This is a genomic window from Burkholderia sp. WAC0059, from assembly GCF_002870125.1.
Taxonomy (GTDB): Bacteria; Pseudomonadota; Gammaproteobacteria; order Burkholderiales; family Burkholderiaceae; genus Paraburkholderia.
Window position 1 is genome coordinate 1 of sequence record NZ_PNEO01000020.1, and the last position, 110,861, is coordinate 110,861.

General features: G+C 66.1%; 101 protein-coding genes, 1 tRNA gene and 1 pseudogene. 50 read left to right on the forward strand and 53 right to left on the reverse strand.

The features are described from left to right. The 11 genes from CY652_RS18950 to CY652_RS19000 form a co-directional block, all read right to left on the reverse strand. Positions 1 to 1,147, reverse strand: a 1,147-nt coding sequence (locus CY652_RS18950) for a glycosyl transferase family 8 (RefSeq protein WP_102132265.1), incomplete at its 3' end; no start/stop codon positions are given. Further along, entirely contained in the window at positions 1,144 to 3,261 is a 2,118-nt protein-coding gene (locus CY652_RS18955; RefSeq protein ID WP_102132266.1) for a tetratricopeptide repeat-containing sulfotransferase family protein, read from the reverse strand. The genes CY652_RS18950 and CY652_RS18955, both read right to left, overlap by 4 nt. 55 nt (positions 3,262 to 3,316) lie before the next feature. Continuing rightward, positions 3,317 to 9,082, reverse strand: a complete 5,766-nt coding sequence (locus tag CY652_RS25055; protein ID WP_308410397.1) for an autotransporter domain-containing protein — start codon at positions 9,080 to 9,082, stop codon at positions 3,317 to 3,319. Between the two features lie 788 nt (positions 9,083 to 9,870). Beyond that, the gene (locus CY652_RS18965; RefSeq protein WP_219723774.1) at positions 9,871 to 10,242 is read right to left on the reverse strand and encodes a nuclear transport factor 2 family protein; all 372 of its coding nucleotides are present in this window, start codon (positions 10,240 to 10,242) and stop codon (positions 9,871 to 9,873) included. A gap of 32 nt (positions 10,243 to 10,274) precedes the next feature. Further along, positions 10,275 to 10,721 carry a nuclear transport factor 2 family protein gene (locus CY652_RS18970; RefSeq protein ID WP_219723776.1) on the reverse strand — a complete coding sequence of 149 codons (447 nt, stop codon included), beginning with the start codon at positions 10,719 to 10,721 and terminating at the stop codon, positions 10,275 to 10,277. 143 nt (positions 10,722 to 10,864) lie between these two features. Continuing rightward, positions 10,865 to 11,188 carry a putative quinol monooxygenase gene (locus CY652_RS18975; protein ID WP_102132268.1) on the reverse strand — a complete coding sequence of 108 codons (324 nt, stop codon included), beginning with the start codon at positions 11,186 to 11,188 and terminating at the stop codon, positions 10,865 to 10,867. Positions 11,189 to 11,270: 82 nt separating this feature from the next. Continuing rightward, positions 11,271 to 12,002 carry a transcriptional regulator NanR gene (gene nanR, locus CY652_RS18980; protein WP_102132269.1) on the reverse strand — a complete coding sequence of 244 codons (732 nt, stop codon included), beginning with the start codon at positions 12,000 to 12,002 and terminating at the stop codon, positions 11,271 to 11,273. 16 nt (positions 12,003 to 12,018) lie between these two features. Further along, a complete protein-coding gene (locus CY652_RS18985) occupies positions 12,019 to 13,086 on the reverse strand; it encodes an Ldh family oxidoreductase (RefSeq protein WP_102132270.1) in 1,068 nt (355 codons plus the stop codon). Positions 13,087 to 13,135: 49 nt separating this feature from the next. Next, on the reverse strand, positions 13,136 to 14,446 hold the full coding sequence (gene dctA / locus CY652_RS18990) for a C4-dicarboxylate transporter DctA (protein ID WP_102132271.1): 1,311 nt from the start codon (positions 14,444 to 14,446) through the stop codon (positions 13,136 to 13,138). Between the two features lie 375 nt (positions 14,447 to 14,821). Next, a complete protein-coding gene (locus tag CY652_RS18995; protein WP_102132272.1) occupies positions 14,822 to 16,141 on the reverse strand; it encodes an MFS transporter in 1,320 nt (439 codons plus the stop codon). Positions 16,142 to 16,230: 89 nt separating this feature from the next. After that, positions 16,231 to 17,427, reverse strand: a complete 1,197-nt coding sequence (locus CY652_RS19000; protein WP_258002370.1) for a CaiB/BaiF CoA transferase family protein — start codon at positions 17,425 to 17,427, stop codon at positions 16,231 to 16,233. 200 nt (positions 17,428 to 17,627) lie between these two features. Here CY652_RS19000 and CY652_RS19005 point away from each other — a divergent pair, with 200 nt between their 5' ends. Beyond that, positions 17,628 to 18,428 (forward strand): GntR family transcriptional regulator, encoded by an 801-nt coding sequence (locus CY652_RS19005; protein WP_102132274.1) that lies wholly within the window; start codon positions 17,628 to 17,630, stop codon positions 18,426 to 18,428. Positions 18,429 to 18,452: 24 nt separating this feature from the next. Here the strand turns inward: CY652_RS19005 and CY652_RS19010 are convergent, their stop codons facing one another. Then, positions 18,453 to 19,532, reverse strand: a complete 1,080-nt coding sequence (locus tag CY652_RS19010; protein ID WP_102132275.1) for a tartrate dehydrogenase — start codon at positions 19,530 to 19,532, stop codon at positions 18,453 to 18,455. Positions 19,533 to 19,640: 108 nt separating this feature from the next. Here CY652_RS19010 and CY652_RS19015 point away from each other — a divergent pair, with 108 nt between their 5' ends. From CY652_RS19015 to CY652_RS19030, 4 genes are all read left to right on the forward strand, one after another. Continuing rightward, the gene (locus CY652_RS19015) at positions 19,641 to 20,552 is read left to right on the forward strand and encodes a LysR substrate-binding domain-containing protein (RefSeq protein ID WP_102132276.1); all 912 of its coding nucleotides are present in this window, start codon (positions 19,641 to 19,643) and stop codon (positions 20,550 to 20,552) included. Positions 20,553 to 20,673: 121 nt separating this feature from the next. After that, on the forward strand, positions 20,674 to 21,387 hold the full coding sequence (locus CY652_RS19020) for a GntR family transcriptional regulator (RefSeq protein WP_102132277.1): 714 nt from the start codon (positions 20,674 to 20,676) through the stop codon (positions 21,385 to 21,387). 169 nt (positions 21,388 to 21,556) lie between these two features. Then, the gene (locus CY652_RS19025) at positions 21,557 to 22,342 is read left to right on the forward strand and encodes an enoyl-CoA hydratase/isomerase family protein (RefSeq protein WP_102132278.1); all 786 of its coding nucleotides are present in this window, start codon (positions 21,557 to 21,559) and stop codon (positions 22,340 to 22,342) included. A gap of 247 nt (positions 22,343 to 22,589) precedes the next feature. Further along, positions 22,590 to 23,522: an amidohydrolase family protein gene (locus CY652_RS19030; protein ID WP_102132279.1), complete on the forward strand. Its 933-nt coding sequence runs from the start codon at positions 22,590 to 22,592 to the stop codon at positions 23,520 to 23,522. Positions 23,523 to 23,542: 20 nt separating this feature from the next. Here CY652_RS19030 and CY652_RS19035 read toward each other — a convergent pair whose 3' ends face one another. After that, positions 23,543 to 24,370, reverse strand: a complete 828-nt coding sequence (locus tag CY652_RS19035) for a FadR/GntR family transcriptional regulator (RefSeq protein ID WP_102132280.1) — start codon at positions 24,368 to 24,370, stop codon at positions 23,543 to 23,545. 195 nt (positions 24,371 to 24,565) lie between these two features. On the opposite strand from CY652_RS19035, the gene CY652_RS19040 reads away from it, so the two are divergent. The 4 genes from CY652_RS19040 to CY652_RS19055 all read left to right on the forward strand — a co-directional run bounded on the left by CY652_RS19040 (position 24,566) and on the right by CY652_RS19055 (position 29,357). Beyond that, positions 24,566 to 25,450 (forward strand): NAD(P)-dependent oxidoreductase, encoded by an 885-nt coding sequence (locus CY652_RS19040; protein WP_102132352.1) that lies wholly within the window; start codon positions 24,566 to 24,568, stop codon positions 25,448 to 25,450. Between the two features lie 83 nt (positions 25,451 to 25,533). Further along, positions 25,534 to 26,463, forward strand: a complete 930-nt coding sequence (locus tag CY652_RS19045; RefSeq protein ID WP_102132281.1) for an amidohydrolase family protein — start codon at positions 25,534 to 25,536, stop codon at positions 26,461 to 26,463. Positions 26,464 to 26,514: 51 nt separating this feature from the next. Then, positions 26,515 to 27,813 carry an MFS transporter gene (locus tag CY652_RS19050; RefSeq protein ID WP_102132282.1) on the forward strand — a complete coding sequence of 433 codons (1,299 nt, stop codon included), beginning with the start codon at positions 26,515 to 26,517 and terminating at the stop codon, positions 27,811 to 27,813. A 68-nt stretch (positions 27,814 to 27,881) separates the two neighbouring features. Continuing rightward, positions 27,882 to 29,357: an NAD-dependent succinate-semialdehyde dehydrogenase gene (locus CY652_RS19055; protein ID WP_102132283.1), complete on the forward strand. Its 1,476-nt coding sequence runs from the start codon at positions 27,882 to 27,884 to the stop codon at positions 29,355 to 29,357. Between the two features lie 15 nt (positions 29,358 to 29,372). On the opposite strand, the gene CY652_RS19060 is transcribed toward CY652_RS19055, so the two are convergent. Next, complete coding sequence (locus CY652_RS19060) at positions 29,373 to 30,701, reverse strand: gamma-glutamyl-gamma-aminobutyrate hydrolase family protein (RefSeq protein ID WP_180970669.1); 1,329 nt, start codon at positions 30,699 to 30,701, stop codon at positions 29,373 to 29,375. Between the two features lie 308 nt (positions 30,702 to 31,009). Further along, a complete protein-coding gene (locus CY652_RS19065; protein ID WP_102132285.1) occupies positions 31,010 to 31,840 on the reverse strand; it encodes a MipA/OmpV family protein in 831 nt (276 codons plus the stop codon). 285 nt (positions 31,841 to 32,125) lie between these two features. Here CY652_RS19065 and CY652_RS19070 point away from each other — a divergent pair, with 285 nt between their 5' ends. Then, complete coding sequence (locus CY652_RS19070; protein ID WP_102132286.1) at positions 32,126 to 32,800, forward strand: TetR/AcrR family transcriptional regulator; 675 nt, start codon at positions 32,126 to 32,128, stop codon at positions 32,798 to 32,800. Between the two features lie 196 nt (positions 32,801 to 32,996). Here CY652_RS19070 and CY652_RS19075 read toward each other — a convergent pair whose 3' ends face one another. The 6 genes from CY652_RS19075 to CY652_RS19100 all read right to left on the reverse strand — a co-directional run bounded on the left by CY652_RS19075 (position 32,997) and on the right by CY652_RS19100 (position 37,793). After that, positions 32,997 to 34,139, reverse strand: a complete 1,143-nt coding sequence (locus CY652_RS19075) for a DSD1 family PLP-dependent enzyme (protein ID WP_102132353.1) — start codon at positions 34,137 to 34,139, stop codon at positions 32,997 to 32,999. A 14-nt stretch (positions 34,140 to 34,153) separates the two neighbouring features. Then, entirely contained in the window at positions 34,154 to 34,819 is a 666-nt protein-coding gene (locus CY652_RS19080; RefSeq protein WP_374703677.1) for an HAD-IA family hydrolase, read from the reverse strand. A gap of 108 nt (positions 34,820 to 34,927) precedes the next feature. After that, the gene (locus tag CY652_RS19085) at positions 34,928 to 35,239 is read right to left on the reverse strand and encodes a hypothetical protein (RefSeq protein WP_102132288.1); all 312 of its coding nucleotides are present in this window, start codon (positions 35,237 to 35,239) and stop codon (positions 34,928 to 34,930) included. Between the two features lie 259 nt (positions 35,240 to 35,498). Continuing rightward, positions 35,499 to 36,242: a hypothetical protein gene (locus tag CY652_RS24930; RefSeq protein WP_258002371.1), complete on the reverse strand. Its 744-nt coding sequence runs from the start codon at positions 36,240 to 36,242 to the stop codon at positions 35,499 to 35,501. A gap of 42 nt (positions 36,243 to 36,284) precedes the next feature. Next, positions 36,285 to 36,791 carry a GNAT family N-acetyltransferase gene (locus tag CY652_RS19095; protein WP_102132289.1) on the reverse strand — a complete coding sequence of 169 codons (507 nt, stop codon included), beginning with the start codon at positions 36,789 to 36,791 and terminating at the stop codon, positions 36,285 to 36,287. 144 nt (positions 36,792 to 36,935) lie between these two features. Next, on the reverse strand, positions 36,936 to 37,793 hold the full coding sequence (locus CY652_RS19100; protein ID WP_102132290.1) for a hypothetical protein: 858 nt from the start codon (positions 37,791 to 37,793) through the stop codon (positions 36,936 to 36,938). Positions 37,794 to 37,834: 41 nt separating this feature from the next. On the opposite strand from CY652_RS19100, the gene CY652_RS24170 reads away from it, so the two are divergent. The 7 genes from CY652_RS24170 to CY652_RS19130 all read left to right on the forward strand — a co-directional run bounded on the left by CY652_RS24170 (position 37,835) and on the right by CY652_RS19130 (position 43,334). After that, a complete protein-coding gene (locus CY652_RS24170) occupies positions 37,835 to 38,035 on the forward strand; it encodes a hypothetical protein (RefSeq protein ID WP_146010149.1) in 201 nt (66 codons plus the stop codon). A 37-nt stretch (positions 38,036 to 38,072) separates the two neighbouring features. Next, positions 38,073 to 39,530: a DNA primase family protein gene (locus CY652_RS19105; RefSeq protein WP_102132291.1), complete on the forward strand. Its 1,458-nt coding sequence runs from the start codon at positions 38,073 to 38,075 to the stop codon at positions 39,528 to 39,530. Positions 39,531 to 39,608: 78 nt separating this feature from the next. Continuing rightward, positions 39,609 to 39,902 (forward strand): hypothetical protein, encoded by a 294-nt coding sequence (locus CY652_RS19110; RefSeq protein WP_102132292.1) that lies wholly within the window; start codon positions 39,609 to 39,611, stop codon positions 39,900 to 39,902. Positions 39,903 to 40,040: 138 nt separating this feature from the next. Then, entirely contained in the window at positions 40,041 to 40,316 is a 276-nt protein-coding gene (locus CY652_RS24175; RefSeq protein ID WP_146010150.1) for a hypothetical protein, read from the forward strand. Positions 40,317 to 40,589: 273 nt separating this feature from the next. Beyond that, entirely contained in the window at positions 40,590 to 41,000 is a 411-nt protein-coding gene (locus tag CY652_RS24180) for a plasmid mobilization protein (protein WP_146010151.1), read from the forward strand. Then, positions 40,997 to 42,352: a relaxase/mobilization nuclease domain-containing protein gene (locus CY652_RS19125; protein ID WP_102132295.1), complete on the forward strand. Its 1,356-nt coding sequence runs from the start codon at positions 40,997 to 40,999 to the stop codon at positions 42,350 to 42,352. Before CY652_RS24180 ends, CY652_RS19125 begins: the two co-directional genes overlap by 4 nt. Positions 42,353 to 42,488: 136 nt before the next feature. Beyond that, positions 42,489 to 43,334 (forward strand): DUF2971 domain-containing protein, encoded by an 846-nt coding sequence (locus CY652_RS19130; RefSeq protein WP_102132296.1) that lies wholly within the window; start codon positions 42,489 to 42,491, stop codon positions 43,332 to 43,334. 218 nt (positions 43,335 to 43,552) lie between these two features. Here the strand turns inward: CY652_RS19130 and CY652_RS19135 are convergent, their stop codons facing one another. Genes CY652_RS19135 through CY652_RS24185 form a run of 3 tightly spaced genes read right to left on the reverse strand, consistent with a single transcriptional unit; the run spans position 43,553 to position 45,249 of the window. After that, positions 43,553 to 44,077, reverse strand: coding sequence for a hypothetical protein (locus CY652_RS19135; RefSeq protein ID WP_102132297.1), 525 nt, complete (start codon positions 44,075 to 44,077; stop codon positions 43,553 to 43,555). 7 nt (positions 44,078 to 44,084) lie between these two features. Further along, positions 44,085 to 44,381: a hypothetical protein gene (locus CY652_RS19140; RefSeq protein WP_102132298.1), complete on the reverse strand. Its 297-nt coding sequence runs from the start codon at positions 44,379 to 44,381 to the stop codon at positions 44,085 to 44,087. A 10-nt stretch (positions 44,382 to 44,391) separates the two neighbouring features. Continuing rightward, a complete protein-coding gene (locus CY652_RS24185) occupies positions 44,392 to 45,249 on the reverse strand; it encodes a hypothetical protein (protein ID WP_146010152.1) in 858 nt (285 codons plus the stop codon). Between the two features lie 108 nt (positions 45,250 to 45,357). Here CY652_RS24185 and CY652_RS19150 point away from each other — a divergent pair, with 108 nt between their 5' ends. Continuing rightward, on the forward strand, positions 45,358 to 45,600 hold the full coding sequence (locus CY652_RS19150; protein ID WP_102132300.1) for a helix-turn-helix domain-containing protein: 243 nt from the start codon (positions 45,358 to 45,360) through the stop codon (positions 45,598 to 45,600). Between the two features lie 8 nt (positions 45,601 to 45,608). Here CY652_RS19150 and CY652_RS19155 read toward each other — a convergent pair whose 3' ends face one another. From CY652_RS19155 to CY652_RS19175, 6 genes are all read right to left on the reverse strand, one after another. After that, positions 45,609 to 47,060: a site-specific integrase gene (locus CY652_RS19155; protein ID WP_102132301.1), complete on the reverse strand. Its 1,452-nt coding sequence runs from the start codon at positions 47,058 to 47,060 to the stop codon at positions 45,609 to 45,611. Positions 47,061 to 47,137: 77 nt separating this feature from the next. Next, positions 47,138 to 47,214 (reverse strand) — tRNA-Met (locus tag CY652_RS19160). Between the two features lie 36 nt (positions 47,215 to 47,250). Next, entirely contained in the window at positions 47,251 to 47,793 is a 543-nt protein-coding gene (locus CY652_RS19165) for an AAA family ATPase (protein ID WP_102132302.1), read from the reverse strand. 335 nt (positions 47,794 to 48,128) lie between these two features. Beyond that, entirely contained in the window at positions 48,129 to 48,347 is a 219-nt protein-coding gene (locus CY652_RS24675) for a hypothetical protein (protein WP_219723778.1), read from the reverse strand. Between the two features lie 69 nt (positions 48,348 to 48,416). Next, positions 48,417 to 48,704 carry a helix-turn-helix domain-containing protein gene (locus CY652_RS24680; RefSeq protein ID WP_219723783.1) on the reverse strand — a complete coding sequence of 96 codons (288 nt, stop codon included), beginning with the start codon at positions 48,702 to 48,704 and terminating at the stop codon, positions 48,417 to 48,419. 51 nt (positions 48,705 to 48,755) lie between these two features. Continuing rightward, positions 48,756 to 49,031 (reverse strand): recombinase family protein, encoded by a 276-nt coding sequence (locus CY652_RS19175; protein ID WP_258002372.1) that lies wholly within the window; start codon positions 49,029 to 49,031, stop codon positions 48,756 to 48,758. A 77-nt stretch (positions 49,032 to 49,108) separates the two neighbouring features. Here CY652_RS19175 and CY652_RS19180 point away from each other — a divergent pair, with 77 nt between their 5' ends. The 3 genes from CY652_RS19180 (at position 49,109) to CY652_RS19190 (ending at position 50,926) form a co-directional block, all read left to right on the forward strand. Next, positions 49,109 to 49,432, forward strand: coding sequence for a recombinase family protein (locus tag CY652_RS19180; protein ID WP_441300186.1), 324 nt, complete (start codon positions 49,109 to 49,111; stop codon positions 49,430 to 49,432). A 112-nt stretch (positions 49,433 to 49,544) separates the two neighbouring features. Then, positions 49,545 to 50,552: a hypothetical protein gene (locus tag CY652_RS19185; RefSeq protein WP_146010153.1), complete on the forward strand. Its 1,008-nt coding sequence runs from the start codon at positions 49,545 to 49,547 to the stop codon at positions 50,550 to 50,552. Between the two features lie 8 nt (positions 50,553 to 50,560). Next, positions 50,561 to 50,926 (forward strand): hypothetical protein, encoded by a 366-nt coding sequence (locus tag CY652_RS19190; protein ID WP_258002373.1) that lies wholly within the window; start codon positions 50,561 to 50,563, stop codon positions 50,924 to 50,926. Between the two features lie 342 nt (positions 50,927 to 51,268). Here the strand turns inward: CY652_RS19190 and CY652_RS19195 are convergent. The 3 genes and pseudogenes from CY652_RS19195 to CY652_RS19205 form a co-directional block, all read right to left on the reverse strand. Beyond that, a pseudogene (locus CY652_RS19195) lies at positions 51,269 to 52,305 on the reverse strand (MFS transporter); the annotation flags it as partial. A gap of 144 nt (positions 52,306 to 52,449) precedes the next feature. Beyond that, positions 52,450 to 54,003 carry a sensor histidine kinase gene (locus CY652_RS19200; protein WP_102132304.1) on the reverse strand — a complete coding sequence of 518 codons (1,554 nt, stop codon included), beginning with the start codon at positions 54,001 to 54,003 and terminating at the stop codon, positions 52,450 to 52,452. Between the two features lie 13 nt (positions 54,004 to 54,016). Beyond that, a complete protein-coding gene (locus CY652_RS19205) occupies positions 54,017 to 54,832 on the reverse strand; it encodes a response regulator transcription factor (RefSeq protein ID WP_102132305.1) in 816 nt (271 codons plus the stop codon). A gap of 295 nt (positions 54,833 to 55,127) precedes the next feature. Between CY652_RS19205 and recA the strand changes: the two genes are divergently transcribed. The 8 genes from recA to CY652_RS19245 all read left to right on the forward strand — a co-directional run bounded on the left by recA (position 55,128) and on the right by CY652_RS19245 (position 63,496). Then, positions 55,128 to 56,213 (forward strand): recombinase RecA, encoded by a 1,086-nt coding sequence (gene recA / locus CY652_RS19210; protein ID WP_102132306.1) that lies wholly within the window; start codon positions 55,128 to 55,130, stop codon positions 56,211 to 56,213. Further along, on the forward strand, positions 56,173 to 56,796 hold the full coding sequence (recX, locus tag CY652_RS19215; RefSeq protein WP_102132307.1) for a recombination regulator RecX: 624 nt from the start codon (positions 56,173 to 56,175) through the stop codon (positions 56,794 to 56,796). The genes recA and recX overlap by 41 nt, the downstream gene beginning before the upstream one ends. Before the next feature lie 128 nt (positions 56,797 to 56,924). Further along, positions 56,925 to 57,698: a DUF2889 domain-containing protein gene (locus tag CY652_RS19220; protein WP_102132308.1), complete on the forward strand. Its 774-nt coding sequence runs from the start codon at positions 56,925 to 56,927 to the stop codon at positions 57,696 to 57,698. Continuing rightward, on the forward strand, positions 57,673 to 58,842 hold the full coding sequence (sucC, locus tag CY652_RS19225) for an ADP-forming succinate--CoA ligase subunit beta (protein ID WP_102132309.1): 1,170 nt from the start codon (positions 57,673 to 57,675) through the stop codon (positions 58,840 to 58,842). Before CY652_RS19220 ends, sucC begins: the two co-directional genes overlap by 26 nt. Positions 58,843 to 58,951: 109 nt before the next feature. Further along, entirely contained in the window at positions 58,952 to 59,833 is an 882-nt protein-coding gene (sucD, locus tag CY652_RS19230; protein ID WP_102132310.1) for a succinate--CoA ligase subunit alpha, read from the forward strand. Positions 59,834 to 60,023: 190 nt separating this feature from the next. After that, a complete protein-coding gene (locus tag CY652_RS19235; RefSeq protein ID WP_102132311.1) occupies positions 60,024 to 60,746 on the forward strand; it encodes a TerC family protein in 723 nt (240 codons plus the stop codon). Positions 60,747 to 60,869: 123 nt separating this feature from the next. Next, the gene (locus CY652_RS19240) at positions 60,870 to 61,487 is read left to right on the forward strand and encodes a pilin (protein WP_374703678.1); all 618 of its coding nucleotides are present in this window, start codon (positions 60,870 to 60,872) and stop codon (positions 61,485 to 61,487) included. Positions 61,488 to 61,678: 191 nt separating this feature from the next. Further along, positions 61,679 to 63,496 carry a PglL family O-oligosaccharyltransferase gene (locus CY652_RS19245; RefSeq protein ID WP_102132313.1) on the forward strand — a complete coding sequence of 606 codons (1,818 nt, stop codon included), beginning with the start codon at positions 61,679 to 61,681 and terminating at the stop codon, positions 63,494 to 63,496. Between the two features lie 38 nt (positions 63,497 to 63,534). On the opposite strand, the gene moaC is transcribed toward CY652_RS19245, so the two are convergent. The 7 genes from moaC to CY652_RS19280 form a co-directional block, all read right to left on the reverse strand. Further along, the gene (moaC, locus tag CY652_RS19250; protein ID WP_102132314.1) at positions 63,535 to 64,017 is read right to left on the reverse strand and encodes a cyclic pyranopterin monophosphate synthase MoaC; all 483 of its coding nucleotides are present in this window, start codon (positions 64,015 to 64,017) and stop codon (positions 63,535 to 63,537) included. 57 nt (positions 64,018 to 64,074) lie between these two features. Beyond that, positions 64,075 to 64,686 carry a DUF2946 family protein gene (locus CY652_RS19255; protein ID WP_102132315.1) on the reverse strand — a complete coding sequence of 204 codons (612 nt, stop codon included), beginning with the start codon at positions 64,684 to 64,686 and terminating at the stop codon, positions 64,075 to 64,077. Next, a complete protein-coding gene (locus CY652_RS19260) occupies positions 64,679 to 65,761 on the reverse strand; it encodes a YheT family hydrolase (protein ID WP_102132316.1) in 1,083 nt (360 codons plus the stop codon). The genes CY652_RS19255 and CY652_RS19260 overlap by 8 nt, the downstream gene beginning before the upstream one ends. 22 nt (positions 65,762 to 65,783) lie before the next feature. Further along, positions 65,784 to 66,230 carry a nuclear transport factor 2 family protein gene (locus CY652_RS19265; protein ID WP_102132317.1) on the reverse strand — a complete coding sequence of 149 codons (447 nt, stop codon included), beginning with the start codon at positions 66,228 to 66,230 and terminating at the stop codon, positions 65,784 to 65,786. Positions 66,231 to 66,415: 185 nt separating this feature from the next. Then, positions 66,416 to 67,441, reverse strand: a complete 1,026-nt coding sequence (waaF, locus tag CY652_RS19270) for a lipopolysaccharide heptosyltransferase II (protein ID WP_102132318.1) — start codon at positions 67,439 to 67,441, stop codon at positions 66,416 to 66,418. 236 nt (positions 67,442 to 67,677) lie between these two features. Then, positions 67,678 to 67,872, reverse strand: a complete 195-nt coding sequence (locus CY652_RS19275) for a zinc-finger domain-containing protein (RefSeq protein WP_102132319.1) — start codon at positions 67,870 to 67,872, stop codon at positions 67,678 to 67,680. A gap of 98 nt (positions 67,873 to 67,970) precedes the next feature. Beyond that, entirely contained in the window at positions 67,971 to 68,894 is a 924-nt protein-coding gene (locus CY652_RS19280) for a branched-chain amino acid transaminase (RefSeq protein WP_180970670.1), read from the reverse strand. A 532-nt stretch (positions 68,895 to 69,426) separates the two neighbouring features. Here CY652_RS19280 and CY652_RS19285 point away from each other — a divergent pair. The 7 genes from CY652_RS19285 to CY652_RS19315 all read left to right on the forward strand — a co-directional run bounded on the left by CY652_RS19285 (position 69,427) and on the right by CY652_RS19315 (position 77,681). Next, positions 69,427 to 70,623: a phosphoglycerate kinase gene (locus CY652_RS19285; RefSeq protein WP_102132321.1), complete on the forward strand. Its 1,197-nt coding sequence runs from the start codon at positions 69,427 to 69,429 to the stop codon at positions 70,621 to 70,623. Positions 70,624 to 70,888: 265 nt separating this feature from the next. Continuing rightward, positions 70,889 to 72,325: a pyruvate kinase gene (gene pyk, locus CY652_RS19290; RefSeq protein WP_102132322.1), complete on the forward strand. Its 1,437-nt coding sequence runs from the start codon at positions 70,889 to 70,891 to the stop codon at positions 72,323 to 72,325. Between the two features lie 270 nt (positions 72,326 to 72,595). After that, positions 72,596 to 73,660, forward strand: a complete 1,065-nt coding sequence (gene fba / locus CY652_RS19295; RefSeq protein WP_102132323.1) for a class II fructose-bisphosphate aldolase — start codon at positions 72,596 to 72,598, stop codon at positions 73,658 to 73,660. 165 nt (positions 73,661 to 73,825) lie between these two features. Then, a complete protein-coding gene (locus CY652_RS19300) occupies positions 73,826 to 74,716 on the forward strand; it encodes a phosphoribosylaminoimidazolesuccinocarboxamide synthase (protein WP_102132324.1) in 891 nt (296 codons plus the stop codon). 31 nt (positions 74,717 to 74,747) lie between these two features. Beyond that, positions 74,748 to 75,266 carry a 5-(carboxyamino)imidazole ribonucleotide mutase gene (gene purE / locus CY652_RS19305; RefSeq protein ID WP_102132325.1) on the forward strand — a complete coding sequence of 173 codons (519 nt, stop codon included), beginning with the start codon at positions 74,748 to 74,750 and terminating at the stop codon, positions 75,264 to 75,266. Between the two features lie 104 nt (positions 75,267 to 75,370). Further along, positions 75,371 to 76,576 carry a 5-(carboxyamino)imidazole ribonucleotide synthase gene (locus tag CY652_RS19310; protein ID WP_102132326.1) on the forward strand — a complete coding sequence of 402 codons (1,206 nt, stop codon included), beginning with the start codon at positions 75,371 to 75,373 and terminating at the stop codon, positions 76,574 to 76,576. Positions 76,577 to 76,661: 85 nt separating this feature from the next. Continuing rightward, positions 76,662 to 77,681, forward strand: coding sequence for an L-threonylcarbamoyladenylate synthase (locus CY652_RS19315; RefSeq protein WP_102132356.1), 1,020 nt, complete (start codon positions 76,662 to 76,664; stop codon positions 77,679 to 77,681). A gap of 143 nt (positions 77,682 to 77,824) precedes the next feature. On the opposite strand, the gene dacB is transcribed toward CY652_RS19315, so the two are convergent. Then, entirely contained in the window at positions 77,825 to 79,501 is a 1,677-nt protein-coding gene (gene dacB / locus CY652_RS19320; protein WP_102132327.1) for a D-alanyl-D-alanine carboxypeptidase/D-alanyl-D-alanine endopeptidase, read from the reverse strand. Positions 79,502 to 80,093: 592 nt separating this feature from the next. Between dacB and CY652_RS19325 the strand changes: the two genes are divergently transcribed. The 6 genes from CY652_RS19325 (at position 80,094) to CY652_RS19350 (ending at position 85,826) form a co-directional block, all read left to right on the forward strand. Continuing rightward, entirely contained in the window at positions 80,094 to 80,756 is a 663-nt protein-coding gene (locus tag CY652_RS19325) for a response regulator (RefSeq protein WP_102132328.1), read from the forward strand. Between the two features lie 16 nt (positions 80,757 to 80,772). Further along, positions 80,773 to 82,074 (forward strand): ATP-binding protein, encoded by a 1,302-nt coding sequence (locus tag CY652_RS19330; RefSeq protein ID WP_102132329.1) that lies wholly within the window; start codon positions 80,773 to 80,775, stop codon positions 82,072 to 82,074. Between the two features lie 171 nt (positions 82,075 to 82,245). Then, the gene (locus CY652_RS19335; RefSeq protein WP_102132330.1) at positions 82,246 to 83,736 is read left to right on the forward strand and encodes a DegQ family serine endoprotease; all 1,491 of its coding nucleotides are present in this window, start codon (positions 82,246 to 82,248) and stop codon (positions 83,734 to 83,736) included. A 217-nt stretch (positions 83,737 to 83,953) separates the two neighbouring features. Then, a complete protein-coding gene (locus CY652_RS19340) occupies positions 83,954 to 84,448 on the forward strand; it encodes a carboxypeptidase-like regulatory domain-containing protein (RefSeq protein WP_102132331.1) in 495 nt (164 codons plus the stop codon). A gap of 227 nt (positions 84,449 to 84,675) precedes the next feature. Continuing rightward, the gene (locus tag CY652_RS19345) at positions 84,676 to 85,041 is read left to right on the forward strand and encodes a DUF427 domain-containing protein (RefSeq protein WP_102132332.1); all 366 of its coding nucleotides are present in this window, start codon (positions 84,676 to 84,678) and stop codon (positions 85,039 to 85,041) included. 38 nt (positions 85,042 to 85,079) lie between these two features. After that, positions 85,080 to 85,826 (forward strand): CoxG family protein, encoded by a 747-nt coding sequence (locus tag CY652_RS19350; protein WP_102132333.1) that lies wholly within the window; start codon positions 85,080 to 85,082, stop codon positions 85,824 to 85,826. Positions 85,827 to 85,938: 112 nt separating this feature from the next. On the opposite strand, the gene CY652_RS19355 is transcribed toward CY652_RS19350, so the two are convergent. Continuing rightward, on the reverse strand, positions 85,939 to 86,631 hold the full coding sequence (locus CY652_RS19355) for a TetR family transcriptional regulator (RefSeq protein ID WP_102132334.1): 693 nt from the start codon (positions 86,629 to 86,631) through the stop codon (positions 85,939 to 85,941). 458 nt (positions 86,632 to 87,089) lie between these two features. On the opposite strand from CY652_RS19355, the gene CY652_RS19360 reads away from it, so the two are divergent. The 5 genes from CY652_RS19360 to fghA all read left to right on the forward strand — a co-directional run bounded on the left by CY652_RS19360 (position 87,090) and on the right by fghA (position 95,414). Beyond that, a complete protein-coding gene (locus CY652_RS19360) occupies positions 87,090 to 88,331 on the forward strand; it encodes an efflux RND transporter periplasmic adaptor subunit (protein ID WP_102132335.1) in 1,242 nt (413 codons plus the stop codon). Between the two features lie 15 nt (positions 88,332 to 88,346). Beyond that, positions 88,347 to 91,601, forward strand: coding sequence for an efflux RND transporter permease subunit (locus CY652_RS19365; protein WP_102132336.1), 3,255 nt, complete (start codon positions 88,347 to 88,349; stop codon positions 91,599 to 91,601). Between the two features lies 1 nt (position 91,602). Continuing rightward, positions 91,603 to 93,135: an efflux transporter outer membrane subunit gene (locus CY652_RS19370; protein ID WP_102132337.1), complete on the forward strand. Its 1,533-nt coding sequence runs from the start codon at positions 91,603 to 91,605 to the stop codon at positions 93,133 to 93,135. Positions 93,136 to 93,445: 310 nt separating this feature from the next. Then, entirely contained in the window at positions 93,446 to 94,552 is a 1,107-nt protein-coding gene (locus tag CY652_RS19375) for an S-(hydroxymethyl)glutathione dehydrogenase/class III alcohol dehydrogenase (protein WP_102132338.1), read from the forward strand. A gap of 16 nt (positions 94,553 to 94,568) precedes the next feature. Further along, positions 94,569 to 95,414 carry an S-formylglutathione hydrolase gene (gene fghA / locus CY652_RS19380; protein WP_102132339.1) on the forward strand — a complete coding sequence of 282 codons (846 nt, stop codon included), beginning with the start codon at positions 94,569 to 94,571 and terminating at the stop codon, positions 95,412 to 95,414. Between the two features lie 31 nt (positions 95,415 to 95,445). Here the strand turns inward: fghA and CY652_RS19385 are convergent, their stop codons facing one another. The 5 genes from CY652_RS19385 to mutL form a co-directional block, all read right to left on the reverse strand. Further along, positions 95,446 to 96,231 carry a metal ABC transporter permease gene (locus CY652_RS19385; RefSeq protein ID WP_102132340.1) on the reverse strand — a complete coding sequence of 262 codons (786 nt, stop codon included), beginning with the start codon at positions 96,229 to 96,231 and terminating at the stop codon, positions 95,446 to 95,448. Further along, positions 96,224 to 97,171 carry an ABC transporter ATP-binding protein gene (locus tag CY652_RS19390; RefSeq protein WP_102132341.1) on the reverse strand — a complete coding sequence of 316 codons (948 nt, stop codon included), beginning with the start codon at positions 97,169 to 97,171 and terminating at the stop codon, positions 96,224 to 96,226. Before CY652_RS19390 ends, CY652_RS19385 begins: the two co-directional genes overlap by 8 nt. 41 nt (positions 97,172 to 97,212) lie before the next feature. Further along, positions 97,213 to 98,190 carry a metal ABC transporter solute-binding protein, Zn/Mn family gene (locus CY652_RS19395; protein WP_180970672.1) on the reverse strand — a complete coding sequence of 326 codons (978 nt, stop codon included), beginning with the start codon at positions 98,188 to 98,190 and terminating at the stop codon, positions 97,213 to 97,215. 127 nt (positions 98,191 to 98,317) lie between these two features. Further along, a complete protein-coding gene (gene miaA, locus CY652_RS19400; protein WP_102132342.1) occupies positions 98,318 to 99,331 on the reverse strand; it encodes a tRNA (adenosine(37)-N6)-dimethylallyltransferase MiaA in 1,014 nt (337 codons plus the stop codon). After that, positions 99,328 to 101,334, reverse strand: a complete 2,007-nt coding sequence (gene mutL, locus CY652_RS19405) for a DNA mismatch repair endonuclease MutL (RefSeq protein WP_258002376.1) — start codon at positions 101,332 to 101,334, stop codon at positions 99,328 to 99,330. Before mutL ends, miaA begins: the two co-directional genes overlap by 4 nt. Positions 101,335 to 101,623: 289 nt before the next feature. On the opposite strand from mutL, the gene CY652_RS19410 reads away from it, so the two are divergent. Beyond that, positions 101,624 to 102,295 (forward strand): VTT domain-containing protein, encoded by a 672-nt coding sequence (locus CY652_RS19410; RefSeq protein WP_102132343.1) that lies wholly within the window; start codon positions 101,624 to 101,626, stop codon positions 102,293 to 102,295. A gap of 170 nt (positions 102,296 to 102,465) precedes the next feature. Here CY652_RS19410 and CY652_RS19415 read toward each other — a convergent pair whose 3' ends face one another. Further along, a complete protein-coding gene (locus CY652_RS19415) occupies positions 102,466 to 103,383 on the reverse strand; it encodes a LysR family transcriptional regulator (RefSeq protein WP_102132344.1) in 918 nt (305 codons plus the stop codon). A 152-nt stretch (positions 103,384 to 103,535) separates the two neighbouring features. Between CY652_RS19415 and CY652_RS19420 the strand changes: the two genes are divergently transcribed. Further along, positions 103,536 to 104,123 (forward strand): YceI family protein, encoded by a 588-nt coding sequence (locus CY652_RS19420; protein ID WP_102132345.1) that lies wholly within the window; start codon positions 103,536 to 103,538, stop codon positions 104,121 to 104,123. Positions 104,124 to 104,226: 103 nt separating this feature from the next. Here CY652_RS19420 and CY652_RS19425 read toward each other — a convergent pair whose 3' ends face one another. The 4 genes from CY652_RS19425 to CY652_RS19440 all read right to left on the reverse strand — a co-directional run bounded on the left by CY652_RS19425 (position 104,227) and on the right by CY652_RS19440 (position 109,088). After that, complete coding sequence (locus tag CY652_RS19425) at positions 104,227 to 104,475, reverse strand: hypothetical protein (RefSeq protein WP_180970673.1); 249 nt, start codon at positions 104,473 to 104,475, stop codon at positions 104,227 to 104,229. A 206-nt stretch (positions 104,476 to 104,681) separates the two neighbouring features. After that, the gene (locus tag CY652_RS19430) at positions 104,682 to 106,247 is read right to left on the reverse strand and encodes a methyl-accepting chemotaxis protein (protein ID WP_180970674.1); all 1,566 of its coding nucleotides are present in this window, start codon (positions 106,245 to 106,247) and stop codon (positions 104,682 to 104,684) included. 165 nt (positions 106,248 to 106,412) lie between these two features. Next, on the reverse strand, positions 106,413 to 107,759 hold the full coding sequence (gene dctA / locus CY652_RS19435; RefSeq protein WP_102132347.1) for a C4-dicarboxylate transporter DctA: 1,347 nt from the start codon (positions 107,757 to 107,759) through the stop codon (positions 106,413 to 106,415). A gap of 162 nt (positions 107,760 to 107,921) precedes the next feature. Next, positions 107,922 to 109,088, reverse strand: coding sequence for a mandelate racemase/muconate lactonizing enzyme family protein (locus tag CY652_RS19440; RefSeq protein WP_102132348.1), 1,167 nt, complete (start codon positions 109,086 to 109,088; stop codon positions 107,922 to 107,924). 119 nt (positions 109,089 to 109,207) lie between these two features. Here CY652_RS19440 and CY652_RS19445 point away from each other — a divergent pair, with 119 nt between their 5' ends. Further along, positions 109,208 to 110,113 carry a LysR family transcriptional regulator gene (locus CY652_RS19445; protein ID WP_102132349.1) on the forward strand — a complete coding sequence of 302 codons (906 nt, stop codon included), beginning with the start codon at positions 109,208 to 109,210 and terminating at the stop codon, positions 110,111 to 110,113. A 75-nt stretch (positions 110,114 to 110,188) separates the two neighbouring features. On the opposite strand, the gene CY652_RS19450 is transcribed toward CY652_RS19445, so the two are convergent. Beyond that, positions 110,189 to 110,861: AAA-associated domain-containing protein (locus CY652_RS19450; protein ID WP_180970676.1), on the reverse strand; the 673-nt coding region annotated here is incomplete at its 5' end.

Consider the following 110,861-nt stretch of genomic DNA (forward strand, 5'->3'; position numbering starts at 1 on the left):
CGAGCGCGTCGGCCAGGCTCGAGATGGCGCTGGCCCAGTCGCCGCGGGCGGGCTGGCGGAACAGGCGCAGCGACGGATACCAGGGCGAGTCGTCGCGCCCGAGCAGCCAGCGCCAGTCGGGCACGAACGGCAGCAGGACCCAGGCGGGCCGGCCCAGCGCCCCCGCCAGATGCACCGGCGACGAATCGACCGACACCAGCAGGTCCACCACGCCCAGGATCGCCGCGGTGTCCTCGAAATCGCCGATCTCCTCGCCCAGCGACAGCAGCGACATGCCCGCCGGCGGGGTTTGAGCCTGCGCCTGCGCCGGGCCCTTCTGGATCGACACGAACGTGAGGCCGCTCCGGGCGAGCGGGGCGAGCTGCCCGAGCCGCAGCGAGCGGTTCGCGTCGTTGAAGTGCGTCGGCCGCCCTGCCCAGACCAGCGCCACCAGCGGGCGCGGCAGGCCGGCCAGGCGCCGCCGCCATGTCTCCACGCGCGCGCCATCCGCATGCAGGTACGGGATCGGCCCGGGCAGGTCGGCGGGCGTCAGCCCCATCGCCATCGGCAGGCTCATCATCTCGCAGTGCAGGTCGAACGGCGGCGGCAGGCTGCCGCGCACCACCACGTCGTCGTAGCCGCCCATGCGCCGCGCCAGCGAAAGCGTCTCCGCGTTGACCTCGAGCACCACGCGCGCGCCGCTCCTCGCCTTCGCCCACGGCACCAGCCGCATGAACTGGAACGTGTCGCCGTAGCCCTGCTCGTCGTGGATCAGCAGCGTGCGCCCCGGAATCGGCTCGCCGTCCCAGCGCGGGCGCTGCACCTTGCGCTCGATCCGCTTCGTGTGGCCGAGGCTGTAGCGGTAGCGGTACTCGCGCCAGCCGCGTTCGAACTCGCCCGTCAGCAGCAGCGTTTCGGCCAGATCGAAGCGCGCCGGGAAATCGCCGGGCGCATGGGCGACGAGCATCTCCTGGATCGCGCGCGTCGCCGCGATCCTGCCCTGCGGGCGCAGCGCGGCGGCCAGCAGCCGCCACAGCGGCAGCGGCCCGCGCCCCGTGGCCAGGTGCGGGCGCAGCAGGGCCTCGGCGTCCTCGTACCGGCCGGCGTCCAGCAGCGCGCGCGCCTGCTGCGCGAGGGCCGCGAGGCCGGGCGGGCCGGCGGCGCTCATCGCGGAGCGACGCCGAGCGCGTCGAGCAGCGGGCCGAGGTAGTCCGCATAGGCCCGCCAGCGGCCCTTCGAGGAGCGGTAGATGGGCCGGCGCACCTGGTTCACGCTGGCGGTGCGCACCACGCGCGGGTTGTCGTGGAAGTTCAGGCACGCGTCGTCCCAGGGCAGCCCGAGGAAGGCGACCAGCCGGCGCGCCTCGGCCCCGAGATCGTCCACGACGGCCTCGTAGTCGACCTCGATGAAGCGCTCCGGCGGCAGCAGGCTGCGCCAGTGCGCCATCAGCCGCTCGTAGAGCCGGTAGAAGCGGCCGAGTTCGCGCTGGTCGTAGGCGAACGGCTGGTCGCCGCCGAAGAGCTTCGTGTAGCACGACAGGCAGGTATCGACCGGGTCGCGGCGCGCGTGGACGATGCGCGCGCCGGGCAGGATCAGCGGGATCAGCCCGGCGTAGACGAAGTTGCCCGGCATCTTGTCGACGAGCCGCGCGCGGCCGTGCGCGAGCGGCGCGACGCGCGCGAGATAGTCGCGCCCCAGCGCGCCGAGCGCGCGGGCGGCCGTATCCTGCGCGTCGGGCGCGTCGTTCGCGAGCGCCGCGAGCCGGTCGGGAAAGAGCCCGCTGGCCTCGACCGCGAGCCGCAGCGCCGCCAGCTCGCCCGCGCCCGTCACCTGCGGATGCGACGACAGGATCTGCTCGATGAGCGTGGTGCCCGAGCGCGGCATGCCGACGACGAACACCGGCAGCGCCGACGCCGTGCCGAGGCCCTGCAGCCGCCCGAACAGCGCCGGGGAGATCGCCCCGGCCACGCGCGCCATCCAGTGCTCCGCCGCCCCGGGATCGTAGGCGAAGCTCGCGCGCTTGCTCCGGTTGCCGGCCTCGAAATGCGCGAACGCCTGCGCGGGCTCGCCGATATCCAGATACGCCTTGCCCAGCGCGAAGTGCGCCGGGATCCGCTCCGCGAGCGGCCGGCGCTCGCCCTCGGCGACGAACGCCTCGAGCCGCGCGAGGTCCGGATCGCCGGGCCTGAACGTGTGCGCGTCGGCCCGCGCCGAGAGAATCGGGGCCGAGCCCGGAAACGCCTCCAGCGCGCGCCCGAACGCGGCCAGCGCCTCGTCGCGGCGGCCGGCCTCGGTCAGCAGCACGGCCCGGCCGAGCAGCGCCTCCTCGGTCACGGTGCCCGGCAGCGTCGCCGCGCGCCCGAACGCCTCCAGCGCCTCGCCGGTCTGCCCGAGCGACTGGAGCGCCGTGGCCAGCGTGTTGTGCGCGTCCGCGCTGTGCGGCGCGAGCGCGACGGCCTCGCGCGCCAGGCGCAGCGCTTCCTCGTGGCGTTCGAGCTGCCGCAGCAGCTTCGCGCGCGCGACGAGCGCCGCGGGATGCTGCGGCGCGAACGCGTGCAGCATGTCGAGCGCGCGCAGCGCCGCCTCGTGACGGTGGCGCGAGGTCTCGACTTCGGCCAGGTTCAGATACGCGTCGACGAGATGCGGGTCCAGTCCGATCGCGCGCTGCGCCAGGTCGGCCGCTTCGTCGTAGCGGCCCAGCGACGACAGCAGGAACGCGAGGTTGCTGTGCGCGCCGGCGTGAGCCGGATTCAGCCCGATCGCGCGGCGGTAGTGCGGCTCCGCGAGATCGAGCCGCCCGAGGCGGCGCAGCGTGTTGGCGAGATTGTTGTGCGCGTCGGCCCAGTCGGGCTGCAGGGCGACGACGCGCTCGAGGCACGCGAGGCTTTCGTCGAAACGCCCGGCCTCCTGCAGCACGATGCCCAGATTGTTCCAGCCCGCCGTCAGCCCGGGGTCCATCGCGACCGCGCGGCGGGCCGCCTGCCCGGCCTCGGCCAGCAGCCCTTTCTGGCGGCACATCTCGGCCAGGTTGGCCGCGTAGACGGCCGGCGCGCGCGGTGCGCGGCACGCCGCCCGAAGATACCCGATCGCCAGCTCCAGGTTGCCCCAGGCGTGCGCCATCAGCCCCAGCAGGTGCAGCGCGTCGGCCTGGCCCGGCCACGCCGACAGCACCCGCTGGCACCACTGCTCGGCCTCGTCCGCCTGGCCCGCGTTCCAGTGTGCCTGCGCTCGCGCCAGTGCCTCGGATATGTTCAGGGTATTGTGGTCGGGATCGTCGGGCATGGAAGCAGGGGTGAAGATCGTGGCGTCCGGACGATGCTACTACGTCTTCGGTGGCTCAGAACACGTGCTGCAGGCGCAGGATGCCGGTCTGGGAGACGAAGCCGCCGCCGGCCTGCACCTCGTAGCGCGCCGACAGGCTCACGTTGCTCGCGTTCAGCAGCGTCACGCCGAACGAAATGTCGGCCAGATCCGACACCGGTCGCACCCCGGCCGTCGTGAACGCCGTGCCGTCCGGATCGGCCGCGAAATTCACGCCGGCCCATTGCCGGTCGTGGTCGTACTCGTGCAGCCACTGCACCTGGAATTCCGGCACCACCTGGCCGTAGCGCGTCGCGAACGCCTTCGACAGTTTTGCCCCCAGACCGCTTTCGACCGAGCTCACGTGGCTCGTCCCCACCGACAGCGCCGCGCCGTCGCCGCCGTTCTCCGTGTAGCCGCCCTGGTGCAGGTAGCTGTAGGTCAGGCTCGCTACCGGCGTGAGCGTCGCGCCGTACACCGCAAGCGGCCAGCCCGCCTCGGCGCGCGCGGCGTACTGCTGGCCGCTGAAGTGGCCGCCGGCCGTGCCCGAGAAGCCGGTGAAGCCGACCTGCCGCGTCGTGTCGTATTGCTGCTGGACCACCGTCATCGAGAGGTTCGCGTACCACGGGTCGCCCGCGTAGCCCGCATAGCCGATCAGCCCGTAGCCGTTCACGTTCGCGCGGTCGCCCTCGATGTCGCCGTCGCCGTCGATGCTCGTGTCGCTGTAGCTGAACGCGCCGCCCGCGCGCCAGTGCTCGCCGAGCAGGCGATCCGCGCCGACCAGCAGGCCGCCGTAGCTTTCGGCGTAGCCGTCCACGGCCTGCTCGTGCGCGCTCTGGTTGCCGTGGCCGCCGTACCCCTCGCCCCACAGGGTCCACTGCCGCGGGCTGTCTCCCGTCGAGATGCCGGTCACGCCCGCGCCCTGGCCGAGCCGCAGCGCGTTGACGTGCGCGTTCACGACGCCGAGCGCGTCGAAGGTCGGCACGATCGCGGCCTCGCCCGTCTGCAGCGTGCCGAGCTGCTGGCCGACCCGGTTGGCCGTCGCCACCGAGCCCTGCGAGAGCGAGCCGAGCGCGGCGTCGTAGAGGTTCAGCAACTGCGCGCTGCCCACGCCCGTGTAACCCAGCAGCCCGCCGAGCGCCGAGCGCGCGTTGGGCTCGGTGGCGACGTCCGTCGGGGCGGGGGGAGCGGGCGGGGGCGGGCTGGCCGTGGCTGTCGACGTCGGGGGCGATCCGTCCGATGAGGCCGGCGGCGTGGACGGCGTCGAGGGCTCGGACGGTGGCGGCGGGTTCACCGGCGTCGCGCTGTCGACCGTCAGCACGAGATCGTTGTGGCTACCGCTGGCGACGACCCTGCCGCTCACCTGCCCGGCGTAGCCCGCCGCCGAGTAGTTCAGCCCCGGCGCATTGCCGGCGGCCGTCGCGCCGCCGTAGTCGGCCGCGCCCGCCGTGTCCACCACCACGTACCGCTGGCCGGCCGCGAACGCGTAGCCGTTCGAGCGCAGCGTGACGTTCGAGTCCGGCGCCAGCGTGGCGTTGCCGGTCACGACGAGCCGGCCGTAGCCGCTGTCGGTGGCGATCGAGCCCTGCGTCGTCGCGCTGCCGGCCACGCCGATCTGCAGCGTCGCGTTCGCGCCCTGGCTGTAGTTGCCCGTGATCGTCACCGGCTGGTTCACCTCCAGCACCGCGCCGGCGTTCTTTACCGCATGGCTGCCCACGTCGATGTCGTCGTTCAGCAGTTCGTTGCCCGAGGCGAACACGAGGTTCGAGGCGCTGTTGCCGATCGTGCCGACGGTGTTGGCGCCGCCGTAGCCGGTCAGCGTGCCGGAGACGGTGCCGGTGCCGCCGACGATGGTCAGGTCGTTCGCCGTCTGGTTTTCGATGTTGCCGGCGATGACGCCGGTGTTGACGAGCGGGCCGATGGCGCCGCCGGCGAGGTCGATGGCGTCGAGGCTGCCGGTGACGAGGCCGGCGTTGGTCAGCGCGCCGATCGTGCCGCTGTTGTAGAGGCCGGTCCGGCCGCCGGCGATGGTGCCGCCGGCGGCGTTGGTCAGCGTGCCGATCGTGCCGGTGTTGGCGATGCCATCGGTTGCGCCGGTGATCAGGCCGCGGTTGGTCAGCGTGCCGATCGAGCCCGCGTTGCCGACGCCGGTCTGCGTGCCGGAGATCGTGCCGGTGTTCGTCAGCGTGCCGATCGCGCCGAGCGTGGTCGTGGCAGCCGGCGTGGTGCCGGACGTGTACGTCGCGTTCCTGACCCCCGCGCCCATCGTGCCGGCAATCGTGCCGCTATTCGTCAGGTTGCCGATCGTGCCGGTGTTCAGGATACCGACGCTGCCGGAGATCAGACCGCCGTTCGCCAGCGTGCCGATGGTGCTGACGGCCACGTTGTCGATCGCCAGCGACCCGGAAATGGTCGCGCCGGCGGCGTTGTCCAGTTGCGCGATTTCGCCCGCGTTGCCGATGCCGATTCCGCTGGTGCCGGAGATCAGGCCGGTATTGGACAACGTGCCGATCGTGCCGCCCACTAGCGCGCCGTTTTCCGTCTCGCCGCCATACTCGTTGATCAGGCCATAAGGACCGGCAACGATCGTGCCGCCGTTGGTCAGTGTGTCGATCGTGCCTGAATTGTCGACGCCCGTCGTGCCGCCGGAGATAACGCCGTTGTTCGTCAGCGTGCCGATCGTGCTGTCGGCCTCGTTATAGAGGCCGCTCTGGCCGCCGGAAATCGTGCTATTGGCTGTGTTGGTCAGCGCGCCGATCGTGCCGTAGTCGCCGTTGTAGATACCGACACTGGTGCCGCCGGCGACCGGGCTGCCGGAGATCAGGCCGCCGGACGTGTTGTTCAGCACGCTGATCGTGCCGCCGAAGTTGTAGAGGCCGGCGCTGTCGCTCCCGCCCCAACCGCCGGCGATCGTGCCGCTGGAAATCGTGCCGCTGTTGGTCAGCGTGCCGATCGCGCCGGCGTCGACGATGCCGGGCCCGGTATGGCCGGCGATCGTGCCGGTGTTGTCCAGCGTACCGATCGTGCCGAAGTTTTCGAAGCCGTCGAGTTCGTTGCCGTAGATCAGGCCGCTGTTGGTCAGCGCATCGATTTCGTCGTAGTTGGTGAGCCCGGGCCAGCCGCCGCTGTAGATCGTGCCGGTGTTGGTCAGCGTACCGATCACGCCCTGGTTCTGGAGCCCGCGATCACTGCTGCTGGAAATCGTGCCGGCGTTGGTCAGCGTGCCGATCGTGCCGGCGTTGACGAGGCCGCTTCCGCCGCCGTGGATCGTTCCGTTATTGATTAGCGTGCCGATCGTGCCGCTGTTGACGAGGCCGGTCTGGCTGCCGGAGATTGCGCCGACACGGTTGTTCGTTAACGCACTGATTGCGCCAACGTTATAAAGACCGATGTCGGCCAGCGTGCCTGCTCCACTGTTGGTGATACTCAGGCCGTTGCCGCTGCTGATCGTGCCGCTATTGATGATTGTGACGTTCGACGCGTCGTTATAGAGGCCGACTTCGATCGCAGTGCCGATCGTCCCCGCGTTGCTGACGGACAGAGGGACGCTGGCGACTACGCTACCGCTGGCAATTGAAATATTCGCTCCGGCGCTGGCGATAGCGCCGGCGTCGATCAGCATGCCGATCGCGCCGTCGTTGTAGACACCGTCGACACCGCTGATCAACCCGTTGTTGATCAACGTGCCGATCGTGCCGGAGTTGTAGATGCCGTCGCTGTCGCCGCTGATCAATCCGCTGTTACTCAGCGTGCCGATCGTGCCGGTGTTCCGTATGCCGACCCCGCTACCGCTGGAAATCGTACCGGCGACAGCGTTGTCGAGTTGCGTAATCGTGCCGACGTTGGCAATACCCTGCCACAGCCCCCCCTGTATCACGCCGTCATTCGTCAGCGAAAGGATCTTGCCGCCAGAATCGTTGTAGACGCCAGTCTGATCTCCGAGGATCGAACCGTCGTTCACAAGCAAATCGATTTCGCCGTTGCTGTTCCAGATGCCTGACGAACCGCCTTCGATCATGCCTGTGGTCGCGTTCTCCAGCAGACTGATCTCGCCGAAATTGCCGATGCCATTGAAATAACTGCCAGAAAGCACACCGCTGTTCGTCAACGTGCCGATCAGACCGCCGTGGTTGGCGATGCCGGTCCCGACGTTATCTGCGCCGCTGCCGTGTATGGTGCCGCTGTTGGTCAGCGTACCGATGGTGCCGGCGTTGTCGATGCCGGACTCTCCGCCGGAGATCAGGCCGCTATTGGTCAGCATGCCGATCGTGCCGACCGACTCGGCGGTGGTCGAGCCATGGCTGCGGGAAATCGTGATCGTACCGGCGAGGTTTGCGATGCCGGTGCCGCTATTGCCGGAAATCGTGCCGGTGTTGATCAGCGTGCCGATCGTGCCAATGTTGACGATGCCGGAGTCGCCGCCCGAGACCATACCGCTATTGGTCAGTATACCGATTGAAGCAGGAGCGGCCCACGTGCTGGAACTGCCGTTCCATGACCTCGTGATCGAGCCGCCAAGGTTGACGATGCCGGCCAGGCTGCCGCCGGCAATCAGGCCGCCGGTCTTGTTGTCCAGTGCGCCGATCGTGCCGCCGACGTCGAGGACGCCGTCCGTGCCCGCGGAGATCGTGCCGCTGTTGGTCAGCGTACCGATTGCGTCGCGGTTGTAGAGGCCGGTCCCGCCGCTGCTGCCGTGCAGGATCGTCCCGGTGTTGGTCAGGGTGCCGATCACGCCGGCGTTATGGATGCCGTATCCGCTACTGCCGCCGCGGAAGATCAGCCCGCCATTGGTCAGCGTCTCGATCACGCCGGTGTTATTGATGCCGTATCCGGTATAGCCGGAAGTCCCGCCCGAGATCGTGCCGTTGTTGGTCAGCGCGCCGATCGTGCCGAAATTGGCGATGCCGGTAAAGCCGCCGGAAATGGCGCCGTCGTTGGTCAGCGTGCCGATATCGGAACCGACGATGCCGAACAGGGTGCCGGCGATCACGCCGTTGGCCGCGTTGTCCAGCTCGCCGATCGCGCCGGGGTTGTAGATGCCGTAATCCTGCTCGCCGGCGATCGTACCGTTGTTGGCGATCGTGCCGATCGTGCCGGTGTTGTAGACGCCAAAAGCCAGAGCGCCGGAAATGATCGAGTCGTTGTTGGTCAGCGTGCCGATCGTGCCGTCGTTGTAGATGCCGTACTCGCTGTCGGCGATCGTGCCGTCGTTGGTCAGCGAACCGATCGTGCCGCCGGAGACGTTGAAGATACCGAGATTGCCTCCCGAGATCGACCCGCCGACCGTGTTGTTCAGCACGCCGATCGTGCCGGCGTTGTAGACGCCGTCCGAGATCAGGCCGGCATTGTTCAGCACGCCGATCATGCCGCCGCTGCCGTTATGGATGCCCGTCGCCGCGCCGGAGATCGTGCCGCCGGCCGCGTTGGTCAACGCGCCGATCGTGCCGGAATTGTCGATGCCATATGTTCCGCCGGAGATCAAGCCGCCGGTCGTATTGTCGAGCACGTCGATCGTGCCGGAGTTGCCGATGCCGTACGCGGCGTTGCCGATCGAGCCGCTGTTGTTCAGCGTGCCGATCGCGCCTTCGTTGTAGACACCGGTTGCCTTGCCCGAAATCGTTCCGCTATTGGTCAGCGTGCCCAGCGTGCCGCTGGCCGCGACGCCCGTGGCGCCGCCCGTCACCGCGCTGTAGGCGCCACCGCTGCCGATGGACAGGTTGCCCGCGGTCCAGGAGTAGGGGCCGGTCGTGGCGGTCTGCGCGATGGCGGCGACCGGGCCCATGGCCGACAGCGCGGCCGCCATGGCCAATGCCAGCCGGCTGTGCGTCGGCTGGCCGGCGAAACTTTCCCTGCTTTCGCTGCCGGGCGGGCGGCCCCGGGCAAGCGCGGTCCGTCTCGCCTCCCGGTCCCCGTTGCGCGCGTCCCGGTACCGATGGTCCATCCTGCTTTCCCCGTCGCCAGCGCAGCACGGGCTCGCTGGCTCATCACCTTGTCATCCGCAAAAACGCGCCGGACACCGGAAGCAGGTACCCAGGTCCGCGCGGCTTCTGTGCCGCGGGCCTGCTGACGCGTCTCGACGGATCCCGCGTCCTGACCGAATCCTGCGCATGCTGCCCATCTCATCTGCCTGCGCAGGCTTGTTCATCCTGATTCGCGTCGTCACGCTCAATCCCTATATCGGCGCCGACAAATCGCGACTTGAGTGTTGAAAATGAAATTCGCGGATAAATTTCAATCAGGCGGATTTCAAATAAAAGACATCGTCCGGAAAAGGCAATGACGCCGGGAAGGCCGCCGAACGGACTTCTGGAGAGGGAAGTGATAAAAAAGCGAGATTTTTACCATGAACAAGGAATTGGAAACGATTTGGAAATCGTTTCCACGATTGCATAAATCGATTAAATTCCCCGGTTATCAAAAAAATGACTTATCCGACCCGATCGGGACGCCGCATTACAGCCGGCCGGAACGGGTCTCCGACGTCATCCATGCCGAAGCCGTCGACGCGTCCGCCAAGCCCGGCGAAGGCGGCCGACGTCATCGGATCGTTCCGCTACTGAGCGAAAGGAGGGGCCGCGGCGCGAGCCGCGTTCAGGCGCCGCGTGCGGCCTGGGAGACCGCGAAGCTGTCTTCGAGCATCCGGAAGCGGGCGATCCTGCCGCCGGAGATGTCCAGCACGAGGACGAACGACGTTTCGATGACCTTGCCGGTCGATTTGACCTTCGACGCCAGTTCGCCGACGACGACGGCCCGGCGCTCGTTCGCGAGGATGTCCTCTACGTCGAGCTTTAGGCGTTCGACAAGGCGGTCCGAATCGCGGATGAAATCGTTTACGGCGTGGCGTCCGCGCTTCCTGCCGATCCAGGGCAGCGCGTTCGCGTCGCCGGCGATGTCCCATTCCGCGTCTTCGGCGAACAGCGCGGCGGCGGCCTCGGCATCGCCCTGTCCCAGCTTGCCGAGCAACGTCCGCGCGAGTTCGAGATTGTCCTGCGTGCTCACGATGCCGCCGCGTCGAGTCCCCAGAAGAAGCGCTCCGTATCGGCGCCGCTGATGTCCGGGTCCACGTAGATGTGCAGATGCGAGATCAGGTCGCCCCGGAAGCGGAAGACGTTGCAGAACTTGCCGTCCGAGCGTCCGGCGACGGGCCAGGGCGTGCCGTCCTCCGTGAGGACGCCGCTTTCCCACCCCTCGGCGACGACGAGGTCGCCCGACGCGACATACGTGTAGTCGTCCGGATAGTGCTGAAGATTCCGGACGCGGCTCAGCAAACCCTGGGCGAAGGCGACGACGGCCGCCTTGCCGGAACGGGTGCCGAATTTGGGGAAGCGCACTTCCACGTCGTCGGTGAACAGGTCGAGGACGGTCATGTCGCCGGCATCGCCCTTGCGGAAATATTCCTTGACGAGGGCGATCCGGCGGTCGGTTTCTGCGGGTGTGCTCACGGTGATGTCCTGTTTGACGGTGAGCGGCCATTGTCCGACGAAGGTGGCAATTTTTCTAGTACATACTGTCTGGTAAGTGCTGCGCGGGCAGGGTATCGCGCGAGGGCGACGGGAAAGATGAACCGCGACGCCCGCGATTCCCTTTACGGTCGGGGACGATTGCCGCGCGCGGCCTGGTGGGGAGGGTCGATCAAGGTGAGGAGCCGGACGTCCTTGCTGTGAACCCAGTGCCGCGTCATTTCCGAGAACGTCAGGAAATGCGGCGCGCGCAGGTGCCGTTCGAACGCGGCGGCGTCGCGGTAGACCTCGTACAGGAAGAAGTCCTTGCCCGTGTCCGCCCTGCAGACGTCGAAGACGAAGCAGTCGTCTTCGAGTCTCAGGGAGTCTCCGGCATTCTGGACGACCGCCTGCTCGAAGTCTTCGACATGAGACTCGTGAATGCTGAAATTGACGACGACGACGAACATGGGATTCCCGTTCCTGTATATCGTGGGGCGTTTCCGGCGCCGGGCCGTGGCGACGACCTGCATCGTCCGGCCCGGCGCCGCATCACTTCTCGCCGTCCTGGCTCGCCTGCCAATAGTAGTCCTCGACCTGGCGAAGGTGAGTTCTCATGGCGCGCTCGGCCGCGTCCGGGTCTTTGCGGCCGATGGCCCGATAGATCGCCCGGTGCGCTTCGTATGCCGCGCGGTCGGCGCCTTCGGCGCGCAGGGTGACGACGCGTTGTTGCGCAAGCCATGCGGCGAGCGCGACGTGCAACGACGAGAAGATCGAGTTGCGCGGAATCTCGGCCAGGACGAGGTGGAACGCCACGTCGGTTTCCGTGAATGCCGGGAGGTTGCCGATCGCGGCGCGATTCGCGTCCAGCGCGCGCTTGAGCCGGTCGAGATCGTCCGCGTCGGCATGAACGGCGGCATACCGCACGAGCATGGCCTCGAACAGGGCGCGCGCCTGCTGCAACTCCCGCACGCCCTTGGGCTCGGCGAGGATGTGCCGGACCGCGCCGGACAGCTCGTCGACGACGGTCTTGGCCGACGGCCGGGTGACGCATGCCCGCTCGCCGTTTCGCACGGCGACGAGACCCATGCGGTTCAGCGTGAACAACGCCTCTCTGACGGACGTGCGGCCGACCCCGAACATGGACATCAACTCCCGCTCCGATGGGAGCAACTGGTCGGGCTTGAGGGCGCCGCTCAGCATCATCGTCTGCAGACGCTCGACGATCTCTTCGGACAGCTTGCGCCGACGAACAGGTTCAACGGGAAGGGAGGTGGGCGTCATGTGTGCGGTAAGACATTCAACGTTGCAGTTCGAATCCCACATCATAAAGCTTCGCCAGCGCGCTCAATTCCCCGGCCAGCGCCGCTCCGAGGGGAATGCCGTTCTCGCGGTGCCTGAGCAGCGCCAGGTATTCGCGTTCGCCCGGCAGATAGATGCGGTCCACGCCCGTGGCCTTTTTGGCGCTGCGTATGTCGGCGATGGCTTTGTCCATCCGGTCGAGGTAATGGTCGAGACTGTCGAACGACGACACGGGCAAGACGCCGAAAAGATGCCCGCTGTTTTGCGCCGTCTCCGTCTTCTCGTAGAGGTCGCCCACGTCGCGCCCGAAGAACGCGCCCGAGAGCATGCTGCTCAGCAGCCCGACCGCGAGCGTCAACGCATAGCCTTTCGGTCCGCCGACCGGGATTACGAATCCCTTCAGCGCCTCGACGGCATCCGTCGTCGGCAACCCGTCGGGACCCGTCGCCCAGTCGCCGGGAATGGGTTTGCCTTCCTTCGCGGCAACGATGATCTTGCCTCGCGCGGCCACGCTGCACGCCATGTCGAGAACGACCGGGAACGGCTCTCTGGACGGGAACGCGACCGCGAACGGGTTGTTGCCGAGCAGCGCCTCGGCGCCGCCCCACGGCGTCATGTGATTGATGGCGCCGATCGTGAAGCTCAAGCCGATCATCCCCTGACGGGCGGCCATTTCGGCGTAGTAGGCGGCGGTTCCGAAGTGGTTGCTGTTGCGGACCGCGACGAAGGCGCAATCGCCGTCGCTGGCCTTTTCGATGGCGACTTCCATGGCCCTGATCCCGACGAGATGCCCAAGGCCGTTGTCGCCGTCGACGACGGCGGTCGTACGCGTTTCGCGCACGAGACGGATGTCGGGGCGCGGATTGGTGCCGCCGTCGACGATGCGCTTCACGTAGATCGGCAGCCGGACCACGCCGTGTGAGGAGACGCCCCTCAGGTCGGCCTCGATCAGGTTGGCGGCGACGCGTTCCGCTTCGGCTTCGGGCACGCCGACCCGCGCCAGCAGCAGGCTACAGAACCGCCGTAGATTCGGCTCGGAAATCAGTCGCGTGTTTTCATCGCTCATTTCGTTTCTCTCTTCTTCGATTCACCGTTTCGTTCCGGAGGCCGGCCGCTCAGGCACCGGCCGGCCGGGCGCGCAGAATCTGTTGCATGCGTCTCACGTCGAGTTCGCCCTCGCGCTTCGCGACCACGAGCGTCGCGACCACGTTGCCGATCACGTTCACGATCGCCCGCCCCTCGCTGATGACGCGATCGATGCCCAGCAACATCGCCACCCCGGCCACCGGTATCGCCGGAACCAGGGAGAGCGTGGCGACGAGCGCGACGAATCCGGCTCCCGGCACGCCCGCGGACCCCTTGGTCGTCAGGGAGGCGAGTCCGACGATCAGGATCTGCTGCCAGATGCTCAACTCGACGTGCATGGCCTGGGCGATGAAGAGAACGGCCAGCGTGATGTAGATGTTGGTCCCGTCGGAGTTGAATACGTAGCCCGCCGGCATGACCAGTCCCACGATCCCTTTGCCGCATCCGAGTGTTTCCAGCTTCTCCATCAGGGAAGGCAGCGCCGCATCGGAGGAAGACGTCGCCAGCACGAGGAACAGCTCGTCCTTGAAATACCGCAGCACGGTAAAGATGTTGAAGCCGCACCACAGGCCGACCGCGCCCAGCACGACGAACACGAACAGGCCGGACGTGACGTAAAAGGTCGACACCAGAAAAAGCAGCGACTGCAGGGAACCGATGCCGAATTTGCCGACGGTGAAGGCGATCGCGCCGAATGCGCCGACAGGCGCGGCGCGCATGATGATGCCGATGCACGCGAACACCCAGTGCGAGCAGGCGTCGATCAACTGGCGGATGGGCGCGCCGCGGTCGCCCATGCGGCGCAGCCCGAAGCCCAGAAGCAGCGAAACGAAGACGATGGGGAGAATGCCGTCGTTCGTAAACGCGCCGAGCAGCGTCGATGGAATGATGCTCAGGAAAAATTCGACCAGCCCGTGACTGTGCGCGCTGCTCACGTATTGCCTGATCGGGGCGATATCCATGTGCGCTGCGCCGGCGTTGAATCCCGCCCCGGGTTGCAGAACGTTGGCGACCACGAGTCCGATCGATAGCGCAATGGTCGAAAAGACCTCGAAATAAACGATGGCAAAGCCGCCGATCCGTCCGACCTTTCCGGCGCTCTGCATGCCGGCGATTCCGGATACGACGGTAAAAAAGATGATGAGGCCGATGGTCATCTCGATCAGCTTGATGAAGCCGTCGCCGAACGGCTTCATGGCAACGGCCAACTGAGGCGAGTCATACCCGAGCGCGATGCCGAGAGCCACCGCGATCAGCACTTGCACGTACAGGTTCCGCGTGACGAAGCGAAAGGCGCCCCGGCAGGCCGCCCTGGCCTCTCTCCGCACTGTGGCCGACATTCTTGTCTCCTCCGAATCCGGGTGCGATTTGCCCGGTTCTCCATTTCAATGCCGACATCCTGTCAGACTGGATGATGGTGTACCTATCATACCAATGCTGCTTCAAAGGTCGAGGCATTTCCGTTCGAGGTTTACCCTGGAGCGGGGACGGTGTGACGTGGGATCGGGTGTGATGGGTGAGGATGAGCGGGGGCGCTTCGTGAGCCGGCGGCGAGATGGCCGGACTGGCCGAAAACTCGTCGCGAGAGCGAGGGAGGGCCGGAATATCGCGATTGGCCGCGCGAGGGGCGGGCACGGACCGGCAATGCGCCTGCCAGGCAGGCAGAGCATTTGCGGGCGGGGGCACGCAACCCGGCGAGCCCCCCCGCGGTTCATTCAGACCGTCGTTTGCGTGCCGCCCTCGATTTCGCCCGCGAGCGTCCCGCTCGCCGTGGGCGCCGATGCCTCGTCGTCGGCGCCGAGCGGCCGTTCCGGATGCATCAGCATGGGCAGCACGACGCCCGCGGCGACGACGGCAATCGACACCACGAACGGCAGGTTCCAGTTGCCGGTCCGGTCGATCAGCAGTCCGCCGACCACCGGGCTGACGATGGCGGCCAGCGAGGCGCCGATGTTCATGATGCCCGACGCGGTGCCGGCGTGGTTCGGCGCGATGTCGATCGACACCGACCACATCGGGCCGATCGTCATTTCGTTGAAGAAGAACCCGCCGCTCAGGCACAACGCCGCGGTGACCAGCGAGAGATTTGACATCAGCAGGATCGGCAGCAGCGAGAGCAGCGTCAGGAACATGCAGACGCTGACGAGCACGTTGCGTGCGATGCGCGGATTGCGCGTGCGGCGCAGCAGCCGGTCGGTCGCTTCTCCGCCGAGCCAGTCGCCGAGTACGCCCGCCGAAAACACGCCGGCCGCGAACAGCGCCGAATCGGCGAGCCGCAGATGGTAGTCGTGGTAGAAGTACTGCGGAATCCAGGCGAGAAATAACCACAGCACCCAGCCGTAGCAGAAGTAGACGAGCGTCGCCCCCGCCATGCGCATGCAGAGCGGGCGCCACGGCACTGCGTGCGAGAGCGGGTCCGTCGGGTAGGGCGGCAGCTTCGCGCATTCGTCGGCGGAGATGCCCGGATGATCGCGCGGGTTGTCGCGAAACGCGATCAGCCACACGATGGCCCACACAAAGCTGACGACGCCGGTCAGGATGAACGCGCCGCGCCAGCTTGTCGCGAGCATCAGCGCGGTGATGAGCGGCGGCGCGACGGCGTTGCCGATGCGCGAGGCGGCGTGCGCGATGCCGAGCGCGAAGCCGCGCCGCTCGACGGCGACCCAGTGCGAGATGGCGCGCGCGGCGGTCGGCAGCGTCGCGCCTTCGCCGAGGCCGAGCAGCAGGCGCGCGAAGACGAGCGACGCGAAGCCGGTCGCGAGGCCCGTCAGGATGGTCGCGCCGGCCCAGACGACGGTGCATATCGCGAGCGTGCGGCGCGGGCCGAAGCGGTCGCTGAGCCAGCCGCCCAGCACGTTGAGCACGAGATAGGGATAGGCGAACGCGGAAAACACGAGCCCGATCTGCGTGTGCGAGAGCGACAGCTCGCGGCCGAACTGGCTCGCGGCGGTGCTGACGTTGACGCGGTCCACATAGGTGATGAAATACATCGCGCACAGGAGCAGCAGTACGCGCGTCGTGACTCGACGGAACATGACGTCTCCTTCTGTCTGCCTGCGGCCCGCCGTCTTGCGGCGGGCTCTTTGTCGTCGGGCGGCCGGCATGCCGCTGCCGCCCCGGCTCGTCAGCGGGCGATCGCCGCGCCCTCGGTCAACAGCCTGTCGATCTCCGCGGCGCTGAAGCCGTACTCGTTCAGCACCTGCGTCGTGTGCTGGCCGAGCAGCGGCGACGGCGAGCGCACGTCGCCGGGCGTCGCCGAGAAGTGGATCGGCAGGCCGATGCTGCGCGCGCGTCCGGCCAGCGGGTGCTCCGTTTCGACGACCATGCCGCGCGCGACGATCTGCGGATGCTCGACGGCTTCCGAGATCGGCAGCACGAGCCCGACGGGCAGGCCGGCCGCGTCGAGCTTCTCGACCCAGGCCTTCGCCGTGTCGCGCATGAAGCGCTTCGTCAGCAGCTCCACCAGTTCGGCGCGATGCGCGATGCGTCCCGCGTTGGTCTTGAAGCGTTCGTCGTCGGCGATCTCGGGCGCGTCGAGCACCTGCAGCAGCCGCTCGTAATTGGACTGGTTGGCCGCGCCGATGTTGATCCAGCCGTCTTTCGTCTGGAAGGCCTGGTAGGGCGCGCTCGTCGAATTCGCGGAACCCATCTTCTGCGGGTTGCGTCCTTCGGTGAAGAAGCTCGTGGCCGCCCAGTACATCTGCTGGAACGCGGCTTCGAGCAGCGACGTGTCGACCATCTGGCCTTCGCCCGTCTTCTGCCGGTGCGAGTAGGCCGACACGATGCCGAGCGCCGCGAGGATGCCCGCGTTGATGTCGGCGACGGGCGAGCCCGCCTTGATCGGTGCCTGGCCGGGGTCGCCCGTCATGCTCATCATGCCCGAGAGCCCCTGCGCGATGAGGTCGAAGCCGCCCTTGTCCGCGAACGGGCCGCTGCGGCCGTAGCCCGAAATCGCGCTGTAGATGAGCCCGGGGTTGTCCTTCTTCAGCGTTTCGTAGCCGATGCCGAGCCGCTCCATCGTGCCGCGCCGGTAGTTCTCGGTGACGACGTCGGCGCTCGCGAGCATGCGCCGCAGCACGCGCAGCCCGCCTTCCGTCTTCAGGTTGAGCGCGATGCTGCGCTTGTTGCGGTTCAGCATCATAAACGAAGCCGATTCGCCGTTATCGAGCATCGGCGCGAAACGGCGCGCGTCGTCGCCGTCGGGCACCTTTTCCACCTTGATGACGTCGGCGCCCATGTCCGCGAGCATCATCCCGCAGACGGGCCCCGACATGATGTGCGAGAGCTCGATGACCTTCATTCCCTGCAGCGGTCCTGCCATGCCCATATCCTCCCGGAAGTGCTGTCTCACGATATTTGGTATGCCAAATGATGAGTAAACGATAACCCCGGTTTAGCGTAGAGACAAGAAAAAATGCTGTTTTATAGGGGTAAATCAGGGTAAACGGTAGTCGGATGGTTTGACCGGAGAGGCATGGAAATGCTAAATTGGTATCCCAATTAGATATCCGGAGAGCGGCCATGGCAGCCGAAGAAGGACCGCTGAACACGACGGCCTACGCGGCGCTCAAGCGCCGCATCATCAACGGCGAACTGCTGCCCGGCACGCCGCTCTCCGAACGCGCGCTCTGCGAGACGTTCGACGTGTCGCGCACGCCGCTGCGCGAGGCGCTCAAGTTGCTCGCGAACGAAGGGCTCGTCGAGATTTCGCCGACGCGCCGCGCGAGCGTGGCGCGGATCACCGTCGACGAGGCGGTCAGCATGCTGACGGTAATGGCGGTGCTGGAAGGGCTATCGGGCGAGCAGGCTTGCGAGAAGGTCAACGAGCGCGATCTGGCCGAGCTGTCGAAACTGCAGGACGACATGCGCGACGCGTACCTGAACCGGGACAAGCCGCGGTATTTCGCGAGGAATCAGCAGATCCACCTGACGATCCTGCGTATTGCCGACAACCGGCCGCTGGCCGACTACTTCCACAACCTCAACGCGCGGTTGAGGCAGGTCCGGCAGCGTCTGAATCCGACCCAGGAGGGCTGGCGGCACGCGGTCGAGGAGCACGAGGAAATGCTTGCGCTGCTGCAGCGGCGCGACGGCAAGCGGCTGCGCGCGCTGATGGAAAACCATCTGCGAGCGAAGACCGACGTGTTTCTGGCCACGATGCTCAACGACGGGCTCGTCAGCGCGGGCGCGCCGCCGCGTCGGCGCGCGGCGGCCGCGAGAAGCGAACCGGCGGCCGCCGACGGAGCGGCCGGACGCGGTGCATCGGTCGATCCGGCCGCCGGGTCGATCGTACCGATCGACTCGACCGCATCGACTGGATAGCGCGCGCCGCCGCCGGATCTCCTCTCAACCGATCCGCGCGGCGACGGCCTTGCCGACTTCGGTCGTGCTGGCGGCGCCGCCCAGGTCGCCCGTGCGCGGACCCTCCTTGAGCGTCGCCTCGATGGCCGCGAGAATCGCGACCGACGCTTCGTGCTCGGGGCCGGCGCTGTTGCCGAGGAAGTCGAGCATCATCGCGGCCGACCAGATCATCGCGATCGGATTCGCGATGTTCTTGCCCGCGATGTCGGGCGCCGAGCCGTGCACGGGCTCGAACAGCGACGGGAACTTGCGCTCCGGATTCAGGTTGCCCGACGGCGCGATGCCGATCGTGCCGGTGCAGGCCGGCCCGAGGTCCGAGAGGATGTCGCCGAACAGGTTCGTCGCGACCACCACGTCGAAGCGGTCCGGGTTCAGCACGAAGCGCGCGCTCAGGATGTCGATGTGCTGCTTGTCCCACTTCACGTCGGGATGGCGGGCCGCTGCCTCGGCCGCGCGCTGATCCCACCACGGCATGCTGATGGCGATGCCGTTGCTCTTGGTGGCGACGGTGATCCGCTTCGCGCGGCGCTGCGCGAGCTTGAACGCGAAGTCGAGCACGCGCTCGCTGCCGCGGCGCGTGAACACCGATTCCTGCAGCACGAACTCGTGTTCGGTGCCTTCGAACATGACGCCGCCCACCGACGAGTATTCGCCCTCGGTGTTCTCGCGCACGATCATGAAGTCGATGTCGCCGGCCTTGCGCCCCGCGAGCGGCGACGGGACGCCGTCGAACAGGCGCGCCGGGCGCAGGTTGACGTACTGGTCGAACTCGCGGCGGAACTTGATCAGCGAGCCCCAGAGCGAAACGTGGTCCGGCACCTTCTCGGGCCAGCCCACGGCGCCGAACAGCAGCGCATTGCAGCTCGCGAGTTGCGCCTTCCAGTCGTCGGGCATCATCTGCCCGTGTTTCAGGTAGTAGTCGCAGCTCGCCCATTCGATGTGCTCGTATTCGAGCGCGATGCCGAAACGCTTTGCCGCCGCGTCGAGCGCGCGCAGCCCCTCGGGCATCACTTCCACGCCGATGCCGTCGCCCGGAATCACGGCGATGCGGTATTTGCCTGCCATAGCTATCTCCTCCAGTGGTTTGTTTGACGTTGAACCCAACATTCTATTCTTGACGATTCGGCTTAGAATCGCCGTTTTGGTTAAGTCACTCTGCACGAGGTGTGGACAATGACGCCATCGCGTCCTCCCAGTCTCGACGATCTGCGCGTGTTCTGCGCGGTCGCGCGGCAGTCGAGCTTCCGCGCCGCGGCCGAGGCGCTGTCGATGTCGGCCGCTTACGTGAGCAAGCGCGTGAGCATGCTCGAGGCCGACCTCGGCACGCGGCTGCTGCACCGCTCGACGCGCCGCGTGGCCGTCACCGACGCCGGCGAGCGCGTCTATGCGTGGGCCGAGCGGATTCTCGACGACGTCGGACATCTGATCGAGGACGTCTCGACGACGCGCAGCGTGCCGCGCGGTACGCTGCGCGTGTCGAGCAGCTTCGGCTTCGGGCGTCACGTGGTGGCGCCGGCGCTCGCGAAGCTCGCCGATCTTCATCCCGACCTCGGCGTGCGGCTCGAACTGTTCGACCGGCTCGTCGACGTGGCCGGCGAGGGCTTCGACCTCGACGTGCGCATCGGCGACGAATTCTCTCCGCACCTGATCGCACGCCGTCTCGCCTCGAACCACCGGGTGCTGTGCGCCTCGCCGGCGTATCTCGAACGCCACGGCACGCCGAAGCAGCTTGCCGATCTCACGTCGCATGCGTGCCTCGCGATCAAGGAGCGCGACCATCCGTTCGGCGTCTGGCGGCTGCAGGCGCACGGCGAGTCCGCCTCGATCCGCGTGAGCGGACCGCTCTCGACGAATCACGGCGAAGTGGCCGTGCAGTGGGCGCTCGCGGGACGCGGCATCGTGCTGCGCTCGATGTGGGACGTGCGGCCGCTGCTAGAAAGCGGCGCGTTGCGGCAGGTGCTGCCCGAGTTCACGCAGCCGGCGAACGTCTGGGCCGTCTATCCGGCGCGCGTGGCTGCGTCGGCGCGCGTGCGCGTCTGCGTCGATTTTCTTGCCGACGAGTTCGGGCAGCCCGGCGGCAGTTGAAACGCGCCGCTCTTGCCGGTCCGCTTCCGGGTCCCGATGAAAAACAACGACAGAATCGTCGCGCCGTTGCCGGGCGTGCGCCGAATGCTCCTTGCCGTCCGACCCCGAGACCCGAAACCGAATGAGTAACGACCGAAACGCCGCCTCCGCCAACGAAAGCCGGCGCGGCAAGCTGCACGGCACCGCCGTGCAGACGCTGCGCGCGATGATCGTTTCCGGACGCATCCGGCCCGGCGATCCGCTGCGCGAAAAGGAGCTCTGCGAGGAGTTAGGCATTTCCCGCACGCCATTGCGCGAGGCGATCCGCACGCTGGCGCGCGAAGGGCTCGTCAGGCTGTTTCCGAACCGCAGTGCGATCTGCGCCGAAGTCGACATCGCCGAAGTGGGCGACCTGTTCCAGACCATCAGCCACCTCGAATCGCTGGGCGCGATGCTTGCTTGCCAGCGGGCGTCCGACGCCGAGATCGAGGCGATTGCCGCGCTCCACGACCGGATGATGAAGTGGTTCGGCGCCGGCAATCTGCGCCGCTACATCGAGACCAACCAGGCGATTCACCGAAAGCTCGTGCAGGCGTCGCGCAACGTGGTGTTGATCGAACTGTGGGAACTGCTGGTGCCGCGCGTCGAGCGCGCGCGGCTGCTCGCGAACCTGGACCCGGATCGCTGGAACGCGGCGGCGCGCGAGCACGCGCGCATACTTGCGGCATTGAGGGCGCGCGACGGCAACGCGCTGGCCGTGCTGATGTCGGACCATTATCTGAACGGGCTGGTCGCGTTGCGCCACGCCGCGAAAGCCTGGCCGGCGAGGCATCGCCAATCGTGTATACAAGGTTGAAGGTGCCTATATTCTGTGCTAACGTGCGACGCCATCGGGCCGGCCCATAACAGGACATAAAGACCGGCGCGATCCGACCCGCGGGCAGGGCGTGTCGATGCCGTGCCGCGGGCGTTCCCATTTGAAGAAGCCGCGATCGGGCGGCTTCTCGACGAAGAGGCATGGGCAAATGAGCGAGACGAACGAAGGGCAGGTGACCTGCACGATAGACGGCGCGGCGGCACACGTGGTGTTCGAGCGCGCCGAAGCGCACAACGCGATGACGTGGCGGATGTACGAGCAACTGGAGGCGATCTGCGAGCGCATCGCGCGCGACCGTTCCATTCGCGTCGCGACGTTTCGCGGCGCGGGCGGCAAGGCGTTCGTCGCCGGCACCGACATCCAGCAGTTTCTCGCGTTCTCGACGCCGGAGGACGGCGTGGGTTACGAGCGGCGCATCGAGTCGGTGCTCGGGAAAGTCGACGGGTTGCCCGTGCCGACGCTCGCGATCGTCGACGGCTGGTGCGTGGGCGGCGGCCTCGCGATTGCCGCCTGCTGCGATTTGCGCATCGCAACGCCGCTTGCCAGGTTCGGCGTGCCGATCGCGCGCACGCTCGGCAACTGTCTCGCGATCAGCAACACGGCGCGGATCGTCGCGGAATTCGGCATCGGCCGGGCCAAGCGCATGCTGATGCTCGGCGAGATGCTGAGCGCGGCCGAGGCGCAGACGGCGGGCTTCGTCAGCGACGTCGTCGAGGCGGCCGAAATCGACGCGCGCGCCGCGGCGATCGTCGACCGGCTCTCGCACAATGCGCCGCTCACGATGCGCGTGACGAAAGAATCGATCTCGCGGATGCTGAAGGCGCTGCCGCTAGAAGGCGACGACCTCGTGAAGCTGTGCTACGGCAGCAACGACTTCCGGCACGGCGTTCAGGCATTCGTCGACAAGCGCACGCCGGAGTGGTCCGGCACCTGACGAGTTCAGGCCGCAGCAAAGGCGCACCGGTTCCGGTGCGCCTTTTTTTCTCCTTTCGCTTTTCCCGTTCGACGCCTGCGCTGTGGGCGTTCGCCGTCATGCCCGCGTCTTGCGCATGAGCCGTACCGGAGCCACTACGGGAAATACCGTAGACGCGCGCCCTAAGTTATATGATAGGTTGATCATACAACTTGGCATCGCGGAATTTGGCATCGCGTATCTCCGCCCGTTTTCTCGCACCCGGATCATGACCCAGCAGAACCCGACTTCGCCGGCCGTTGCCGCACCGGACATGCCGGTCTTCGACGCGCATCATCACTTCTGGGACACGACCGTCAACTACTACCCCTGGTTGTGCGGCGAGACCATCGAGCATTTCCGCTACGGCGACTATCGCGCGATCTGCAAGCCGTATTTGCCGGCCGATTACCGGCGCGATACGGCTCGCTATCGGCTGGCGGGCAGCGTGTATGTCGAGGCGGAGTGGGATCCGCGCGATCCGCTCGGCGAAATGCGCTATGTCGAGACGTTGCGCCGGGAGAGCGGCCTGCCCGTCGTCGCGGTCGGTCAGGCGTGGCTCGATCGGCCGGAGGTCGAGGCGACGCTCGAAGGGCTGGCCGGCTTTTCGTTCGTGCGCGGCATTCGTCACAAGCCGCGCGCGAATTCGGCGCCGGGCGACGCCGCACCCGGCGGGATGACCGATAGCCGATGGCAGGCCGGGTACGCGTTGCTGGCGCGTTACGGGCTGCATTTCGAATTGCAGACGCCGTGGTGGCATCTGCATGAGGCTGCCGGGTTGGCGCAACGGTTTCCCGATACGCGGATCGTGCTCAACCACACCGGCTTGCCGGCCGACCGCAGCGCCGGGGGGGTTGCCGCGTGGCGCCGCGCGATGGCCGGGCTGGCGTGCTGCCCGAACGTGGCCGTGAAGATTTCAGGCCTCGGGCAGCGCGGCGTGCGCTGGCGTGCCGATGCGAATCGCGAAATCGTGCTGACTACGCTCGACCTGTTCGGAATCGAACGCTGCATGTTCGCGAGCAATTTCCCGGTCGATAGCCTGTGCGCGACGTTCGACGAGATTTACGCGGGTTTCTTCGAGATCGTTGCCGGATTCGGCGCGGCCGACCAGCGCCGGCTGTTTCACGACAACGCGTGCGCGTACTACGCTGCGCAACGCTGAACGCGCGGCGCTGGCGTGTTTTAGCGGCGCCGCTTCGGCGCCGCCCGCTCGTCGATGACCTCGCCGAGGTGCGCGCGCGCGAGCCGTTGCGCCGCGGCACCGCTGTCGCCGGTCCAGAAGCTGCGGTCGACTTGCTGGATGCGGATCGACGTGGCCTGCATGTGCGTGTAGGCGGCATGGCGTGCGGCGACCGGGTCGCGCGCCTCGATCGCGGCCGCGATCGCCTCGTGCTCGGCGCGCACTCCGGCGGCCAGGTCGGCGCGGCGCGCCTCGTTGTGGCGCGTGATGCGGATCGCGTCCTGCAGCGCGTGCGTGAGCAACGAGAGCAGCTCGGTGAAGTAAGGATTGCCGGCCGCGCGCGAGATGGTCAGATGAAACTCGAGGTCTTCGTCGACGCCGTCGCCGCCCGCCTGCACTGCGCGGTCGATGGCCTTCAGCGCGCGGCGGATCGCGCTCATCTGCGTCGCGTTGCGGCGCTCGGCGGCGAGCACGGCCATTTCGGCCTCGATGCCGCGGCGCAATTCGATCATGCGCACGACGCCGACGGCCGGGCTCTGGTCGTTGCGCGCGAGGCGAAAGACCTGCGAGGCCTTGGGGTCGAGCACCACGGTGCCGCTGCCTTGGCGCGTTTCCACGAGCCCCTCGGATTTGAGCCGCGAGATGGCCTCGCGCACGACGGTACGGCTCACGCCGTACAGCTCGGTCATGAATTTCTCGGTCGGCAGCCGCGCGTTGACGGGATAGTGGCCGCCGCGGATCTGGTCGACCAGCAGCCGGGTGACGCGGTCGGCGAGCGTGGATTCGTCGTCGGGCCGGATGGCGTCGCGGGTCAGCTTGGCGTCGGGCATCGAAGATAGCGGGGGAGGGCCGGGAACGGAAGTGGGGCGATGATAGCACCGAGCCGACAATTCGCTTGACAAATAGGTACGACGAATTTGTAATACCAACTGAACTCTGCGGGCGGCGGCGCAGCACGGCTGCGGCCCGCTTCATATCGCTTCGATATCGCTTTGCGAATCGACGAAATCACAGGAGACGACAACATGAAGCGAATCGGCCTGATCGGCGTCGGCCTCATGGGCCACGGCATCGCCACCAACATCGTCAAGCACGGCTACGCGCTGACGCTGCTCGACCATCCCGGCAACCAGCCGCTCGACGCGCTCGTCGCGGCCGGGGCTACGAGCACGCCCGATCCGGTCGTGCTCGCGGGCTCGGTCGACGTGCTGATTCTCTGCGTGACCGGCTCGCCGCAGGTCGAGGACGTGCTGTATCGCAGCGGCGTGCTGGCGGCGCTTAAGCCCGGCACCGTGGTGATCGACTGCTCGACGGCGATTCCGTCGTCGACGCTGAAGATTGCCGAGGCGGTAGGGCGTGCCGGCGGACGCTTCCTCGACGCGCCGATGACGCGCACGCCGAAGGAGGCCGCGCAAGGCCGGCTGAACCTCATCGTCGGCGGCGATCGCGCGTTGTTCGACGAGTGCCGTCCGCTGCTCGCGTCGTTCGCCGAGAACATCGTGTTTGCCGGGCCGGCGTCGTCCGGGCATCGGCTCAAGCTGTTGCACAACTTCGTGTCGCTCGGCTTTTCCGCCGTGTTGGCCGAGGCGGCCGCCTGCGCGAACCGCGCCGGCGTGGACCCGTCCGTGCTCGTCAACGTGCTCGCGAGCGGCGGAGGCGAGGGCGTGGTGCTCGGGCGGTTGCGACCGTTCATCGAGTCGGCCGACAGCTCGGGCTTCCGCTTCTCGATGTCGAACGCGCTGAAGGACATGACCTACTACGTGGCGATGACGGGCGAAGTCGGCGCGGCGAACGAGGCGGCGAAAGCGGTGCAGCAGGTCTACGAGCACGCGGTGGCCGAAGGCGGCCCGCAGGCGCCGGTGCCCGAACTGATCGCCCTTCTCGCCGGCCACGCGGTGCAGGCCAACTGAGCCGGCCGACAGTCGGCCGGGACGCATGAATCTCCGCCGGGCCGGCTGCGTAGGCCGGTCCGGTGCCCGTCAGGACATTGCTCATGAGCGACAAGCCGGGCAACGCGATCGGCTTCGATCTGCCGATCTTCGATGCCCACCATCACTTCTGGGACCTGTCGGCCGGCCATTATCCGTGGCTGACCGACGCGTACAACCCGAACTTCTTCCTCGGCGACTATCGCGCGATCTGCCGGAATTTCCTGCCGGCCGACTATCGCAAGGCGACCGCGGGTTTCGACGTGATCGGCACGGTCCACGTCGAAGCCGAGCGTTCGCGCCGCGAGCAGATCGAGGAAACGGCCTTCCTCACGGACTTGCATGAGCGCGAGGGCTTGCCGAACGTGCTCGTTGCGCACGTGTTCTTCACGCAGCCCGATTGCGAGGCCGTGCTCGCGCGTCACGCGGAGAATCCGCTCGTGCGGGGCGTGCGTTCCAAGCCCGTCACCGCGCCGAACCCCGGCGCGAGCGTGCGCGGGCAGCCGGGCACGATGCAGGACGACGCGTGGCTGCGCGGTTTCGCGCTGCTCGACCGCTTCGGCCTGTCGTGGGATCTGCGCGTGCCGCACTGGCATCTCCGGGAGGCGGCCGAAGTGGCGCGTGCGTTCGCGTGCACGCCGATCGTGCTCAATCACCTCGGGCTGCCGGTCGACCGTTCCGACGAAGGGCTCGCGCTGTGGCGGCGCGGCATGGCGGCGCTTGCGGACTGCCCGAACGTCTATCTGAAGGTGTCGGAACTCGGACTGCCGGACGGCGTCTGGGACAGCCCGGGCAACCGCCGCGTGATTCGCGAGGCGCTCGATCTGTTCGGCTATGAGCGCGCGATGTTCGCAAGCAACCTGCCCGTCGGCGGTTTGTCCGCGAACTTCACGCAGACCGTCGCCGACGTGGTGGAGGCGCTGCCCGATGCAAGCGAGGCGCAATTGCGCGAATTGTTCGCGCGAACGTGCCAGCGCTTCTACCGGACCGGCTGAAAGACTCGGGCCGCGAGCCCGAACCCATATATAAAAATCAAGGAGACAGACATGGAGCGCATAGACGAGGCGCAGCTCTTCAGGAAGATTTCGGTTCGCATTCTTCCTGTTTTGATGCTGGCGTTCTTCTTTTCCTATGTGAATCGCGTCAACGTTGGATTCGCCAAGCTGCAGATGACGAGCGACCTGCATTTCAGCGACGCCGTTTACGGTTTCGGCGCCGGCATTTTCTTCGTTGGCTATTTCCTGCTCGAGGTGCCGAGCAACATGATCCTGCACAGGATCGGTGCGAGGCGCTGGATCTCCCGGATCATGCTGACGTGGGGCGTACTCTCCTGCGCGACCATATTCATCAGGACACCCATGCAGTTCTACGTGATGCGGCTGCTGCTCGGGTTTGCCGAGGCCGGCTTCATCCCGGGGGCGATCTATTACATGAGCCAATGGTATCCGGCGGCGCGCCGCAGTCGCGCGTGGGGCGTGTTCTACGTCGCGCTCGCGTCGTCGGGGATGGTCGGCGGGCTGCTGTCGGGCACGATCCTGCGGTTCATGTCGGGGATCGGCGGCCTGCACGGCTGGCAGTGGCTGATTCTCTGCGAGGGCATTCCGACCATCGCGCTCGGCGTTTATATCTTCCTGCGCATGGACGACGAGATCGGCAGCGTCGACTGGCTGAGCGACGCGGAGAAGCGGCACCTGAAGGCCGTGCTCGCCAGCGAGAACCGCGACAAGCTCGAAACCGGGTTCGGTTCGCTGCTCGGCGACGGCCGCATCTGGACGCTGGTCGCCATCTATTTCGCGTTCACGATGGGCCTCTACGCGATCAGCTTCTGGATGCCGACGCTCGTGCAGCACATGGGCGTCCGCAATATGCTGACGATCGGCCTGCTGAGCGCGATTCCGTGCGCCTGCGCGATCGTCTGCATGGTGGCGATGGGCTACAGCGCCGGGCACTACAACGATCGCCGCTGGCATCTAACGGCCGCCTACGTGATGGCCGCGATCGGCTTCGCGCTGTGCGTGCTCTGGCAGCACCAGACCTGGCTCGGCGTGTTCGCGCTGTGCATCGCGAACATGGGCGTGCTCTCGATTCCCGCGCTGTTCTGGGGCCTGCCGACGGCAATGCTGACCGGTGCGACGGCCGCCGCCGGCATCGCGATGATCAACGCGATCGCGAATCTCGCGGGCTTCGTCGCGCCTTACCTGATCGGGTATCTGAGCGCCGTGACGGGCCGCACCGATATCGCGCTGATCGTCGTCGGCGCCTGCCTCGTGGTGGGCGCGCTGCTGGTGCTGCTCGTCACGCGCGACCGTCCCCCGTCGGCGCAGGCGGTCGGCCGCACGGCGTGAACGTCGCGGAACGATGGGCCCACGCGAATCGCGATACCCTCAACTCTCTACCTGGAAGGAGTCCGGCAATGTTTCTCGAACTGACGCGGCGCGACCTGATCCGCCCGCAAAACCTCATCGACGGCAAGTGGATCGACGCCGCGGATGCCGCGCGCTATCCGGTGCTCAATCCCGCGACGGGCGAGTCGGTGGTCGACGCGGCCGACAGCTCGGCCCGCGACGCGCGCGCGGCCACCGACGCGGCAGCGCGCGCGCTGCCCGCATGGCGCGGGAAGCTGCCGCGCGAGCGCGAGGCGATCCTGCGGCGCTGGCATGCGCTGATCCTCGCGAACACCGAGGATCTCGCGCGACTGATGTCGACGGAGCAGGGCAAGCCGCTTGCCGAGGCGCGCGGCGAAGTCGCCTACGGCGCGTCGTACGTCGAGTGGTTCGCCGGCGAGGCGACGCGCGTCTACGGCGACGTCATTCCGCAGCAGCAGCGCAGCAAGCGGATGACGGCCGTGAAGGAACCCGTGGGCATCGTCGCGGCGATCACGCCGTGGAACTTCCCGCTCGCGATGATCGCGCGCAAGATCGCGCCGGCGCTGGCGGTCGGCTGCACCGTGGTCGCGAAGCCGGCCGAGGATACGCCGCTCACCGCGCTCGCGCTGGCGCTGCTCGCGCAGGAAGCCGGCGTGCCCGACGGCGTGCTCAACATGATCTCGGCCTCGCGCGAGCACGGCATCGAGGCCGTCGCCGACTGGCTCGAGGACCCGCGCGTGCGCAAGATCACGTTCACGGGCTCGACGCCGGTCGGCAAGCATCTCGCGCGCGAGTCGGCGGGTACGCTGAAGAAGCTGTCGCTGGAGCTGGGCGGCAATGCGCCGTTCATCGTGTTCGACGACGCCGACCTCGACGCGGCCGTGACCGGGCTCCTCGCGGCGAAATTCCGCAACGGCGGCCAGACCTGCGTCTGCCCGAACCGGGTCTACGTGCAGGCGGGCGTCTACGACGCGTTTGCCGCGCGGCTTGCCGAGCGGGTCGGCGCGCTGAAGGTCGGCCCGGCGACCGACCCGGCCGCGCAGATCGGTCCGATGATCAACGCGCGGGCCGTCGGCAAGATCGCCCGCCACGTCGACGATGCGCGCGAGCACGGCGCACGCGTGCTGACCGGCGGCCGGCGCCTCGACGCACTCGGCCCGCATTATTACGCGCCGACCGTTCTCGTCGACGCGACCGACGCGATGGTCGTATGCCGCGAGGAGACGTTCGGCCCCGTCGTGCCGATCTTTCGCTTCGAGCACGAGGACGAGGCGATTCGCGCGGCGAACGACACGCCGTTCGGTCTCGCCGCGTATTTCTATACGCAGAACGTACGGCGCATCCATCGCGTGAGCGCGCGGCTCGAGGCCGGCGTGATCGGCGTGAACGAAGGCGCCGTCGCGAGCGAGGCGGCGCCGTTCGGCGGCGTGAAGGAGTCGGGCTACGGGCGCGAGGGCTCCCGTTACGGGCTCGACGACTATCTGACGATCAAGTATCTGTGCGAGGGCGGGCTGGACGGCTGAACCGCCGGACACGGATCAGGCGTTGCCGCCGGACGTCGATTTCGGCGGTTTGTCGGCGCCGAGCCATCCCGCGGCTTGCCGGCTGTCGATTTCATCGCTCGGCGCGCCGCCTGTTCGGGTCTCGATTTGGGCCTCGAACGCGCGGGTCATGGCGCGGTGCGCCTCGTAGGCGTCCCCGGCTTTCGCCATGTAATTCAGAATGTCGAGGCTCAGATTTCTGCCGGGGTGCGGTTTCCCGGATTCGTCCGCGTTCGGGCCCGGGCCGTCGCTGCCTTCGGGAACGGGCGCGTAGGCTTCCGGGTGCCACTGAACGCCTATCGCCGGCGCGCCCGAACGCGTCTCGAACGCTTCGACAGACAGAGGAATGGGCGCATTGCCCTGGCCTGAGCCCGCCCCGGTGTCGTCGACGTAAGACGAATGGGCTCGCGTTTCGCGTGCCGATACCTGCAGCGTCTTCAGCTTCGCATCCGTTTCCCGTGCGTCTTCGCGAGGGGCGGCAGGCCCGCGCACGAGCCCGTGTTCGTCTTCGTGCGCCGCTGCCCAGTGCACCGTGTTGACGCGGAACTGCTGCGCGTCTTCGCTTTTTTCCCAGCCCAGGTATTCCGTGCCGTCTGCCCGTACTTTGGGGACCTTCTGCCATGCCGAAATCGAATGCAGCATGCTGCCGGGCCCGATTTCGATGTCATGGGCGGCGACGTTTCCGCCTACCTTGCCATCCCGATCGATGAACGGCATGGGGCCCTGATGCGTGCCGTTCTTCAGTTGACGGGTCGTGCCGCCATGGCTCTCCAGCACGCGCCATGAACCGCCGCAAATGCCGAGTACGGGGCGGCCCGTCAACTGCGCCTGCCTGAGCAGGGCCAACTCGTGGTCGACGCGATTCCGATGGCGTGGTACGGCACCGTCACTGGGAACGTGCCGGGGATTCGGGCTTTCGCTGTCGAGTCCGTACCGGCCGCCGGTGATCACTAGCAGCCCTTTGCCTTCGTCGGTGGTCGTCGCGGGTGTAGTTTTTAGCTGGCCTTTGAATCCTTGCTTGTCATTGGGGCGGCCGCCTTGAATCCTGGGGTCGACCTTCTCGTTGTGAGAGATCACCGTTTTCCGCTTCGTAACGGCCTGGATCGTGTAGTGATCCCAGAATGCCCCCGAGCCGAAAGCGCAGTCGCGATAGGCAATCGTGATCCTCTGGGTCAGCGGCCGCCCAAGAGCGGCGAGTTTGCTGTAAAGCCCCGATGCTGGCACGGCGGACGGTGCCGTCGAGCGAGAGTGGCCGGCTTTCGACTTTTCGCTGTCTTCCTCGGGGCCTGTGCTTGCTTCCGATCCGCAGGAAAGCCCGGCATCCATGCTTTTCGCGCGCCCTATCATTTCGTTTTCCGCTGAAATTTGCCCTGATCGACGATCGACTATACGGGCCGTCGATGCCGGGCATTCGGGCGTATGCGAAATTTTGAGCGGGGCTGCGAAGCAGACTGCGCCGGCACCATTCAGCGTTCGCGACGTTCGGCGGTCCGGTGTTTTATCCGGGGGCGGCTTTCGCGGGAAATGGGCTGGGGTTCGGGCGCAGGCTCGTCGGGGAGCCCGATGCCTGCCGATACCGTTGCCGACCTGCCTCGCGCCGATCCGGCGCTTCGACGCGGCCGCCGTCGTGCGCTTCAGAAGCGGTAGAAATAATCGAGCGTGGCTTCGGGGGAGGTTTTCCTGTTGACGATCGGGCTGTCCGTCACGCCGCTGCCGAAGCGGGAGACGCCAAGATCCAGACTGACGGTTTGATGCGGCGTCAAGGAATAATCGGCTCGCGCCCCCGCGGACACGACGTAGCTCGCAGTCCCCGTATAGGCGTCTCTGCCCGGTCGGGCTTCCGATGGACGCACGTCGTAGTAGTAGTCGGCGTAATCGTGGCTCAGCCATTCCGCGCCGATATGAGGCGAGACGGTCAAACCGGCAAGCCGGAACGCATGTTCGAATTCAAGGCTTGCCCGTTGTCCCTTGTTCTCGCCGGTCAGGAATTGCGTATTCAGCGTTCCGAACGCCGTTCTCCATTCAAGCGCGGGTCCATACCAGAAGGCGCCGTCCCGGTTCTGCATCCCGTTCAATGCGGCGGCGTGCGTTCCCCGATAGCCGTCTTCGAGATCGTAGGTTCCCCGCAGGCTCATTAGCACGTTTCCCCAACTGCCTGCGTTCATGTTCAGAATCTTCAGGTCGAGCGTCGTTCCCGTGAAGCGGATCCATTTGTCGTCGAAGTAGAGGATGGGTATTGGGGTAACCCGGGCGCTGTATCCCCGGTAGATGGACTGCCTGACGTTGACGCCTGCACCCAGTCCCCATTGGGTGACGTTGATGGAGTTGTTGAGCAATACGAATGGATTGCCGTTGTTGCCGCTTTGGGATGTGTCGTTGCCTTCGGCCCGGACAGCCGGGGCGAGCGCCAGCGTTGCAGCCAGCAATGCCAGCGGACAGTAGCGGTGAGCCGTGAACCTGACCATTGTCGATCCCTTGAATGGAGGAGTTGCAGGACGTCATTGCGGGCCTTTACCGATCGCCCCTATTCGGGTGGGCGATCGATCAAGGATATGTGTACATCGTCAAGATTAAATGTAGGTCGAAAATTTGTACGGTGTCAAGATATATGTTAAAATTTTTGCTATTGCCTGTCCGGCGGTGACGGACGGGCGGGCAATGTGCGACCGTTATGGAAGATCGTCGGCGCCGCGGCCGGACATGGGTGGCGTCCGGCGGCGAGTCGGTGAAAATCGCAGGAGAAGAGCTGTATGTCAGTCGACGAGCAGAAGGCAAAGGCGGCTTCGCCCGACCGGGCCGAGTCGCGAGACCAGTATCACCACGGCGACTTGAAGAATGCGTTGGTTGCCGCCGCCGAGGCGTTGCTGGAGGAGAAGGGAACCCCGGAGTTCTCGCTGCGCGAGTGCGCGCGCCGCGTTGGCGTGTCGCCGACGGCCGTGGCCCATCACTTCGGCAACGTATCCGGCTTGATCGCCGCCGTGGCGACCGTCAGCTTCACGGAGTTTTCGAAGCTGCTGAAGGCGGCGCGCAAGCGGGCCGAGCTCAACGGTAGCGACCCGCTCGAGGCAATATGCGACGCCTACCTGAGATTTGCGGAGCGCAAGCCCGCGCGGTACAGGATCATGTTCAGCGACGACATGCGCGACAGGCTGGACCCGGATTACAGCGCGGCCGCGCGGGGCGCATTCGAAATCCTCCGCGAGATCCTTGCGGATGGAACGGGCCACGGCGCTAAAGACGAATCCGAACGGGACAGTTGGGCAACGGCGCTGTTCGTCTGGAGCGCCCTGCATGGTTTCGCGACGCTTGAGCGTACCCCGAGGCTCGAGTTTCTGAAAATGCCGTTGGGCAGCGAATCGAACGCGGGGTTGCGCAGGGCGTTCCTGGCGGCGCTGTCGCAGCGCGTTCGTGCTGGCGGAATCTGATCGCGCGTCATGCGGGCAGGGGAACCCGGTTTTCGGGCTGCCGGAGGCGATGCCGCAGTGCACACGCGGTTCATTCGGTGACGGCGCTGCAAGGCGCGTATTCGTTGTGGAGGCGCGGGCTGGAGAACGGTTTGGCCGCCCGGGGTTGCCGGACCCGGCGCGGGGGGGGCGGGCTCCCGCGAACGATGGATGATTTTCACCAGCCATGAAAGCGTCCCCACACGGCCAGTTCTCCGGTCGGTTCCAGGGCATGGTATTCGGGGAACTGCGCGCCGGTCGCGCAAGCGTGATTCGGCAGGATGCGCAGTCGCGTGCCGACCGGAAAGCGGACGTTGAGGTCGCCGTCGTCGGCGGCGTGGTCGGCATCGGCTCGAGCCAGAATGCCGTGCTCCTGGTTGGCGCCGATCAGCACGTAGCCGTCGAGCGGCGTGCCGTCTAGCGTGCAGGGCAGTCCGTAGCCGAAATCGCGGGATTGTTTCGACGTGCCGCGATCGCGACTCATGGCCATCCAGCCCGCGTCCACGATGACCCACCCCTTGTCCCGTTGATGGCCGATGACGGTGGTGAGCACGCTGAGCGCGATGTCGTCGACCGGGCATACGCCGACGTTGTGCATCACGAGATCGAAAAATACGTAAACGCCGGCGCGAACCTCGGTGACGCCATCAAGATTTTTTGCGGCCAGCGCGGTCGGCGTCGAGCCGACGCTGATGGTTTCGCATGGAATGCCGGCGGCGCGCAGGCGTTGCGCGGCGCGTACGCAGCCGGCGCGTTCCTGCTCGGCGAGCGCCGCCAGGGCTTCCCATGTGTTCAGTTCGTAGCTCGAGCCGGCATGCGTCATGACGCCCCCGACCTTGACGCCGCCCGCCTGCAGGATGAGGCCGACTTCCAGCAGCGCATCCTCTTCGGGCGTGATGCCGGAGCGATGCCCGTCGGTATCCACTTCGATCCATACTTCGAGTGGTTCATTCGCCGTCCGGCAGAACGCCACGATTCCCGCGGCGGCGCTTGCATTGTCGACGATGATCTTCAGATCGCATCCCCGTTTCCTGAGCGCCATGACCCGGGGGAGTTTGGAGGGAATGATGCTGACGGCGTAGAGAATGTCCGCGATGCCGGCCGCGAAGAACGTTTCCGCTTCTTTCAGCGTGGAAACCGTCATGCCTTGCGCTCCGGCGACGATCTGCGCTTGCACGACGTCGAGGCATTTCGACGTCTTCACGTGCGGCCGGAATTTCGCGCCCAGGGCGTTCATTCGCTCCTGCATCGAGGCGATGTTCTTTTGCATCCGGCGGACGTCGATGATGGCCGCCGGTGTATCCAGTAACTCGAGCGTCATGATGTTATCGGGTGTCATGGTTGCGTGTCGGGTTCGAAGCGGCTGGCCCACGAGACGAGTGAACCGAGTGTCGGGGATTCGATCTCCGGCGTTTGCGCGCGTGCGACGAGCGGCAAGCCGATCCGGTTGTGCCAGTACGTCCGCAATCCGACGGCGGCGGTACCGAACATGTCGTAACTGGAGCCGGCGACGAACGCCGCTTCCCGGGGCGAGACGTTTAGTGCGTCGAGCGCAAGCCGATAGGGACGGGGATCGGGTTTGTAGGTACCGGCTTCTTCTGCCGTCACCACCGCGTCCCATCGCACGGGCAGAATCGATGCGGCTTGTCGACCGAGTCGATTGGAGCAATTCGTGACGACGGCAAGCTTGCAGTGAGGCTGCAGTTGCCGCAACGCATCCAGGGCCCCATTCCATGGCGCAAGCTCGAGCCAGTTTTCCTCGAGCGCTTGCGGCGCGGAGGCAGGAAGGCCGACGTGCTGCGCCGCCTGTCTCACCAGCGTTTCATATTCGACGTATTGGCCGCAGCCATAGGTAAGGCGCAGGTACTCGGCGCGCCAGGCTCTGCCCGCCAGCTCAGATCCGGCGGAACGATTCCAGAGCGTCCAGGAATCGAGCAATGCGGTCAGCAGATCGAACAGGACGGCTTTCGGATAGCGGGGATGGGGTGAGGCGTCTTCCACGGGCATGGACCTTGATAATCGGAATTCAGGGTGGCGGATTCGATTATAGGTTTCGGCCTGCCTTGCTGAGGCAGGCCACATCCCATTCGGAAAGCAGGATGTGATGCCTCACCCCTCGCAAACCCAGCGGCGAATCGCATCGACGTCGTTACGGCTGAGTTTCGGCGCGACCCTGACGCCGCGACCGGCCCGGGTTTTGCTGAAATGCCGCAAAGCATCGAAACGGTCGGCTGTTTCGGTCAATGGCTGGTCGGATAGCGGCTGCGATGCAGCCGGGAGGCCCGACGCCGAGTCGGCATGGTGGCGAATAACCTGTGAAGTCGAGTTCTGAAGTCGCTTCGCCAGCCTGGAAAAGAAAAAGCCCTGATAAATCAGGGCTTTAAGATTTGGTGGCGAATCAGGGATGAAATTCCATTTCATGGAAAATCATTCAGGATCAACCACTTACCCCATATGGCAGGCCGAGTTTTCGAAAAAAACGGACTCACTAAGTGTCTCACGTTCGCCACCAACTGAGAAGACCGGAAGGTATTGATTTCATGGGGCTGTTATGTCCGGGCTGACCAACTGGTTATTGCTTGACCATGCACCTTGGACAGCTGAAATCGTTGCCAGATAAGGCCGTGTCTGGGGTGTCAGGGATGTCCGGGATAAATTCGACATCTCTTCTATAGTTAATTTATGCCCGAGGAACCTGAATCACTCGCTGGTAAGCTGGCTTGTGCAGAAAAACACGATCAAATGGCCCGTAATCGATAGTCTCGCCAACCGGCCACTCAATGTCTTGATCCTGAGCCGGGTTCCAGAAATCCACGGTGATGACCAGCCAATAGATATCGCATGACCTGTATTCTTTTGCCTTGGCGATCTTGTCAGCGACAATTTCCCGCACCCGATTAACCTGAAGCATCGGGACAGAATAGCTTTGCTGAACAAACCAACGGGGTTTAGCCCACTCACCACTGAAATACATGTAATCCAAGCAGTCGAGATGATCGTATGTAGCTTGTTCAACATGCCCGGGTTCGCCGCGCTGCACATACATCGCAACTTCGGCAAGGCTATGTGCCAAACCTTCTATGTCAGTGATCGGGAACTCGGGGTTGAAGCCTATGGCTAGTTCAATGGGCTGGCCACCAGCTTTAGCATGCAGTTCTTGGGCACGAGTGGCGACACCTTCTCGACGTTTAGCTTGCCTCTGTTCGCTGGCGATATCCTGACCATCAAGAATATAGAGGGTGGTTAGCTCGATCCCCAGTTTCCGATCGCCATGTATCAGCACATCGGGTTTATCTGAGCGCTCAATAACACCATACGGCAACGGATAATCCTTCTGGAAGGACTGAAACGCTTGCCATTCCTCTTCTTGCTGCTTCGTCCACACCTCTTTCGTCGAGGCACCATCGGTCTGACCGTTGCTCATTTTTTACCTCGGTTCGTGTAGCTTGGTCGGCCCCGATTCGAATTACCGAAGAACCTTATGCATGCGTTCCTCGTCGTAGAACCGATCACCAACTCGCAAAGCGCGAGGTTCCATGCCGACGATAACAAAGCCCTGTGACAGGTAAAGCTCTTTTGCAGCAGCGTTCTCGGCATTGACGTAGAGCTTCATCTGAATGCAATCCCATTCCTGCCGCGCATGCTCGGTTGCCGCGTTCAATAGCTTCTGAGCAATACCGTTTCGGCGATACTCTGGATCTACGAATACGCCCCAGATGGTTGCTTGGTGACGAACTTGCACCAAGGACTCACGACGCACCCCGGTTATCCCGACAAGAGTATCCAAAGCAAAGGCGCCAAATACGGCCTGCGTTTCTGTAGACACAAGACGATCGGCAAACTCGTCAATCGACAGACTTTCCACCTCCTCAAGCGTGGGCCATAGCGAAGTCGGGGACGTTTTAACCGCTAGTAGCCGAATGGTTTTATAACGTTCTGCGTCAGAGGTATCCAGCGGGCGAATCGTGATCATTGTTCGGTTATGCGGCTCAGATTGTTGGAAACACAGTCGGTTTTACAGGCAATACCTTCAATTTATCCCGGACATCCCAGACACCCCGGGCACGGCCTTATCTGACAAGGATTTCAGCCGTCCGGGATAGGTGTCTGGGGAAACTTACTCAGCCACCTCGGACACACGAGGCTGGTATTTAGCAATAAGTTGGCCGAATTTCGCCTTTTCCTGCTCGTGCAGCTCGGTGATCGCATTCCACAGGAACGGGTAAGCGTCCCATTGTTCCAGCGCCGGACGAAACACATCATTCACGGCGAAGTTCATCATCCCGTAGATCCGCCCGTCCACATCGTCATAGACCAGCGTGCTCAACCGCCAGAAGGCAAGAATGCCGGCGAGCACTTTAAGCGACGGAAGATGTTGGCTGTTATAGAGCCGCAGCATTCGGCTGGCTTTGCCGTCCCCTTCTGGCTCTGCCAACAGGTTGGCAACCACGGCTTCCAGCATGCCAATGCGTGCGTAATGCGGCTTGCCCGCAAGCAGGCTCTCAACCATATCTGGAAACGCGTCGCAGACGACATCCCATAGGTCGGTTGACGGCTCGCCGAAGGCTGCCCACAGCCTGATCCGTTCATCGCCCTCTGTGGGGCCAATGTCGTGCGCAGCTCGCGTGCCAGCCCACACGATATCCACCGGCTTCAGTGTCTTCTCGTTCGGCGACGCCTTGCCGTCTGCATAGCGATAGAACCGTGGTTCCCCTGCGTCGGCAGGCACAGCGCTGCCAACGAGTGCGTCGAAGTAGGCTGTCGAAATCCTTTCATAAACCAATTTTCCGTTCACACGCTCGACACCGGACTTCCGCCGCACGGCCTCAAGCCACACCCTGGCCCGGACTGTAGCAATCGCAGACCTCGGCTTGTCGGTCCCTTTCTTTGTCTTCCCTGCCGTCTTTTCCACCAAAGTCGTACCCCCCGTTTTGGTGGTCCATTTTATTCGATTATCTGAAAAAATGGCGGACATAATGAGCAATAAGGCTCATTTGTAAATAAGAGGAAAACAAAATGAATCTGAATACCTATGAGATTGAAGCCGAGCGAACGACTGTTCATTCCGGTGTTTATCGTATTGAGGCAGAAACCGAAGCCTTGGCCAAAGAGTACTTTCTGGCCCGCCTGCCTTGGGAATCGGCGGATCTGTTGATCGAAGAGGATATCGATAGCGAGGAAGTGGAACTGAAGTCGGTCAAATTCGTCAGCCGTTAATCAACAAACCAACCTAATAACTCGAAAAAGGATAAACATGGAAACTATTCAATTTGAAATGCAACCCGCTCAAACCAAGGCGGGTGAACACATCGTCTCGGGGGAACAAATCACCCAAGCCCTGCAACTGATGTCGGCGGCGCCCAAGAAACCGGTCATGGAAGCCCCTGAAATCCTCTATGCAGAACAGTGCGCGGGCAATCAAGATCTGGCCACCGATGAAGCCTACCTGTATGTCTGGAATGATAGTTACTGGCAGTTGCAGACGGACAACGAGGCAAAACGGGATGCCTTGAAATGGCTTCAGTCGAACAATCGTGCCCGTGCCACCGAACAGACTGCCAAGAGCTGCTACAAGACGGCTCTGCTGCTCACCCAGCAGATGCCGCCCAAACCTGACCGTATTGTCGTCCCGGCCGGCAAGCAGTGGTTCGTGCTGGACGAGTTTGGCTGGTCTGTCGAGTCCCCGGATCGCAAGGTCGGTATTACCCACGGTATCCGCCTCAATGCTCGTCCGTTCCCTGGCTATTACACCCCGGCACCGGTTCCGCCTGACTCGCTGTTCGGGCGATACCTGAATACCTCGTTGCCGGATCTGGCTGTGCGGGAACTGGTGCAGGAATACATCGGCTACACCCTGTGCAACATGAATCTGCAATGTGCCCAACTCTGGATCGGCAACGGCAGTAACGGCAAGTCCGTCATGCTCAACATTGCCCGTGCTTTGCATGAGAAAGCCGTGGCAATGCGGCTGGACAAGCTGGATGGCTTTGACCTGACTTCCATCGTCGGGGCCTCGCTTGCCATCTGCGACGAAACGCCGAAGGCGAAGATCAACCAGCAGGCACTGAAAAGCCTGATTTCGCAGGGGTATATCGACATCAATCCCAAATACAAGGCTGCCTTCAGCTACAAGCCGATTGCCAAGTGGATTATCTGCGGGAACCACATGCCCGCCATCGATGACTATTCGGACGGCTGGTGGCGACGATTCCACATCATCAACTGGAATGTGCAGGTCAAGGGCAAGGACATCATTCACGGTCTTGACCAGAAGATTATCCGTGACGAACTGCACATCGTGCTCGATTGGGCACTGGCAGGTTTGAGCCGTCTGGTTGAACGGGGTGACTTCCAGATTCCCGACTCGGTTGAGCAGGCGAAGCAGGAAGCCAAGGCAGATTCCAATACGGTCACCAGCTGGATTTGGTCTATGGGTGTGGTGCTGGATGCCGATGCCAAGACGACCAAGAAAGCACTGTATGAGAGCTATTGCGAGCACTGTGAGCAGAAAGGCTTTCCCGCATGCAATGAGGCCCAGTTCTTCAAGCGCCTGAACGGCGAGATTCCCGGTATCAAGAATGAGCGGATCATGGTCCGGGAAGGTGGCAAGAAGCACCGTGCCTACTGTGTGAATCTGGCGGTCGGACGGTTTGATGATGAACCCACCCCGCCCCAGTCGGACGAACTTGAGGACGATCCCTTCAAGGTTTGAAGTCGTAGTCTGGATCGTGGTGTAGGTTCACGACCGTCCATTGCAGTAAATAACCCACTTACTTTATAAGGAATACATATGAAAAACGAAGAAATTATCTGTCAGGCGATTCTTGAGAAGAAGCTGATCGGCTTCTACTATGACGGGCACCATCGCCATGTTGAACCCCACCTTTACGGCATGGCGCATGGCGAACCCCGGTTGCTCGGGTATCAGGTGGAAGGCAAGAGCAACAGTGGAAGCCCCACCAGTTGGCGACAGTTCAAGACGGACAAGATGGCCTATGTCCGGGTGCTTGACGAGGGCTTCAAGGGTGGTCGGTTGAAGTCGGAACCGGTGAACTGGGATCGTTTTATCGCCATCGTGGACTAGCCGACATGAACCCATCGAACGAAGAGCCGCAGCCTGCGGCTCTTTTTATTTGCCCGGACAGAACCGGCACCCGGACGGCGCAAACCCTTGTCGCGTATGACTATGTCTGGGGTGTCCGACGTGTCCGGGGAATTTCGCATGCGAAAATACTTACCGAGGAATCGGGACGATGCACGCAAGGCTATGCACCGGCAGGCAATCCAGGAAGTCAGAAAACTGCGGTTTAGCGGCAATGACGAGGAAACAAGCGACAACCATCCCGACCGCAGCTACGATTTTCCAATTGGGATGCGCGTCAAACCATTTGCGAACGTAGCGAAGCGCGATGAGCAGAACAACCAGAACCACGAACAAAACAACTGCGATTGCGACGACTCTAGAATCCATCATGTTTCCCGTATGAGCTTGGCCTAGACCGATTTCTGATTAATATTGAGACTGCCGATAAAGCTTACATCGTCGTCGGAAAACTTGGAATAACCGTTCGTCGGATTGACCTTGATTTCCTAAAAAAATCCGGTATCTATATAGGAAGCCGAACGACTAGGAATCTAAGCAAGGTCAACATTTAGCATGGCGAACCCATGCTAAACGATAGCTCTGGGGTGCCCAGTCCCATAAACAGCACACCAGCGACACAGACGGACAGCAGCTCGGCCCATAACCATAACAACTATAGGAGCCGATATGGAACAGATTCAATTTGATGAGGCAGCAGCCCCATCTCTCAAAAAGCAAGCAGGTCAGTCAGGCGCAGATGGCAACATCTACCGTCGTGACCGTCGTGTCGAGATTCGTTTCAGCAACGATGAACGAGACCAGCTCTGGCGACAAGCCTTTGACGCAGGCTACGGCAATCTTGCCCAGTATCTTCGGAACACCCTGCTGAATGGCTCTGCCGTGTCTGCCAGCAAAGACGGGCAAGCATGGTTGCAGACCATCAACCGCATAGGCAACTATGTCGCCGAGATAGCTGGTCGCCTCAATGAAGGACAACAACCAGACGATGAAATCCTGCTCGTGCTCATGCAGGTTCAGGAATATGCCGAAGATGTCTGGAAGGCAGTGAAACAGGGGGGAACCACGGAAACAGCATGATTGTTCGTGTGTTCAATGCGGGGATTTCGCGTGGCGAGTCCCCCATCAACTACCTACTGAGTGACCGAGATCACACCGGACAGCCGCGCTCCGTTGCCCCCGAAGTATTGGAAGGCAGCCCCGACCTGACCGTCGCCGTCATCAATAGCATTCAGCGCAAGCATAAGTATGTATCTGGCGCGATTGCTTTCCGCGACAACGAGCAGCCCAGCCGTGAACAGATGCGCGAGGTCATCCGGTCATTCAAACAGACAATGTGTCCGGGTCTCGGGCCTGAGCATTTTAATAGCCTGTTTGTCCTGCACCGGGATAAGGGCAACACCGAGATCCATTTCGTTGTGCCCATGACTGAGATGACCACCGGCAGACGGATGAATATTCATCCACCGGGCCAGCAGAACATCCGGCTATACGAGGCTTTCACCCAAGTCACGAATCACCGGCTTGGCTATGCCCAGGTTGTGCCCGATCCGTTGAAACTGGCTCTGAGCAATTTCGAGCGATACACCCCGGAAGGCAAGACCGACCGTAGCAACAAGCTCTATCTGCACAAACGGCTGACCAAGGCTATCCGTTCCGGTCAAATCGCCAACCGTGACCAGCTCTGCGATTTCCTTGTCGAACAATACGGGGTTGAGATTACCCGGAAGGGGCAAGACTACCTATCGATGAAATTTCCCGGTGCCCAGAAGGCAAAACGCTTTCGAGGCCCGCTCTACCGGGCAGATACCGACTATAGGCAATTGGTTCAGTCTGCCCGAGATATGAAGCCTGACCAGCACCTATCGCCTGGTGAATTCCAGCAGGCAGAGCACGGCTTGCATCAGCTTGTCGAGGCTCGCCGTCAGTTCAATGTGCGTGCCTATCTTTCGCCACGCATGATGCGTTCCGAGCGTGTGCAGATGAATCGCATTGAGCGGCAAGGCAAGACAGCCCAATCCATAACGAAAACAACAGAGGAGAACAGTATGAAAGAGAAGAAACCAGCCCAAACAGCCGACCATCAGCAGAATACGGATTCATCGCCCGGCAAGCATGAGAACAAGTCCGGCGTGATGAAAACGATCAAGATGATGAGAGATCAGGCCGTGATGGGGGATCGTGCCAACATGACCAGTGACTTCGGCATCGCCGGGCTCATGGCAAGTCTGTCGGATATCGAGTCCAGCATCAATGCCGCGGTTGCTGAGATGAACAGTGCGAGAAGCCCCGAGCAGAAAGTCAGTGCCGAGAGAAAAATCATGGCCTTGATGGAACGCAAGCGACGGCTAGAATTGCAGCTTGCCCAAGCCAGACAGCGGCAACTCAATATGACCAGCGGAACGGTTCGCGTGTCCGGGGACCGCAAGTGACCGAGGACGATTTTTCATCCCAGCCGGCCGAACCCCTTATCAGATAAGGCCGTGTCTGGGGTGTCTGGGATGTCCGGGGTAAATTGATGCTATCGTCTGGACGTAGCGGAACCGACAATCCGATGAGAGTTCACAGATGACAATCGTATACCACTACTGCGATGCGAATGCGTTTGTCTCAATTATCGAATCCGGAAGGCTTCGACTCACGGACGCGAGAAAGACAAATGATCGCCGAGAGCTTGAATTCTTCAAAGAGAAGGCGCTAGATTACATCATAAGGCATTCTAAAGATAACCAATCGCTGGAGGATTTCTATTCAGCCCTAGGCTTCCACTTTGACGTTGTTGAGGATCTGAGTGACTTTCATATTTGCTGTTTCTCAACAGAGCGAGATTCAGTAGGGCAGTGGGTAGCATACGCAGAAAAAGGCACAGGATTTGCAATCGGCTTTGACATCAATGACCTCCGTAAAACGGTCGGTGCACCGATTCTCAGCGATGGTTATGTAGCCGTGCCATTGGAAAAAACAGATGGCGACTGGCAGTTCGCGCCCGTAATTTACGGGAACGATCAGAACCTAAAACCGCATCTTGACAAGATTCTGGAATACGGACGCGCGCAGGAAGGGGTTGAAATCGGGACCACTCAGTCCGCGCGAGATTACATCAACCGAATGTGCGCCTATCTCAAACATCCGGCTTTCGGTAACGAAAACGAATGGCGCATCATTTACGATGCCACAAGACCAGTTCATTTAAAAAAGCTTCTCACGGAAGGCCCTCAACCCGAGATCCGATGGCGCTATGGAAAATACGGACTAACACCCTATTGCGAGACCCCGGACATCCTGACTTGTATTCGTGAAGTCGTGATCGGACCCGGTAATCTCGACCGTGAGACGGACTCTTACATCGCTAGATTTTTGAGATCACACGCTGTCGACGCCAAGCTCATAAAGTCTGAGTGCCCATATCGCTAAGAGACATAGCGACTTTTTACCCGGACATCCCAGACACCCCGGGCACAGCCTTCTCCGACGAGGATTTTAGCCGTCTGGGATAGATGTCCGACACGGGACGGCAGTCGCCCCCGGACACAAAGACAGAACGGCTTACCCACCGTTTTCTAGCCCATGACCGATAGATGCGGTCGCTTCGAAAACCGTGGATAAGCTGTTCAGAATGGACTACAGCAGATCTATCGCGACAACTGGTTCACATGGTGCGTGGCAGCCTTGTCCAAGGCTTCAGCAATGTCGCGCGCACCTTCGCCTTTGACTTCCTTGGTGACGGCGATTTCCCGTCCCTTTGCCATGATGTAGACATAGGAATCAGTCGCTGTCAGTGGGCCACGGTTTGCCTTGCGAACCGTGCTCTTCCAGCCGATATCGGTGAAGTCATCGTAGTTCATGGCGTGCCGTCCCCAACGAATACCGTTCCGCTCGACACTGATGGTCGCCGTCGTCCAGTTGAGCCGATAAAACACGATGATCGGCAGGAAGAACACGACGAACAGTGCCAGCAAGCCCGCGATAAATCCGTGGTTGACGCCGAAATAGAGCGAGGCAAAAAGGCCGACGATCAGCAGAATGACCGCAGGCACGGCCAGCAGCAAGTCAGCCGCGACGAAGTTGATGCGCCGTTGCCGGAAGGTGATGGCGACAGAGCCATCCAGTTGCGTCGTGACTTGGCAGGCTTGCTTGAAATTGATGGTGCTTTCCATGATGTCCTTATTGGTTCCGTGAACGCTTGCGAAGCAGACGAATGCACTGCCAGATGAACCACGGCAGGCTCGCCAGCAACATGCCGAAGTAGAGCCATGAGCCGAGTCGCAGATAGCCGTAGTCGCCTGCATATCGGTTGATCAGCCACATCGGAATGACGAAGGGAAACAGGCGAAGCAACAGCCATGCGATTGCCAGCGGGTAATCAACCACCGCTTTTCCGAGCCATTCACCTGCATCCGTGATGTCGAGGGTTTCGACAATTCGGTCGTTCCGTGAATACTGCTTTTTCTCGATGGGCATGGTTGTTCCCCTATCGTGCGATGGTCATGCTCGTAATCGCCGTCATCGGCGGATTGGCATACAAGGTCTTGAGAACGGGATAAGCGCGGTCGGTGCACAGTGCCCCGTTGCAGTTGCCGCCACTGCCCTGACCGAAGCCGTCGAAGTGATTGGTCAGTCCGAGTGCGTGCAACAGTTCATGCTCGACCAACGGCTCGAACGGGGCGCAGTTCCCGTTACTGAAATCGACATCCACATTGAAGGTTGCGCGCGGGTCGATAAGCGGGCTGGAATCCACCTCGGCTTGCCAGTCGGAAGCGAGAGGCGGGTCGATGGAATACGTCGGATCGACCCACAAGCCAAACATGTTCTGTTTGTTGGCGTAGACCTCGCCACAGTTGTTCGGCTCAGTGGAACCTTGGGTCGGGGGTGTCTCATTGTTGAAGACGACACCCCGAGTCACCGATGCCGGATTCGTCGTTGCAGGCAGACGGTTGAACAAGGTCTTACCCACAGCGGATTCCAGATTGTTCAAAGCCGTAGTCAGCTCAGGACGACCACTGGTGTCGAGAATCGGGATCAGACCGTCGCGCTCGATGTTCCAACGATAGGAATGGACACCGTCCACACCACCTTTGTAGGGATTGCCGATAGCCCCATAGGCCTGCGACGTATCCCAGATCGGCGTGTTCGTTGCCGTGCCCTGACTCGTGGCGATATCCGCCAGGATCTGCGCATCGGTCGGGACAACCGGCGACGACGCACCACCACTCGGTGAACTGGCTTGGCTGTTGCCGCCGCTGTTATTGCTACTGTTATCGCTTCCGCCACCACCGCAGGCGGACAACGACACCGCCAGCACTGCTACCACAGCTACTTTCAAACGCATTTCGCCCCCGTATCTGGTTGGTCGGCACGGCATGAGCCATGTTGGGGCGGATATTAACGCAAAATAGGCCAAAGTGGCCTATTGCAATGTAGCTGTGAGCATGACGGTATGCTTCCATCCGTCCATCATCCCCGATACAAGGCTCTTCGGACCCACCTGAAGGCATTGCGAAAAGGGGCGGGGCTTACTCAGGTTCAACTGGCCGAGCGCTTGAGCGTAGACCAATCGTATCTATCGAAGATAGAGCGCGGTGAACGGTATATGGACGTTCTGTTTTATTTGGAATGGTGCCGCGCGTGTGAGGTTGCACCGGATCAAGCTGTCACGAAGCTGGTTGACGCAGGGGCCTAACCCCCCCGTTACCAAAACAGCTTGATTGGATAAGACGCTTTATCGATGGCGTCCTTCAGAATCTCAAGGGGTTTCTTCTTCTGATAGTGCTGAAAGTGTGGGCTTGAGAAATCAATCTTGCTCTGCTCATAGTGCCCAACCAGCCCCATGATGATTGCCGGGTGAACGTTCTCGTTCGTGGTTGCGTTGATGAAATTCGAGCGAAACGAGTGGTAGACCTTTCGGCCGTCAGTGATTCCCCTCGTGTCCAGATACTGCCCGAATCGCCGGGATGCGTTCTTCGAGTAACCGTTCTTGCCCTTGATCAAATGAGGAAAGAGCTGCGTGCCACCGCTTGTCTTGACACTCTCGATATAAGCGAAGAAACCGGATTGAAGCACCACTTCCGGGATAGGAATCTTGCGAACTGAATTCTGGTTCTTGGCGACATCCGCCTGGATATCGAACACCCATACGCCGTCAGCTTTGAAGATGCGATCAAGCGGCAGACTTGCCAACTCTTCAAGCCGGGCACCCGTGTAAAGACCGAGAAACGGTAGCCAGTAGTAATCCGGCTTGTCCATAAACGCACGGTAGGCACTTTCCTCGAAGACAACAGCAAGTTCTTCTTCTGTGAAAGGCTGATAGGACTGAATCTGCTTCTTCAGCTTCGCCTTAGTCGATATCTTGACCTTCTCGAACGGATTGGCCGCGAAGTAGAGATTGTTATCAATCGCATACTCGAAAAGTGACCGCATGAACGAACAGCGGGCATTGATTGCACTTGCTGACGCATTCTTTCCGAGCAGCCGGTTCTTGTAGGCAATGCCTTCTTGAGGCGTATAGGCATTGATGTCCAGATCGCCAAAGAAGCCTTGAAACTCGGTGTAGACGCGCTCTTTGTCATAGAGCGTCTTGGGCACATTGTCGAGCTTCTTTTCGTTCAAATAGAGAGCGACAACGGCAGTGAATTTCTCGCTAGTCTGTTTCGGCGCCTGAAACTGTTGCTCGAAGGCGGCTTTTTCGCGTCGCATGTAGGCCACCCTATCCTCGGGGGGAAGTGAGGCACATGCGTCGAGAATCTTCACCATATTCGCGTGCGATGCTTCGGCAGTGAGGCCGGGAAGGGCGGCCAATCGGGCAGCCTGCTTCTGGGCAAGCTCGGCATCGGACTGAGTGTCGGACTTGAGATTTACGTTTTGCAGGATGTCCTTGATGACCCTTACATCATGCGGCTGGATGTCCTTGAAGTTGATTTCGCCGGTCGGGCTGATGATGAGATCAAGCTTCCGCAAATTATCGCCGTCGAGGTCGAAAGGGTCGGACATAGTGGCAAGCTGAAGATTCAGTGACAGAGCCGAAATTCTAGCTTGATGGAAGTCTTTGGTTCCAAGTGAGCGGCGGATTTTCCGCTTGTTCTGGATGACGCGAAGGTAGTAGACACCGTGGCGCGAACGGTAGAGACGGGGCAACTTGTGCATGGGAATGACCCACCAAGTGACCCACCGAATGGAAAAAGCCCCATGCAACTTGTTGATTGCATGGGGCTTTTTGTGTTTGGTGGCGAATCAGGGACTCGAACCCCGGACCTGCGGATTATGATTCCGTCGCTCTAACCAACTGAGCTAATTCGCCAAAGAAAAAAGATTATCCAGATACGATCGTCCCTTGTCAACCCCCGCCCTTGGGCCGCCGGAAAAATCCGGGCCGACCCGCCCACCCGGCCGACTCGATCAATTCCGGGCATGAAGGTCCGCATCCTTCGTTTCCTTCACGAGTCGCGCGCCGCAAATCGTTGCGCAGCTTCGGATGACCGGCGAGGATCACCAACAAGCTGCCGCCGCCGTCCTCGACCAGCTCCATCAAGCGCTTCAGCCCCGTGAGCGTATCGTTCAGGTCATGCGCTTCGTCGACGAACAGCGCCACCGGGCGCTTGTTCTTCCGGATGAACTCGCGCAGGTCACGTTCGCGTTTTTCACCCTGCGTTGGAATGCGCACCTGCTTCTCGGTCGACAGATCATAGAACAGCGCAGCGATGAACGTCGCGAGCTTGATGCGGGGCTTCTCGATCGCCAGCGACTTCGAAACGGTCACGCGCTTTTCGTCCTCGAGCGCCAGTTGCAGCCGGCGCATCATCATCGTCTTGCCGCTGCCGACAGCGCCGCACACGGTGATCAGCTGCTCCTCGAAGATCGCGCCCTTGATGTCCTTCATGAACCGCTGGTGATGTTCTGTTTCGAAGTATCCGGCCTGATTCAGCGGTGTGCTCAGTCCGTAGTGCTACATCACTTCAACTTGCATGGCCTTCTCCTGACTTCCTGTGGCGGAAATATTCGCGAACCCGCGCCAGCACGATGCGATGCACCATGGTCTCGGCGAGCACCTGATCGATGAACAGTCGCTCCTGCGGCGAGAGTTTTGCCAGCGGGCGGGCCGGGCCGCCATCGCGTTGAACATGAAGTGCAGTGCAGATTCGGCGTCCTCGCCGTAGACGTAGCGGTATTCCTGGTATGCTGTGCCGCTGCGGTCATCGGCCATGCTGAACAGCGTCAGTGTCGGTTCGCTTTTGCTCGGGTCGGTGCACGCGGGGGCTCGATGTGCTTCAGATCTGAAGGCGACAGGCCGAATTGCCAGCAGTCGTTGCTGTGTTCGGCCTGGAACCGTACCGCTGGCGGTTGCCGCAGCAGATGCGGCTGGTCGAGTCGCAGCGCCGCCAGATAGTGGTTGATTGTCGGCACATGCAGCACGCCCCTCGGAGCCTTGATCATACCCCGCGCGGTCTCAACGCCGTAGTCTTCGAGCAGTTCGATAGCGCGCCTGGTTGATGGGTGGTGTCACTATTTATTAGTGATCCGTGGTTTTATCTCAGCAATCGTTTCGAAGTAGCGCTCCAGCTCCGTCTGTGGGAGCACACGCGGCTTGCCGTAGTCAGCGCGATGCGCGGCGCGCGGTTGCTGAAACCGGCGCAAGGCGCGGTACACGCTGGTCGTCGAGATGCCGTACAGCCCGGCAACTGCCACGACCTGCGCAGTCCGTTCGGGACTCTTGTGCGGCAGGCGGTCGAGCTGCTGCCGCAACTGCGTCAGCGAGTCAGGCGGAATCGACTTACGCCGCCCGCAGGGCATTGCGCTCCGCCTGGGTCAGATAGTTGTGGAGCGTCGATTTGCCGATTCCCATCAACCGGCAGACTCTTCAACGGTATGGCGACGCTCATGGTAAAGCTGCAGGGCTAGGCGTTCGCGCGCCGGATCGAGTCGCTTCTTGCGCCCGCCCTTGTGGTCGCGAGCGCGCGCAGCCGAAAAACCAGCCTGGATGCGCTCGCGGATCAGGTTACGCCCGAACTCGGCGAGCGCACCGAACAGGTGAAACACGAGGCGGCCACCAATTGATGCGGTATCGATGGTTTGATGGACGCCTGCGAAGCGTGATCCGAACGACTTGCCGAGCCGCATAAAAGGCGTTCGGAATCTGCCTTCATCTTTCGACGGTCCGACTATACTGGATTTTCATCGGATAACTTAGAGTTCGTATGCTCATTGGCCATGCGCGGGTTTCGACCGACGACCAGCATCTCGACCTGCAACGCGATGCGTTCGCGAAGGCCGGGTGTGAACGCGTGCTCGAGGACACCGCAAGCGGCGCGAAAGCAGAGCGTAACGGGCTGACCGCGCTACTTGCGACGTTACGTCACGGCGACACTGTTGTGATATGGCGACTCGATCGACTTGGCCGATCACTGAAAGACCTTATTTATCTGGTCGAGCGGCTCAACGCCGCTGGTGTTGGCCTGCGCAGCTTGCGAGAAAGCATCGTTTATTGGATGGATGCAAACGGCGACGGAATTCGAGGCTGACATGCAATCTCGCGACGTGAGGTCTCGATAGCCTGGCCCGTCGCTATCACGTAAGGTTTTAGGCCTATGAGCTTCGGCTATTCCAGCTACAACAGCCTGCCTGTACGTGCCATTGAACATCGGCACGTGGCAATGCACGCTTCTACTGCGCCGCGAGTACGAAGAGCAGGCGCGACAGTGGAAATCATCGCGCGATCGGGATCGCCGCTCGTCAAGCGAGCGGGACCGCAACCGGCCGCACTCGCGAAGCTGGTCGGTGTTCGATGACCGCGACGACGAGGAAGTGGACGGGAAGCGCCAGCGTGAGGACGACGCGCGGGCCTTTGCCCTCTATTTCCGGCCCAACTACGACTTCCGGCGATTGATCCACACGGATATCGACGCGATCACCTCGTTCCTCAGTCAGTTTCTGGACGTAGCGCACTGGAACCTGCCGACCGACAACGCCGGCATAGAGCGCGCGCTCAAGCAGGCCGTCGCGGCCGGCAAGCTGGTGCCGATCGTCAATCGTGATCGGTGCACGCCTGCCCAAACGTTTCAGCCCACGCCGGCGCCGTTGCGCTGGTCGCCGTCAGGCGGCGGCAGTGGCCAGGCACGTTCAGCGTATCTGTTCCCGCCCGGCACTACCTCGTTTAACGGCGAGCCCGTGCTATCCGGCCCGTACGATCCGGCCTCGCAGGCTACGCAGTTGGCCGCCTTGCGGGGCGCATCGAGCGACGCCGCCGGCAGCGGCTTCGACTGGCTCGGCGTGGCCGGAGAGGTTGCCGGGACGGTGGCTGGTGCAATGCCAGGTGGCAACGACTGCCCGGACGATGGACTCTCCATGTCATTCCTGGACGACTCGTCAACGCCGCTGGGTAACGCGCAGCCGTTCGAGCTTGGCGACGTTATGCTTGCCGGCGACAAGGAACAGTTAGTCGGCATGCCCTTCAACGGTGTACCCGGATCGTGGGCATCGAGCATGCCTGGAACGATGCCTCAGTTGCGTCAGTATGGCCCGAATGGAACGCCCATGACGGACATCGACTTTGAAACCCATCACGGAAACGCCAACCCACACGTGCACAATTGGGACGGCACGAATCGAGATCACGGCTGGCCGGTTTCAATACTTCCATAGACCCACTCATGACGATTACAGAATCACTAGAACAGTTCGGTCACTTCCACGATTGGTATCTGGACACTGTCGCCGTTGGACCGAACCACGAACCGCGCACGCTGACGCTCGGCCTGTATCTCGACAACAGGCGTGCGACCGTCACTTTCCAGGGCGTGACCTGCGTTTGCCTCGAAAGCTGGGGCTTGCTGAACATCGTGTACTCGATACGGCTGCTGCGGCCGGACGACGAACGCTTCGCACAGGCGCGAACCGTACTGGCAAGAGGAGAGCGCCTAACCGATCGACGCGCGGCGTGTCTGGTCTATCTGTACTCCACCCTGGGGGCGGAAATCGCGGTTGAGCTTGATTCAATCAGGATCGAATCTGCGTGAGTCACGCAACGCCCTATCCGCGCCATGATGGAATCGCTTGGCAGCGCTATCGAGATTGACGAGTTGCTGAAGAGCGTCTTGATCTCGGCCTGCCTGGCGTCGAACTGCTCTACGAGGTCTTTGACTCGATATCGGACTGCCCGATTGGGTCAATCTGCCACGGCCGATCTGAGCGCCGTCAGTGGCAGATAATGTGAGCATGCGGTGATGGAATGCAAGCACAGTTGCAGTTAATCCGGGCACGCGGGTTCCGTCAGTTGTAGTTATTTCGAGCAGGAAACCGCGCCGATTGCAAGCACGGCCGGTTTCAAATGCAAGTCGCTACGTGTAGCGGATGCGCGTCGGGAACATCTCCATGAGCATCGCCGATCGCAGCGTAGCCGTTTCCAGCGCCGGATTCGCGTAATGCGTGAGCGCCTTGAAGGGCGGGAGGTACACGAGCGCGGCCATCAGGCAGCCGGTCATGATGATGGGCTTGCGGCCGATCTTGTCGGAGAGCGAACCGAAGAAGAGGAAGAACGGCGCGCCGATCAGCAGCGCGAGCGCGATCAGGATGTTCGCGCTCGCGCCGTCCACCTTCAGCGTTTGCGTGAGGAAGAACAGCGCGTGGAACTGGCCGGTGTGCCATACCACGGCCTGGCCGGCCGTCAGGCCGGCGAGCGCGAGAATCACGATCTTCAGGTGCTTCCACTGGCCGAACGCCTCGGTGAGCGATGCCTTCGAAATCCTGCCTTCGGTCTTGATGCGCTTGAACACGGGCGATTCGCCGAGCCGCAGCCGGACCCAGACCGAGATGGCGAGCAGCAGGATCGACGCGACGAACGGAATACGCCACGCCCAGGCGGCGGGACGTTTCCTCGCCCACGGACGTGCGCACGCCGAGAATCACGAGCAGCGAGAGAAAGAGGCCGAGCGTGGCGGTCGTCTGTATTCACGAGGTGTAGACGCCGCGCCGGTCGATGGGCGCGTGTTCGGCGAGGTAAGGTGGGGCGCTGCCGTATTCGCTGCCGAGCGCGAGCCCCTGCAGCAGCCGCATCGCGATGAAGAGCGCCGGCGAGGCGATGCCGATCGACGCGTAGCCGGGCAGGAAGCCGACCACGAAGGTGGATAGCCCCATGACGACGATCGTGACGAGGAACGTGTGCTTGCGTCCGGCGAGGTCGCCGAGCCGGCCGGACGGCGAAGCCGGACAGCGCGAAAATGAAGACCGCCGTGCGGTTGACGCCGGAAAAGAAGCTCTTGCCGATGAGGGCCGCCAGCGTGCCGGCCAGATAGAAGTCGTACCATTCGAACACGGTGCCGAGCGACGACGCGAAAATATCCCGCTTTTCCTCGCCCGTCATCGGCGAATGCGAGATCTGTCCGCCAAGGGTTGCCATGGTCGTCTCCCATATCGATTTGTACGGCGCAGAACGCTCCCGTGCCGATTATCGGGGCATAAACTTATGGGGTACTGATGTTTTTGGTGGCAGAAAATCCGGTGGTCGACGCGGGGAAATCCGCATGAAACGCTTCGCGAACCATCACGTTTCGTCGCGTGCGGGCAGCGTCACGCGGACTAGCGTGCCCGCCATGCGCGGATGTTCCTCGTAGACGTGGTCGTCGATGGCGAGCGTGCCGCCGTGCATCGAGACGATCTCGCGCACGATGGCGAGGCCGAGGCCGCTGCCGTCGCCTTCGCGGCCGAGAATCCGGTAGAAGCGCTCGACCACGTGCTCGCGTTCGGCGGCGGGAATGCCGGGTCCGGTGTCCTCGACTTCGAGATGTACGGCGCGCGCGGCGGGCTCGGGCCGCACGCGCACGGTGACGCGTCCGCCGGCGGGCGTGTAGCGGATCGCGTTGTCGATCAGGTTCGAGAGCATTTCGCGCAGCATGACGGCGTGGCCGTTCACCCAGGCATGCGCAGCGTCGTCGTCGCCGTCGGGGCCTTCGTAGCCGAGGTCCATGCGTCTGGCGAGCGCGGCCGGCACCCAGTCCCGTATCGTCTGACGGGCAAGCCCGGTCGCATCGAGGGGCGCGAAGGTCTGCCCCGAGAGCCGGTTTTCGGCGCGCGCGAGCGCGAGCAATTGCGTAATGAGGCGCGCGGCGTGTCCGGAGCTCGTCGCGATCTGCTCGAGCGAGCGATGCACCTCGGGCGGCGCGTCCTGGCGCAGCGCCAGCTCGGCCTGGGTGCGCAGGCCGGCGAGCGGCGTCTTCATCTGGTGCGCGGCGTCGGCGATGAAGCGCCGCTGCAGTTCCATGTTCTGTTCGAGACGCGTCAGCAGGTCGTTGAACGAGGTGACGAGCGGCTCGATTTCGGGCGGCGCGCGGCGCGCCTCGAGCGGCGAGAGATCGTCGGGACGGCGCGTCAGCAGGTTCGACTGCAGCGCGGTGAGCGGCGCGAGCCCGCGCGAGAGGCCGAACCAGACGAGCACGATCGCGAGCGGCAGGATGACGAATTGCGGCAGGATCACGCCCTTGATGATGTCGTTCGCGAGCGCGCGGCGCCGGTCGAGCGTTTCGGCCACCTGGACGAGGGCGGGCTGCGCGCCAGGTATGTGCGCCAGCTCGACCGTCGTGTAGGCGACGCGGATGTCGATGCCGTGCAGCGTGTCGTCGCGAAACTCGACGACGCCCGGTTGCGGTCGGTCCTCGTCGCGCGGCAGCGGGATGTCGCGGTCGCCGCCGACGAGTTCGCCGCGGCCGCCGAGCACCTGGAAGTACGTGCTGTCGAGGTTGTCGGCGCGCAGAAAGTCGCGCGCCGCTTCGGGAAGCGCGAGTTCCGCGACGCCGTTGACCGGCTGGATCTGCCGGGCGAGTACGTAGGCGTCGGTTTCCAGCGTCTGGTCGAACGGGCCGTTGGCGATCGACTTCGCGACGAGCCAGGTGACGGCGATGCTCATCGGCCAGAGCAGCAGCAGCGGGGCCAGCATCCAGTCGAGAATTTCGCCGAAGAGCGAACGCGGCCGGCCTTGCGCCGCAGCCTCGGTCTCGTCGGGCGGCGCGAACGGGTTCGCGTAGCGCGCGTCGCGCGCCGCGTCGTCGAGCGCGTCGGCCGGCGGCGGAGCGTGCGCGGCGTGGACGGGCCCGGTCGTCATTAGTCGGACTCCCTTATTTGCAGTCGTGGCCGGCCGGCAGCGCGGACGAGGCTTCCGGCGTCCGGGTCGGCGTCCGGCCGGTCGCCGGGTTGGGTGTCCGGCCGGACGTCAGGTCGGGTGCCGGGTCGGGCATCGGGTTGAGTGTCGGCGCGCCGACGGTCGGCGCCTCGCGTTCGATGCAGTAGCCGATCCCGCGCACCGTCACGATCCGCACGCCGCCGGCCTCGAGCTTCTTTCTGAGCCGGTGCACGTAGACCTCGATCGCGTTGTTGCTGACTTCCTCGCCCCACGCGCACAGATGGTCGACCAGTTGCTCCTTCGAGACCAGCCGGCCGAGTCGCTGCAGCAGCACTTCGAGCAGGCCCAGCTCGCGGGCCGAGAGGTCAAGCGCCTGGTCGTGGATGCGCGCAACGCGCCCCACCTGGTCGAACGACAGGGGGCCGTGACGCACGACCGTCGGGCCGCCGCCCGCGCCGCGGCGCGTCAGCGCGCGCACGCGCGCCTCCAGCTCGTTTAGCGCGAACGGTTTGGCCATGTAGTCGTCCGCGCCGAGGTCGAGCCCCTTGACGCGCTCGTCGACGCTGTCGGCCGCGCTCAGGATCAGCACGGGCAGGTTCGAGTTGCGCGCGCGCAGCCGGCGCAGCACCTCGAGGCCGGACAGGCGCGGCAGGCCGAGGTCGAGGATGAGCAGGTCGAAGGTTTCGAGCGACAGCGCGGCGTCGGCTTCGGCGCCGTTCTTCACGTGATCGACGGCGTAGGCCGACTGGCGGAGTGATCGGACGAGGCCGTCCGCGAGTATGCTGTCGTCTTCGGCAATGAGAATTCGCATGGGTGCGCCCAGTCTCGCCTGGACCGGCGCCGGCTGGCGGGCGGCGCGCGGCGGTCTCCATAAGGTGGTGGTTATGGCAGCGGGCTTCGCCGGTCGGCCGGATGATGGCCGAACGAGCCCAACGGGGCTTGCTAAAACCACTGTTTTTTTATACAGTATCCGGGTTGCGCGCGCGAACTGCGCCGTTCCACGGAAAGTGCCCGGAGTAGTGGGCGGATATAGTGGGCTGACGAAGTGGACCAGCAGCGGCCGCGCACCCGCCTCGGACGCCGTTCATCATAGCAAAGGACGATTCATGGAAGATAGCAAGAAAGGCCCGGCTGGACTGACTGCCGAGAAGGGCAAGGCACTGGCCGCCGCGCTCGCGCAGATCGAAAAGCAGTTCGGCAAGGGGTCGATCATGCGGCTCGGCGACGGCGAGGTCGTCGAGAACATCCAGGTGGTGTCCACGGGCTCGCTCGGGCTCGACATCGCGCTCGGCGTGGGCGGCCTGCCGCGCGGTCGGGTAGTCGAAATCTACGGTCCGGAATCCTCGGGCAAGACCACGCTCACGCTCCAGGTGGTCGCCGAAATGCAGAAGCTCGGCGGCACCGCAGCGTTCATCGACGCGGAACACGCGCTCGACGTCCAGTACGCGTCGAAGCTCGGCGTCAACGTGCCGGAACTGCTGATCTCGCAGCCCGACACCGGCGAGCAGGCGCTCGAAATTACGGACGCGCTGGTGCGCTCGGGTTCGATCGACATGATCGTCATCGACTCGGTCGCGGCGCTCGTGCCGAAGGCCGAAATCGAAGGCGAGATGGGCGATTCGCTGCCGGGCCTACAGGCGCGGCTAATGTCGCAGGCGCTGCGCAAGCTGACCGGCTCGATCAAGCGCACGAACTGTCTCGTCATCTTCATCAACCAGATCCGCATGAAGATCGGCGTGATGTTCGGCAATCCGGAAACCACGACGGGCGGCAACGCGCTGAAGTTCTATTCGTCGGTGCGGCTCGACATTCGCCGGATCGGCTCGATCAAGAAGAACGACGAGGTGATCGGCAACGAAACGCGCGTGAAGGTCGTCAAGAACAAGGTGTCGCCGCCGTTCCGCGAAGCGGTGTTCGACATCCTGTACGGCGAGGGCATTTCGCGCCAGGGCGAAATCGTCGACCTCGGCGTGCAGGCGAAGATTGTCGACAAGGCCGGCGCCTGGTACAGCTATAACGGCGAGCGCATCGGTCAGGGCAAGGACAACGCGCGGGAGTTCCTGCGCGAGAACGCCGACATCGCGCGCGAAATCGAAAACCGTATCCGCGAATCGCTGGGCGTGATCGCCATGCCGGCCGGCTTGCCCTTGCCTGCCGGCGGCGAAGAGGAAATCGCGGACGAAGAAGAGTAAGCATCACGTGATCCGCAAGGATGCGGTTTCGCCCGATGCCGCCGCCGTGCATGACGCCGGCGGATTGCAGGGCGAGACCGGCGACGGAGGCCGGCAGTCTTCGCGCGCCTCGTCCTCTGAACCGCAGCGCCCCGGCCGTTCGCTGAAGGCCCGGGCGCTCAATTATTTGTCGCGTCGCGAGTACAGCCGGGCGGAACTGTCGCGCAAGCTGATGCCGCACGCCGAGAGCGCCGACGCGCTCGAGTCGCTGCTCGATGCGCTGACGCGGGAAGGCTGGCTGTCCGACGCGAGGTTTGCCGAAAGCGTCGTGCATCGGCGGGCCGCGCGAATGGGCGTCAACCGCATCGTCAGCGAGCTGAGGCGTCATGCGGTCGGCGACGCGTTGATCGAGGCCGTCGGTTCCCAGTTGCGCGAGACCGAACTGACGCGGGCTCAAGCCGTCTGGCGAAAGAAATACGGGCAGCTTCCCACGTCCCCCGCGGAGCGGGCCCGACAGGCCCGTTTTCTGGCGGCGCGCGGTTTTTCCATGGGCACGATCGGAAAAATACTCAGGGGCCTCGACGACGAATGGGGCGATGCCTGAGCGCGGGAAACTTTCAAATTCCTTCTGTATCTGGCCCCGCCGAGCCTTGCTGGCTGTGCTTCCGGGGCTGTCTTAAATACCCTCTATGCTAAGATTGTGAAGTTTTCCAATCCGGTCTTACCTCTAGCATGCCGCTTTCCCCGCCCGTATCCCGCCAGTTGCGTCATCAGCGTGCGGTCCGGGCGGTTGCTTACGAGCGCGAAGACGGCCTGTGGGACATCGAGGCGTGCCTGACCGACCATAAGCCGCGCGACGTCGCGCTGGCTGGCGGTCTTCGGCCCAACGGTCTGCCGATCCATGAACTCTGGCTTCGCATCACGATCGATCGCAAGCTTACCGTCGTCGACGCCGAGGCGTCGTCCGACTGGGCGCCGTATGCGGGCCTCTGTCAGGCAGCCAATTCCTCCTATCGGGCTCTCGTCGGGCTCAATCTGCTGCAAAACTTCCGCCGCGAAGCCAGTCGGCTCCTCGGAGGCACCGTGGGGTGCACGCACCTCACCGAGCTCTGCGGAGTGCTGCCGACGGTGGCCATCCAGGCCTTCGCCGGGGAAGTGTGGGATTCGCGCACCGGCTCGCCGGGCGACGAGCCGGAATCGCAAGCCGGCAACCCGGCCGACGGGCGCGCTTCCGTCGGCGAAGCACCGCCTTTTCAGCTCGGCCGCTGCCATGCGCTGCGGTTCGACGGCGAGGCGGTGCGGCAGTTTTATCCGCGCTGGTACGCTCACGCGCCGCGTCCGGCCGGGCGCGGCGCGGACGAGGCCGGCGTGCGTACGGATCACGGCCCCCGCTCCGGCGGCGAGACCGGCGTCCTGTCGCGCATGAACCGGAACAGCGGAAACGAAGTTCAATCCACCTCTCAGACTGAAGGAATCACGCATGAAGATTCACGAGTACCAGGGTAAGGAAATCCTGCGGAAATTCGGAGTCGCGGTCCCGCGCGGCAAGCCGGTGTTCTCGGTGGACGACGCGGTCAAGGCCGCCGAGGAGCTGGGCGGTCCGGTGTGGGTCGTCAAGGCCCAGATCCATGCGGGCGGCCGCGGCAAGGGCGGCGGCGTGAAGGTCGCGAAGTCGCTGGATCAGGTGCGTGAGTACGCGAACCAGATTCTCGGCATGCAGCTCGTCACGCACCAGACCGGTCCGGAAGGCCAGAAGGTGAACCGTCTGCTCGTCGAGGAAGGCGCCGACATCAAGACGGAACTGTACGTCGGCCTCGTGATCGACCGCGTGACGCAGAAGATCGTCGTCATGGGCTCGAAGGAAGGCGGCATGGAGATCGAGGAAGTCGCCTCCAAGACGCCCGAGGCGATCCACAAGGTGTTCGTCGAGCCGTCGAAGGGTCTGCAGGACGCCGAAGCCGACGATCTCGCGAAGAAGATCGGCGTACCCGACGCCTCGATCCCGCAAGCGCGTTCGATCCTGCAGGGCCTCTACAAGGCGTTCTGGGAAACCGACGCGTCGCTCGCCGAAATCAACCCGCTGATCCTGACCGGCGACGGCAAGGTGATCGCGCTCGACGCGAAGTTCAACTTCGACTCGAACGCGCTGTTCCGTCATCCGGAAATCGTCGCGTACCGTGACCTCGACGAAGAAGATCCGGCCGAAATCGAGGCATCGAAGTTCGACCTCGCCTACATCTCGCTCGACGGCAACATCGGCTGCCTCGTGAACGGCGCGGGTCTCGCGATGGCGACGATGGACACGATCAAGCTGTTCGGCGGCGAGCCGGCCAATTTCCTCGACGTCGGCGGCGGCGCGACGACCGAGAAGGTGACCGAAGCCTTCAAGCTGATGCTGAAGAATCCGGGCCTGAAGGCGATTCTCGTCAACATCTTCGGCGGCATCATGCGCTGCGACGTGATCGCCGAAGGCGTGATCGCGGCGTCGAAGGCCGTCGACCTGAAGGTGCCGCTCGTCGTGCGCATGAAGGGCACGAACGAAGACCTCGGCAAGAAGATGCTGGCCGATTCCGGTCTGCCGATCATCTCGGCGGACAGCATGGAAGAAGCCGCGCAGAAGGTCGTCGCGGCCGCCGAAGGCAAGAAGTAAGACACGCTTATCACCGGATACGAATGGCGGCGCGCGAGGCCGCCTGCGTCGCGGCGATCCCGCGGCGACGCGGCGGATCGCGCGAAGCCAAACGAACAGAGGTCAATACATGTCGATTCTGATCAACAAAGACACCAAGGTCATCACGCAGGGCATCACCGGCAAGACCGGGCAGTTCCATACGCGCGCCTGCCGTGATTACGCGAACGGCCGCGAAGCGTTCGTCGCGGGCGTGAACCCGAAGAAGGCCGGCGAGGACTTCGAGGGCATTCCGATCTACGCGAACGTGCGCGAAGCGAAGCAAGCCACGGGCGCGACCGTGTCGGTCATCTACGTGCCGCCGGCGGGCGCCGCCGCCGCGATCTGGGAAGCCGTCGAGGCCGATCTCGATCTCGCGATCTGCATCACGGAAGGTATTCCGGTTCGCGACATGATCGAGGTGAAGGACCGCATGCGCCGCGAAAACCGCAAGACGCTGCTGCTCGGACCGAACTGCCCCGGCACGATCACGCCGGACGAGCTGAAGATCGGCATCATGCCGGGCCACATTCACAAGAAGGGCCGCATCGGCGTCGTGTCGCGTTCGGGCACGCTGACCTATGAAGCCGTGGGTCAACTGACGGCGCTCGGCCTCGGCCAGTCGTCGGCGGTCGGCATCGGTGGCGATCCGATCAACGGCCTGAAGCACATCGACGTGATGAAGATGTTCAACGACGATCCGGATACGGACGCCGTCATCATGATCGGCGAGATCGGCGGTCCGGACGAGGCGAACGCCGCTTACTGGATCAAGGACAACATGAAGAAGCCCGTGGTCGGCTTCATCGCGGGCGTCACGGCGCCTCCGGGCAAGCGCATGGGCCACGCCGGCGCGCTGATCTCGGGCGGTGCGGACACGGCCGAAGCGAAGCTGGAAATCATGGACGCCTGCGGCATCAAGGTCACCAAGAATCCGTCGGAGATGGGTCGCCTGCTGAAGTCGGTGCTGTAAATCGAAAGACGGCCGGCCCCGGTTCGCCGGGCCGGCCGCTTTTTTGTTATGCTTTCGGAATCCTTTCGATGGGATTCCGGTTCGAGGCGAGGGAGCGGGCCATGCTCCCCCGCCTTTTTTATTGGCCGCCGCGCCGGTTTTTGCCGGGGCTCGCGCCTGAATTCGCGCCCTGGGTTCGTGCCCGTTCTCCATGTCCGGTTTTTTTGCCACGCTCAACTGGAGCGCCGTGTTCCAGATCGTCGTGATCGACATTCTGCTTGGCGGCGACAACGCCGTCGTCATCGCGCTCGCCTGTCGCGGTCTGCCCGAACGCCAGCGCTTCGCCGGCGTGCTGTGGGGGACCGTCGGCGCGATCGCGCTGCGCGTGCTGCTGGTCGGTTGCGCGGTCGTGCTGCTCAACGTGCCGCTGCTGAAGTTCGCGGGCGGCCTGCTGCTGCTCTGGATCGGCGTGCGGCTGCTCGCGCCGGCCGAGTCCGGGCACGCGGGCGTCAAGTCGGCCGATCGTCTGGCCGGTGCGATCAGGACCATCATCGTCGCGGACGCGGTGATGAGCCTCGACAACGTGGTGGCCATCGCGGGCGCCGCCGAGGCGGCGGACACGCAGCACCGCATCGCGCTCGTGATCTTCGGCCTGACGGCGAGCATTCCGCTCATCGTCTGGGGCAGCCAGTTCGTGCTGAAGCTGCTCGACCGTTTCCCTATCGTCGTGACGTTCGGCGCGGCGCTCCTCGGCTGGATCGCGGGCGGGCTGATCGTCAACGATCCGGCCGGCGATCGCTGGCCGCTGCTCGACACGCCCGTCGCCGTCTACGGAGCGAGTGCCGCCGGCGCGATTTTCGTCGTCGCGGCCGGATACGGGTTGAAGCGCCGCCGCGCGCGCGGCGCGGCCGGAAGCACCGCGGAGCCGCATTAGCCTCGGCCCGGGCGGTGCGCGGAACCATCCGGCCGAGTGTCGGCGAAGCGATGTGCCGGCTACGATCGGAACGCCTGTCCACGGATCCGGACAGGCGTTTTTCGTTTCGGGAGCCCGAGCATGATCGTCACCGCCTTTTCCCTTCGTTTCGACGCGCCGCAAGCGGCGGCGAGGTGCGCCCGCGCGGGCGGACGTCCCGTGGCGAGCCTCGTCGACCGCCGCTGGCCGTCGTACGGCTTCACGCTGATCGAATTGATGATCGTGCTCGCGATCATCGGCGTGATCGCCGCCTACGCGATTCCCGCCTATCAGGACTATCTGGCGCGCAGCCGCGTCGGCGAAGGGCTGTCGCTCGCGTCGTCGGCCCGAATCGCCGTCGCGGAAAACGCGTCGAGCGGCACCGCGTTTTCCGCGGGATTTTCTGCGCCGACGGCGACACGCAACGTGGAGTCGGTGAGCGTCGACGACGACACCGGGCAGATTACCGTCGCGTTCACGCCGCGCGTGGCGCCGGCGGGCAACAACACGCTCGTGCTCGTGCCCTCGGTGCCCGACAACACCGACGCGCCGACGGCTCGCGTTCCGCTCGAGAAAGGCAGCGTGCAGGGCGGCTCAGTCACGTGGGAATGCTTCGTGGGCGGCAAGTCCGCTTCGTCGCTGGGCGCGCCGGGCGCGGGACCCGCGCCTTCGGAAACGCCGACGCTGCCGTCGAATCTCGCCCCGCCCGAATGCCGCGCGTGAGCGTAACGACGCCGGCATGACGCAGCGCGGGGTCGCGCCGTCGGGCACGGTCGGCCCCTGCCGATACGTCGTCCGGATCGAATCCGGCCGGCTGAAACGGCGGCCTGCAAGGCCACTCTTTCCGCTCCTCGTCCGCACAGAGCGGGAAAAGTTTTGTATAGTGCGCCGATTGCTGTCGCCCCCGGTTACTCATGCCCTCGTCATTTGCCCGTTATCTCGCCTTCATTTTGCTGGCTGTTGCGTTGATCCTGCCTTATGCGGTCGTCAACCATACCTATCCGATCCCGACGTTCTATGCCGAATTCACGGCGCTGACGCTCTATCTGCTGCTGGGCGCCGCCGTCCTGCTGATGGTGCGTTCGGCCCGGCCGGCCGTGCCGCTCGAATCGCCGACCGTCGCGCTCGTGCCGCTCGTGTTCGGCCTGCTGCTGATCGCGCAGACCATCGTGATGCACGTCGAGCAGCCGTCGATGAACTGGCTCGGCGCCGGCTGTCTGCTCGCCGCGTTCGTGGCCACGCATGCCGGCTACGGCTTCGTCCGCGCGGGGCAGGCCGAAACCGCGCTGCGCTGGACCGCGTTCGCGCTGATCGTCGGCGGCCTTTTCGCGGTGTTCTGCCAGGTCATCCAGCTTTTCCACCTGGAGGCGAAGGTGACGCCGTTCGTCGTCGCCTACGACGTCACGACGGAGCGCCGTCCGTTCGGCAACATGGCCCAGGCGAACCATCTCGCGACCTACATCGCGTTCGCCACAGCCGGCGCGCTGTTCCTCGTGCAGACGCGACGCCTGAACGTGCTCCTCTGGGCCGTGTTGTCGGCCGTCTACTCGGGCGGGCTCGCGTTGACGGTGTCGCGCGGTCCCTGGCTGCAGGTGGCGGTGATCGTCATGGCGGGATTCTGGATGGCCGCCGTCGGCATGCGCGCGTCGGTGCAGCGCACGGGCGCGCGCGCCTGGTGGATTCCGGTCGCGCTCGTCGCGCTATTCGTGGCCGTGAACGTGTTCGTGCGCTGGGCCAACGTGCGTTATCACCTCGAACTCGACCAGTCGGCGGCCGACCGCTTCAAGGACGCGAACCAGATCGCGCCGCGCATCGCGCTCTGGCGCTACGGCTGGACGATGTTCCGGATGCATCCGATTTTCGGCGTCGGCTGGGGCGAGTTTCCGCGCTATCAGTTCGCGCTCGCGCGCGAACTCGGCGGCGTCGAGATCGCGAACAACTCGCACGACGTGTTCATCGACCTGCTCGCCAAGACCGGGCTGATCGGTTGCGCGACCGTCGTGATCGGGCTCGTCGCCTGGTTCGTGCGCGCGCTGCGCGCGCCGCAGACGCCCGCGCGCGTGTTCGGCTTCGCGCTCGTCGGCGTGCTGGCGATGCACGCGCTCGTCGAATATCCGCAGCAGTACCTGTTTTTTCTTTTGCCGGTGATGTTCGTGTTCGGGCTGCTCGAGACGCGTCCGCTGCGCTTCGTGCCGCGGCGCGTCTCGCTCGGCGTCTATGCCGTGCTCGTGTTCGGCGGGCTGGCGGCGCTCTATCCGATCTGCCGCGACTACAACCGCTCGGAGGTGCTCTATTACGGCTCGCATCCGGCCGAGCAATACGCGGCGGCGCCGTCGTTCCTGTTCGGCTCGTGGGGCGAGTACGGCATGGCGACGCTGATGCCGATGGACGACGCGGACCTTTCGACGAAGCTGGCCGCGCACGAGCACGCCATCGCGCTGCTGCCCGGCGAGACCGTGCTGCGCCGCTATGCGGTGCTGGAGGCGCTCGACGGCAACACCGCCGCCGCGTTCGATACCGTGGCGCGGCTGAAAATCTTCTCGACCGAGCTTCACGACTGGCCGGGCCAGTTGTCGAGCCTCTATGCGCTGTGCGACGAGCAGCGCTCGCTGGCCGACTTCAAGGCGGCGCTGGTGAAGATGTACGGCACGCCGCCCGCGAGTACCGATCAGGATACGGGCGACGACGATGATGACGATGACGACGACAGCAGCGACAGCGATGCGAACTAGCGCCGCCTGAATGAACGGAGGGGACGGGGAGGGAAGCGTCAGGCGCCGGATGTGACCCAGTCGCCGGATTTTCCGCCGTGCTTCTCCAGCACCTTGACGTCGGTGATCGTCATCCCCCGATCCACCGCCTTGCACATGTCGTAGACCGTCAGCAGCCCGACCTGCACGGCGGTCAGCGCCTCCATTTCCACGCCGGTGCGGCCCAGCGTTTCCACTTGCGCGGTGCAGTGCACGCCGGGCAGCGTCTCGTCGAGCTCGAAGTCCACGGCGACGCGCGTGATCGCGAGCGGATGGCAGAGCGGAATCAGGTCCGCGGTCCGCTTCGCGCCCTGGATGGCGGCGATGCGGGCCACGCCGATCACGTCTCCCTTTTTCGCCGCGCCGTCGCGGATCAACGCGAAGGTGGCCGGCAACATGCGGATCGTGCCGCGAGCCCGCGCGATGCGCTTCGTCTCGGGCTTGCCGCCGACGTCGACCATGTGCGCGTCGCCGGCGGCGTCGAAATGAGTGAGTTCGGGCATGGTTGGACTCCTGGGCGGGCGCCCATCATACAGCGCCGCGCGTCGCGGCGCCGATCGTTACGGCGTCTGTTGCGCGAGGCGAGCCGGGCTCGTCACGAATCCGAAGCGGTCGGCCACCTCCGCGCGGCGGATCGGCTGCAACGGCAGCGCGACGCCGGGGCGCCAGTGGAACAGGCCGCTCGCGCCGTCGTCGTCGAGCGTCGCGTGGTCGGCGAAAAGATCGAGGTCGTGATCGTGCAGCCGGGCCACGCGCGGCACGGCCGCGCCGGCCGCCCTGGCCGCTTCGGCGAACAGCACGCCGCCCTCGTCGTCGGCGTAGACGGCGGCCGGCTCGAACGGCTGCCCGGTCTGGTCGACGAGCGTCGGCGCGGCGGGGATATCGTCCGGACCGGCGGGGACGAGGCGCACGATCCACGGCGTGTATTCGAGTTCGACGTAGACGCGCTGCGGACCGTTCTGGAAGTACCACTGGCCGCGCTCGTCGCAGGCGTAGTTGCGATTGATGAAGCCGAGCAGCCCGGGATGCCGCAGCGGCGTGCCGGGCGCGTTGCGCGCCTGGTCGTCCTCGTCGCGCATGCGCCAGTGGCCGCGCGCGTCGAGCCGCAGCCAGCCCGTGCAATGCGGGACGTTCGGCCAGCGCGCGAGCGCCTGCTTGACGATCTCATCCATGGCGGGGCGGGACGAACGACGCGAGGTAGCCGAGCACGCGCTGCGCGAGCCAGTCGTAGCGGCCCGGGAACGGGCCCGTCATGAAACCGACGTGGCCGCCGTGCCGGGGCTGGTCGAGTTCGACGGCCGACGAAACGCCGGCGCGCGACGGCAGCGCGTCCGGCGGCAGGAACGGATCGTTTTTCGCGTTGAGCAGCAGCGTGGGCACGATAATTTCGCGCAGCAGCGGCAGGACGGTGGCGCAGGTCCAGTATTCGTGCGCGTCGCGAAAGCCGTGCAGCGGCGCCGTGACGACGTTGTCGAACTCGAACATCGTGCGGCTCGCGAGCACCGCGTTCGCGTCGTAGAGTCCCGGGTACTGCGCGAGCTTGCGCAGCGCCTTGTCCTTCAGCGTCTTGAGGAAATTGCGCGTATAGACGAGGCCGAAGCCGCGCGAGAGCAGGCGGCCGCCCGCGTGGACGTCGAGCGGGGCGGAAATCGCGGCCGCCGCCGCGAGGATCGTCGCGTCCTCGCGCCGCTGCGCGAGCCAGTGCAGCAGCACGTTACCGCCCAGCGACACGCCCGTCGCGACGATCGGCCCGCGCCAGGCGGCGCGCAGCCGGCGCAGCACCCAGTCGGCCTCGTGGGCGTCGGCGAGGTGATAGAAGCGCGGCAGCAGGTTGAGCGGCCCGCTACAACTCCGGAAGTGCGGAACGACGGCCTGCCAGCCCCGCGCATGGGCCGCGGCGGCGAGGGCGCGAGCGTAGTGCGAGCCGGAACCGCCTTCGAGCCCGTGGAACAGCACGAGGAGCGGCGCATCCGCATTCGTCGACGCCGCCGGATCGCCGGTCGTCGCGCCATCGCCGGACGTTATCCAGTCGAGTTCGATGAAGTCGCCGTCGGGCGTGTCCCAGCGCTCGCGCCGGTAGGCGGGCATCGGCAGCCGCGCGAAGAAGGCGGGCATGATCGTCTGCGCGTGGGGGCCCGGCAGCCACGCCGGCGCGCGGTAGGCGCCGATGCCGGGAGTGGCCTCGCCGGTGCCAGGGCGCGAGAGGGGGCTGGGCGAGTCGGGTGGTCGGTCTGCCATCGTGCTCATGGCGTCGCTGCCCGTCGTTCGTTCAGTGCAACGCGCCCTGGCCGTGGCGCAGCCGCGAGGAAAACTCGCTCGCGGCGTCCTCGGGCATCCGGCTCGAATGGATGTGCGCGATCCGCCACTCGCCGCGCTCGTGCACCATCACGTAGGTCGTGAACACGAGTCGCGGCACGGCGTTCGGGTCGGCGCAGCGATGCGCTTCGGCGATCGCGTAGACCACGGTGCCGAGGCTGTCGTAGACGCGGATGTCGAGCGGCTCGATCGACACGGGCGCGGCCGAGAACTGCGCGAGGAGCCCGGCGCGGATGGACGGCAGGCCGTGCAGATGCGAGCCGTCCGCGCAGATGCAACTGACGAATTCCTCGTCGATCCACAGGCTCATCAAGCTGTCGACGTTCAGTTCCGCGACGGCCTGATACCAGGCGTTCAGGGTGTCCGCGGCAGCTTCGAAGATGTGGGCGAAACGTGGCATGGCTCGTCTGTCTGATGCGCGTCACGGCGCGGGGTTGGGCGGATCGGCAGTCGGGCGCGACAGCCGCGAGCATGCCGGCGTCGCGAGACACGTCTGTGACGGTCCGCCAGGGTTGGGTCCGCACGGGAAACCTTCCGTGCCGGGGCTGCGGGCGAGTCGCCCACGGCCTGCCTGCATACGGTTGGTCAGCGTTGCGCGACCAGCATGCCGCGCAACTCGCCGAACACCTGCTCGGCGCTCAGTTCCCGCAGGCAATTCTGGTGGCCGAGCGGGCATTCGCGCTGAAAACAGGGACTGCAATCGAGATGCAGCCATTGTACCTTCGCGAGCTCCGAGAGGGGCGGCGTGTGGCGCGGATCGGTCGAGCCGTACAGCGCGATGAGCGGCCGGCGCAGCGCGGCGGCCACGTGCATGAGACCCGAGTCGTTCGTCACCACGGCGCTCGCGCGGGCGATCAGCGCGCAGGCCTCGCCGAGCGCCGTTTGCCCGCACAGGCTGCGCACGTTCGGCGCGCGCCCGGCGATGGCCTGGGCGAGCGGCGCGTCCTTCGGCGAGCCGAGCGCGACGATCTGCGCGTAGGGAAACGACTGGCCGATCATCTGCGCGAGGGCGGCGAAATGCTCGGGCGGCCAGCGCTTGGCCGGACCGTACTCGGCGCCGGGGCAGAACACGACGAGCGGCACGCGCGTGTCGAGGTGAAAGCGCGCGCAGACGCGCGACGATTCGTTCAGATCGATCTCGAGGCGCGGCGTCGTCAACGCGTCGGGCGCCCTGGCGCCGGGCGCGTAGGCGAGCGCCGCGTAATGCCCGGCCATCGGCGCGCGCACGTCCTTCGGCGGATTCGCGTGACGCACGTTCAGCAGGCCGTAACGGTTCTCGCCCGTGTAGCCGATGCGCAGCGGAACGTTCGCGAGCCACGGAATCAGCGCCGATTTCAGCGAGTTCGGCAGCACGTAGGCCGCGTCGTAGCGGACCTCGCGCAGGTCGCCCGCCAACTGCCAGCGGCGCAGCAATTGCAGTTTGCCGTGGGCGAGATCGGTCGCGTAGACGTCGCGGATCTCGGCCATGCGTTCGAGCACCGGCGCGACCCAGGCGGGCGCGACCGCGTCGATGACGAGGCGGGGATGCAGTTGCACGAGCCGCGAGAAGAGCGGCTGCGCCATCAATGCGTCACCGATCCAGTTGGGTGCGATAACGAGCGCGCGGCGCATCGGGTGTATGGAGTCCGGGAGTCTTGAGGCATCGGCGCGCGTCGTGCGCGCGATGCGGGTTGTTTTATCGGGGCTTCGTCATGCGCGGCCGGGCCGGCGCGACGCCGGGCGAGCACGGGCGTCGGCGTCGCGGGCGGCGGTGCGGGACGGCGCGGGGACGCCCGAAAGACAGCCCGAACCGCCATGCCGCGCCGTCCCTCGTTGCCCAGCGTCCCGCGCCCGCGGCGGGCACGAACTCAATGGCCGTGCACGACTTCGCCGTCGCGCAGCTTGTAGCGCGTACCGCAATACGGGCAGCGCGCCTCGCCGTGCGTCACGTCGATGAACACGCGCGGATGCGCGCTCCAGCGCGGCATGGACGGATTCGGGCAGTACGCGGGCAGATCTTTGGCCGGAAGCTCGACCAGCGGCATTTCCTTGAGTTCGCTCATGAGGACTACTCTCGCATTCTCGTTGGGTAGCAGGGCGCGCGCCGTGCGCGGCCCTGCGGAACCGGCCAGAGCCGGTCGTCCGCGCGGCGGGGCCGGTTTCAGACCTTTGCCAGCCAGTGCGCGTACTTCTCGTTCTTGCCCGAGACGACGTCGAAGAACGCCGACTGCAGCTTTTCCGTGATCGGGCCGCGTGAGCCGCTGCCGATCGTGCGGTTGTCGAGTTCGCGGATCGGCGTGACTTCGGCGGCGGTGCCGGTGAAGAACGCTTCGTCGGCCGTGTAGACCTCGTCGCGCGTGATGCGCTTCTCGATCACCTCGATGCCGGCGTCGCGCGCGAGCGTGATGACGGTGTCGCGCGTGATGCCGTCGAGGCACGACGAGAGGTCCGGCGTGTAGAGCTTGCCGTTGTTCACGAGGAAGAAGTTCTCGCCCGAGCCTTCGGAAACGTAGCCGTCCACGTCGAGCAGCAGCGCCTCGTCGTAGCCGTCGGAGACCGCTTCCTGGTTGGCGAGGATCGAGTTCACGTACCAGCCCGACGCCTTGGCGCGCACCATCGAGACGTTCACGTGGTGGCGCGTGAACGACGAGGTCTTCACGCGAATGCCCTTCGCGAGGCCGTCCTCGCCGAGGTAGGCGCCCCACGGCCAGGCCGCGACGGCGACGTGGATCGTGTTGCCCTTGGCGGACACGCCGAGCTTTTCCGAGCCGACCCAGATGATCGGGCGGATGTAGCACGATTCGAGGCGGTTTTCGCGCACCACGTCGAGCTGCGCGGCGGCGAGCGTCGCATGGTCGAACGGCACGTCCATCTGGAAGATCTTCGCCGAGTTGAACAGGCGCTTCGTGTGCTCCTTCAGGCGGAAGATCGCGGTGCTGCCGTCGGCGGTCCGGTAGGCGCGCACGCCCTCGAAGACGCCCATGCCGTAGTGCAGCGTGTGGGTGAGCACGTGGATCGTGGCGTCGCGCCATTCGATCAGCTTGCCGTCCATCCAGATTTTGCCGTCGCGGTCGGCCATTGACATACGATTCTCCAGGCGAGTGCAGTGTTTTATGGGGTTTGCCGGACCGTGCCGGAGTCGACCGTTCGCACGTCCGCATGGCGCGTCCCGCCAGCTACGAACCGGCGCGCATGCGGTGAAAGGCGGCAAAACGGACGCCCTCGGGCGGCAAAGACGCACATTTTAGCGTCTTTTGGCCGGCGAACGGGGGGAGTCCGGTCGGCACGAACGCGATTTCCGCTCGAACGGGGACAATGGGGCCGAGGCGCCTGTCCGGGACGAGCCCGGTCCGGAGGCCGTGCCCAGGATTGGGGCATCGCCGACGAGGGATCCGACAATCGCCGTCGATGCCATCAGATCGACCGGGGTATCGGCTAAAATAGCAAACTTGCGATTCGACGCCGCGCTGCGGCTTCGCGCCGCCGGGCGGGCCGCCACATGCCGCGCCGCGTGCGGAACGCGTGCCGGAGACGCTTCGCGCGGTTGGGCCCGCCGCGCGGGCGACGCGCGCGACGGGCCCCGCACCGCCTTCCCACCTAATACGCACTTCACGCCCATGAACCAGGTACTGCGTCTCTCCGATCTGATCTCCGAAGGCAAACTGTCGGGCAAGCGGGTGTTCATCCGCGCCGACCTGAACGTGCCGCAGGACGATCACGGCAACATCACCGAGGACACCCGCGTGCGCGCATCGGTGCCCGCCATCCGCGCGGCGCTCGAGGCAGGCGCGGCCGTCATGGTCACGTCCCACCTCGGCCGCCCGACCGAAGGCGAATTCAGGCCGGAAGATTCGCTCGCGCCGGTCGCGAAGCGCCTCGCCGAACTGCTCGGCCGCGACGTGCCGCTCGTGGCGAACTGGGTCGAGAACGGCGTGAAGGTCGCGCCGGGCGAGGTCGTCCTGCTCGAGAATTGCCGCGTCAACAAGGGCGAGAAGAAGAACGCCGACGAGCTCGCGCAGAAGATGGCGAAGCTCTGCGACATCTACGTGAACGACGCGTTCGGCACCGCGCACCGCGCCGAGGCGACCACCTACGGCCTCGCGAAGTACGCGGGCATCGCGTGCGCGGGCCCGCTCCTCGCCGCCGAGCTCGACGCGCTCGGCAAGGCGTTCGGCGCGCCGAAGCAGCCGCTCGTGGCGATCGTCGCCGGCTCGAAGGTGTCGACCAAGCTGACCATCCTGAAGTCGCTCGCCGAGAAGGTGGACCAGTTGATCGTCGGCGGCGGGATCGCCAACACGTTCATGCTCGCGGCCGGGCTGAAGATCGGCAAGTCGCTCGCCGAGCCCGATCTCGTCGAGGAAGCGAAGGCGATCATCGCGCAGGCGCGCCTGCGCGGCGCGTCGGTGCCGATTCCGGCCGACGTCGTGACCGCGAAGGCGTTCGCGGCCGACGCGAAGGCCGAGATCAAGGCCGTGGCCGACGTCGCCGACGACGACCTGATTCTCGACATCGGCCCGCAGACCGCCAAGGCGCTCGCCTCGCAGCTCGAGAAAGCGGGCACGATCGTCTGGAACGGCCCCGTCGGCGTGTTCGAGTTCGACCAGTTCGGCAGCGGCACGAAAACGCTGGCCGAGGCCATCGCGAAGTCGCGGGCGTTCTCGATCGCCGGCGGCGGCGATACGCTCGCGGCGATCGCGAAGTACGGCATTCACGACAAGGTCAGCTACATTTCCACAGGCGGCGGCGCGTTCCTCGAGTTTCTCGAGGGCAAGAAGCTGCCGGCCGTCGAAGTGCTCGAATCGCGGGCGGCCTGAGGTGGCGCCGCGCGTGCCGGGGGCGAAGAAGGCGCCCGTGGGCGGCGTGCGGCGCGGGGCGTCCCGTCCGGCGCGAACGGCGAAGCCCGCGAGTGAAGAAACGGCGGGCGCGGCGCAGCCAAGGGGCGCGGCCGCACCCGTAATGAAGAAAGCGACGTCGCCGGCGAGCGGCGCGCGTTCCGGGGGCACCGCGCACGCGGCGCCGGCCGGTAGCCTGTCTCGCAACAGTGTTTTTCCCAGCGATTCCATTCAGACGAGGAGATTCATGCATCGCGCCACCAAGATTGTCGCCACTATCGGCCCGGCCTCGAGTACGCCGGAAGTCCTGCTGCAGATGATTCGCGGGGGCCTCGACGTGGTGCGGCTCAATTTCTCGCACGGCACCGCGGACGACCACCGCCAGCGCGCCGAAATCGTGCGGGATTGCGCCCGGCAGGCCGGCCGCGAGGTCGCCATCATGGCCGACCTGCAAGGGCCGAAGATTCGCGTCGGCAAGTTCGAGAACGGCAAGACCGCGCTCGAAGTCGGCCAGCCGTTCATCCTCGACGCCGAGTGCGAACTCGGCAACGACGAGCGCGTCGGGCTCGACTACAAGGACCTGCCGCGCGACCTGAAGCCCGGCGACGTGCTGCTGCTCAACGACGGCCTCCTCGTGCTCGACGTCCAGCGCGTGATCGGCAGCGAGATCCATACGGTCGTGCGCGTCGGCGGCGACCTGTCGAACAACAAGGGCATCAACCGCCAGGGCGGCGGCCTGACGGCGCCCGCGCTGACCGCGAAGGACATGGAGGACATCCGCACGGCGATGTCGCTCGGCGCGGACTTCGTCGCGGTGTCGTTCCCGAAGAACGCGACCGACATGGAAATGGCGCGCCAGCTCGCGAACATCGCGGGCGCGCCCTACGGCATCAAGCCGAAAATGATCGCCAAGATCGAGCGCGCCGAGGCGATTCCGGCGCTGCAGGAAATTCTCGACTCGTCCGACGGCATCATGGTCGCGCGCGGCGACCTCGCGGTCGAGGTCGGCAACGCGGCCGTGCCCGCGCTGCAAAAGCGCATGATCCGCATGGCGCGCGAGTCGAACAAGTTCGTCATCACGGCCACGCAGATGATGGAATCGATGATCCACGCGCCCGTGCCGACGCGCGCGGAGGTGTCGGACGTCGCGAACGCCGTGCTCGACGGCACCGACGCGGTGATGCTCTCGGCGGAGTCGGCGGCGGGCAAGTACCCGGTGCAGACCATCGAGGCGATGGCCGCGATCTGCGTCGAGGCGGAGAAGTCCGAGCACTCGGAACTCGACAAGGATTTCCTCGATCGCACGTTCACGCGCATCGACCAGTCGATCGCGATGGGCGCGCTCTTCACCGCCTACCACCTGGGCGCGAAGGCGATCGTCGCGCTGACCGAGTCGGGCTCGACCGCGCTCTGGATGTCGCGTCACTGGACGCACGTGCCGATCTTTGCGCTCACGCAGCGCGTGACGAGCGAGCGCGCGATGACGCTGTACCGCAACGTCACGCCGCTGCACCTCGACATCAGCAGCGATCGCGACACGGCGCTGCAGCAGGCGCTCGAAGTCGTGGTGGGCAAGGGCTACGCCGCACGCGGCGACATGGTGGTGCTGACGGTCGGCGAGCCGATGGGCCAGCCGGGCGGCACCAACACGCTGAAGATCGTGCGCGTCGGCGACGTGCTCTGAGTCGTCTGCGTTTCGCGCGTGCCGCGGCGCGGGTCGCGGCACGCGCGGGTGGTCGCTGGATGCGGCGCGGGCCGGCCACGGCCGGCTCCGACCGTACAGGTACGGGGATTGCTTCGCGATAAAATTACGGGATTCGGCGCGCGAGACGCGCTCCGGCCGTTCTTCCGCACATAAACAGACTTGAATGAGCGTCAGGGAACGGCCCTCGGCCGGCCGTGCGGCACGGCCGGCGGCACGGAAGAATTCGTTTCAAATCATAGGAGTAGAGCAATGCCTCTCGTATCAATGCGTCAATTGCTGGACCACGCGGCCGAGCACGGCTACGGCCTGCCGGCTTTCAACGTCAACAACCTCGAGCAGGTGCAGGCGATCATGGCCGCCGCCGACCAGGTCGGCGCGCCGGTGATCATGCAGGCGTCGGCGGGCGCCCGCAAGTATGCGGGCGAAGCGTTCCTGCGCCACCTGATCGAGGCGGCCGTGGAGGCGTATCCGCACATTCCCGTCGTGATGCACCAGGACCACGGCCAGTCGCCGGCCGTCTGCATGGCGGCGATCCGCAGCGGCTTTTCGAGCGTGATGATGGACGGCTCGCTGCAGGCCGACGGCAAGAGCGTGGCGTCCTACGAGTACAACGTGGACGTGTCGAAGAAGGTCGTCGAGATGGCGCACTCGATCGGCGTGACCGTCGAGGCCGAGCTCGGCGTGCTCGGCTCGCTCGAGACGATGAAGGGCGACAAGGAAGACGGTCACGGCGCCGAGGGCACGATGACGCGCGAGCAGCTCCTGACCGACCCGGAGCAGGCCGCCGACTTCGTGAAGCTCACGCATTGCGACGCGCTCGCCATCGCGATCGGCACCTCGCACGGCGCCTACAAGTTCACGAAGAAGCCGACGGGCGACATCCTCTCGATTTCGCGCATCAAGGAAATCCACGCGCGCATCCCGAACACGCACCTCGTGATGCACGGCTCGTCGTCGGTGCCGCAGGAACTGCTCGCCGAGATCCGCGAGTTTGGCGGCGACATGAAGGAAACCTACGGCGTGCCCGTCGAGGAAATCCAGGAAGGCATCCGTCACGGCGTGCGCAAGGTCAACATCGACACCGACCTGCGTCTCGCGATCACGGGCGCGATCCGCCGCTATTTTGCCGAGAACCCGTCGAAGTTCGACCCGCGCGACTATCTGAAGCCGGCCCGCGACGCCGCGAAGAAGGTCTGCGTGGACCGGTATCTGGCGTTCGGCTGCGAAGGCCAGGCCGGCAAGATCAAGCCCGTTCCGCTCGAAAAGATGGCCGAGCGCTACAAGACCGGCGAGCTCGCGCAGATCGTTCGCTAACCTGTCGCGCGGCGCCCCGATGCGGGGTCCGCGCACGTTGCCGCCGCGCCGCCCGATTCCCGGTCACTCCGGGGAACGACGGCCGGTTTTTGGTTTACCCTTGCGATTCCGGCCGAAACGTCCACGAACGTGCGCGCCGGTTTCCCCCTGAATCCAGTCACGACGATGTCTACCCTCTACGAATCCACGCTCCGCTCGCTGCCGCTCCTCGGCCGCGGCAAGGTCCGCGACAACTACGCGGTCGGCAGCGACAAGCTGCTGATCGTCACGACCGACCGTCTGTCGGCGTTCGACGTCATCATGGGCGAGCCGATTCCGCGCAAAGGCGAGGTGCTGAACCAGATGGCCGACTTCTGGTTCGAGCGGCTCAAGCACGTCGTGCCGAATCATCTGACGGGCATCGCGCCCGAAACCGTCGTGGCGCCCGGCGAGGTCAAGCAGGTGAAGGGACGCGCCGTCGTCGTCAAGCGCCTCGAGCCGATCCTGGTCGAGGCCGTGGTGCGCGGCTATCTGGCCGGCAGCGGCTGGAAGGACTACCAGGCGAGCGGCGCCGTCTGCGGCGTCGCGCTGCCGCCGGGCCTGCGCAACGCCGAGAAGCTGCCCGAGCCGATCTTCACGCCGGCCGCGAAAGCCGAGATGGGCCATCACGACGAGAACATCACGTTCGACGAGATGGAGCGCCGTATCGGCACCGAGCTGTCGGCGACGATACGCGACATTTCGATCCGCCTCTACAGGGAAGCAGCCGATTACGCGGCGACGCGCGGCATCATCATCGCCGACACGAAGTTCGAGTTCGGCCTCGACGAGCGCGGCGAGCTCTATCTGATGGACGAGGCGCTGACCGCCGACTCGTCGCGCTTCTGGCCGGCCGACCAGTACGCGGTCGGCACCAACCCGCCGTCGTTCGACAAGCAGTTCGTGCGCGACTGGCTGGAAACGCAGAACTGGGGCAAGGAGCCGCCGGCGCCGAAGCTGCCCGACGACGTCGTCGCGAAGACCTCGGCGAAGTACCAGGAGGCGCTCGAGCGCCTGACCGGCCAGAAGCTGGCCTGACGACGACGGCACGATCGAAGGAACGCGAGAGATGACCGAAGTCCAGACCGCCCACCGGCACGACGCCCCGCTCGTCGGCGTCCTGATGGGCTCGAGCTCCGACTGGGAAACGATGAAGCACGCCGTGGAGATCCTCCAGTCGTTCGGCGTGCCCTACGAGGCGCAGGTGGTGTCCGCGCACCGGATGCCCGACGAGATGTTCGCCTACGCCGAAAACGCGCGTGCGCGCGGCCTGCGTGCCATCATCGCGGGCGCGGGCGGCGCGGCGCACCTGCCCGGCATGCTGGCCGCGAAGACCACGGTGCCCGTGCTCGGCGTGCCGGTCGCGAGCAAGTACCTCAAGGGCGTCGATTCGCTGCACTCGATCGTGCAGATGCCGAAGGGCGTGCCCGTCGCGACCTTCGCGATCGGCGAGGCCGGCGCGGCCAACGCCGCGCTCTTCGCGGTGTCGATCCTCTCCGGCGCGGCGCCCGAGTATGCCGAGCGGCTGGCTGCGTTCCGCGTGCGCCAGAACGAGGCCGCGCACGCGATGGTCCTGCCGGCGCTATAAGAATTACGCAGCACCCGTCGCTTTCCCGTTTGTTGAATAAATAGTGACCCCGGCGAGGCCGCGCGTCGTCTCCACGGCGCGGCCCGCCGCGATCGACCACCGAGATGAATCCAGACAACACCCCCGTTTCACCGATCCTGCCCGGCGCCTGGCTGGGCATGGTGGGAGGCGGCCAGCTCGGCCGCATGTTCTGTTTCGCCGCCCAGTCGATGGGCTATCGCGTCGCCGTGCTCGACCCGGACCCGAACAGTCCGGCGGGCAGCGTCGCCGACCGGCACCTGCGCGCCGCCTACGACGATCCGGCCGCGCTGACCGAACTCGCGCGATTGTGCGCGGCCATCTCGACCGAATTCGAGAACGTGCCGGCCGAGAGCCTCGACCAGCTCGCGCGCACGACGTTCGTGAGTCCGGCGGGCCGCTGCGTGGCGATCGCGCAGGACCGCATCGCCGAAAAGCGCTTCATCGCCGAGGCCGGCGTAAGCGTCGCGCCGCATGTCGCGATCGAGTCGTCGCAGGCGCTCGCGGCGCTCACCGACGAGGCGCTCGCCGCCGTGCTGCCGGGCATCCTGAAGACCGCGCGGCTCGGCTACGACGGCAAGGGCCAGGTGCGCGTCGGCAATGCGGCCGAGGTGCGCGAGGCCCACGCGGCGCTTGGCGGCGTGCCCTGCGTGCTGGAAAAGCGGCTGCCGCTCAAGTTCGAAGTCTCGGCGCTGATCGCGCGCGGCGCCGGCGGCGCGACCGCCGTTTATCCGCTCGCGCAGAACGCGCATCGCGACGGCGTGCTGGCGCACACGATCGTGCCGGCGCCCGACGCGAGCCCGACGCTCGTCGCGCAGGCCCAGCAGGCCGCGCTGCAGATCGCGGTCCGGCTCGGCTACGTCGGCGTGCTGTGCGTCGAGTTTTTCGTGCTCGAGGACGGTTCGCTCGTCGCCAACGAGATGGCGCCGCGTCCGCACAACTCCGGCCACTACACGGTCGACGCGTGCGCGACGAGCCAGTTCGAGCAGCAGGTGCGGGCGATGACGGGCATGCCGCTCGGCGACACGCGCCAGCATTCGCCGGCCGTGATGCTGAACATTCTCGGCGACGTCTGGTTCCCGGGCGCGCCGAAGGGGAACAGGGCCGCGCCGACGACGCCGCCCTGGCAGGAAGTGGCCGCGATGCCCTCCGCGCGCCTGCATCTGTACGGCAAGGAAGAGGCGCGGCCGGGCCGCAAGATGGGGCACGTCAACTTCACCGCGCCGACGCTCGACGAAGCGCGCACGGCCGCGCGCGACTGCGCCCGGCTGCTTCACCTCGTGACGGGCTGAGGCCGGCGCCGGCCTCAGCCATCGCATCATGCCCGATCAACCGACCTCCGCCGCCGCCCCGACGCCGGGCGCCGAACCGTCGTCCATGGGCGTGTCCGTGAGCGCCGGCGAGATCGGGCACGCCGCCGCGCTGCTCGACGCCGGAGAACTGGTGGCGTTTCCGACCGAGACCGTCTACGGCCTCGGCGGCGACGCCGCGAGCCCGGAGGCGGTCGCCCGCATCTATGCCGCGAAGGGGCGGCCGGCGAACCATCCCGTCATCGTGCATCTGCCGCCCGGCGACGATCCCGGCTACTGGGCCGCCGAATGGCCCGACGCGGCGCGCCGCCTCGTCGAGGCGTTCTGGCCGGGGCCGCTCACGCTGATCGTCCGCCGCGCCGCGCACGTTCCCGACGCGGTCAGCGGCGGTCAGGATTCGGTGGGGCTGCGCTGTCCGTCGCATCCCGTCGCGCAGGCCCTGCTCTCGGCGTTTTCGGCGCGCCGCGCCGGACACGGCGGCGTGGCCGGACCGTCGGCGAACCGCTTCGGCCACGTGAGCCCGACCACGGCGCAGCACGTGCGCGACGAGTTCGGCGCGTCGGTGTACGTGCTGGACGGCGGCGCGTCCGAGGTCGGCATCGAATCGACCATTCTCGATTTGTCGCGCGGTTTTCCGGCGCTGCTGCGCCCCGGCCACGTGAGCCCGCGGGCGATCGCCGACGTGCTCGGCGAAGCGCCGCGCCTGCCCGACGGTTCGGACGCGACGGCGCCGCGCGCCTCGGGCACGCTGAAGGCGCATTACGCGCCGCGCACGCCGCTCGCGCTGCTGCCGTTCGAGGCGCTCGAGCCGCGGCTCGTCGCCTCGCGCGCCGCCGGCGAGCGCGTCGCGCTGGTGGCGCGTGCCTCGCGCGCACTGGCGTGGGCGCACGAGCCGAACGTGCATTTCGTCGCCGCGCCCGAGGAGCCACAGGCTTATGCGCGCGAGTTGTACGGGTTGCTGCGCGCGCTCGATCGCGCCGACGTGGCGCGCATCCTGATCGAGCAGTTGCCGCAGACGATCGAATGGATCGCCGTCAACGACCGGCTCGGCCGCGCGGCGGCCGCGTTCGAGGCGGGGCGCGCGTGACGGCTGGCTGAACGTCCGGCCGGCGATGCCCGCTCTGTATCCGGCAAGCGGAAGATCGAAAAAAAGCCCGGCTCGAAAGAGCCGGGCTTTTTCGTCGGCGCACATGTGGCGCCTACCAGGCGCCCCAAGTGCGCTTCGCGCGTTCAGTGCGTGACGCGCGGGTGCGGCCGCCGGCGCCAGCGATGGGGCACGCGCTTCGGATGCGCTTCGACCGTCACGGGCCGCTCTTCCGGCATGCCCTGATACACCCACTCGAGCAGCGAGTCGTGCGCGGCGCGCGCGGCCTCGGCGTGCGGGCCGTTGATGATGCTGACCACGACGTAGGTCTCGCCGTTGGCCGCCGCGACGTAGCCGGCGACCGCGCGCACGTCGCGCAGCGTGCCGGTCTTGATGTGCGCCTTGCCCTCGATCGGCTCGTTGACGAGGCGGTGGCGCATCGTGCCGTCCACGCCCGGCACGGGCAGCGAATCGATGAACGGCTGCGCGACCGGGCTCGCGTTCGCGGCCTGCAGCAGGTTGGCGAGCGAAAGCGCGCTGACGCGCTCTACGTCCGAGAGGCCGCAGCCGTTCTGGAGGATGAGCTCGGGCATGTCGATGCCGCTGCGGTGCAGGAACGCCCGGACCACGTCGGCGGCCTTGTCGGGCGTCGACGGCGGCTTGCCTTCCACCGCGCCGAGCGTGAGGAACAGGTTGCGCGCCATCGTGTTGTTGCTGAGCTTGTTGATCTCGTGCACCACGTCCGCGAGCGGCGGGCTTTCGTGAACGGCCACGAGGTGCGCGTCGGGCGGCACCACGCCCTCGCGGACCGTGCCGCCGAAGCTGCCGCCCGCCTGCTGCCAGAGAGCGAGGAAGCCGCCCGCGAAGAATTCGGAATGGGTGAGCGGTGCGGCCATGTTGACGCCGCGCTCGCCGCAGCGAATCGGATAGGGGCCGCTGAAGGTCGCCGTGATGGCGCCGTCCGGGTCGTGCGTGATCTGCGGCGTGAGATCGACGCCGGTGCAGGCGCCGCCGCGCAGGCGCAGCCGGTTGTCGATGCGCAACTGCGCGAGCGGCGGCAGGACGTTGATCTCGACGCCCGTGCGCGAGGGCGTCGTCGTGATGACGAGCGACTTGTAGGCGTAGAGCAGCGGATCGGGGCCGACGTTGTAGGGTGCGCTCGCGTCGCCGTCGAACGGCGGCAGGTCGCGCGTGGACGGATCGAACTCGCTCTTGTCGAGCACGAGCGCGCCGTCGATGCGGCTGATGCCGGCCGCGCGGATTTTCTGCACGAGGTCGACGAGCTGCTCGGGCACGAGCTTCGGATCGCCGGTGCCCTTGATGTAGAGATCGCCGTGCAGCACGCCGGCGGCGTCGACCTGGCCCGTCGTATAGGCGCTCGTGCGCCAGCGGTAGTCGGGGCCGAGCAGCGAGAGCCCGGTGTAGGTCGTGACGAGCTTCATCGTCGAGGCGGGCTTCATCGGCTGGCCCGCGTTGACGGCGAGGCTCGGCTGCCGGTCGCCGATCTTCTCGATGACCGCGCTGAACGACGACAGCGGCACGTGCGCCTCGGCGAGCCCGGCCATGACCGACGGCGGCAGCACGGTCGTGACGTTGATTGCCGGCTCCCGCCCGACGTCGCTGGGCTCCCCGACGGCGGGCTGCGCGAAGGCGGGCTGGACGCTCGCCAGCGCGCAGGTCGCGAGCACGGCGGCGCAGGCGCGCGTCAGCGCGGGCGGCGCGCGGCGCGAGCGGGCGGGCGACGCGGTGCGGGAGGCGGACGTACGCAGCAGGGAGCGGAAGAAGGGAAGCGGGTTGAGCGAGGCGGGCAGGGGAGGCAGCATGAAAAAGGCGGGTTGGCGAAATCGGGCGGAATTCAGGGGAGCACATGAGGCCGTGCGGGCAGACCTGCCTGCCGGAAATCGTGTGCGAGCCGGTTTGCAGCGCGCGGACACGGATGCGTCGCGGCGAACGTCGTGACCGCGCCATCTGCCGGATCGGCGAGGCGGATCGGCCGGCGCCCGCTGCAAAAGCGCACATTGTAAAAGACCTGGCGTGGCGTTTGCGTGCTGCGTGCGGCAAAAGTTTGCCCGTCGCGCGCGCGGAAGGGCGGATGAAGGGTGTGCGAAGGCTGCATGAAGGGCTGGGGGGCGCGAACGGGGCCCGGAAGCCGGTTGCGCGGCGACGCCGGGGCGGTAACGGAAAGCCGGTCGCAAGGCAAAACCCGGGGCAACGGCAAGGGGCGACGAAACCCGCGACGAAGCGGCGGCGGGAGCCGCCCGGGAAATCCGGGCCAACGGCAGGGAGCGGCAAAACGCCCGGCGGAGAAAACGGCGCATACCGCCCCGGCATCCGGCCGGCCGGGACGCTAGAATGCGCGTGGGTATCGACAAACCCGAAAAACCCCGACAAACCGTTACGGACGTTTACGCCGCCATGCGCATACTACTGGTCGAAGACGATCGCATGATTGCCGAGGGCGTGCGCAAGGCACTGCGCGGCGAAGGCTTCGCGGTCGACTGGGTCGAGGATGGCGAGGCGGCGCTCTCGGCCGCGATGGGCGAGCCGTACGATCTCGTGCTGCTCGACCTCGGTTTGCCGAAGCGCGACGGCCTCGACGTGCTGCGCACGCTGCGCGCGCGCGGCCATGCGCTGCCGGTGCTGATCGTCACCGCGCGCGACGCCGTGGCCGAGCGCGTGAAAGGCCTCGACGCGGGCGCCGACGATTACCTCGTCAAGCCCTTCGACCTCGACGAGCTCGGCGCGCGGATCCGGGCGTTGATCCGCCGCCAGATGGGCCGCAGCGAATCGACCATCCGTCACGGCGCGCTCACGCTCGACCCGGCCTCGCACCAGGTGACGCTCGACGGCGTGCCCGTCGCGCTGTCGGCGCGCGAGTTCGCGCTGCTCGAGGCGCTGCTCGCGCGTCCGGGCGCCGTGCTCTCGAAGAGCCAGCTCGAGGAAAAGATGTACGGCTGGGGCGAGGAGATCGGCAGCAACACCGTCGAGGTGTACATCCACGCGCTGCGCAAGAAGCTCGGCGCCGACCTGATTCGCAATGTGCGCGGACTCGGCTACATGATCGCCAGGCAAGCCTGAGGAGAATCCACGGCCGATGCGCTCGATTCGAAGACAATTGCTGTTCTCGCTGCTCGCGCTCGTGGTGGCGGGCGTGGGGCTCGCGGGCTGGTTGATCTACCGGCAGGCGCTGGCCGAGGCGAACGAGCTGTTCGACTATCAGCTTCAGGAAATCGCGGCGGCGCTGCCGTCCGAGCCGTTCTCGCAGATTCTCAGCTCGCGCGACACGGGCAACGAGGGCATCGTGCTGCAGATATGGAGTCGCAACGGCATGCTGATGTACTACTCGCATCCGCGCGCGCCGCTCGCGCCGCGCGCCGAGCTCGGCTTCTCGACCGAACGCACCGATCGCGGCGACTGGCGCGTGTACGGCGCGATCGTCGGCGACAACGTCGTGCAGCTCGCGCAGCCGGTGTCGGTGCGCAACCGGCTCGCCGCGAACGTCGCGCTGCGCACGCTGTGGCCGCTCATCGTGCTGCTGCCGTTTCTCGGCCTCGCGATCTGGGTGGTCGTGGGCCGCGGTTTCGTGCCGCTCGCGCGGCTCGCGCGCGCGCTCGACACGCGCCATCCGGAAGCGCTCGATCCGCTGCCCGAGCGGCGCCTGCCGCGCGAGGTCATGCCGCTCGTGCATGCGCTGAACGCGCTGCTGGAGCGGCTCGACAAGGCGCTCGACACGCAGAAGGCGTTCGTCGCCGACGCCGCCCACGAACTGCGCACGCCGCTCGCGGCCGTGCAGATCCAGGCGCAGCTCGTCGCGCGGGCGAAGGACGAGGACACGCGCCGCGAGGCGCTCGCCGACCTCCAGGCGGGCGTTACGCGCGCCACGCGTCTCGCCGGCCAGTTGCTCGCGCTCGCGCGCTCGGAGCCCGACGGCCAGCGGCGCGCGCAGCCCGTCGATCTGCACGCGCTGCTCGACGACTGCGTGGCGACCTACGCGCCGCTCGCGCAGCAGCGCGGCGTCGATCTCGGCATCGAGGAGAGCGCGAGCGCGACGGTGCAGGGCGACGCCGACGCGCTGCGCGTGATGTTCAGCAATCTGCTCGACAACGCGACCAAGTACACGCCCGGCGGCGGTCGCGTGGACGTGAGCCTGCGCGAGGAGGACGGACACCCCGTCGTGCGGATCGCCGACAGCGGTCCGGGCATTCCGGTGGAAGAGCGCGCGCGCGTGTTCGACCGTTTTTATCGCGTCGGCTCGGGCGCGACGCGCGCGCGCACCGACGTGACGGGCAGCGGTCTCGGCCTCGCGATCGTGCGGCGCGTCGCGGATCAGCACGACGCGCGGATCGGTCTCGACGATTCGGCCGCGGGCGGCCTGCAGGTCGAAGTCCGGTTCTGACGCAGTGACGACAAGGGGGCCGCCGGAAGCGGTCCGCGGCGTTTGCGCGGGACGCCGTTTTTTGCGGCTTTTCGCGCGCGGGGCCTTGCGCGAAGCCCTTTAAGACTGTTTTAAGCGATGCCGCGTAGGCTTTGCACATCATCAAGGCAATGACGCCGAGAGGAGTTCGCAATGAACGCAAAAGTATTTACCCGCAGTGCAGTGGCCATTGCCGTCGCCGTCGCGTTGTCGGCAGGGTACGTGGCCGGACGTCGCAACGTGCCGCCGCCGCAGGTCATCACGCCTGCGCAGGCCGCCATGATGCCCGCCGAAGCCGCGGCGAAGACCGGGATTCCCGATTTCTCGGGCCTCGTCGAAACCTACGGTCCGGCCGTCGTCAACATCAGCGCGCGGCACATCGTCAAACAGTCGGCCGAGCGCGGCGGCGAGCAGCAACTGCCGATCGACCCGAGCGATCCGTTCTACCAGTTCTTCAAGCATTTCTACGGCAACATTCCCGGCGACGGCGGAGACGGCGGCGGCGATTCCGACGAACCGAGCACGAGCCTCGGCTCGGGCTTCATCATCAGCCCGGACGGCTACATCCTGACGAACGCCCACGTCATCGACGGCGCGAACGTCATCACCGTGAAGCTGACCGACAAGCGCGAATACCGCGCGCGCGTGGTGGGCTCCGACAAGCAGTCCGACGTCGCCGTGCTGAAAATCGACGCGAAGAACCTGCCGGTCGTGAAGATCGGCGATCCGCGCCAGAGCAAGGTCGGCCAGTGGGTCGTCGCGATCGGTTCGCCCTACGGTTTCGACAATACGGTGACCTCGGGCATCATCAGCGCGAAGTCGCGCTCGCTGCCCGACGAGAACTACACGCCGTTCATCCAGACCGACGTGCCGGTGAATCCCGGCAATTCGGGCGGCCCGCTCTTCAACCTGGAGGGCGAGGTGATCGGCATCAACTCGATGATCTACTCGCAGACGGGCGGCTTCCAGGGCCTGTCGTTCGCGATCCCGATCGACGAGGCGATGAAGGTCAAGGACGATATCGTCAAGACCGGCCACGTGAGCCGCGGGCGTCTCGGTGTCGCGGTGCAGTCGATGAACCAGACGCTCGCCGACTCGTTCGGCATGGCCACGCCCGACGGCGCGCTCGTGAGCTCGGTCGATCCGGGCGGCCCGGCCGCGAAGGCCGGCTTGCAGCCCGGCGACGTGATTCTCGCCGTGAACGGCCAGGCCATCGACGACTCGACGGATCTGCCCTCGCTGATCGCGGGCATGAAGCCGGGCACCAAGGCGGACGTGCAGATCTGGCGCGACAAGGCGAAGAAGGACGTGGGCGTGACGATCGGCCAGCTCAGCGACACGACCGAGGCGTCGAACGGCAACACGCCGGCGCAGATGCAGGGCCGCCTCGGCGTCGCGGTGCGGCCGCTGACGCCGCAGGAGAAGAGCAACTCGTCGCTGACGCACGGGTTGTACGTCGAGCAGTCGAGCGGCGCGGCCGAAAACGCGGGCATCCAGCCCGGCGACGTGATTCTCGCCGTGAACGGCCGCCCGGTCTCGAGCGCCCAGCAACTCGCGCAGATGGTGGCGCAGGCGGGCAACAGCATCGCGCTGCTGATCCAGCGCGACGACGCGCAGATCTTCGTGCCCGTGGATCTGGGCTGACGGGCGCGGTCCGGACGGACGGCCGCTCCCGTCGTCCGGACCGGTCGGGTCCGGTCGCGCCGAAGGCCGGGCATTCTGCGCGGAGCGCGCCGACGCTTCTACCGGCCGTCACCCGCTTCGCTTCCGGACAACATAACGATCACGACCATTCGTCTGACCGGCCGGGCATGCAGATTGCGCGGCCATTGGGGTGGGAAACCCGTAAGGAGCGACCAGAATGAATACCATGCAACCCACTCGACGTTTCGTTTCCGCCGTGCTGGCGGCGTTGCTGGCGTTCGGCGGCGTCGGCGCCGCGATGGCGCAGTCGGGCACGGCCGTCGGCGGTTCGACGACCGACAACACGAGCGCCGGCAATGCCAACGGCAGCGGGATGCCGCAGGTGCAGCATCAGGGCATGATCGCCTACGTGTCGGGCGGCGTGGGGCTCGACGAGTCGCAGGCGCTGCGCCAGGCCGAAAGCCATTGGCCGCTCGCCCTGCGCTTCACGGGCCAGGGCTCGGACTATCTGGCCGACGTGCACGTGCGGATCTCCGACACCCAGGACGGACACGTGTTCGACGCGACGTCGCGCGGTCCCTATATGCTCGTCGGGCTGAGTCCGGGCCGATACGTCGTCCACGCCAGCTATAACGGCACGGAGAAAACGGTTCCGGTGACGGTGAAGTCGGCGGGCACCGCGCACGCGGCATTTACGTGGGCAAGCCAGTAAACGCCCCGTTGTTTCGCCGATGAAGATTGCGCAGGCGACCTGAGTTTCGCCCATAATTGAGCCACGGACACGTGCCGTGGCTTTTTTTCGGCCATCGGGTGCGGTTTCAGGGATCTCGCGCGGCCGGCAAAGCCAGAGCTTGCCCGCGGAAACGACAGGTGCGGCGTCGTCGCGCCAACGGGCGTCGCCGCCACGGCCGGCGACGCGGACCAGACAGGGAGCCGAACATGGCGGTCGAACCCGACGCCGGCCATCGCATCGACATCGCCGTCAATCGCCGCCGGGTACGCGTGATCCACGGCGGTATCACGGTCGCCGATACGCGGGACGCGCTGACGCTATCCGAAACGGGCCTGCCGGACGTGCAGTATTTGCCGCGCGCCGACGTGAACATGGCCCGGCTCGAACGCTCCGACCACACTTCGCATTGCCCGTACAAGGGCCATGCTTCCTACTTCCATCTGCGCACCGAAACCGGCCGCATCGAGAACGCGGCCTGGAGCTACGAGACGCCTCCGGACGACGTCCGGCGCATTCGCGGCTATCTGGCTTTCTACGTGTCGCGCATCGACCGCATCGACGAGACATCGTGATTCGCCTGCCCGTCCGAGCGCCCAATGGGAAAGCCGCCATGGAACTGAACGACGCATTACGGATTCCGCTTGCGCCGTCCGCCGTTCGGGAGGCGTTGCAGGACGTCGCGCTGGTGCGCGCGAGCCTCGACAACTGCGAGTCGTTCCGCCGGCTGGCCGAAGGCGAATACGCGCTGACGCTGACCGTACCGCTCGGACCGCTGCGGGCTCGTTACGAAGTGCGTGCTCACATCGCGCGGGACGACGATAGTGTCGACGAGCCGCTCGCGCCGCGCCGGATGCTGAGTTTCCGCGCCCGGGCGGACGGCCTCGGCTCGCTGCGCGGGCAGATCGACGTGGCGCTACGTCCCGAGGTCCATGCGATGCGTCCGGATCCCGCGAAAGCGACAAGCACGCGCATCGACTATTCGGTATGGGCGACGCTGACCGGGCCGCTCGCCGAGCTGCCGCCGCGTCAGCTCGAGAACGCGCTGCACGAGCTGGCCGACGATTTCTTCACCGAGTTTTGCGCGGTCGTCGCGGCCCGCCACGGGCAGGGGCCGAACCGCCGGCCGGACGGCGCGCCGCGCCGGCGCCAGCACGTGTTCCTGCGGCCGGGCAGCCTCGCGGGCCTGGCTCGGCGCGCGCATCTGCTGCCGCAATACGGCGGCACGCTGAGCGGGCGCGCGGCGGGCACGCTGCGTCACGACCCGGGCCAGCACGCGGTCCCGAACTGGGCGTGGGCCGTAATGATCATCTTTTTCGCGTTGCTTCTCTATGTGGCGCGCCGGTTCGCCGGCAACTGAGCTGACCGGCTCGCGCCTGCGGGCGGTGTTTTCGTGCGGTCTGCGTGCGGCTTTTTGTCGCAATTTTGCTGTGGCCCATCCGCCGGCCACGACTCGCGGCACCTATGGCACCCTATCCGGCCGGGTGAGAGCCCGGCGGCGGCGCGGGGCGCGGGCCGGACCCGCAGAAGGCGCTCATGCGCAGCGCCGGGCTCAGGCGCAACGCGTCGAGCAGCGCCTCGACGGCCTTCTCTCCATTGGCGGCAATGTCGAACAGATCGGGCAGGACCGCCATCTCGCGCAGCGATCCGCCGATGAACGCGTGCACCATCCGGGCCGCGCGCGCCGTATCGAGATCGGCCGGCAACTGGCCCTTCGACACCGCGTTGCGCAACCCGCCGTCGATGCTCGCGATCCCCTCGCGCAGCGTGGTTTGATGCCGGGCCATGACGGGCCCCATCTCCTCGACGAATTCGCACTTCAGAAACAGGATGTCGAATACGCGCCGGCGCCGCGCGTCGGTGGCGGTATTGCGCAGGCACAGCGTGCAGAGCGCCTTGACGCGCCCGAGCGGGTCGGGTTCGTCGGGGTCGAGCGAGGCGGTTTTCAGTTCGTCGAGCGGCAGGAGCACGCGGTCGAACATGGCCGTGAAGAGGTCGCCCTTGTTGTCGAAATGCCAGTAGATCGCGCCGCGCGTGACGCCGGCCGCCTGCGCGATGTCGGAGAGCGACGTGCGCGAGACGCCCTTGTCGAAAAAGACGTGCTCGGCGGCGTCGAGGATACGGTTGCGCGTCTCCTGCGCTTCCTCTTTTGTGCGTCGGACCATATCAGTGGTTCTGCGATGAAACGGGCCGTATGTCTGCTGCGGTTGGTGCGCCGCGTTTGCTGCAGCGCTTCCAGGCGGGCGGCAACGATCTGTCGGTCTTGCCAGGATCGGGGATCGATTTGACGCCCGGAAGGCTCCGTAAGCGTACGATCGTTCCTTAACATTCATTCGTGAATGTATCTATAATAGCACCGTATCGGCTGGATAGCTCGCCTGAACCCTCCGGTTAATTCCGTTAATATCCGCTCTGGTCGCAGTGGTTCCAGGAAACCTCAGGTGCTCGCCCGTGCAGGGCGGCGCGCCGCTGTGTTGCCTGGGCAGGGCGCGGTCGGGTCCGCGCCGTCATGTGTGCCCAGGGCTATCCACCCCATGAGTTGCCAGATATGGCGTGCGTCGGCGTCCCGTGCGAGTCGGGACGCCCGCTTTTTTAATTGTCAGTCATAGACAGAGGTCGCTCCATGCGCGTCGAACGGGTTCCATTTCGCCTAATCAGTGTCGCGACGGCTGCCGTAATGCTCGCAGCATGCGGACAACAGCAGTCGGCCCCTCCGCAGGTCCCCGAAGTGGGCGTCGTTACCGTCCAGCCGGGTTCAGTGCCGGTCGTCACCGAACTGCCGGGCCGCACCAGCGCGTTCCTCGTCGCCCAGGTGCGGGCGCGCGTGGACGGCATCGTGCTGAACCGGGACTTCGTCGAAGGCTCGATCGTGAAAGAGGGACAGCGCCTCTACAAGATCGACCCGGCGCCCTACATCGCCGCGCTCAATAGCGCCAGGGCGACGCTCGCGAAGGCCCAGGCGAATCTCGTGACCACCACTGCACAGGCCAGCCGCTACAAGGTGCTGGTGGCCGCCAACGCGGTCAGCAAGCAGGACTACGACAACGCCGTGGCCGCCGAAGACGAGGCCGCCGCCGACGTCGCGTCGGGCAAGGCCGCGGTCGACACGGCGCAGATCAACCTCGGCTATACGGACGTCTTCTCGCCGATCACGGGCCAGGTCGGCATCTCGCAGGTGACGCCGGGCGCCTACGTGCAGGCGAGCGCCGCCACGCTGATGTCCACGGTGCAGCAGCTCGATCCCGTCTACGTCGACCTCACGCAGTCGAGCCTCCAGGGCCTGCAACTGCGCCGCGACATCGAAGAGGGCCGCGTGCAGACGAGCGGACCGAACGCGGCGAAGGTCACGCTGATCCTCGAGGACGGCCGCACCTATTCCGAGCCGGGCAAGCTGCAGTTCACCGACGTGACCGTGGACCAGACCACGGGCTCCGTGACGATCCGCGCGATCTTCCCGAACCCGCACCGCGTGCTGCTGCCGGGCATGTTCGTGCGCGCGCGCATCGAGGAAGGCGTCAACGATCACGCGTTCCTCGTGCCGGAAGTCGGCGTCATGCACGACCAGAAGGGCGACGCCAACGTGTACGTGGTCGATTCGGACAACAAGGTCGAGTTGCGCCCGGTCGTGACGTCGACCACGCATGGGCAGGATTGGGTCGTAGACAGCGGCCTGAATCCGGGCGACCGCGTGATCGTGCAGGGCACGCTCAAGGTTCAGCCGGGCCAGACCGTGAAGGCCGTCGACGCGCAACTGCCGCCGCCGCCGCCGCCGGGGGCACCCTCGGCCGACCTCGCGACGGGCGCCGCCCAGGCGCCGGCCGCATCGGGCGCTTCGGCTGCGTCAGCCGCTTCCGCCGCGCAATAACAGGGAGCCTGCTTCATGGCAAAGTTCTTTATCGATCGCCCGATTTTTGCATGGGTGATCGCCATCATTCTGATGCTCGCGGGCACGGCGGCGGTGATGACGCTGCCGATCTCGCAGTATCCGACCATCGCACCGCCTTCGATCCAGATCACGGCTACCTACCCGGGCGCTTCGGCCTCGACGGTGGAAGACACCGTGACCCAGGTGATCGAGCAGCAGATGAGCGGCATCGACCACCTGCTCTACATGTCGTCGACGAGTGACGACACCGGCACGGCCGTCATCACGCTGACGTTCGCGGCGGGGACCAACCCCGACATTGCGCAGGTCCAGGTCCAGAACAAGCTGCAGCTCGCGACGCCTATCCTGCCGCAGGTCGTGCAGCAGCTCGGCATCAAGGTCTCGAAGTCGAGCAACAGCTTCCTGCTCGTGCTCGCGTTCGTGTCCGAAGACGGCAGCATGAACAAGTACGACCTCGCGAACTACGTGGCCTCGCACGTCGAAGACCCGGTGAGCCGCGTGGACGGCGTGGGTATCGTGACGCTGTTCGGCACCGAGTACGCGATGCGGATCTGGCTCGACCCGAACAAGCTGAACAACTATCAGCTAACACCGATCGACGTTTCCAACGCGATCGCCGCGCAGAACATCCAGGTCGCGGGCGGCCAGCTTGGCGGCACGCCTTCGGTGGCGGGCCAGTCGATGCAGGCGACCATCACGGAAGCGACGCTGCTGCGCACGCCCGAGCAGTTCGGTAACATCCTGCTGAAGGTGAATCCGGACGGTTCCCAGGTGCGGTTGAGGGACGTGGCGCGCATCGCGCTCGGCGGCGAAAACTACAACTTCGATACGAAGTACAGCGGCGCGCCGACGGCCGGCCTCGGCATCCAGCTCGCCACGGGCGCCAACGCGCTGCAGACCGCCGAACTCGTGCGGGCCAAGGTCGAGCAGCTCTCGAAGTACTTCCCGCACGGTCTCGTCGTGAAATACCCGTACGACACGACGCCGTTCGTGCGCCTGTCGATCGAGGACGTGATCAAGACGCTGATCGAGGGCATCGTGCTGGTGTTCCTCGTGATGTATCTGTTCCTGCAGAACCTGCGCGCGACGCTGATTCCGACCATCGCCGTGCCGGTCGTGCTGCTCGGCACGTTCGCGGTCATGGCGGTGGTCGGCTTCTCGATCAACACGCTGTCGATGTTCGGGCTCGTGCTCGCCATCGGCCTGCTGGTCGACGACGCGATCGTGGTGGTCGAGAACGTCGAGCGGGTGATGGTCGAGGACGGGTTGTCGCCGCGCGACGCGACCCGCAAGGCGATGGGCCAGATCACCGGCGCGCTCGTCGGCGTGGCCCTCGTGCTCTCGGCCGTGTTCGTGCCGGTGGCGCTTTCGGGCGGCGCGGTCGGCGCCATCTACCGGCAGTTCTCGCTCACGATCGTGGCGGCGATGGTGCTCTCGGTGCTCGTCGCGCTGATCCTGACACCGGCGCTCTGCGCGACGATCCTCAAGCCGATTCCGCCGGGGCACCACGAGGCGAAGAAGGGCTTCTTCGGCTGGTTCAACCGGACCTTCGAGAAGGGCCGCAACAAGTATCACAACGGCGTTTATCACGTCATCCGGCGCTCCGGGCGCTGGCTCGTGATCTACCTCGTGGTGATCGTCGCGGTCGGCATGCTGTTCGTGCGCCTGCCCAAGTCGTTCCTGCCGGACGAGGACCAGGGCACGATGTTCATCATCGTGCAGACGCCGCCCAATTCGACCCAGGAAACCACGGCGCGTACGCTCGAGAACATCACGAACTACCTGCTGACCGACGAGAAGAGCATCGTCGACGCGGTGTTCACCGTGAACGGCTTCAGCTTCGCGGGCCGCGGCCAGAACTCGGGCCTCGTGTTCGTGCGGATGAAGGACTGGTCGGTGCGCCAGCGCGCCGACCAGAAGGTGCCGGCGCTCGTCGGCCGGGTGTTCGCGCATTACGCGAACTACAAGGACGCGATGGTGATACCGGTGAATCCGCCGTCGATTCCGGAACTCGGCACGGCCTCGGGCTTCGACTTCGAACTCGAGGATCAGGCGGGGCTCGGCCACGATGCGCTGATGGCCGCGCGCAACCAGTTGCTCGGGATGGCGGCGAAGGATCCGGTGCTCGCGCTCGTGCGCCCGAACGGCCTGAACGACACGCCTGAATACAAGGTGGACATCGACCGCGAGAAGGCCGAGGCGCTTGGCCTCAGCCCCTCGGACATCGACCAGACGTTCTCGATCGCGTGGGCTTCGCAGTACGTGAACAACTTCCTCGACGTCGACGGCCGGATCAAGCAGGTGTACGTGGAGTCCGACGCGCGGTTCCGGATGAACCCGAACGACCTGAACGTCTGGTACGTGCGCAACGGCTCTGGCGGGATGGTGCCGTTCAGCGCGTTCGCGTCGGGCCACTGGACCTACGGCTCGCCGAAGCTCGAACGCTACAACGGCATCTCGTCGATCGAAATCCAGGGTCAGTCCGCGCCGGGCAAGAGTACCGGCCAGGCGATGACCGAGATGGAGGCCCTCGCCGCGAAGCTGCCGCCCGGCATCGGCTACGAATGGACCGGGTTGTCGTTCCAGGAGCTGCAGTCGGGCTCGCAGGCGCCGATCCTCTACGGCATCTCGATCCTCGTCGTGTTCCTGTGTCTCGCGGCGCTCTACGAGAGCTGGTCGATTCCGTTCGCGGTCATCATGGTCGTGCCGCTCGGCGTGCTCGGCGCGCTGCTCGCGGTGACGCTGCGCGGGCTCGAGAACGACGTGTTCTTCCAGGTCGGCCTGCTGACCACGGTGGGGCTGTCGGCGAAGAACGCGATTCTGATCGTGGAATTCGCGCGCGAGCTGCAGATCGGCGGCAAGATGGGGCCGGTCGAGGCCGCGCTCGAGGCGGCGCGAATGCGGTTGAGGCCGATTCTGATGACCTCGATGGCGTTCGTGCTCGGCGTGCTGCCGCTCGCGATCAGCAACGGCGCGGGCTCGGCGAGCCAGCACGCGATCGGTACGGGCGTGATCGGCGGGATGCTGACCGCAACGTTCCTCGCGATCTTCATGATCCCGATGTTCTTCGTCGTGATTCGCGGCAAGTTCTCGGGCGACAAGGAAGATCCGGACGCGGCGCTGGCGCATTACGACGAACATCACGCGCACGACGGAGAAGAAGCCGGCACGGACGGCGACCACGGTACGGGCGGTAGCGATGCCGGCAACGACAACGGCGGCAGCGGCCCGGGCAACGAAGGACATTGAGATGCATAAATATTCCGTGATTGCAGTTGCGGCCGCGCTTCTCGCCACCGGCTGCACGATGGAGCCGAAGTTCATGCGGCCGGCCGCGCCGGTGTCGTCGACGTTCCCGCAAGGCGGCGTCTACGCGACGCAGCCGGGGCAGGGCGGGCGCAGCCTCGCGCCCGACGAGCGCAGCGCGAACGGCGCGGCGGCCGTCGACATCGGCTGGCGCGACTTCTTCGTCGATCCGCGTCTGCAGCAACTGATCGAGATTGCGTTGAAAAACAACCGCAATCTGCGCGTGGCGGCGCTCAACGTACAGGCCGCGCGCGCGCAGTATCAGATCACGCGCGCGGCGCTCCTGCCGACCCTCGACGCGGTCGGTTCGGGCTCGCGGCAGCGCACGCCGAAGGATCTCTCGCTCTTCAACCAGACGCTTTCGACTACCTACACGGTGGGGCTTAGCGCGTCGTGGGAAATCGACTTCTTCGGCCGCCTGCGCAGCCTGAAGGACGTCGCGCTCGACCAGTATCTGTCGACGGCCCAGGCGCGCAAGGCGGCGGAAATCCTGCTCGTCTCTCAGGTGGGCGACCAGTATCTGACGATGCTGGCCGACGACGATCTGCTCGAAGTTACGCGCGAGACGCTGAGCACGGCCGAGGCGTCGTATAACCTCACGAAGCTGCAGTACGAGAACGGCACGGGTTCGGAGCTGGATCTGCGCGAGGCGCAGACCGTGGTCGAGTCTGCGCGGGCGAACATGCAGGCCCAGGCCCGCGCCCGCGCCCAGGACGAGAACGCGCTCGTGCTGCTGCTCGGCGAGCCACTGCCGGCCAACCTCGCGCCGGGGCTGCCGCTCGACTCGCAGAAGCTGCTCGCCGACGTTCCTGCCGGCTTGCCGTCCGATCTCCTGACGCGCCGGCCCGACATCATGGAGGCCGAGGAGTCGCTGCGGGCCGCCAACGCGAACATCGGCGCGGCGCGCGCGGCGTTCTTCCCGAACATCTCGCTCACCGGCACGTTCGGCACGGCGAGCCCGACGCTCGGCGGCCTGTTCAAGGCCGGCTCGGCGGCGTGGTCGTTCGCGCCGCAGATCGCGGCGCCGATCTTCGAGGGCGGCTCGAACATCGCCAACCTCGATCTCGCGCACGTCGAGAAGAACATCCAGATCGCGCAGTACGAGCAGGCGATCCAGTCGGCGTTCCGCGAAGTGGCGGACGGGCTGGCCGCGCGCGGCACCTACGATCAGGAGCTCTCCTCGCTCGAGACCGACACGTTCGCGAACCAGCGTCGCCTCGACCTGTCGGAGCTGCGCTACCGCAACGGCGTGGACAGCTACCTGTCAGTGCTGACGGCGCAGACGGACCTGTACGCCGTGCAGCAGCAGTTGATCTCGACGCGCCTTGCCCAACTGAGCAATTTGGTCGATCTGTACCGTGCGCTGGGCGGCGGCTGGATCGAGCATTCGGGCGACAACCCGCGTCCCGCCGACGCGCCGGTGGACTACGGCGCGGCGAGCGCGCCGACGGCCGCATCGGCGCCGGCCGCGAGCTGAAGCGGTCGGTCGGGCAGGACGGAAACGCCACGGAAATCCGTGGCGTTTTTTTATGCGCGCGGCAGCCGGCGCGACAGCGGGATGCCGACGCTTGCCGTTATGATCTGGGCTCGCCCGCGCGCACGTCGGCACGTCGGCACGTCGGCACGTCGGGAAGCGCGATGCTCGAAGCGACCTTGCGCCGGCTGTCGTAGGATGAGGCCGAGACGTCCGGCGCGCCCGGCATGCCCGGTGCGCGGCGGAGTACACGAGGCGCAGCGGCGCGGTCCGCGGGCACACGGATTTTTGCAGATTCACAGGAGCATCGACAATGAAGACCAAAGCAGCCATCGCATGGAAGGCGGGCGTCCCGCTGACGATCGAGGAAGTCGATCTGGAAGGGCCGCGCGCCGGCGAGGTCCTGATCGAGGTGAAGGCGACGGGCATCTGCCACACCGACTACTACACGCTCTCGGGCGCGGACCCCGAGGGCATCTTCCCGGCCATTCTCGGCCACGAGGGCGCAGGTGTGGTCGTCGACGTCGGCCCCGGCGTCGGCTCGCTGAGGAAGGGCGATCACGTGATTCCGCTCTACACGCCCGAATGCCGCCAGTGCAAGTTCTGCCTGTCGCGCAAGACCAACCTGTGCCAGGCGATCCGCACGACTCAGGGCCGGGGCCTCATGCCCGACTCGACCTCGCGCTTCTCGCTCGGCGGCAAGCCGCTCTTTCATTACATGGGCACCTCGACGTTCTCGAACTACATCGTCGTGCCGGAGATCGCCGTCGCGAAGATTCGCGAGGACGCGCCGTTCGACAAGGTCTGCTACATCGGCTGCGGCGTGACGACGGGCGTGGGCGCGGTCGTCTACTCGGCGAAGGTCGAGGCGGGCGCGAACGTCGTCGTGTTCGGGCTCGGCGGCATCGGCCTGAACGTCATTCAGGGCGCGAAGATGGTCGGGGCCGACAAAATCATCGGCGTCGACCTCAACCCGAAGCGCGTCGAGCTCGCGAAGAAGTTCGGCATGACGCACTTCATCAACCCGAACGAGGTCGAGAACGTCGTCGACCACATCGTGCAGTTGACCGACGGCGGCGCCGACTACTCGTTCGAGTGCATCGGCAACACGAAGGTGATGCGCCAGGCGCTCGAGTGCACGCACAAGGGCTGGGGCCAGTCGTTCATCATCGGCGTGGCGGCGGCCGGCGAGGAGATCGGCACGCGGCCGTTCCAGCTCGTCACGGGTCGCCAGTGGAAGGGCTCGGCCTTCGGCGGCGCGCGCGGACGCACCGACGTGCCGAAGATCGTCGACTGGTACATGGAAGGCAAGATCAACATCGACGACCTCATCACGCACACGCTGCCGCTCGAGAAGATCAACGACGGCTTCGACCTGATGAAGAAGGGCGAGTCGATCCGCTCGGTCGTGCTGTACTGAGGAAAGGGAGCGCGCGATGCTGGAACTCGTCGAGGAACACGCCTGCCACGGCGGCGTGCAGCGCATCTATCGCCACGAATCGAAGACGATCGGTCTGCCGATGCGCTTCTCGGTCTATCTGCCGCCGCAGGCGCAGAAGGCGCGCGTGCCGGGTCTCGTCTACCTGGCCGGGCTGACCTGCACCGAGGAGACGTTCCCGATCAAGGCCGGCGCGCAGCGCTTCGCCGCGCAGCACGGGCTCGCGCTGATTTCGCCCGACACGAGCCCGCGCGGAGCCGGCGTGCCGGGCGAGACCGACGCGTGGGACTTCGGCGTGGGCGCGGGTTTTTACGTCGACGCCACGCGCGTGCCGTGGTCGACGCACTACCGGATGTACTCGTACGTGCGCGACGAGTTGCCCGACGCCGTCGTGGCGAGCCTGCCCGTGGACGGCGAGCGGCTCGGCATCTTCGGTCACTCGATGGGCGGCCACGGCGCGCTGATGCTCGCGCTGCGCAATCCCGAGCGCTATCGGTCGGTGTCGGCGTTCGCGCCGATCGCCGCGCCGATGCGCTGTCCGTGGGGCGAGAAGGCGTTTTCGGGTTATCTCGGCGAGGACCGCGAGGCCTGGCGGCAGTACGACGCGAGCGAGCTCGTGGCGCAGGCCTCGCGTCGCTTCGACGAAGGCATCCTGATCGATCAGGGGCTCTCGGACCCGTTCCTCGAGCAGCAGTTGCATCCGGACGCGTTCGAGGCCGCCTGTCGCGCGGCGGGTCAGCCGCTGACGCTGCGCCGTCACGCGGGCTACGACCACGGGTACTTCTTCATCTCGACGTTCGTCGAGGACCACGTCGCGCATCACGCGCGCGCGCTGTCTAGGTAGCGCGCGTCCTGTCCGGCGGCGGGCGCCGGTTCTACGGGCGCCGCCCGAGCAGGCTGGCGCCGTACACCACCGCCGCCAGCGCGGTGATCCAGAAGCTCGTCGGCCAGTCCGTATAGAACGAGAGCGCGACGCCGAGCCAGGCCTGGGCGAGCGCCAGCGCGGCCGCGAGCGCGAGGCCGGCACCGAGACGCGTCGTCAGGTTCTGCGCCGCCGCGGCCGGGCCGACCATCAGCGTGAACACGAGCAGCACGCCGACGATCTGCGTGCAGGCGGCCACGGCGAGCGCCGTGATCGCGAGGAACAGCACCGACACGAGCCGCAGCGACACGCCTTTGGCTTCGGCCAGCTCCGGTTGCAGCGAGGCGAATAGCAGCGGCCGCATGATGGCCGCGAGCGCGACGAGGCTCGCGGCCGCGAACAGGGCCAGCACGACGAGCGTGTCGCGGCTCACGCCGAGCACGTTGCCGAACAGCAGGGCCGTGACCTGCGTCGCATAAGCCGTGAAGAAATGCAGGAACAGCAGGCCAAAGCCGAGCGCGAGCGAGAGGATCACGCCGATCGCGACGTCGCGGCCCGCGAGGCGTTCGCCGAGCGCGCCCATGCCGATGCCCGCCGCGAGCGTGAAGCCGGCCATGCCCCAGATCGGCGAGACGCCGAGCAGCACCGCGCCCGTCGCGCCCGTGAAGCCGACGTGCGAGAGCGCGTGGCCGGCGAAAGTCTGTCCGCGCAGCACGAGGAAGTAACCGACGATGCCCGCCAGCACGGCGGTCATGCCCGACGCCGCGAAGGCGTTCACCATGAAGTCGTAATCAAGCATTGCCAGTGGACTCGTGTTCGGGGTCGCCGTGCGAATGCGAATGGGCGTGGCCGTCCGGTTCTTCGTGCGAATGATCGTGTTCGTGCCCGTGGTCGTGCTTTTCGACCTCGACGCCGCCGGACATTACGAAGATGCGTCCGTTCACGCGCATCACGTCGATCGGCGAGCCGTAGAGGCGCGAGAGCACGGGCGGGGTGATGACCTCGTCGACGCTGCCGAGCGCCGCGACGCCGTTGCCGAGATAGAGCACGCGGTCGAGCGCGTCGAGGAGCGGGTTGAGTTCGTGCGCCGAGAACAGCACGGCGATGCCGAGTTCGCGCTGCACGCGGCGCACGAGCTCGACGACGCCGCGCTGACGGTTCGGGTCGAGGCTGATGAGCGGCTCGTCGAGCAGCAGCAGCTTCGGTTTGCCGAGCAGGCACTGGGCGAGCAGCAGGCGCTGGCGCTCGCCGCCCGATAGCTCGGAGAGTGGCCGCTCGCCGAGCGCGCTCGCGCCGACGAGATCGAGCACGCGCGCGACGTCGGCGCGCGTGGCCGCGCTCTCGTGCGGCAGGCCCCAGCGGTGGCCGTCGGCGGCCATCGCGACGAAGTCGCGGCCGCGCACGCGGCGTCCCGCGAGCGCGGTGCGCGTCTGCGGCATGTAGCCGATCGCCGGATTGCCGCGCCGGCTGCCGCCCGTCACGGGCTCGCCGAGCACGCGGATCGTGCCGCGCGAGGCCGGCACGAGGCCGAGCACTGCGCGCATCAGCGTCGTCTTGCCCGCACCGTTCGGCCCGAGCACGCCGATGAATTCGCCCTGGTTCACCGCGAAGCTTGCCTCGCGCAGGATCGTGCGCGCGCCGAGCGAGAGCGTCACGTCCGAGAGTGCGAGCACGGGCGTCGCGGAGGGCGCGCGGTTGTCGGGCACGGACGTCGGGGCGGCGGAGCCGGAGGAGGACATCGGCGGGTTCCTTGTGCGGGCGGAGGCGATTGCCGTTGCCGTTACGGTCGCGTTTTCGGCACCGGCGCGCCCGTCGCGCCGCCGGTGAGCGCCGCGTCGAGCGCGTCGAGCTGCGCGAGCATCCAGTGCTGGAAATTCGTGCCGGCCGGCTCCGTCTCGGTGACGCTCACGGCCGGCACGTGCGATTGCCGCGCGAGTTCTAGCATGCGCTTCGTGAGCGCCTCGGTCGCCTGGCTGTTGTAGATCAGTACGCGCACGCGCCGCTCCCGCAGGTCGCGCTCGAACGCGGCGATGTCCGAGGCGCTGGCCTCCGTGTCGTTCATCGTCGCGATCTGGAACGACAGGTTGCGCATGTCGAGGCCGATCGCCGCCGCCATATAGCCGAACACGGGTTCCGTGGCCGTAACCGGCACGCCCGCGTAGCGCGCGCGCAGCGCGGCGACCTTCGCGTCGAGGGGCTCGAGCGAGGCGAGGAACGACGCGAGGTTGGCGTCGTAGTCGTCGCGGTGCGCGGGATCGGCGGCGTCGAGCGCGGCGTCCACCGCGCGCGCGACGGCCGGCATCGTGCGCGGGTCGTACCAGAGATGAGGATTGTCGCCGGACTTCTTGCCGACGAGGGCGGCCGCGACGATCGTCGTCCGATTCGCACCCGGCGAGACCGAGAGCAGCCGGTCCATCCACGGATCGTAGTCGGCGCCGTTGTAGACGACGACGCGCGCGTGCTGGAGCGCGCGCGCCGTCTTCGGGCTGGCTTCGAACAGATGCGGGTCTTCGTCGGGGTTGCTCAGGATGCTCGTTACGGCGACGTGCGCGCCGCCGATCTGGCGGACCACGTCGCCGTAGAAGTTCTCGGCGGCGACGACCGGCACCGGCGCGTCCTGCGCGCGGGCGGCGGGGGCGAGGCCCGCGGCGGCGAGGCCGACTGCGAGAACGGCAGCGGCGCGCCATGCGGCGAGGCGGCCGGCGGCGCGGGCGCGCATCGGGGCGGTCTTCGGGATTTTGCGGTTCTGGATCGGCATGGCTCGAAAAAAAGGACGCGGCCCGACAGCAGCGACTTCAAGGGCAAAGGCGGAATGATATAACGTAGCCGGGGAATTGGGGGCGGTCGCGGCGATGAGGTTCGGCGCGGGGGCGCCGAAGCGGCGCTCAGGACTCGCCGGACACGACGCGCGCGATCGCCCCGACGGCTTCGGTCGTTGCGTCGTCGGCGCAGCAGTCGATCACGGTGCGTTCCGGCATCGAGCGCAGCCAGGTGAGCTGGCGCTTGCACAACTGTCGTGTCGCGAAGATGCCTTGCTCGCGCATGGCGGCATAGTCGGTTGCGCCGTCGAGATACGCCCACACCTGCCGGTAGCCGACGCAACGCATCGACGGCAGGCCCGGATGCAGATCGCCGCGCGCGCGCAGCGCCCGGACCTCGTCGACGAAGCCCGCCGCCAGCATCGCGTCGAAGCGGCGCGCGATCCGTTCGTGCAGCACGCCGCGCTCGGACGGCTCGAGCGTGACGGGTACGAAGCGGTAGCGCGCCGCGTCGCGATCGTGCGTCCGTGGCGCGGCGAGCAGCGCCGACATCGGCTGCCCCGTCAGCACGAACACTTCGAGCGCGCGCTGGATGCGCTGCGCGTCGTTGGGCGCGAGCCGCGCGGCCGTGGCCGCATCGACGCGCGCGAGCCGCGCGTGCAGTGCGGGCCAGCCCTCGCGGGCCGCGTCGGTTTCGAGCGCGGCGCGCACGGCGGCGTCGGCGGCCGGCAGGTCGTTGAGTCCGGCCGTGAGCGCACGGTAGTAGAGCAGCGTGCCGCCGACGAGGAGCGGCACGCCGTTGCGCGCGAGAATCTCGCCGACCGTGCGCAGCGCGTCGGCGCGAAAGTCGGCGGCCGAGTACGCGTTGACCGGCTCGACGATGTCGATCAGGTGATGCGGGACGGCGGCGCGCTCCGCGGCGGTCGGCTTCGCGGTGCCGATGTCCATGCCGCGATAGACGAGCGCGGAATCCACGCTGACGATCTCGACGCTGCGTCCGGATCGCGCCTCGCGGGCCGCGAACGCGAGCGCCGCCGCGGTCTTGCCCGAGGCGGTCGGGCCGAGCAGGCAGGGGATGGGAATCGCGCGATCCCGGTCCGCGTCGTCCGCGGTGCCGGTTGCCGACGGGACGGCCTTCATTGACCGCGCATGAAGAGCCGGTCCAGATCGGCGAGCGTGAGCTGATACCACGTCGGCCTGCCGTGGTTGCACTGGTCCGCGCGTTCGGTCGCTTCCATCTGGCGCAGCAGCGCGTTCATCTCGTCGAGCGTGAGGCGGCGGTTGGCGCGCACCGCGTGATGGCAGGCGAGCGTACCGAGCATCTCGTGCTGCCGCTCGGTCAGCACGCGCGAGCCGCCCCAGGCCTGCAGGTCGGCCAGCACGGCGCGCGCGAGCGCCTGCAGGTCGGCGTCCTTGAGCAGGGCCGGCACGGCGCGGATCGCGATCGAGGTCGGCGAGAGCACGGCGAGATCGAAGCCGAGCGCGTCGAGCGTGGCCTTCTCTTCCTCGACGACGCCGACCTCGATCGGGCTTGCGGTCATCGCGAGCGGAATCAGGAGCGGCTGCACGGCGAGCGAGCGTTCCGCGAGCGCGAGCTTGAACTGCTCGTAGAGAATGCGTTCGTGCGCGGCGTGCATGTCCACGATCACGAGCCCGCGCGCGTTCTGCGCGAGCACGTAGATGCCGTGAATCTGGCCGAGCGCGAAGCCGAGCGGCTGATCGTCGTGCGGGAGCGGGGCGGCCGCAGCGGCGCCGGCGGCGAAACCCGGGGGCGTGCCGGGCGCGGCGGCCGCGTCGGCACCGGAGATTGCGTCGTGCCGCGTTGTGCCTTGCGGCGTGCCCGCGCCGACGTCGCGGCGGCCGAACAGGGCGTCGTAGAGTGCGAGCGGCTGGGCGACGGGCAGCGACCCCTGGGTCATCCGCGACTGCCGCAGCCAGGTGTTGCCGGCCGTGAGGCCGCCCGCGCCGGGGCGGGTAAAGCCGCTCGTGCCGGCGCCGCCGGTCGTCTCTCCGCCCTCGCCGAGAGTGCCGCTCGCGCGCGCGCCGGCCGTCAGCACGCTCGCGCCGGGCGCGTCGCCGGCCGCGAGATGCGCGGCATGGCCGCCGGCCGTCGTCTCGGGCGAGGCTCCCGCGTGCCGCGCGAGCGCGCGCTGCACGGCGTGGAACACGAACTGGTGGATCGAGCGCGAGTCGCGGAACCGCACCTCGATCTTGGACGGATGCACGTTGACGTCCACGGCTTCGGGCGGCAGGTCGAGGAACAGCACGTAGGACGGAAATCGCTCGCCGTGCAGCACGTCCTCGTAGGCGGCGCGCACGGCGTGCGTGAGCAGCTTGTCGCGCACGAAGCGGCCGTTGACGAAGAAATACTGCTGGTCCGCGCGTCCGCGGCTGGCGGTCGGCAGGCCGGCGCACCCGTAGACCGCGAGCGGACCCGCCGATTCGTCGAGCGGCAGATGGGCCGTGGCGAACGTGTCGCCGAGAATCTTCGCGACGCGCGCGGCCGGTTCGCTCGCGTTCCAGTGTTCGAGCGCGCGGCCGTTGTGCAGCACCGAGATCGCGACGTCGGGGCGGGCGAGCGCGACGCGCCGGACCATTTCGAGGCAATGGCCGAGCTCGGTCTGCTCGCTCTTGAGAAATTTGCGGCGCGCTGGCGTGTTGAAGTAGAGCTCGCGCACCTCGATCGTCGTGCCCCGCGTGCCGGCGGCGGGCGCGAGCGTGCCGGTCTGCGCGTCGATGCGCACCGCGTGCGGCGCGTCGGCCGTGCGGCTCGTGACGAACATTTCGGCCACCGACGCGATCGAGGCGAGCGCCTCGCCGCGAAAGCCGAGCGTCGCGACGCTTTCGAGTTCGGCGAGCGAGCGGATCTTGCTCGTCGCGTGGCGCATCAGCGAGAGCGGCAGCTCGCGCTCGGGGATGCCGTAACCGTTGTCGGTGATCGAGATGCGTTTGACGCCGCCTTCGTCGAGCACGATGCGCAGCGTGCTCGCGCCGGCATCGAGCGCGTTTTCGAGCAGTTCCTTGACGACCGACGCGGGTCGCTCGACCACCTCGCCGGCCGCGATCTGGCTGATGAGCTGGTCCGGCAGCGGCTGGATGGCACGCGGCGCTCGCGGCGCGCGGGCAGCCGGCGCGGCTGACATGGCCGCCGTGGCGTCCAGGCCGGCGCGGGCGCCGTCGGCGGAACCGGCGTCGTCGGAGGAATCGGGATACGAGGACATGCGGGCCATTATAGCGATTCGGCGCGCGCGGCCCGGCCCGCCAACCGGCGCCGGACCGTGTATTTTTCGTGACGTCCGGGCACTTTCGGTATCATGGCGCGGTCAATTTTTCGGCCTCCCGCCGGTCGCCGCAGCCAGCGTCGGGGCCGCCTTGCCAGCCGTCGGCGTGATCGTCCGCCGACGTCATCCGCTCAAGCCATAAGGGACGCCCTTGAATACGCTGCTGCAATTCGCCAACCTCGTTCTCCACATCGACAAGTTTCTCGGCGTTTTCATTCACCACTACGGCGCGTGGGTCTACGCGGTGCTGTTCCTGATCGTGTTCTGCGAAACGGGGCTCGTCGTGCTGCCGTTCTTGCCCGGCGATTCGCTGCTGTTCATCGGCGGCACGTTCAGCGCGGCGCATACGATGAATCTCGGCCTCCTGATCGTGCTGCTCGTCGTGGCGTCCGTGACGGGCAACACGGTGAACTATCTGGTCGGCCGCGCCATCGGGCCGGCCGTGTTCAACACGCACATCCGTGGGCTCGAGCGGTTCCTCGACCGCGCGGCGCTGCAAAAGACGCACGACTTCTACACGCGCCACGGCGGCAAGACCATCGTGCTCTCGCGCTTCATTCCGGTGGTGCGCACGTTCGCGCCGTTCGTCGCCGGCGTCTCGGAAATGGGCGCGAGCCGCTTCCAGGCCTTCAACGTGACGGGCGCGCTGCTCTGGGTGCTGCTGCTCGTGCTGCTCGGCTATTTCTTCGGCAACATCCCGTTCATCCAGCGGTATCTGAACGTGATCGTGCTCGTCGGGATCGGCGCGGCCGTCGTGCCGGTCGCGCTCGGCGGGCTCTGGAGAATGACGCGCGGCGGCGCGCGGCGCCAGGGCCGCCCGTAAAGGCAGGACGAGGCGGGGCGCCCTCGGGTCGCGCGGCGCGCGAGCGGCGCGTTTCCGGCGTCGGATAGCCGGCCTGCCGGAAGGTTTCGACGAGCCGTACGTGTCGTTGTGCGTGGACGGGCGCACGCGACAGGCGGATGCGAGTTGAATGTTCGCGCCGCCGCGAACGTTCAACTCGCGTCAGGCAGCGGGTCGTCGGGCGGGGTGCTATCGCAGAGATAGCCGATGAGCCAGCGGCTCGCCGGTCCCGTCGCCCGGTCCGTGCGCTGGATCAGCGACACGTTGTAGTTCACCGCGCGGCGGTCCGCGAGCGCGACGGGGACGAGCCGTCCCGTTTCGAGGTCCGCGTCCACGAGATGGCGGGGCATCGAGCCCCAGCCGAGCCCGGCCAGCAGCAGCCGGTGCTTCGCGGCCAGATCCCCGAGCTTCCAGGTGCGGGCGCCGTACACGCCGTAGGTCTGCCCCTCGGTCAGGCGGCTGCGGTCCGTCAGCACGAGCTGCGTGTGCTCGCGCGCCTCGGAGATGCGCACGGGCCGGTCCGTGCGCGCGAGCGGATGGCTCGGCGCCGCGACCAGCACCAGCTCGACGGTGCCGATCGACTGCGCCTCGATCACGTGCGGCCAGTTCTGATTCGGCCCGCTGATGCCGAACGCGCAGTCGCCGTCGAGCACGAGCTTGAGCACGCCGCCGAGCGCTTCCATCGTCAGGTTCAGGGCGACCGTCGGAAACGCGCCGGAAAACGCCTGCAGCGCGGCGACGAGGCGCTGCGACGGAAACATCACGTCCACCGCGAGCGACACCTCGCCTTCCAGCCCGCGCTGCAGCCCGGCCGCCTTCGCGCCGAGCTGGCCCATCAGCAGGTCGAGACGGCGCGCGTCGCCGAGAATCGCGCGGCCCGCCTCGGTCAGCTCGGGCTTGCGCCGGCCGCGCTCGAACAGCGCGACGCCGAGCAGCGCCTCGAGATTCGCGATGGTGTAGCTGACGACCGACTGCGCCCGGTCGAGCCGGCGCGCGGCGGCCGAGAAGCTGCCCGTCTCGGCAATGGCGATCAGCGCACGCAGTTGTTCGAGGCTCGGCGAGCGGTCCATTCGATATCCAGAAAATGGATGGTAATAATCAATTCTAGACGATTGTTTGAATATGTCGGGGAAGGTAAAGTCCGCGCACCGCTTTTTCCGGGGGGCGGGCCGGTCGTCGGCGCACAGCCCCGGAGCGCCTTTATTTTTTTCGAACGACCGACATGAAGAAAACCACGCTGACCCTGTCTCTGGCCGCGGCCGTCGCCGCCGCGTTCGCCACGCCCGCGTTTGCCGCCGGCGTCACCTACAACCTCGATCCGGACCACACCTATCCGAGCTTCGAGACCGATCACTTCGGCGGCGTGTCGGTGTGGCGCGGCAAGTTCACGAAGTCGGGCGGCACGGTGGTGCTCGACCGCGCGGCGAAGACGGGGACGGTGGACGTGTCGATCGACGCCTCGTCGATCGACACCGGCAACGCCGCGCTCGACGTGCACGTGCGCTCCGCCGAGATGCTCGACGTCGCGAAGTATCCGACCGCGACCTACAAGGGGACGATCCGCTTCAAGGGCGATACGCCGGCCGAAGTGGTCGGCACGTTCACGCTGCACGGCGTGACGAAGCCGCTCAACCTGACGATCGATTCGTTCAAGTGCTTCCAGAATCCGCTCATCAAGCGCGAGGTTTGCGGGGCGGACGCGAAGGCCGAGTTCAACCGCGCCGATTACGGCGTGAACTACGGCGCCTCGTACGGGTTCAAGATGTGGACCCGGCTGGAAATCCAGGTCGAAGGCGTCAGGGCCGACTGACGCGGGTTGTTGCGGGCCGTCTCGCCCGCGTCCGCGGGCGACGTGCCGTCGGGCAAAGCCGAATGGGGCTTGGGGTCTGTGCGCGCCGACGCGGGCACGGACCCTACAGCACTTCCTCGCCGCCGGGCTCGGACGACGGCGGCCACGGCGACTGCTCGTGGTGCAGGCGCGTGGCGAGCAGCAGGGAGTCGCCGCTCGGCGTCAGGGCCGGCCGGCGATGCCCTTCGGCAAGCTGCTCCAGCATGACGAGTTGACGTTCCATCAGTGTTTCGAGTTCGGCACGGCTCATGTCGATCTGGTCAGGTGCGTTCTTGACCAGCATGAGCGTGGCGAATTCATGGGGGCTCAGCATCGTTGTCTCCCGGTACAGTAAAGCCGTGACCTGGGCACGGGGGACAAAGATTAACTGCGCAACGTGACGGTTAGATGGCCGCGGCCGGCGCCATTTCGATGCGGCGCGAATCGTCCCGTTACGGTTGGTTTCAGACCCGGTTTCGGCCCGGCGCCCGGCCCGAGGCCCGCAAGCCGCCAGCCGGATCGACGCCGCGGCGGCCCGAGTCAGGCCGCCGCCAGCCGGAATACCGCCACGGCCTCGCGCAGCGCGTTCGCCTGCGAGTCGAGCGCCGCCGCCGCCGCGGCAGCCTGTTCGACGAGCGCCGCGTTCTGCTGCGAGACCTGGTCCATCTGCGACACCGCCTGGCTTACCTGCTCGATGCCGTCGCGCTGCTGGTCGGACGCCGAGGCGATTTCGTTCATGATCGTCGTGACGTGCGCGATCGAGCTGCGGATTTCGTCCATGGTCTCGCCGGCCGTGCCGACGAGCCGCGTGCCGGTGCTCACGCGTTCCACCGACGCGCCGATCAGTGCCTTGATCTCCTTCGCCGCGGCGCCCGCGCGCTGCGCGAGCGAGCGCACCTCGCCGGCCACCACCGCGAAGCCGCGTCCCTGGTCGCCAGCGCGGGCGGCCTCCACGGCCGCGTTGAGCGCGAGGATGTTGGTCTGGAAGGCGATGCCCTCGATGACGCCCGTGATGTCGGCGATCTTCTGCGAGCCGCTGTCGATCTCGGCCATCGTCGAGACGACCTCGCCGACCACCTGCGCGCCGCGCTCGGCGATGTCGTTGGCCTTGCCGGAGAGCGTCTGCGCCTCGCGGGCGTGCTCGGCGTTCTGCCGGACCGTCGCGCTCAGTTCTTCCATGCTCGCGGCGGTCTGCTGGAGCGAGGCGGCCTGCTCCTCGGTGCGCTGCGAGAGGTCGCCGTTGCCGGCCGCGATCTGGCGCGTGGCCGTCACGATCGACTCCGAGCTGTGCGCGACCTGCTGCACGGTCTGCGTGAGGCTGCCCTGCATCGTCTTCAGGCCTTCGGCCAGCCGCCCCATCTCGTCGTGCGTGCGCGCCTCGATGCGGCCCGTGAGGTCGCCGCTCGCGATGCGCTGCAGTTGCGCAAGAACGTTTGCCAGCGGGCGCGCGATCGAGCGCTGCAGGCCGAGCGCGCAGAAGGCGCTGACGGCGAGGCCGAGGGCGATCAGCGCGAGGCCGGCCGCGCGCAGCAGCGCGAAGCGCCGCTGTGCGGAAGCGAAGGCCTCGCGACCGTGGTCGATCTTCCAGTTCGAGAGCGCGTCGGAGGCTTTCGTGAGCGCGACCGAGAGCGGCGGCACGCGCTTCATCGCGATGTCGTCGGCCGTGTCGTGGTCGCGCTTCTTCAGCGCGTCGACCATCGGCATGATGGCCTCGCCCAGCATGGCCGCGCGCGCCGTGCCGACCGCTTCGGCGAGCCTCGCTTCGTCGCCTTCGTGAGGCAGCTTCATGTAGTCGTCCCAGGCGCCGTTCGACACCGCGAGGTAGTCGAGCGCCTTGTCGATGAGCATGGGCGTGTCGGACGACTCGGGGTGCAGCATCACGCGGTCGAGCGTGGTGCGCACGATCGTGAGGTTCAGGTTGGCCTTGCCGATCGCGAGGGCCGAGGCGAGCTGGTTCGAGTAGGCGTAGCGCAGGTCGGCGTCGGCGCGCTGCATGCCGGACTGGGCCAGCGCGCCCGTCACGACGACGAGGGCGCCGAGCAGGGTCATGGCGATCCAGAGGCGGGCGGAGATGGACAGGCGGGCAAGCATGGCAGGGGTCTCCATGGTCGTTATTCGGGGCGCCGACCCGTTGCCTTGCCGCTTCGTCAGGGCTGCCTGGCGATGGCGTGGTATTTCTCGCCGCACGGATCTGCTTGCCCCGTATTTACGGCCGCGGATGCCCGGGACTTGAGGCCCGCGCTCCCAAAAATCCGCCGGGGTGCGTCCGGCTCAATGCGCCTGCCGGCCCGGCGCATGCGTGGCGTCGAAGTCGGCCGGCCGCGCGTCCGTCAGCGCGCGCGCCGCCGGACGCAATTCGCCGTCGAGCACGGCCTTTGCCGTGGCGAGGTCGAGCGCGCCTTCCCAGCGCGCGACGACAAGCGTTGCCACGCCGTTGCCGATCAGGTTCGTCACGGCGCGCGCCTCGTTGAGGAAACGGTCGACGCCGAGCAGCAGCACGAGCCCCGCCACCGGAATGCGGTGCATCGACGAGAGCGTCGCCGCGAGCGCCACGAAGCCCGCGCCCGCCACGCCCGCCGAGCCCTTCGAGGTCAGCAGCAGGACGCCGAGCACGATGAGCTGGTCCCAGAGCGAGAGCGGAATGTTCATCGCCTGGGCGACGAAGAGGGCGGCCATCGTCAGATAGATCGAGGTGCCGTCGGCGTTGAACGTATAGCCCGTCGGCAGCACCATGCCGACGACCGACTTGCGGCAGCCGAGCTGTTCGAGCTTCACGAGCATCTGCGGCAGCACGGCTTCCGTCGAGGCCGTGCCGAACGTGATGAGAATTTCGTCGCGAATGTAGCGCAGGAATTTCCAGAGCGACAGGCCGCACAGCCGCATGACGACGCCGAGCACGACCGCGACGAATACGACCGAGGTGAAATAGACGCAGAACATCAGTTCGCCGAACGACTTCAGCGTGCCGATGCCGTAGCGGCCGACCGTGAACGCGATGCCGCCGAATGCGCCGATGGGCGCCACGTACATGACGATGCGCACGACGCCGAACATGGCCTGCAGGAACATGTCGAGCATGTCGATGAGGGGCGCGCTGCGCGGACCGACGCGCGCGAGCGCGATGGCGAACAGCACCGAGAAGAAGATCACCGGCAGCATGTCGCCGTTGGCGAACGCGCCGACCACCGTGCTCGGCACGATGCTCATGAAGAAGTCGAGCATGCCGTGCTGCTTCGCGGCATGGGTGTAGGAGGCGATGGCCGCGCTGTCGATGTGCGACGGGTCGATGTTCATGCCGGCGCCGGGCTTGAGCAGATCGACGACGACGATGCCGATGGCGAGCGCGATCGTGGAGACGACCTCGAAGTAGACGATCGCCTTCACGCCGACGCGCCCGGCCTCGTGGATGTCGTTCATGCGCGCGATGCCGACCACCACCGAGGCGAAGATGACCGGCGCGAGCAGCATCCGGATCAGCTTGATGAAGAGGTCGCCGAGCGGTTTCATCTGCGCGCCGAGGTCGGGGCTGAAGTGCCCCAGCAGCACGCCGGCGACGATGCCGATCAGCACCTGAACGTAGAGCTTCGACAGGCTCCTGCGGATTGTCTGAATACGCATTCTTGTCTCCTTGCGGACGCTTTGGCCTGGCGCCTCTCGTTCGGCGCTCTGTGTCTGCGGGCGGTGCGTCGTCCGTCCGGCGCCGCCGCGATCCCCGTTTGCGGGCCGTTAGCCGCGCGCCCGCCGGCTTCTGCGCGGGCGCGCGGCGGAACGGCCGGCGGCCTAGCTCGCGAGCGCCTGCATTTCGCGGTACAGGTCGCTCTTGCCTTCGAAGCCGATGCCCGGCAGGTCGGGCATCGTGATGTAGCCGTTCTCGACCTTCACGCCGTCGGGGAAGCCGCCGTAAGGCTGGAACAGGTCCGGATACGACTCGTTGCCGCCGAGGCCGAGGCCGGCGGCGATGTTCAGCGACATCTGGTGGCCGCCGTGCGGGACGCAGCGCGAGGGCGACCAGCCGTGCTGATGCAGCATCTTCAGCGTGCGCAGATATTCGACGAGACCGTAGGCGAGCGCGCAGTCGAACTGGAGCCAGTCGCGGTCGGCGCGCATGCCGCCATAGCGTATCAGGTTGCGCGCGTCCTGCATCGAGAAGAGGTTTTCGCCCGTGGCCATGGGCTTGTCGTAGTAGTTGCGCAGCGTGGCCTGCAGCTCGAAGTCGAGCGGATCGCCGGGTTCCTCGTACCAGAACAGGTCGTATTGCGAGAGCGCCTTGGCGTACTGGATCGCCGTGTCGAGGTCGAAGCGGCCGTTCGCGTCGACGGCGAGCTTCTGGCCGTCCTGGAGCACGTCGAGAATCGCGTCGATGCGGCGCAGGTCCTCGTCGAGCGACTCGCCGCCGATCTTCTTCTTGACGACCGTGTAGCCGCGGTCGAGGTAGCTGCGCATCTCGTCCTGGAGCTTGCGCTTGTCCTGGCCGGGGTAGTAGTAGCCGCCCGCGGCGTAGACGAACACGCGCCGGTCGGGCTCGCCGCTGCCGTAGCGCTCGGCGAGCAACTGGAAGAGCGGCTTGCCGGCGATCTTCGCGACCGCGTCCCAGACCGCCATGTCGATCGTGCCGATCGCCACGGAGCGCTCGCCGTGCCCGCCCGGCTTCTCGTTCAGGAACATCGTGTCCCAGATCTTGTGCGGGTCGAGGTTGGCGCCGCTCGCGTCGACGAGCGAGTCCGGATCGGCGGCCATGACGCGCGGGATGAAGCGCTCGCGCATCAGCGTGCCCTGGCCGTAGCGGCCGTTCGAGTTGAAGCCGTAGCCGACCACGCGCTTGCCGTCGCGCACGACGTCGGTGACGACGGCCACGAGGCTCAGCGTCATCTTGCTGAAGTCGATGTAGGCGTTGCGGATCGACGAGCTGATCGGTACCGTTTTTTCGCGAATCTCAACAATCTTCATTCCTGCCTCCGGATGCCTGTACTGTGTCCGCGGCGCGCCGCGAACCGCCAAGAACCGACAGGTTACGTCTTGCCGGGCGCGCTAGAATTCAGCCGGAGTTATTTGATAATTCACTTTTCGTGAAAACTGACCTCACCTCCGACCTCGAGTTCTTCGTGCTGCTGGCGCGCTTCGGGAGCCTGTCGGCCACGGCGCGCGCGCTCGACCTGACGCCGCCGGCCGCGACGCGGCGACTTGCCCAGATGGAGGCGAAACTCGGGGTGCGGCTCGTGAACCGGACCACGCGCACGGTGAGCCTGACGCCCGAGGGCGAGACCTATCTCGAGCACGCGACGCGCATCCTCGCCGACGTGCGGACCATGGAGGAGGCCGTGTCGAGCAGCCTGGCCGCGCCGCGCGGGCTGCTGCGCGTGAACGCGACGCTCGGCTTCGGCCGCACGACGATCGCGCCGCTCGTCTCGAAGTTCGCGAACCTCTATCCCGAGGTGGAAGTGCAGTTCGAAGTGACCGACCGGCCCGTCGACCTCGTCGAGCACGGTTTCGACGTGGCGGTCCGCTTCGGCGAGCTGCCCGACAAGCGGCTCAACGCCCGCCGCATCCTGTCGAACCGGCGCTTTCTCTGCGCTTCGCCCGCCTATCTCGAACGCTACGGTACGCCGGCCAGCGTGACCGACCTGGTCCGGCACCGCTGCATCGTGCACCGGCAGAACAACGACGCCTACGGCATCTGGCGCTTCGTGCGCGACCAGCATCGCGAGGTGGTGAAGGTCCACGGCATGCTGTCGAGCAACGACGGCGACATCGTGCTCGGCTGGGCGCTCGACGGACACGGCATCCTGATCCGTTCGGAGTGGGATCTGTCGCGCTATCTGGAGAGCGGGCGGCTGAAGGTGGTGCTGCCGGACTTCGTGCTGCCGTCGGCGGACCTGTTCGTCTATTACCCGAGCCGGCGCAATCAGCCCGTCAGGGTGCGGGCGTTCATCGACTTTCTGGTCCGGCATTTCCAGCCGGGTTCGAAGGCGTGAACGTGGGCAGGGGGCAGGTGGGGAGGCGCCGCGACGCGGAAGCCTCCCCGTCGCGGCGCGAAGCGCGGGCCGGTTTTACGATTCGACGTCGGCCAGACTAAAGATTTCGGTCTGGTCGTTGTACGAGAAGATTTCCCCGTAGCGGCCCCAGCCGATCACGGCGTCGAGCGTTTCCTCCGCCGCACTGTCCGAGAGGAAGTCCTCGAGTTCCTGCTCGAAGCGCACGCGCGGCGCGCGATGGCCCGGCCGCTCGTTGAGCACCGCCCGGATGCGCGCCGCCAGCGGCACGTGCTTCAGCAGATGCTCCGCGAACATCATCTTGCGCTTTTGCGTGTCGTATTCGGCGAACGTGTGGGCCGCGGGCGTCAGGAGCACGTCGCCTTCGCGGACGTCCGCAAAACCCAGGTGATGGAGCGTTTCGGCGATCGGGAACAGGTCGTCCACTTCCAGGTGCAGCGAGCGCGCGATTTCCGGCATGTCGGCCTTGCCGTGGTAGGGCGCGGCGGCCAGCATCTCGATCAGGCCGGCCATCAGGTTCGTCGAGACGTTGGGGAGCCAGCTACCGAATTCGATCCCGCCGCGCGTGGCCTCGCCGGTCTGGCGTGCGGTCATCTGCGCATAGATGTCGTCCACCAGCTTCCTGAACGCCGGGTCCAGCCGGTTGCGCGGATGCCGGAACGGCACCCTGATCTCCGCAATCACCCGCCCCGGATTCGACGACAGCACCAGAATCCGGTCGCACATGAAC

What these genes read in the sequence shown, in the direction of transcription:
- CY652_RS18955 (WP_102132266.1), bottom strand. Translation starts at nt 3,261, where the DNA reads ATGCCCGACGATCCCGACCACAATACCCTGAACATATCCGAGGCACTG.
- CY652_RS25055 (WP_308410397.1), bottom strand. Translation starts at nt 9,082, where the DNA reads ATGGCGGCCGCGCTGTCGGCCATGGGCCCGGTCGCCGCCATCGCGCAG.
- CY652_RS18975 (WP_102132268.1), bottom strand. Translation starts at nt 11,188, where the DNA reads ATGTTCGTCGTCGTCGTCAATTTCAGCATTCACGAGTCTCATGTCGAA.
- nanR (WP_102132269.1), bottom strand. Translation starts at nt 12,002, where the DNA reads ATGACGCCCACCTCCCTTCCCGTTGAACCTGTTCGTCGGCGCAAGCTG.
- CY652_RS18985 (WP_102132270.1), bottom strand. Translation starts at nt 13,086, where the DNA reads ATGAGCGATGAAAACACGCGACTGATTTCCGAGCCGAATCTACGGCGG.
- dctA (WP_102132271.1), bottom strand. Translation starts at nt 14,446, where the DNA reads ATGTCGGCCACAGTGCGGAGAGAGGCCAGGGCGGCCTGCCGGGGCGCC.
- CY652_RS18995 (WP_102132272.1), bottom strand. Translation starts at nt 16,141, where the DNA reads ATGTTCCGTCGAGTCACGACGCGCGTACTGCTGCTCCTGTGCGCGATG.
- CY652_RS19000 (WP_258002370.1), bottom strand. Translation starts at nt 17,427, where the DNA reads ATGGCAGGACCGCTGCAGGGAATGAAGGTCATCGAGCTCTCGCACATC.
- CY652_RS19005 (WP_102132274.1), top strand. Translation starts at nt 17,628, where the DNA reads ATGGCAGCCGAAGAAGGACCGCTGAACACGACGGCCTACGCGGCGCTC.
- CY652_RS19010 (WP_102132275.1), bottom strand. Translation starts at nt 19,532, where the DNA reads ATGGCAGGCAAATACCGCATCGCCGTGATTCCGGGCGACGGCATCGGC.
- CY652_RS19015 (WP_102132276.1), top strand. Translation starts at nt 19,641, where the DNA reads ATGACGCCATCGCGTCCTCCCAGTCTCGACGATCTGCGCGTGTTCTGC.
- CY652_RS19020 (WP_102132277.1), top strand. Translation starts at nt 20,674, where the DNA reads ATGAGTAACGACCGAAACGCCGCCTCCGCCAACGAAAGCCGGCGCGGC.
- CY652_RS19025 (WP_102132278.1), top strand. Translation starts at nt 21,557, where the DNA reads ATGAGCGAGACGAACGAAGGGCAGGTGACCTGCACGATAGACGGCGCG.
- CY652_RS19030 (WP_102132279.1), top strand. Translation starts at nt 22,590, where the DNA reads ATGACCCAGCAGAACCCGACTTCGCCGGCCGTTGCCGCACCGGACATG.
- CY652_RS19035 (WP_102132280.1), bottom strand. Translation starts at nt 24,370, where the DNA reads ATGCCCGACGCCAAGCTGACCCGCGACGCCATCCGGCCCGACGACGAA.
- CY652_RS19040 (WP_102132352.1), top strand. Translation starts at nt 24,566, where the DNA reads ATGAAGCGAATCGGCCTGATCGGCGTCGGCCTCATGGGCCACGGCATC.
- CY652_RS19045 (WP_102132281.1), top strand. Translation starts at nt 25,534, where the DNA reads ATGAGCGACAAGCCGGGCAACGCGATCGGCTTCGATCTGCCGATCTTC.
- CY652_RS19050 (WP_102132282.1), top strand. Translation starts at nt 26,515, where the DNA reads ATGGAGCGCATAGACGAGGCGCAGCTCTTCAGGAAGATTTCGGTTCGC.
- CY652_RS19055 (WP_102132283.1), top strand. Translation starts at nt 27,882, where the DNA reads ATGTTTCTCGAACTGACGCGGCGCGACCTGATCCGCCCGCAAAACCTC.
- CY652_RS19060 (WP_180970669.1), bottom strand. Translation starts at nt 30,701, where the DNA reads ATGGATGCCGGGCTTTCCTGCGGATCGGAAGCAAGCACAGGCCCCGAG.
- CY652_RS19065 (WP_102132285.1), bottom strand. Translation starts at nt 31,840, where the DNA reads ATGGTCAGGTTCACGGCTCACCGCTACTGTCCGCTGGCATTGCTGGCT.
- CY652_RS19070 (WP_102132286.1), top strand. Translation starts at nt 32,126, where the DNA reads ATGTCAGTCGACGAGCAGAAGGCAAAGGCGGCTTCGCCCGACCGGGCC.
- CY652_RS19075 (WP_102132353.1), bottom strand. Translation starts at nt 34,139, where the DNA reads ATGACGCTCGAGTTACTGGATACACCGGCGGCCATCATCGACGTCCGC.
- CY652_RS19085 (WP_102132288.1), bottom strand. Translation starts at nt 35,239, where the DNA reads ATGAAATGGAATTTCATCCCTGATTCGCCACCAAATCTTAAAGCCCTG.
- CY652_RS24930 (WP_258002371.1), bottom strand. Translation starts at nt 36,242, where the DNA reads ATGAGCAACGGTCAGACCGATGGTGCCTCGACGAAAGAGGTGTGGACG.
- CY652_RS19095 (WP_102132289.1), bottom strand. Translation starts at nt 36,791, where the DNA reads ATGATCACGATTCGCCCGCTGGATACCTCTGACGCAGAACGTTATAAA.
- CY652_RS19100 (WP_102132290.1), bottom strand. Translation starts at nt 37,793, where the DNA reads ATGTCCGCCATTTTTTCAGATAATCGAATAAAATGGACCACCAAAACG.
- CY652_RS24170 (WP_146010149.1), top strand. Translation starts at nt 37,835, where the DNA reads ATGAATCTGAATACCTATGAGATTGAAGCCGAGCGAACGACTGTTCAT.
- CY652_RS19105 (WP_102132291.1), top strand. Translation starts at nt 38,073, where the DNA reads ATGGAAACTATTCAATTTGAAATGCAACCCGCTCAAACCAAGGCGGGT.
- CY652_RS19110 (WP_102132292.1), top strand. Translation starts at nt 39,609, where the DNA reads ATGAAAAACGAAGAAATTATCTGTCAGGCGATTCTTGAGAAGAAGCTG.
- CY652_RS24175 (WP_146010150.1), top strand. Translation starts at nt 40,041, where the DNA reads ATGCGAAAATACTTACCGAGGAATCGGGACGATGCACGCAAGGCTATG.
- CY652_RS24180 (WP_146010151.1), top strand. Translation starts at nt 40,590, where the DNA reads ATGGAACAGATTCAATTTGATGAGGCAGCAGCCCCATCTCTCAAAAAG.
- CY652_RS19125 (WP_102132295.1), top strand. Translation starts at nt 40,997, where the DNA reads ATGATTGTTCGTGTGTTCAATGCGGGGATTTCGCGTGGCGAGTCCCCC.
- CY652_RS19130 (WP_102132296.1), top strand. Translation starts at nt 42,489, where the DNA reads ATGACAATCGTATACCACTACTGCGATGCGAATGCGTTTGTCTCAATT.
- CY652_RS19135 (WP_102132297.1), bottom strand. Translation starts at nt 44,077, where the DNA reads ATGGAAAGCACCATCAATTTCAAGCAAGCCTGCCAAGTCACGACGCAA.
- CY652_RS19140 (WP_102132298.1), bottom strand. Translation starts at nt 44,381, where the DNA reads ATGCCCATCGAGAAAAAGCAGTATTCACGGAACGACCGAATTGTCGAA.
- CY652_RS24185 (WP_146010152.1), bottom strand. Translation starts at nt 45,249, where the DNA reads ATGCGTTTGAAAGTAGCTGTGGTAGCAGTGCTGGCGGTGTCGTTGTCC.
- CY652_RS19150 (WP_102132300.1), top strand. Translation starts at nt 45,358, where the DNA reads ATGCTTCCATCCGTCCATCATCCCCGATACAAGGCTCTTCGGACCCAC.
- CY652_RS19155 (WP_102132301.1), bottom strand. Translation starts at nt 47,060, where the DNA reads ATGCACAAGTTGCCCCGTCTCTACCGTTCGCGCCACGGTGTCTACTAC.
- CY652_RS19165 (WP_102132302.1), bottom strand. Translation starts at nt 47,793, where the DNA reads ATGAAGGACATCAAGGGCGCGATCTTCGAGGAGCAGCTGATCACCGTG.
- CY652_RS24675 (WP_219723778.1), bottom strand. Translation starts at nt 48,347, where the DNA reads ATGATCAAGGCTCCGAGGGGCGTGCTGCATGTGCCGACAATCAACCAC.
- CY652_RS24680 (WP_219723783.1), bottom strand. Translation starts at nt 48,704, where the DNA reads ATGCCCTGCGGGCGGCGTAAGTCGATTCCGCCTGACTCGCTGACGCAG.
- CY652_RS19175 (WP_258002372.1), bottom strand. Translation starts at nt 49,031, where the DNA reads ATGCGGCTCGGCAAGTCGTTCGGATCACGCTTCGCAGGCGTCCATCAA.
- CY652_RS19180 (WP_441300186.1), top strand. Translation starts at nt 49,109, where the DNA reads ATGCTCATTGGCCATGCGCGGGTTTCGACCGACGACCAGCATCTCGAC.
- CY652_RS19190 (WP_258002373.1), top strand. Translation starts at nt 50,561, where the DNA reads ATGACGATTACAGAATCACTAGAACAGTTCGGTCACTTCCACGATTGG.
- CY652_RS19200 (WP_102132304.1), bottom strand. Translation starts at nt 54,003, where the DNA reads ATGACGACCGGGCCCGTCCACGCCGCGCACGCTCCGCCGCCGGCCGAC.
- CY652_RS19205 (WP_102132305.1), bottom strand. Translation starts at nt 54,832, where the DNA reads ATGCGAATTCTCATTGCCGAAGACGACAGCATACTCGCGGACGGCCTC.
- recA (WP_102132306.1), top strand. Translation starts at nt 55,128, where the DNA reads ATGGAAGATAGCAAGAAAGGCCCGGCTGGACTGACTGCCGAGAAGGGC.
- CY652_RS19220 (WP_102132308.1), top strand. Translation starts at nt 56,925, where the DNA reads ATGCCGCTTTCCCCGCCCGTATCCCGCCAGTTGCGTCATCAGCGTGCG.
- sucC (WP_102132309.1), top strand. Translation starts at nt 57,673, where the DNA reads ATGAAGATTCACGAGTACCAGGGTAAGGAAATCCTGCGGAAATTCGGA.
- sucD (WP_102132310.1), top strand. Translation starts at nt 58,952, where the DNA reads ATGTCGATTCTGATCAACAAAGACACCAAGGTCATCACGCAGGGCATC.
- CY652_RS19235 (WP_102132311.1), top strand. Translation starts at nt 60,024, where the DNA reads ATGTCCGGTTTTTTTGCCACGCTCAACTGGAGCGCCGTGTTCCAGATC.
- CY652_RS19245 (WP_102132313.1), top strand. Translation starts at nt 61,679, where the DNA reads ATGCCCTCGTCATTTGCCCGTTATCTCGCCTTCATTTTGCTGGCTGTT.
- moaC (WP_102132314.1), bottom strand. Translation starts at nt 64,017, where the DNA reads ATGCCCGAACTCACTCATTTCGACGCCGCCGGCGACGCGCACATGGTC.
- CY652_RS19255 (WP_102132315.1), bottom strand. Translation starts at nt 64,686, where the DNA reads ATGGATGAGATCGTCAAGCAGGCGCTCGCGCGCTGGCCGAACGTCCCG.
- CY652_RS19260 (WP_102132316.1), bottom strand. Translation starts at nt 65,761, where the DNA reads ATGAGCACGATGGCAGACCGACCACCCGACTCGCCCAGCCCCCTCTCG.
- CY652_RS19265 (WP_102132317.1), bottom strand. Translation starts at nt 66,230, where the DNA reads ATGCCACGTTTCGCCCACATCTTCGAAGCTGCCGCGGACACCCTGAAC.
- waaF (WP_102132318.1), bottom strand. Translation starts at nt 67,441, where the DNA reads ATGCGCCGCGCGCTCGTTATCGCACCCAACTGGATCGGTGACGCATTG.
- CY652_RS19275 (WP_102132319.1), bottom strand. Translation starts at nt 67,872, where the DNA reads ATGAGCGAACTCAAGGAAATGCCGCTGGTCGAGCTTCCGGCCAAAGAT.
- CY652_RS19280 (WP_180970670.1), bottom strand. Translation starts at nt 68,894, where the DNA reads ATGTCAATGGCCGACCGCGACGGCAAAATCTGGATGGACGGCAAGCTG.
- CY652_RS19285 (WP_102132321.1), top strand. Translation starts at nt 69,427, where the DNA reads ATGAACCAGGTACTGCGTCTCTCCGATCTGATCTCCGAAGGCAAACTG.
- pyk (WP_102132322.1), top strand. Translation starts at nt 70,889, where the DNA reads ATGCATCGCGCCACCAAGATTGTCGCCACTATCGGCCCGGCCTCGAGT.
- fba (WP_102132323.1), top strand. Translation starts at nt 72,596, where the DNA reads ATGCCTCTCGTATCAATGCGTCAATTGCTGGACCACGCGGCCGAGCAC.
- CY652_RS19300 (WP_102132324.1), top strand. Translation starts at nt 73,826, where the DNA reads ATGTCTACCCTCTACGAATCCACGCTCCGCTCGCTGCCGCTCCTCGGC.
- purE (WP_102132325.1), top strand. Translation starts at nt 74,748, where the DNA reads ATGACCGAAGTCCAGACCGCCCACCGGCACGACGCCCCGCTCGTCGGC.
- CY652_RS19310 (WP_102132326.1), top strand. Translation starts at nt 75,371, where the DNA reads ATGAATCCAGACAACACCCCCGTTTCACCGATCCTGCCCGGCGCCTGG.
- CY652_RS19315 (WP_102132356.1), top strand. Translation starts at nt 76,662, where the DNA reads ATGGGCGTGTCCGTGAGCGCCGGCGAGATCGGGCACGCCGCCGCGCTG.
- dacB (WP_102132327.1), bottom strand. Translation starts at nt 79,501, where the DNA reads ATGCTGCCTCCCCTGCCCGCCTCGCTCAACCCGCTTCCCTTCTTCCGC.
- CY652_RS19325 (WP_102132328.1), top strand. Translation starts at nt 80,094, where the DNA reads ATGCGCATACTACTGGTCGAAGACGATCGCATGATTGCCGAGGGCGTG.
- CY652_RS19330 (WP_102132329.1), top strand. Translation starts at nt 80,773, where the DNA reads ATGCGCTCGATTCGAAGACAATTGCTGTTCTCGCTGCTCGCGCTCGTG.
- CY652_RS19335 (WP_102132330.1), top strand. Translation starts at nt 82,246, where the DNA reads ATGAACGCAAAAGTATTTACCCGCAGTGCAGTGGCCATTGCCGTCGCC.
- CY652_RS19340 (WP_102132331.1), top strand. Translation starts at nt 83,954, where the DNA reads ATGAATACCATGCAACCCACTCGACGTTTCGTTTCCGCCGTGCTGGCG.
- CY652_RS19345 (WP_102132332.1), top strand. Translation starts at nt 84,676, where the DNA reads ATGGCGGTCGAACCCGACGCCGGCCATCGCATCGACATCGCCGTCAAT.
- CY652_RS19350 (WP_102132333.1), top strand. Translation starts at nt 85,080, where the DNA reads ATGGAACTGAACGACGCATTACGGATTCCGCTTGCGCCGTCCGCCGTT.
- CY652_RS19355 (WP_102132334.1), bottom strand. Translation starts at nt 86,631, where the DNA reads ATGGTCCGACGCACAAAAGAGGAAGCGCAGGAGACGCGCAACCGTATC.
- CY652_RS19360 (WP_102132335.1), top strand. Translation starts at nt 87,090, where the DNA reads ATGCGCGTCGAACGGGTTCCATTTCGCCTAATCAGTGTCGCGACGGCT.
- CY652_RS19365 (WP_102132336.1), top strand. Translation starts at nt 88,347, where the DNA reads ATGGCAAAGTTCTTTATCGATCGCCCGATTTTTGCATGGGTGATCGCC.
- CY652_RS19370 (WP_102132337.1), top strand. Translation starts at nt 91,603, where the DNA reads ATGCATAAATATTCCGTGATTGCAGTTGCGGCCGCGCTTCTCGCCACC.
- CY652_RS19375 (WP_102132338.1), top strand. Translation starts at nt 93,446, where the DNA reads ATGAAGACCAAAGCAGCCATCGCATGGAAGGCGGGCGTCCCGCTGACG.
- fghA (WP_102132339.1), top strand. Translation starts at nt 94,569, where the DNA reads ATGCTGGAACTCGTCGAGGAACACGCCTGCCACGGCGGCGTGCAGCGC.
- CY652_RS19385 (WP_102132340.1), bottom strand. Translation starts at nt 96,231, where the DNA reads ATGCTTGATTACGACTTCATGGTGAACGCCTTCGCGGCGTCGGGCATG.
- CY652_RS19390 (WP_102132341.1), bottom strand. Translation starts at nt 97,171, where the DNA reads ATGTCCTCCTCCGGCTCCGCCGCCCCGACGTCCGTGCCCGACAACCGC.
- CY652_RS19395 (WP_180970672.1), bottom strand. Translation starts at nt 98,190, where the DNA reads ATGCCGATCCAGAACCGCAAAATCCCGAAGACCGCCCCGATGCGCGCC.
- miaA (WP_102132342.1), bottom strand. Translation starts at nt 99,331, where the DNA reads ATGAAGGCCGTCCCGTCGGCAACCGGCACCGCGGACGACGCGGACCGG.
- mutL (WP_258002376.1), bottom strand. Translation starts at nt 101,334, where the DNA reads ATGTCAGCCGCGCCGGCTGCCCGCGCGCCGCGAGCGCCGCGTGCCATC.
- CY652_RS19415 (WP_102132344.1), bottom strand. Translation starts at nt 103,383, where the DNA reads ATGGACCGCTCGCCGAGCCTCGAACAACTGCGTGCGCTGATCGCCATT.
- CY652_RS19420 (WP_102132345.1), top strand. Translation starts at nt 103,536, where the DNA reads ATGAAGAAAACCACGCTGACCCTGTCTCTGGCCGCGGCCGTCGCCGCC.
- CY652_RS19425 (WP_180970673.1), bottom strand. Translation starts at nt 104,475, where the DNA reads ATGCTGAGCCCCCATGAATTCGCCACGCTCATGCTGGTCAAGAACGCA.
- CY652_RS19430 (WP_180970674.1), bottom strand. Translation starts at nt 106,247, where the DNA reads ATGGAGACCCCTGCCATGCTTGCCCGCCTGTCCATCTCCGCCCGCCTC.
- dctA (WP_102132347.1), bottom strand. Translation starts at nt 107,759, where the DNA reads ATGCGTATTCAGACAATCCGCAGGAGCCTGTCGAAGCTCTACGTTCAG.
- CY652_RS19440 (WP_102132348.1), bottom strand. Translation starts at nt 109,088, where the DNA reads ATGAAGATTGTTGAGATTCGCGAAAAAACGGTACCGATCAGCTCGTCG.